Below are 115,343 nucleotides of genomic sequence, written 5' to 3'. Positions count from 1 at the left end.
TGGGCTTTGATGTAGGAACAGTAGGAAACCATGAATTTGATGAAGGTTTAGCCGAATTAAAACGTATGGTTGATGGCGGCGATCATCCGGAAGGACTTGGTACAGAGGGATACGAAGGAATGAACTTTGACGTTCTTTGTGCCAACTGTATTCAGGAAGATACAGGTGAAACCTATTTACCGCCATATGCTATTCAAGAAGTCGATGGTGTAGAGATTGGTTTTATCGGTGTCAACACACAAGAAACAATGAACATGGTTATGCCATCTTCTCTTGAAAATGTGGCATTTACTGATGAAACAGAAGCGGTTAATGATGCTACCGAAGAATTACAGGCGCAAGGTGTTGAAGCAATTATTGTTCTGGCGCATATGCCGGCAACAGAATCTGAATCATCTGCTACAGGAGCGGCAGCAGATATGGCTAATAATGTAGATGATGCGGTAGATATTATTTTTGCAGCACATAACCACCAGGTAGTGGATACGGTGGTGGATAATAAGTTGATTATTCAAGCATCTGAATATGGAAAAGCTTTTGCAGATGTGGATATTCAAATTGACCGTGAGACAAATGATATTATTGATGCAGAATCAGAAGTTGTGTTTGTAAAGCAAGATGATTACGAAGCAGAACCAGCAGTTGAAAGTATTCTTAACAAGTATGAGTCAGAAATCGAATCAATTGTTAATGAAGAGATCGGTTATAATGCACAAGAATTAACAGGCCAATATACCAATGATGGCGATCATGGTTTAGGTAATTTAATTACGGATGGTATGAAGTGGGTCATGGATGCTGATTTTGCGATGCACAATGGTGGTGGTATTCGCGATTCTTTAACCACTGGTCCAATTACATGGGGGGAAATATTTAATATTTTACCTTTTGCTAATAGCGTAATGTCAGTGGAAATCAAAGGGAAAGATTTAATTCCTATTTTAAATGACAATTTATCAGGATACGGTTCAGATTATAGTGTGTCTGGGTTACATTACACCTATAATCACGATTATCAGCATGTAGTAGATATTACTTTACCTGATGGAACTCCGATTGATCCCGAAGAAACGTATGTATTAGCAACGAACAATTATATTGGTACACAGGATGGCCCAATTAGCAATCTTGGTAAGAATCCAGTAATGGGTCCAGTTGATGTCGATGCTGCAGTAGACTACATGAAGTATCTAGATACAACGGAAGATAACCCATTAGAAATTGGACCTGAAGGACGTATCGCACAAACAGATGAAATACCGGACATAGACGATGAAAGTTATATGGTCGGTTATAATGCACAAGATTTAGTAGGAGATTATACAAATGGTATAGATCATGGCTTAGGTAATTTAATTACTGACAGTATGAAATTTGAAATGGACAGTGATTTTGCTGTAACCAATGGTGGCGGAATCGGTTCATCATTGTTAGCAGGAGAGATTACTACATCATCATTAGAGCAGATACTGACCCATGGTAACACTTTGGTGAAGATGGAAGTGACAGGAGCTGAATTAGAAGAGATTTTAAATGCTCAGCTTTCTCAAAACGGCTCAGATTATAGTGTAGCTGGATTCCATTATCGCTATAATAAAGCGGCACAAAAGGTGATATCGATAACACTTCCAAATGGTAAGAAAGTTAAAAAGAAAGATACCTATACGTTAACAACGAATAACTATTTAGCTTCCAGTGGCGTATTTGCATCGATTGATTCTGAGCAAGAAGAAGGACCAGTTGATGTGGAAGCACTTGAGAACTATATTAGTTCATTAGAAACTACAGAAGATAACCCATTGGTATACGGTTCAGAAGGTCGTATCTCTGCTGTACCGAAAGTAACATTACCAGAAGTTGTAGGGAATAAGGCAAAAGTAAAAGATGTCATTTTTGATCAGGCGGCTGCAAACGGTAAGGTTATGATTGACTTTACTAAAGTAGAAAATATTGATGAAAGCCAACCATTAGAAATTTCATTGACCTGTTCACAATTAGCAAAACTGAAGAATAAGAATGCAGCACTATCTGTAAAAAAAAATGATGTTAATCTAGATTTTCCAGCAGCAGTCTTTAACGATGAACAAGATACAACTATCATTATTGAAAAACTTTCAGATGTAGAAGGTGCAAAAAGTGCTGTTTATGATTTCACTATTATGGAAGGTGAAAATGTAGTAAGTGATTTTTCTGAAACAGAGGGTGTACGATTAGCCTTTAACATCCATGATGAAAATATTGAAAATCCTGATCTTCTAAAGGTGTTCTATTTAAATGAAGAAACTGGTAAATGGGAAGAAGTTGGCGGTGAGTATCAAGATGGTATTGTAACGGTAACAACTAATCACTTTTCCACTTTTACGGTATTGGAAGCTGAACCAGCTAATGATGACAGTAACCCTGGAGATGATCCAGGTAGCGATGAAGATTCAGATAATACCGATGGAAACAATGAAGACGGTGAACCAAATAACGATGACGGTAATTCAAAAGAAACTGACACCGACAACAGTGATGGAAACTCTAGTGATGAAGAGGAAAATGCTGATGAAGGCGGAGACGGAACAAACAACAGTGACAAAAACAAAGATGAGGAAGGGCAAGAGAACGGAAAAGGTTCTGAGACATCATCAAACAATGAACTGCCAAATACTGCTACATCCAGCTTTAATTACTTACTGATCGGGTTGGTAGTATTGATAATCGGCTTTGGAATAATGATTCAAAGAAGAAAAATAGTTAAATAAAGTGAGACTTCCATCGGTGGGGTTTTACGGACGATTAGCATCGTGAAAATACACGATCAACAATTAATCAAAATTGGAATATCTTAAGGACTGAAGCCTTTCTTTCATATATATGAAAGAGAGGCTTTTGGTTCACAGAAAACTATAGACTACGACTTAAAATGGTTTTAAGTTATTTCTGTTAATATTTTGTATGCCAAACAAACTAATATATATTTCGCATGTATTCTTGTTATAGCAGGGGGTATAAGGTAAATTTACTACTTAATTTAGGTCTTGAAAAAGAAAGCGGTATCATATATAATAACCTCACATTATAATTTGTTAACCAAACAAACTAACAGCTAGAAAAATTAATCAAAACTTTGAAAAGAGGGGATTTTTGTGAACAAGAAATTATTATCTTTATTTTTAACAATGTTAAGCGTTATCATTTTATTAGCAGCGTGTAGTGATGACTCATCAAACACAAGTACTGACAGTTCAGGTGAGGAAGATCAAGGGACAACGACTTTAAGATTAGCGGAAAATCAACCGGAAGATTATCCAACTACAATAGGTGATAAAGAATTTGCTAGATTAGTAGAAGAAAAGACAGATGGACGTTATAAAATTGATGTTTATGCAGGTGGACAGCTTGGGGATGAAGTTAGTTCAATTGAACAAGTACAATTAGGTTCTATTGATCTTGCGCGTGTAAATGCGACTCCCCTTACGCAATTCAATGATCAAATAGGGGTGCTGTCTATGCCTTATCTATTTAAAAGTGAAGAGGAAAAATGGCAAAAGCTAAATGGGGAAGTTGGCCAAGAACTTTTACAAACATTTGAGGGTACCAGCTTAGTTGGCCTATCTTTTTATGATTCAGGTGAAAGGGCTTTCTATAACTCGGATCATCCTGTGAAAACACCAGAAGACTTAGAAGGTTTAAAAATTCGTGTGCAACAATCTGATGTAGCCATTTCAGTGGTGGAAGCATTAGGCGCATCAGCTAGTCCAATGGCATATGAGGAAGTATACTCTGGATTACAAACAGGGGTTATCGACGGTGCTGAGAATAACTTTCCAAGTTACTATACTACTAATCACTATGAAGTAGCTCCCTATTATACTGTGAATGGTTATTCAGGAACACCAGAAGTACTCATCGCATCTCAACAAGTATGGGATACTTTAAGTGAAGAAGATCAAACTGCATTTAGAGAAGCAGCCTTAGAATCAGTCGAGGTACAACGTGAGGCATGGGCAGAATTAACTGAAGAAGCTAAAGAAGCAGTAATAGAAGGTGGCGCTGAATTAACAGAGGTAGATGATTTGTCAGAATGGCGAGAAGCTGTTCAACCTGTTTATGATGAATATGCTGATCAATATGGTGATTGGATCGATAAGTTATCGGAATAGAGAAGAAATTAGAAGGAGAGGAGTTCTCTCCTTCATTTTCTAGGAGGATCTATTATGAATATTATGAAGAGCATCAAGTCATTGATAGATAGAATTTTCTTGTTTACTGCGCTAACTATGCTTGCAACAATGGTTGTTGTCATTATAGTACAAGTTTTCTCAAGGCAGTTTTTTAGTTATACGCCATCTTGGTCAGAAGAACTTTCAAGGCTCTTACTTGTTTGGATAACATTTCTGGGAATAGCCTATGGTGTAAAAGCAAAACTTCATATCGCTTTAGGATTGTTTGTCAATATGTTCCCAAAGTCAGTTCAACATATCTTTGATTATCTTTCCAAACTATTACTCATTGGATTTGGTGCCATGATGGTATATTATGGATATCATTTCATTGTATTAATGGGTGGCTCAACTATGCCAGGAACAGGATTGAAATCCAGTTACTTATATGCAAGTATTCCGGTTGGTGGACTGTTTATCATTTTTTATGGAGTGGAACTTCTGTTTAAGAAAGGTTTGCATCAGGAATTAAATAACGAGAAAAGTGAGGCTTAAGATTATGGAAGTAGCGATCTTGTTAGGTAGTTTTATCATATTGTTGTTATTTAGAGTACCCATTGCGCTAACATTAATCATTTCCTCTTTAATAACCGGGGTATATATGGGGATAGAACCAGCTGCTATTCTGCAAAGAATGGTAAGTGGCGTGAACTCTTTTTCACTTTTAGCTATTCCATTTTTTATTTTAGCCGGAGAGCTTATGAATGAAGGTGGGATTTCAAAGAGATTAATTAATTTGGCAAACGTAATAATTGGTAAGATTCGCGGCGGACTAGCAATGGTCAACGTACTTACAAGTACCTTTTTTGGTGGCATTTCAGGATCTGCTTTAGCTGATACTTCCTCTTTAGGTTCCGTTTTAATTCCAATGATGAAGAAAAACGGTTATGACTCAGATTATGCAGTTTCTGTTACGATTTCAAGTGCTGCTCAAGGTGTGTTGATACCACCTAGTCATAATATGATTATTTATTCCACAGCTGCAGGTGGTGTATCCGTTGGTGCATTGTTTATGGGAGGATTAGGACCAGGGCTGTTACTCGGTCTTATCTTAATGATCCTGACTTATGTTATAGCAGTAAAAAGAAATTATCCGAAAGGTGAAAAGATTGATCGAAAAGAGATACCAAGAATTTTTTGGGAGGGAATACTTGGGTTATTGACAGTAGTGTTAATTATGGGAGGAATTCTAAGTGGATTCTTTACTGCTACTGAATCTGCAGCAATTGGGGCACTCTATGCATTCATCATCACATTTTTCGTTTATAGAGAGATTCCAATCAGCCGATTTGTTCATATTTTGCATAATACATTTAAAACGTTAGCAATGGTGATGTTCTTAATAGCAACCTCTTCTTCATTTGGATGGTTGTTAGCATTATTAAAAGTGCCAACAATGGTATCAGAAGCTCTGATTAGTATGTCACCTAATAATTATGTAACGATATTTTTTATTGTTGTCATTTTACTTGTATTAGGCACGGTAATGGACATGGCACCATTAATTCTTATTACAACCCCTATATTATTACCTGTGGCAACTACAGTGGGAATGGACCCGGTTCATTTTGGTGTCGTATTAATTTTATGCTTAGCTGTAGGATTAGTTACTCCACCTGTAGGCTCCGTTCTGTTTGTTGGGTCTGCTATAGGGCGAATACCAATAGAAAAAACGTCAAAAGGCATGCTGCCATTCTATAGTGCGATGTTAATCGTATTGATGCTTGTAGCGTATATTCCACAATTCTCGTTATTTTTACCGTCCTTTTTGGAGTGAAATAATTAAATAAAAGACTTCTATTATAATAAACTCAGGATAAAAGTTAATTTTCATAGCTTTTATCCTGAGTATTTTATTATGGTGCTAACCATCCGTGAGGGTCAAAAATCGGATGGTTAGCCTCACTTTATATGTGAAATTTACTCGTTTTAATTTAAAACATCGAAACGAGACGTTTCCTTTGTTTCCTTAGCCCATTCCTTTCTGGCTTTTTTAGCCGCTTCCACCATTTTTTCTAGGGCAGCGATCGTTTCGGCTTCGTTTCTTGTTTTAAGTCCACAGTCAGGGTTGATCCAGAATTGTTCGACATCAATGGTTTCCAGGGCACGTTTGATGTTTGCCTCAAGCTCTTGAAGAGTTGGGACACGTGGACTGTGAATGTCATAGACCCCTAGCCCGATCTCTTTCTTATAGTCATTCTTTTCAAAGGTTTCAACCATTTCTCCATGACTCCGAGAAGTTTCGATGGAAATAACATCAGCGTCTAATCCATCGATAGCTTCATAAATTTCTCCGAATTCAGAGTAGCACATATGAGTATGGATTTGTGTTTCTGGTTTGACTGTTGACGTTGCAAGTTGAAAAGCATTGACAGCTGCATCAAAATACGCAGGCCATTTTAAACGATCCAGTGGTAATCCTTCACGTAATGCAGGCTCATCAACTTGTATAATGTTAATTCCTGCTTCTTCAAGTGCCAATACTTCTTTTTCCAGAGCTAAGGCAATTTGATCTTGAACTGTGAACCGAGGAAAGCCCTCATGAACAAATGACCAGTTTAAGATCGTAACAGCTCCGGTCAGCATTCCTTTGACGGGTTTATCGGTTAAAGACTGCGCATAGGCGATTTCTTTTACGGTGATGGCTTTTTCCCACTCAACATTTCCAACTAATAAAGGTGGTTTAACACAACGTGAACCATAGGATTGAACCCAACCAAATTCGGTTACCGCAAATCCCTTTAATTTTTCTCCAAAATATTCAACCATATCTGTTCGTTCGAATTCTCCGTGAACAAGCACATCTAAATCCAGATCTTCCTGAATGTTGATCCATCTTTTCGTTTCCGTTTCTATAAATTCGTTGTACGCTTGATCAGAAATATCACCTTTACGCCATTTGGTTCTCGTTCGTTTAACTTTCTGTGTTTGTGGCAGGCTTCCGATTGTAGTAGTAGGTAATAATGGCAGTTTTAATGTTGCTTCTTGATGTTTCTTTCTTTCTGCAAAAGGGACCTCGCGTTTCGCATCTTTTCTTGCAATGGCAGGTGCTTGACTGCGGTAATCGGATTGATCTAAATTGGCAATGGCTTGAACGCTGGCTTTAAAGGCATCCTCAGCAGATTGTTTTCCTTCTTGTAAAGCGATTGTTAGACTTTGCAATTCTTCTAATTTTTCATTGGCAAAGCTTAAGCCGTCCTTTACAACAGGATCTAGCTTTTCCTCCAGATGTTTCGTCACAGGTACATGCAATAAGGAACAGGAAGGTTGTACGACCAATGTTTCTGGATTTGCTACTTGCTGGATATTTTGTAAAAGCTGATATCTTTCCTCTAAATCAGCACGCCACACATTGCGTCCGTTGATAATACCAACGCCTAAAACTTTATCAGAAGGAAAGCCAAACTTTTCGATTAATGCCAAATTATCCCCATGCACAAAGTCTAAGCCAATTCCTTTTACCGGTAGAGCTGTAATTCGCTCATAATGTTGAACAGTCTCAAAATAGGTTTGTAAAATGATTTGAATACCTGATACCTTGTTATCGATCGTTTGGTAAACTTGTTCTACAAGTTGTAGTTCCTTTTCGGAAAGGTTGGTGCCTAAAATTGGTTCATCTATCTGCACCCACTTGGCTCCGGCCGCTGCTAATTCGCTAAGGATTTGTTCATACAATGGTAGTAATCGGTTAACCCAGCTCTCCAATTCACTTTCTTGATAGCCTTTAGCAAGTTTCACAAATGTGACGGGTCCGACAATGACAGGCTTTCCATCAATATTTAATTCTTCTTTTGCTTCTTCATAATAGTGTAATGCCCGGTTCTCGATTAATTTTGGTGTAGTTCCTTTTAATTCCGGCACTATATAGTGGTAATTCGTATTGAACCATTTTGTCATTTCAGCTGCTACAGCATTTGTTTCACCACGAGCAATGGCGAAATAGCTAGACAAGTCTTTAGGATTATGATGATTAAATCGTTCCGGTATAATATTGAAAGAAACGGCTGTGTCTAATATATGATCATAAAATGAAAAGTCTCCTACAGGAATAAAATCAATTCCGTGTTCTTTTTGCTTTTTCAAATTGTTTAAGCGTAATTTTTTTGTTTGTTCTTTAAGTGATTTGTCGTCAATATCTCCTTTCCAAAATGCTTCAATTGCTTTTTTCCATTCTCTTTTTTCTCCAATACGTGGGTAACCTAAATTGGCACTAAAAATCGTTGTCATTGTGTGAAAACTCCTTTTAATTTTTTATTTTTGTTACTGACTTAGCTTGCTGATGAACATACTTTGTAAGTTCTACTGTTAATGGATAGCGCATAAACGGAGTAATAATATAAATGCCATTAAAATAGTTCATAGCCGTCTCGATTAATTCCTTGGCGATTTGCAAACCTTCTTGTAAACTATCTTGGCGGTTATCATGACGCTGCATTCTTGAACGAACTTCATCAGACAGTTTCATGCCCGGTACTTCATGATGAAGAAATTCCGCATTTCGATGGGAAGTGAGTGGCATTATTCCAATGAAAATGGGTTTATCAATATGTTTGGTATGTCGATGTAACTCGATAATTTGCTCATGATTGAATATCGGCTGTGTCAAAAAGTAGTCCGCACCATGTTTTATCTTCCGTTCCATTCTTTTCACTGCTTTTTCGAGATTAGCTACATTAGGATTAAATGCAGCAGCTACTTGAAATTGGGTGTTTGTTTTTAAAGAACTACCAGAGAAAGAAAGTCCTTGGTTAGACTGTTTAATAAGCTTGGTTAATTCAGCAGATGTTACATCAAAAACAGATGATGCTCCCGGAAAACCACCTATTCGAGTCGGATCTCCCGTAATGGCTAGAATTTCATGTAAGCCTAATGTATGAAGTCCCATTAAATGGGATTGAAGCCCGATTAAATTTCGGTCACGACATGTCAAATGGATAAGTGGTGTTGTGTGACAACCTGCTTGCTTCATTTTTACGGCCATTGCTAGATTACTAATACGTGGAGTAGCTAAGGAATTATCAGCTAATGTAATGGCATCAACCCCAGCATTCTCCAATGCAAACACACCATCCATGAAGGAGTCTGTGTCCAGATGTTTTGGTGCGTCTAATTCCACAATAACGGTGTGTCGTTTTTGAGCCTTATCTGCAAGTGTTGTTCGTAGTGGTGGTTGCTGGTCATGTGTGTTTTCGGTAAATGTTACTTGCTTAATTTCTTTTTCCTTAATAGGTTCTAGGTCGCTAATACCGTCTTGGAGTGCCCTAATGTGTTCAGGTGTTGTACCACAGCATCCACCTATTAGGCGAACTCCCTGATCACGGAAATCCTTCGCACATCGCTCAAAGTAGTGGCTATGCTGGCTGTAAACCAACTTACCATTTTGATAAGCAGGGAGACTGGCATTTGGATATGCCGCTAAAAAAGCCTTTTCAAGAAGCGGAACAGACTCCAGGGCTTTGATCATATAATGAGGCCCTAAATGGCAATTGACTCCTACAACATCTGCACCGATATCTTCTAGTGTTTGGAGGGCAGTTGCTAGCTGGATCCCATTTTCCATCACACCAGGTTCATGCATCGATACATTTGCAATGATTGGTAGATCTGTTTCTTGTCTAGCAATCTCTAACACTTGCTTGATTTCTTCGAAGTCATAGTAAGTTTCCAGTAATATGCCATCCACACCTTCTAATAATAGTGAGAATAGTTGTTCTTTAAAGCTGCGGAGAATTTCCTTTTTGGAAGTTACTATTTTTTGAACCCCTCTAATTCCACCAATTGTTCCTAAGACAAATGCTCGGTTTTTAGCAGCAGTCTTAGCAAGCTGAACCGCTTTGGTATTCAATTGATGTACTTGATCTTCTAAACCAAAACGAGACAATTTAATATAGTTCGCTCCATATGTGTTGGTTTGAATAATTTCTGCGCCGGCATCAAGATAGGTTTGATGAACATGAAGAATTTCATCGGGATGAGTAGTGTTATAAGATTCAAAACATCGATCCACTCCATGGGAGTAAAGTAAAGTCCCCATTGCTCCATCAGCGACCATTAACCCATTTTGTAAACTAGTGATTAAATTAGACATTAAGTTTCACCTCTTTTCTGTAAAATATAAAAAATCTCCGGCTATAGAAAGACGGAGATTAATTAGAAAAAGACTCTCATCTTCCAAGCACGTTATGCTTGCTGGAATTAGCACCTTGTCAATTACAGACGGTTGCTGAGGTATCGTAAGGCCAGTCCCTCCACCTCTCAGGATAAGAAAAAACTATTCAGTTAGTAACATTTGATAGTATTCTACATCAATAATCAACCAAATTCAAGTGCATTTTGAAAATTATGGTACGAATTATACTGGATAACTTGACACTTCCTATATATATGATATGCTAAATTTTAGTTGAAAATGATTATCAATAACAAGGAGGACATCTCCATGAACCTACAACAGCTAATTAAAGAACGTCGTTCAATAGCTGCCTATCGTGATAAAGAGGTTTCAAAAAGTTTAATAGAAGAATTATTAGAAACAGCTATTTGGGTTCCCAATCATAAAATGACAGAACCATGGCGTTTTGTTTTTATACAAGGAGAAGCACAAAAAAAACTGGCAGATATTAACCGTCAAGTCACAATTTCCAAAACTAATAGTAATTCAGATGAAGAATTAAAAATAGTGAGCGATAATGCCTATCACAAAATTATGAATGTACCATATATCTTTTTTGTCATAAATAAATTAAATCCACAAGAAAAATTAAGAGAAGAGGACTATGCTTCTTCCAGTTGCTTAATTCAGAATTTTAGTTTATTAGCATGGGAAAAAGGAATAAGTACTTTTTGGAAAACAGGAAAATTGGCCTTCTGTGAAGAAACAGCAGAATTGATCGGCTTAAAAGAAGATGAAAGAGTAGTAGGACAAATACAAGTAGGGTACCCGGCAAAAAACCATGCCCCGATTCCAAGAACATCAGCAAACAAAAGAATTACCGTTATAGAGTAAAACGCATCGGAAGTATTAGACTCTGATGCGTTTTTTTGCTGCTAGGCAACATTGCAGAGAAAATAAAAACTGTGAAGTAAACTTGTTGTGAATTTGTTTCCTACCATTCTGAAGTAAGTGAGTGTTATACCTCCGCTGTGGGGTCTTCGGACACGTGATGTTCTGCTTCCTATAGAGTAAAAACCAAGGAATTATATTCTATGGATTTCTTCTCACTTTACCAGAAAACTAATCTAAGCTGCGGAAAAATGCGACACTCCTGTGGGACCAGCGCAAGCTGAAGATCCACTTGGTAAAGTGGTTTTCTTTACCAAGTTAGCTCAAAGCCTGTGCCCACGGAAAGGGAGTGCTTTTCCGCAGCGACGAATTAGCATTCAACTTCAGAAGAATGGAAAAAAGCTATACTAAACAGAATTTTCATTACTTTGCAGTTTTTATCTATTTTGAATTACATGAACAGAAGGGATGTCAGGGTGTTTTATCATTGTGCTAATCGTCCGTAAAACCTGACTGATGGAAGTGTTACTTTATATTAATTTATCTATTAACTACAAAAAGAAAAGCCGATGACATAATCATCGGCCAAAAGAAAAAGGGGCTATCATTTTGTGAGAAAGCAATCTTTGCAGCATTGCTCAATTTGGAACACTTTAACTATATCAAATAAATGAAAATAGGGTGTTAAGTCTCAGTTAAGATAATGTAAAGTTTTTCCTAATTCCAATATCTATCGTTATAATGTTAGATAATAGGTTTAGAGGAGGAGTCAAAATGAAGACAGTTTCAATTTGTGTAACAAGTGATGTACACGGATATATCATGCCCACGAATTATCGCAACAATCAAGAAGAACATATAGGTTTGGCAAAAACAGCTACTATTATAAAAAAGGTAAAGGAGAAAAATGATACGATATTAATCGATAACGGAGACTTTATTCAAGGAAGTCCCTTTACATATTACTTTGCCAAAAAGCAGCCAGATCAACCCAGTCCAATGATTAATGTTGCCAATCAATTAAACTATGATCTAGCGGTAATAGGTAATCATGAATTTAATTATGGATTGCAATATTTACAAGAGGCAGTCGAAGCATCCGATTTTCCTTGGTTATCTGCTAATATAATCGATAATAACACGCACCAGCCATTTCTAGGTAAGCCCTATATGATCAAAGAAATAGCGGGTATCCGATTCGCCATTTTAGGGTTAACGACACATTACATACCCAATTGGGAGGACCCTAATCATATAGAAAATCTTACATTTGAAGATGCCTGTAAGTCAGCAAAGAATTGGGTAACAAAAATTCGTAAAACAGAAGCACCAGATGTAATGGTTGTTAGTTACCACGGTGGATTGGAACGTGATCCTCAAACAGGTGAATTGACTGAAGATTTAACAGGAGAAAATCAAGGTTATCAAATCTGCCAGGAAGTAGAGGGAATAGATATATTAATTACAGGTCACCAGCATCGTTTTTTAACAGAAAAGATTAATGGCGTAACAGTTGTTCAACCAGGGAATAATGGTCAAGCTATAGCAGAAATAACATTAGAAATTGATCAGACGATCCAATCAATTACTTCTACTCTGCACTATGTAGATGAACAGACAATAGTAGATAGCCAAGTGGAAAATAGCATACTAGAGGAAGAAAGAGCTGTCCAAGCCTTTTTAGATCAAACTATAACAACCGTGAAGGGTGATATGGAAATACATGATCCAATGGAAGTACGGTTAGAAGGACATCCTTTTATTAACTATATTAATCAATTGCAGTTGGATATAGCGAAGGCAGATATTTCTTGCACAGCATTATTTCACGACCAGTCACCAGGTTTCCCAGAACAAATAACGATGAGAGATATTGTATCTAATTATATTTATCCCAATACGCTTAAGGTACTGAAAATCACAGGGCATGATATAAAAGATGCTATAGAAAAGTCCGTCAGCTATTTTCAAGTGGAAAATAATGAAATGGTCATTAATCCGACCTTTTTGAAACCCAAACCTCAACCTTATAATTATGATATGTGGCAAGGGATCTACTACGAAGTAAAGGCATCGAATCCAATTGGGGAACGAGTGATTACCTTGGAATATCAAGGGCAGCCACTTGATCTAAATCAAGAATTTCAAGTCGTCATGAACAATTATCGGGCTAGTGGTGGTGGAGACTATCATATGTTTAAAGACAAAGAAGTGGTGAAAGATATTCCGATAGATATGACAGAATTGATTGCTGATGACCTTTTAAAAAGGGACGAACTGGTTCCAAACACAACTAGTTATTTTCGTATCCTTCAATAATGATAGATTGAAAAATTGGTATAAACATAGAAAAATATTACGAATTGATGTATAAAACCCATCATTATTGCCCCATAATGACAAATGTGACAAGCCTTTGTAACATCGTAATTTTTGTTACAGACTCTTAAATTTGCTGTAACCACAACCGTTATTCAGGTATGTTATAGTTGTGCTTGTCAACATTGAAAGGAGGCAACTATGATGCGAAAGTTTTTAGTGTCAATGGGTTTTCTAACATCTAGCTTCTTCTTCGTACTACCGATTTCAGCAGCGGAACACGAAGTAGAAAAAGGAGATAGCTTATGGGAACTTGCACAAGAACATAATACAACAGTTGCAGAAATAAAGGAGACAAACGGGCTAGAGTCAGACTTAATTCTTCCAAAACAAATTTTAGAGATAGATAGAGAAATTGATTACGTGGTAGAGAGAGGAGATTCATTAAGCGAGATCGCTAAGGAATATGATGTAACAGTTAGCGATTTAAAAGAATGGAATAACCTCGAAACAGATTTAATTATTATTGATGAAGAATTAACTATTAAAGAAGTAGACAAAGAAAAGTCTGAAGCAAGTCAAGAAGAAACACAGGAAGCAAACACACAAGTAGAAACAAAAGAAACAAAAGAAACAAACAACACAGAGGAAACGCAAGAAGTAGCCAATACAGAAGAAACACCAGAAGCTTCTGAGCCAAAGGTTGAAAAACAGTCCAATACATCAAGTGAAGAATCTTCTGAGCAAAGCGGTGAAACAATTGAAGTTTCAGCTACTGCATATACTGCAAAATGTGACGGTTGTTCAGGTGTCACTGCAACAGGAATTGATTTATTAGAAAATCCTAACATGAAAGTAATTGCTGTAGACCCTAGCGTTATCCCACTTGGAACTAGAGTACATGTGGAAGGTTATGGAGAAGCAATTGCAGGAGATACTGGTGGAGCGATTAAAGGGAACAAAATCGATGTTCACGTTCCAAACAAAGACGAAGCCTACGATTGGGGCGTCCGCACTGTCGACGTCACTATATTAGACTAGTAAAATAATTAGAAACTCTCTCGTTTTGAAACGAGAGAGTTTTTTTTGTGAAAGAAAGTATAAAATCCTCGGTATAACAGCGTTTTGAAATGTATAGAGTGCTGGGCATAGCTCCGGAAAAATGCTTCGCTTTAAGATAGGCTCTACACCTATGGTGACAGCTAATATTTTAACTTTTTATAGCGATAGAAAATAGGGGTCTACATGATGCAGTAAACGCAAAAATGATTCTATAAAATAAGTTGTAGAACATAACAATAGCGCAGGCCGACCGTTTCGACTCCTGGGGAATTAGCGTGATCTGAAGATCCATTTTGAAAAGCGCTTTCCTTTTCAAAGTTAGCTGAAGAGCATGCCCCCGGAAAGCGAAACGGTCAGCCGAAGCGGTTGCCGTAGCAGATGAAAACATTTCATCATTTCTAACTTGGTTAGAGTACATTATCCTGGTTTATAAACGAAAGGACTGGGTGGGCTTTCCTGGTTTTTCTTAACTATAAGAATGCATAAAGTTATGTTGAAAGAAGAGTAATAGCCAGAAATGGTAGGCTTGGTTCATTTTCATAACTTGCCTTTTCATATTTTTGATTCCATATGCATTATTCTTTCTTAAGACACAAAACAAATAAAACCAAAAACAATTAAAAAAAATCACAGATTAAGAGTTGCTATTTCAGGGTAAATATCTTATAATTTTAACAACGTTGTTATTATGAACTGCAAGCGATTACAAAAAACATTAGGAGTGTTCAAAGTGAAGAAAAAATATGTTTTAGTTGGAACCGGTGGCCGTGCAGAATTTTTTTATGGTGCATTAGTACGTGATTTTCAGGAAACATGTGAACTAGTAGCTTTTTGTGATGCAAATCAAACACGATTAAACTATGCTAACAAACTATTAAAAGACAAATATGAAGTTTCTGAAATCAATACGTATACAGCAGATCGTTTTGATGAAATGGTCGAAACAGAAAAACCAGACATTGTCATTGTCACTTCAATGGACAGAACACATCATCGTTACATTATCCGTGCAATGGAGTTAGGCTGTGATGTTGTTACGGAAAAACCGATGACAGTCGATGCTGAAAAAACACAAGCGATTATAGATACAATAGAACGAACAGGTCAAAATGTTCGCGTAACATTCAATTACCGTTATGCACCACATAATACGAAGATCCGTGAATTAATTCGAGAGGGTGCGATTGGTCAAGTTAATTCTGTTCACTTTGAATGGGCTTTAGATACACAGCATGGAGCGGATTACTTCCGTCGTTGGCACCGTGATAAGCGTAACAGTGGTGGGTTACTCGTTCATAAATCCACACACCATTTTGACTTGGTTAACTTTTGGCTAGACACGGAACCAGATGTTGTTTATGCAACAGGCGGCCTTCGTTTTTACGGGAAGGAAAATGCTGAAGAACGTGGTGTGACGAAATTCTATGAAAGGGCACATGGAAGTGAATATGCAAAAGAAGATCCATTTGCCATTGATTTAGAGTCCAACGAACATTTGAAATCGATGTATTTAGATGCAGAAAAAGAAGACGGATATCACCGTGATCAAAGTGTGTTTGGTGATGGCATCAATATTGAGGATACATTAGGTGTGAATGTCACCTATAAAAATAAAGCAATTTTAACGTATTCCCTAAATGCATATTTACCATGGGAAGGTTATCAAATTGCCTTTAATGGTACAGAAGGTCGTATCGAAGTACGGGTACGTGAGCAATCCTATATCAATTCGGGTGGTAACAAGAGTGATGAAGGGAAACTTAGTGAGAAATCAATACGCGTGTTGCCGATGTTTGGAGAATCGTATGAAGTAGAAGTGGAAGAAAAAAAAGGTGGCCATGGCGGTGGTGACCCCGAGTTATTGAATGACTTATTTGGAGTACCAAAAGAGGATGAATTCAAACGAGCAGCTTCTCATGTTGATGGCGCCATTTCAATTTTAACTGGTATTGCCGGAAATAAATCATTAGCAACAGGGCAAGCGGTAAAAGTGGAAGATCTTGTTGATTTGAAAAGAAAATAATAGACAAAGGCTGTTGATTGATCAACAGCCTTTTAATTTCTTCTATTGATCTTGCTCCATTTCTATTACTTTATCATTTACCGAATGGTTGCTAGTTGAATATCCAATCATACCGAAGCATGTAATTAATAGAAGAAATAATACTACTAATAATTGTCTCATAAGTTACCTCTCCCTATTTGTAAATCCAACATATATTGTATATGATAATCTTTATAATAACTATGTAATTTCTGTGGAAAAACGCATAAAATTATGAATGGGGGCTAAAAAGTGGTAAATAACTTGCAAGAGGCTGAAATTGTCCGCATAGAGAGCATAGGTGAGGGATCACGGGTCTGTTTAGATTTAGTGGACCATCTTTCACCGACAGAGGGAATACTATTGGGAAATACAGGTCATGGGTACTTTCTAGTATTAGCAGAAAATCGCACAACCGATACATATCCTGCCAGACCTTTTCGGATAAATAGTGGGGCGATCCATCACTATGTTGTCAAAGAAGGTGAGAAGACAGCTTATTTAGCAGAACTGAAACCAGGTGATAGCATCACGGTTTACAATGAAACAGGTGGAACGCGAAAACTTGCGATAGGTAGGGTGAAAATAGAAAAGCGTCCTCTTATCCGAGTGGTAGCAACCGTTGGTGATACGGAAATTTCTGCGACGCTTCAAGAAGCAGATAGTGTTCACTTATTAACTCCTGAACATCTGGAAAAACAAGCAATCTCACTGCAAGAAGGTGAACGGATTTTAGTGAAGGTCGATGAACCAGGTCGTCATCTTGGTGAGAAAATCGAGGAAGAAATTATCGAGTTTTAATATTGCGTAAATTTTCCGAAAATTCAAGCGGATGCTATTGACAAAATATCAAGAGCATACTATGATAGTAACAACATTAAAAAACGTGATGGCATTGACGAAGAGAAGTAGCTTATACGCAAGCACAAAAGAGAGCTGATGGCTGGTGCGAATCAGTGTGCAAGGTAAGTGAATGGACTTCCGAGCCCCAAACCGAACGATTATTTAGTAGGCTTTGGCGAGATACCCACTTGTTACAAAAGGGTAGCGTTCATGGATTCAACCATTGACGTGTTAAGTGAGCTGTATGTGCAGCTAACAAAGGTGGTACCACGGGTTTCCTCGTCCTTTTAGGATGTGGAAACCCTTTTTGATTTCCTGAAAAAGCCAAGTGTCAAGAAAAATATTAATCAAATAAATCGATGAGAAGGAAGAGTACAATTTCCCCCTGTATAACAGAGAACCGGAGATGCTGAAAATCCGGTATACATGGAAATTGGAATGGACCTTCGAGAGTGCCTGGAAATGATAGTACAGAGCAACGGCTCATCCCCGTTAACGGATAACGAGCGGAAGGCTATATATTATATAGCCCTTCAACCAAAGGTGGCACCGCGGTAAATCAACCGTCCTTATACATACTAAAAAGTATGTATAAGGACGGTTTTTTATCTTTTACGGAAGAATTAAATATAAATTTTGCGAAAAGGAGTCGAATTAAAATGGTTAACTATAAAAGTACGGAACTAAACGGAGATACTATCACACCAATTTCCGTATTCAACAGAATCAAAGGTAAGAAAAAATTTTTATTGGAAAGCTCCATCAGTCATGGCGAAAAAGGGCGCTTCTCTTTCATTGGACTAAATCCGTACAAAGAAGTTATCGGAACAGCGACTGAAACAAGTGTCATTAACCATACCGACGGAACAAGACAATCCATTCAGCAAAAGCCTTTAGAAGTAGTGAAAGCACATATCCCAAACGAAGAACTGCCATTACCATATGCTTTTTATGGTGGAGCAATCGGCTATATTGGCTATGACGCCATTAGACAATACGAATACATTGGCGAACTTTTAGAAGACGAAATAGACATGCCAGATGTCCACATGATGTTCTATCAGGACGTTATTGTTTTTGACCATGTGAAACAAAAGGTAACGATGATGACGATCAACTTAGATGGCACAAGAAATGATGACCAATTAGCAGCAAACTTAGATCAACTACAGGATCAAATATTGACACCGGAAGCAACAATGCCAGACGAAGAGTTACTCGTCAGCTTCGAACCATCGATTGAAAAGCAAACCTATCTGAACATGGTCGAAACGGCTAAACAACACATTGTTGACGGAAACATTTTCCAGGTGGTCTTATCACAGCGAATGAAAGCAAGCTTTGATGCCGACCCGTTCACTTTTTATCGCAGGTTAAGAGTATCCAATCCATCACCTTATATGTATTTTATCGATTTTGATGATTATATTGTACTCGGGGCATCACCAGAGAGCTTAATTAAAACAACCGGACGAGAGGTTGTGACAAACCCGATTGCTGGTACAAGACCAAGAGGGAAAACAGACACAGAGGATCAGCAATTAGCAACGGAATTATTAGCAGATGATAAGGAATTGGCAGAACACAAAATGTTAGTGGACTTAAGCCGGAATGACCTGGGACGTGTTTGTGAAGTTGGTTCGATAACGATACCTAAATATATGACGATTGAACGTTATCAACATGTTATGCACATTGTTTCAGAAGTACATGGTGAATTAACTCAAAACTACACAGGTTTAGACGCGTTGATATCGACACTGCCAGCAGGTACCGTGTCAGGGGCACCAAAAATCCGGGCCATGCAAATCATTAATGATCTGGAAGACAAAAAGCGTGGTGTATATGCAGGAGCTGTCGGCTACATCAATATGAATGGTGACCTCGATTTAGCGTTAGCGATTCGAACGATGGTAATTAAAGGCCAACATGCCTATGTGCAAGCAGGAGCTGGTGTAGTCTATGACTCTGATCCGCAATCGGAATACCAGGAAACGTTAAATAAAGCAAAATCGCTATTGGAGGTAAGTAAAAAATGATTCTATTAATTGATAATTATGATTCATTTACCTATAACTTGTTTCAATATATGTCAGAACTAGGCAAACAAGTCGAAGTGGTCCGTAACGATAAAATCACTTTAGAGGAAATTAGAGAGCTGGATCCCGAAGCTATTATCCTGTCCCCGGGGCCAGGCATTCCTGAAGAAGCAGGAATTTGTATTGATGTGGTGAAAGCTCTATCGAGTGAGTTTCCGATTTTAGGTATATGTCTTGGTCATCAGGCAATTGGTGCCGCATATGGAGCAACTGTCACACATGCAGGACAGATCAAACATGGGAAAACATCGATGATTCGTCATCAAAACGATGAAATCTTTAATTATTTAGAGCAACCGCTAGAAGTGATGCGTTATCACTCCCTAGTAATTGAAAAAGATACAATTCCTGATCAGTTATTAGTAACCGCAACGGCAATGGATGATAAGGAAATTATGGCAGTCAAACATACGTATTTACCTGTCTACGGACTACAATTTCACCCAGAATCAATCGGAACTGGAAAAGGTAAGCAATTATTAAATAATTTTTTTGAGTCGATTAGAAAGGGGCAAAAAGCATGAAAACATTATTAAAAAAAGTGATGGAAAAAGAAGATTTGACATTGACAGAAATGGAGGAAGCTGCAAGGTTTATTTTTTCAGAAGAAACAAGTGATATTGCCATTGGTGCCTTTTTAGCAGCGCTGAAGACAAAAGGAGAAACAGTGGATGAGATTACAGGGCTAGTAAACGTATTGTTAGAAATTTCTCCACTCGCATTGCCGGATGAACTTGCAGGTGCAATGGATAACTGTGGCACAGGAGGCGATGGTTCACAAAGTTTTAATATTAGTACAACTTCTGCTTTTGTCATTGCAGGTGCAGGTATTACCGTAGCAAAACATGGTAATCGTAGTATTTCGAGTAAAACAGGAAGTGCAGATGTATTAGAGCATCTTGGTGTTCCTTTAGAGTTCACTCGGCCTGAAACATATGCCATTTTAAAACAAAATGGTATTGCCTTCTTATTTGCGCCAAATGTACATCCAGCAATGAAGCGTGCAATGAAAGTGAGAAGAGAATTAGGTGTGCCGACTATCTTTAATGTGATTGGACCATTAACGAATCCTGTGAAACTAACTTCTCAATTGATGGGGACATATCGTCGTGACTCATTAGAAACAATGGCAGGTGTATTGCATAAATTAGGGCGCAAACGATCATTGATTGTGAATGGTGCTGGTTATATGGATGAAGCGTCTTTAGCAGGTGAGAATCATTTGGTATTATTAGATCGAGGTGAAATTATGAAATTCACCCTTAAACCAGAAGAAGTGAACTTGCCAATTGTAGAAAATGATTTAATCAGAGGTGGCGATGCGAAAGAAAATGCAGAGATTTTACGCAGTGTATTAGAAGGAAACAAAGGCCCACATCGTGACACAGTTTTATTAAATGCAGGGTTAGGCATTTTTGCTAATGGCAAAGCAGATACGGTACAAAAAGGGGTAGAATTAGCACGAGAGTCAATTGATTCCGGTGCCGCATTAGCTAAATTAGAGAATCTTATTTCGATAAGCAATAACATGAAACAAGAGGTGTAACATGACCATTTTAGATAAAATTATAGCAGAAAAAGAAAAGGAAGTAGCGGAATTAAAAGACAGCTATCAGCCGGGATCGATACATGGAAGACGTGTCAATATTTCCTTATATGATACCTTTATGAACGCTGAAAAGATGAGCATTATAGCAGAGATGAAACGTGCTTCACCGTCGAAAGGGTTAATTAATGATGGGGTCGAACCTGCTACACAAGGACGCATCTACGAAACATGTGGAGCAGGTGCGATCTCCGTGCTAACCGATACACCTTTTTTCCAAGGAACGATTGAAGATATGCAAGCGGTCAGGGAAGTAGTGGAGATTCCGGTATTGAATAAGGACTTTATTATTGATGAAATTCAAATTGACCGTGCGTATGATGCCGGTGCGAATTTGATTTTATTAATCGCAGCAGCCTTGCCTGAACAAAGACTAGCAGCATTGTATCAATATGCTGATGAAAAAGGCTTAGAAATTTTATTTGAGGTACACAATGACGAGGAGTTAGCGGTTGCTGAACGAATCGGTGCAAAGATTATCGGGGTCAATAACCGTGATCTAAAGACATTTGAAGTAGACCTCGCTACAACCGAGAAACTGGCAGAAAAAATAGACACAACTAAAACACTATTAATCAGTGAAAGTGGCATGAAGGAAAAAGCAGATGTTGAACGTGTGCAGAAGGTTGGTGCCAAAGGAATTTTAGTTGGTGAAACAATGATGCGTTCTGTTGACTTAAAAGAAACATTTGACAGTTTAAGAGTGCCGTTAGGAGAATAAGTATGGTTCAAGTAAAAATTTGTGGATTACAAAATGAAGAGACGATTCAAACTGCAGCAGAAGCAGGTGCAGATTTCATTGGATTTGTGTTTGCCAAAAGTAAACGAAGAGTCACGAAAGACCAGGCAATCAAATTGGCCCGATTTGTCCCATCTCATGTGCAGAAAGTCGGTGTTTTTGTCAATGAAAGCATCGAGGTAATCCAGGAAATAGCTCGTGATGTTGGCTTGGATTATGTACAATTACATGGGGATGAGTCGCCTGCTTTTTGTCAGGAAATTGGCTTGCCCGTAATTAAAGCATTTGAGGTGCGTCAGGCGAGCGATTTGGATGAAATTGAACCCTATGACTGTGCGTACTATTTATTAGACAGCCCGGCCGGTAAATATCGTGGCGGATCAGGCGAAGCGTTCGACTGGTCCATAGTAAAAGAATTTGACTTTTTGAACAAAAAGATTTTGCTTGCAGGTGGTCTGAAAGTCGATAACATCGAAGAGGCGATCGCAGAAGTTGCTCCTGCTGGTGTCGATGTATCCAGTGGTGTCGAAACTGATGGCCAGAAGGATGTAGACAAAATACAAACATTTATAAATGCAGTAAAGAAAGGTGATTAAAATGGTTAAATATCATGTGCCAAATGAAACAGGTCATTACGGGGATTACGGTGGCCGTTTTGTACCGGAAACGTTAATGCCAGCCGTTTTAGAATTGGAAAAGGCATATAAGGAAGCTATTAATGATGAGAAATTTTTAGATGAATTTGATTATTATTTAAAAGAATACGTAGGAAGGGAAACACCGCTTTACTATGCAGAACGTTTTACAAAAAAATTAGGTGGTCCGAAAATTTACTTGAAGCGTGAAGACTTAAATCATACTGGTGCGCACAAAATTAATAATGCATTGGGACAAGCGCTTTTAACCTTAAGAATGGGTAAGAAAAAAGTTGTCGCAGAAACAGGCGCAGGTCAACACGGGGTGGCAACTGCTACGGTTTGCGCCTTGCTTGGCTTAGAGTGTGTGGTTTTCATGGGAAAAGAGGACGTTCGTCGTCAGAAACTTAATGTCTTTCGTATGGAACTACTAGGTGCTCGTGTCGAAAGTGTCGATCAAGGTAGCGGTACATTAAAGGATGCTGTAAACGAAGCATTGCGCTACTGGGTAAGCCATGTTGAGGACACCCATTATATTATTGGTTCTGTTGTCGGACCGCATCCATTCCCGCAAATCGTTCGTGACTTCCAAAGCATGATTGGTTCTGAAACGAAAAAACAAGTGAAAGAAAAAGAAGGTCGCTTACCGGAAGCGGTAGTTGCTTGTATCGGGGGCGGCAGTAACTCAATGGGAATGTTCTATCCGTTTGTTGAGGATGAAGAAGTGAAGCTTTATGGCGTCGAAGCTGGCGGAAAAGGTGTTGATACGGATCAACACGCTGTCACATTGAGTTATGGAAAAAAAGGTATCTTGCACGGTACGATGACCTATTTATTACAAGACGAAAACGGACAGATCCAAGAAGCGCATTCGATTTCTGCAGGTCTTGATTATCCTGGTGTAGGACCTGAACACAGTCACTTACGGGATATTGGTCGTGTCAACTATGTTGATATTACAGACGAAGAAGCGCTAGATGGCTTACAGGAATTATCAAGAACAGAAGGGATTATTCCAGCATTGGAAAGCTCCCATGCGATTGCATATGCGATGAAGTTGGCCAAGGAAATGAAAGAAGAAGAAGTGATGGTTATTTGTTTATCTGGCCGTGGAGATAAAGATGTGGAAACAGTGAGAGATGCATTAGGTGGTGAAGCAAATGGGTAAGGAAAAAATAGATCAGGCATTCAATGTAGTATTAGAACGTGGAGATAAAGCCTTTGTACCATATATCATGGCTGGTGATGGTGGTTTAGACAAATTAGATGAGCAGCTAGCCTTTTTAGAAGAAGCAGGTGCAACTGTCGTAGAGTTAGGGATTGCCTTTTCAGATCCGGTGGCAGATGGTCCGACAATTCAAGAAGCGGGTCTCCGTGCATTGGCAAATGGCGTATCACTTAGTGCGGTTCTAGAAAAATTAAAAGAAAGCAAAGATGACCGGAATATCCCAATTGTGCTGATGACGTATATTAATCCGATTCATACTTATGGCGTAGATAGTTTTGCTAAAACTTGTGAGGAAGCAGGAGTCGATGGATTAATCATTCCTGATTTACCTTTGGAGGAAGAAGGAATCATCGTCCCTGCTTTACAGAAAAACGAAATTGCACTCATTCGTTTAGCAGCATTAACCAGTACGGATGAACGCTTAGCTGAGATCGGAAAGCGTACGGAAGGCTTTCTCTATGCTGTGACCGTCACTGGAACTACAGGGGTTCGTGCTTCTTTTCAAGAAAATCTGGGTGCTCATTTACAAGCACTTCGAGAAAAAAGTAATGTACCAGTACTCGCTGGATTTGGTGTATCCAGTCCTGAACATGTACACTCATTAACAGAACATTGCGATGGAGTGGTAGTTGGAAGTAAAATCGTTGATTCCTTATATAAGGATGACAGGGATGCAATACGCGAATTAATCGCATCCGCACATATTTCAAAACAAAGGTAAGAAAAGTCGCTTGAGGTTAGAACCTCAGGTGACTTTTTTTATGTTAAAGCTTTCCGGTTAAATTATATGTAAATTAACCAAAAATATGTAAGCACCAATTTAGTAAATAACTATCATATAATGCACATTAGAAAATTATGCGAGAAAAAAATAGTCTATATTTACTAAAAAACACTTATCCACACTGTTATCAACATAAAAATAGATGTGGATAAGTGTGGGATCAAGGAAAATCTAAAAAAAGGATATGTTTTCGCAAAAAAGTGAATTCACACAATCTCTTTATGGTGGCATACTGTAAATAAGTTCTATTGCAATAGTTCAAAAACATGTACGAACAAGAAACTAGTTTAACTTATTTATATTTTATCCTCTTTATGTAAGCGGTAACATTATCGGATTTTATTACACGAAGGAGGAGAAATGTCTTGAACTACTTTTTTCTGTTGGCAGGCACGCTTTGATCTAAATAATAAGCGTACCCATATGAGGGAAATCAATTAAGGGGGAATTAGGTATGAAGAAGAAAATAATATTATTTATCACAATTTGTTTGGTGTTCATATTAGCAGCTTGTAGTGATGACGAAACAAGTAGTGAGCCAGAAGAAACCGAAGATGGAAAGGTTGTATTAACAGGCCTTATAACGAAGCACCCGTTGACCAAAGACCTTGAAGACATGGAATGGTTAGCAGAAGTAGAAGAAAGAGCAGGTGTAGAAATAAAATGGGAAGAAGTAACAGCTGACTGGGATCAAAAGAAAGGTGCGATGTTAGCTGGTGGTGATATTCCTGATATAATTGTTGGTCCGAATGCCATCACAGATGCGGATTTTGCACAGTTCCCTGGCTTATTTGAAAACCTTGCCCCATTAATTGAAGAGCAGGGACCAAACATTCAAGCGATGTTTGATAAGCATCCAGAAACGGAATTACTTTCAACGCAAACGGATGGAGAAATCTATGGGTTATCCAAGTATCAAAAGTTCTGGCCGGAAACAGCTACCATGCAATTCATTAATGATCAATGGCTAGAAAATTTAGGGTTGGATGTGCCAACGAATTGGGATGAATTGTTTGATGTATTAATGGCTTTTAAAGAAGAGGATGCCAATGGTAATGGAGACCCAAATGATGAGATTCCAATGGATTTTGCCCCGGTAGCTGAAACAGGATTTGGCTATTTCCACCCAACAGTATTACTAGGTAGTATGGGGATGACGGTAACAGGTGGCGGCGGCCAAGGTTACTTCTTGGAAGATGGCGAAGTGAAGAACTTCTTTGTAGATGAAAGATACAAAACATTTGTATCCTTTTTAAACAAATTATATGAAAACGGTTTAATAAATGATGAAGCATTCACGCAAGATTATTCACAGTATCAGGCTTTAGCACGTGGTGATGGTGATGTAGCCAAAATAGGCTATACATTTGGTTGGGAAAGAACAGACAGATTTGGTTTAGGTGTTTCAGATCAATATGAATCGTTTGATCCGATGAAAGCATCTGCTGATTATGATGGTGAAGTTAGCTGGTCTTATGACTATAATGAATTAAACTTTGGCGTTAATTTTATCCAAATGTCATCAGCGACAAGCAATAAAGAAGCAGCCATGAAGTTTATCAATGAACTTTATGATCCTGAAGTCAGTCTGCAAGTATTATTTGGTTCTTTAGGACCTAATATTGAAAAGACTGGGGATAACTCCTACAAAATCCTTGAACCACAAGATGAAGAAATGGATCCAGGTACATGGAAATGGACTTCTACTTGGGCGGATAACGGACCAATGTTTATTTCGGATGAATTAGATGTTGAGTTACCTGTGGATATGCAAGCAGTAGATGAACAACAAGCGCCATTTAATGCTGCCTTCGAATCACTGGATCGTGAAAATGATGTGTTCCCTGGAATGATGCTGAAATATTCAGAAGAGGATCATAATCAAATGACACTTGTTAATACAGACTTTATGAATATTGCCATTTCCAAGTTTGGTGAATGGATTACCTCAGGTGGTATTGAAGATGAATGGGATAGCTATGTGCAACAAGTAGAACAGATGGGCTTACCATCAAATATTGAGATTATCCAAGGTTACTATGATGATTACAAGGAAAAATCAAACTAGAAAAATAGTAGGAGAGATATTGGCAAACAGCTAATATCTCTCTAAAAAAAGGAGAGTCTTATCATGGCCTTGATCCAAGGAACTAATACAGAAACTTTGCCCAAGGCGAAAAAAGCAACAGTTATTAATACACTAAAAAGAGATTATCAATTGTGGCTTATGATTCTACCTGCGATCATCTGTGTCATCATATTTAACTATATTCCGATGTATGGCATCCAATTAGCATTTCGGGAATATGATTTCACTGCTGGTTTGACGGGTGGAGATTGGGCAGGATTTAAATATTTTGCGCAATTTATCAATAGTCATCTTTTCTGGGATTTGATTCGTAACACGTTACTAATTAGTATCACAACAATTGTTGTTGGTTTTCCGGCACCAATCGCTCTCGCTCTATTAGTCAACCAAATCAGATGGAAAAGAGGAAAACGGATTCTCCAAACGACCGTTTATTTGCCTCACTTTATTTCCATCGTTGTATTAGTTGGTTTATTAAATGTAATGTTATCTCCAAATACCGGTGTTCTCGGTTTACTATTAGCCAAGCTAGGTGTGGAAGGAAATCTATTAGCATCTGTAAATGCATTTGTTCCGATATATGTATTATCGGATGTGTGGCAGCATGTTGGTTGGAACAGTATTATTTATCTGGCAGCATTAGCCGCTGTAGATCCACAACTTTATGATGCAGCAAAAATAGATGGTGCGAATAAATGGCAAATTATTAGGAATGTCGAGATCCCGGCTATTATCCCGACTATCATCATTTTATTAATACTTAATATGGGAACAGTTATCAGCACAGGGTTTGAAAAAATATTCTTAATGCAAAACTCTCTCAATTTACCAATATCAGAAGTGATTGAAACGTATGTGTATAAAACTGGTATTGTATCCAATCAATTTAGCTATGCTGCTGCAATTGGTTTATTCAATACATTCATTAATTTCATGATGCTGGTTATTGTTAACACCATTGCGAAGAAAGTAGCTCGCATCAGCCTTTGGTAAATGTAGTTCCAATCAATTTGAAGGGGGAAAAGGAATGCCTTCTATCACGATGAATAGAATTAGAAATAAAAAGCCAACCGATTTATTATTTGATGTTACAATAGTGGCGATTTGTATATTAATGTTTTTTATTGTAGCTTATCCCTTATATTTCATTGTCATTGCATCGATTAGTGACCCTACTTATGTTTCAACTGGAAAAGTTCTTTTTCTTCCAAAGGGATTTAGTTTATTTGGATATGAACAAATTTTTGGTGATTCAAGAGTTTGGATTGGGTATCGTAATACATTATTCTATGCTCTTTTTGGGACATTGATTAATTTGCTTTTAACGTTACCGGCAGCATATGTGTTGTCTCGTCATGAGTTTAAAGCAAGAAGGTTTTTGATGTTTTTCTTTATCTTCACCATGTTTTTTAATGGTGGGTTAATACCTACCTATATGTTAATGAGGGATTTAAGCTTATTAGATACGCCATGGGTGTTTATATTTAATCCACTCACTGTTAATGTCTTTAATTTAATTATTACGAGAACATTCTTTGAAAACAACATCCCGCATGAAATGTTTGAAGCAGCAACAATGGATGGCTGTTCACACTTTAAATTTTTCTCTACCATTGTTTTACCATTATCCAAGGCTGTTACCGCTGTAATTGGGCTTTATTATCTAGTATGGCATTGGAATGATTTCTTTACAGGGTTAATTTATATCCGTGATTATAACCTGCAGCCCTTACAGATCGTATTGAGAGATATCTTGTTATCCAATCAAGTGTTTGCAGAGGGTGCGGGAAGTGGTGGAACCGGTGGAGGGTACGCACAGCGTTATGCCGATCAGGTTAAATACGGTGTCATTATAGTATCCTCCCTACCTGTATTAGTCCTGTATCCATTTATCCAGAAATACTTTGAAAAAGGTGTGTTAATCGGATCTGTAAAAGGATAAAAGGAAGAACAGAACTGGAATCAAGCAGTTCTGTTCTTTTTAGTATGAAATTCACACAAAATCTGTTGGCGAGATAAAACAGTCTGTTCACGAGATAAACGCGAATATCTCGCCAATGATACGCACAATCTCGCGAACAATTTTTCGATTAATTACCAATTATTGTATGGAATTCATTAAAATAATCGACCAAATAATCTCGAAATGTACAAGCAGCCATGGACAGATAGCGTTCTTCGAGCCATGCGATTTGATAAGTTCGCTGACATAAAGGTTCATCAATATGCACCACGTGGAACGATGCATCTCTTTCTTCGACGAAGGTTTCTGGTAAAAAGGCAACACCGATTCCCGTGCGAATAAAATGACTTATGGCCGATAGTTCATCAACTTCACAAACAATATTCGGAGTAAAACCTGCTTCTTTGCAAAAAGAGTCCGTCATTTCTCGAAAAGGATTCCCTTCTTTTATATTTATAAATGAATCATTGGCCAATTCATTTAGATTGATGCTTTTTCGATTAGCAAATCGATGTTTAGGAGGAACAGCTAATAATATTTTTTCGGTGAGAAAGGAATTTCCCTTTATCCCATCCTCTTTTAACGGTGGAAAAGTAATACAAAAATCGATATCACCATTTCTTAATTGTGTTACCTTTTCTTGAGTTGTAGCTTGGCTGATTTGTAGTTTTATATCAGGATGCATGTCTATGAAAGAGCCAATGAGATCAGAAAAACATTTATGAGTAGTAGTTGATATATTAACACGCCTTTGTTCCATTCCCGCAAGGTCTTCGATTTCTTTTCGACCCTCTTCAAGAATTCCCAAAGCAATTTCAGCTTTCTTCAGAAACACCTTCCCGAAAGCATTCAGTTTTATATTTCTTCCCTTACGCTCAAATAAGGGTACACCCAAATCTTCCTCTAATCTAGCAATGGTTTTACTAAGAGCAGGTTGTGCAATGCGAATCTCTTGAGCCGCTTTTGTCATATGTTCTAATCTGGCAACTGTTCGAAAATAATGCAATTGTAACAATTCCATGCAAATCACCCCATTATTCATATACTTAAATATATATATTAATGAATAAAAATATATTTTAATTTATTTATTTATGATATTAAAATAAATACTGTAAGTTGACAACAGATATACTAGGAAAATGTCAAGTGTTTTATTATCTTAAGAAGGAGTGTAAGCTATGAAGCTAAACCATATTAACCTAACCGTCACTGATGTTGATGTTGCTCGAGCGTTTTTAGAAAAATATTTCTATCTACAAACTAGAAGCACATATAAAGATTCATTCGCTTTATTGGTAGACGATGACGGATTACTGCTTGCTTTAATGAAAGGTTCTAAGGTCAACTATCCCAATTCCTTTCATATAGGCTTTGAGCAAGTAAACGAAGAGCAGGTAAATGAAATCAATCAACGTATGAAAGATGATGGGATCGATGTAAAACCGCCCAAAAGAGCACATCGTTGGACTTTCTATGTTAAAGCCCCGGGTGGGTTTACTATTGAGGTTTTTAGATGAGTACAAAGATGCTCAAGTCTAAATCAATGTTAAAGAAAGGAGAGATGTTATATGAAAGTTGCCGCGTTTTCTAGCTATGGCCCCTCGGAGGTACTACGCATAATGGAATTTGATGAGCCAAAAGCATCAGTCGACCAAGTACGTGTTCGGATCAAATCCGCTGGCATTCAACCGTTTGATTGTGCTGTACGTAGTAGTGGCTGGACACCACCAGATCTAACAGTAAGTTTTCCGCAGATTCTTGGTAATGAGTTTTCTGGAATTATTGATCAAGTAGGGGAAGATGTCACTGGCTTTAAAGTGGGTGATGAGGTTTTAGGTTGGGAGTTAATGGCCTGTTATGCTGAATATGTAGTAGTCAAGGCGGATCAGATCGTAAAAAAACCACAGCAGATGACTTGGGAGGAAGCAGGTGTCATAACAGCCTCAGGTCAAACAGCTCATACCGCGTTACAGGAACTCGGTGTTGGAAAGGGAGACACTGTATTAATTCACGCTGCAGCTGGTGGAGTGGGTACATTCGCAGTGCAATTAGCGCAAGCGTGGGGAGCAACCGTCATTGGCACCGCAAGTGAATCCAACCACGATTACCTGGGATTCCTTGGAGTGATTCCTGTCACTTATGGAGAAGGACTTACTAACAGAGTGCGTTCTCTCTTCCCGGATGGGATAGACGTTGCCTTTGATGCCGCCGGAAGCGATGCTCTGATCGCTTCCATGGATCTTGTGGAAAACAAGGACCGTATTGGTACCATTGTTGCATTCGACCTAGTAGAGGAATTAGGAGTTCTACCTATACGAAGTCAACGTTCAACTGAACGGCTTTCCGAACTTGTTAACCTGTACAATAAAGGAAAATTATATATACACGTTAGAAAATCATTCCCACTTGATGAAGTTGTGGAAGCACATCGAGAGGTCGAAGTAGGACACGGTTACGGGAAAGTTGTTCTTACAATCGACTAACTATGTTACATCTTCAATCATTGTTCGGGTGTTGCAAAGAAAGAAAAAGCCGTACGCATAATAATATATGCTAGCAAACTAACGCCTAAAGCAGGTATAAAACCTGGCACTATATAATAAAGATAACAGGTTGCCGCAATTAAGATAAGCATGGCAATAGTGTGAAGAGGCTTACCAATAACTAAAATAGCAGAATATTTAATATAACCAAGCACAGAAAAATGATAGTGCACGTAGATAGGGAAAATGAAAACAGAAACAAGCGCAATGATGGCTAACAAGATATATGTCATCACCATTAATGTTGAATTTAGTAGTGAGCTGTCTAATCGCCCTAAGACTTGAACGTTGAACAGCAAAACAGCTGTAGCAGCCGTTAGTATGTAACCAAGAATATTAGATTTAATAAACTCCTGTTTGTAATAATGGATGAATTGTTGAAATAGCTTTATATCATCTTCGGTTTTAATGTCTTGTCTTATAGTGGCGAACAAGGCTACAGTAGCTGGGAAAATACCAACTATAAATAAGCCTAAAACAGAAAAGATAAACCAGTACAAGTTTAATAATAGAATTTTAAAAATCCATTCGCCAATCGTTATATAAGTTGAAATACCTTTATTCATATAAGAACCTCCGAAACTCTTTGTCTATTAAGCATACACAAAAATATAGCATAGGTAAATTTAATATAGAAAATATAAAGGAAAAGATAGGAATTCTAAAAATAGTATAAAATATATCATTTTCTAGTGTTGTAATAGTTGCATGAAGAGTACTCAAAGTTACAAAAGTGCTCCATGAAAATGACCTAGCAGGGTTTAGCAATAAACTTTCGTAATAAGAAAAAAACGGTCCTTATTCGCACTAGATGGAAACTGCGAACCAATGAAAATTCTCTATATAGTGAGGCTCCCATCCATTCTTTTGTGAATGAGTGGTAAACCATCGCTGCGGAAAAACGCTCCTTTTCACCGAGGAAGCATACTACGAAGCGTTACTAGAAGACACAGGCCCATCACGGGGTCTTCAAGACTGCACAGGAGTCTCGCATTTTTTCAGAAGCTTAGAGTAGTTCTTTAATGAAGGGAGAAGAAATTCTAAAGATTTATATTCCATGGATTTTATTCTTTCAATCATCAGTGAATCCTTACCAGCGTAGGCAGAATACGCAGACTCCTACGGGAACAGCGCGAGCCGAAGACCCCGCAAGAAAAAGTACTTGGTTTTCTGAGGAGGCTGAGGCCGTGCCCGTGGAAAGCGAAGTATTCTGCCGTAGCGGTGATATAACAGTCTCTACAAGAAAGAATGGTAGGAAGCAAATTCTTTATAAAGTTACTTCGCAGTTTATGTTTAATGTGCGCAATTATATATTTTCTTACCTTGTTAAAAAAAAAAGGCTATCTCTTAAGAAGAGATAGCCTTAAATATTATACGTACATCGCACTGATTTCTTTTTGTAACTTCTGATCTGCTACATATTCATCATAACTGATTTCTTTATCGACAATTCCTTTTGGTGTAATTTCAATAAGGCGACTGGCGATACTATTAATGAATTGATGGTCATGAGATGTAAACAGAAGGGAACCTTTAAACTTTATTAAGCCGTTGTTCAACGCAGTAATTGACTCCAAGTCTAAGTGGTTTGTTGGTTCATCCAATACTAGGACATTGGCATTGCTTAACATCATTTTCGATAACATACAACGGACTTTTTCTCCACCAGATAAAACATTCGCTTTTTTCAAGGCTTCCTCCCCGGAGAATAACATACGGCCAAGGAATCCGCGTAAGAAAGTTTCCGTTTGATCTTCTGGTGAATATTGACGGAGCCACTCCACTAAGGACATGTTATTGCCATCGAAAAATTCTGAGTTATCTTTCGGAAAGTACGATTGTGAAGTAGTGACACCCCAAGTATAGCGTCCTTCGTCAGGTTCCATTTCACCCATTAAGATATCAAACAACACTGTTTTAGCTTGTTCATTCGGCCCGACAAAAGCAGCTTTATCATAAGGTTTTAACGTAAAACTTACGTTATCTAACAGCTTCACACCATCAATTGTTTTCGAAATACCTTCGACACGTAATAAATCATTTCCAATGTCACGGCCGGCCTGGAAGGCTACATACGGATAACGGCGGGAAGATGGTTTAATATCATCTAATGTAATATTATCCAACATTTTTTTACGAGAAGTCGCTTGTTTTGATTTGGATGCATTAGCACTAAAGCGAGCGATAAAGTTTTGTAATTCTTTCATTTTCTCTTCTTTTTTCTTATTTTGGTCTTTAGCCATTTGCATCGCTAATTGACTGGATTCATACCAGAAATCATAGTTTCCGACGTACAATTCAATTTTTCCATAATCGACATCTGCAATATGTGTACATACTTTATTTAAAAAGTGACGATCGTGAGAGACCACAATAACTGTATTGTCAAAATTAATTAAAAATTCTTCTAGCCATTGAATCGCTTGAATATCCAAGTGGTTTGTCGGCTCATCTAATAATAAAATATCTGGATTACCGAATAATGCCTGTGCAAGTAGGACTTTTACCTTTTCAGAACCTGTTAAATCCGCCATTTTTTTTGTATGGAGATTTTCTTCAATCCCAAGGCCTTTTAAAAGAATAGCTGCATCGGATTCGGCTTCCCAACCATCCATCTCAGCAAATTCACCTTCTAATTCGGCAGCACGCATGCCATCTTCTTCAGTGAAGTCCCCTTTAGCATAAATAGCATCTTTCTCCTGCATCACTTCATATAAACGAGTGTGTCCCATGACAACAGTCTTTAACACTTCATATTCTTCAAAGGCGAAGTGATCCTGCTTTAACATAGCGAGACGCTCATCTTTTCCAAGTGCAATTTGACCAGTCTGTGGTTCGAGTTCACCTGACAATATTTTAAGGAAAGTTGATTTACCAGCACCATTGGCACCGATCAAACCATAGCAATTTCCAGCTGTAAACTTAATATTAACGTCTTCAAATAACTTCTGATCACCAAAACGTAAACTTACATTAGTTGCTTGTAGCATACTCCATAATTCCTCCATTATCTCATATCATAAAGCAAGCTTAAGCGATTTGGGTTAGGAAGTCAATCAATGGGCTACCTGGATAATTAAAATAAAAAAACTCCTCTTAATCATGAAACATAAGAGAAGTTAACATCTAGTATTATTCTTTGTCTTTCATTTATAAGATTTGAAAGACCATCAATGAGTAAACAAATAAAAGCGACCCAATGCAATACCGTACCCAAACCTGGAATGATTCCAAGTACATAGCTACGCTACCTACCATACAGTAGCATGATTATTTTTAGCTAAAACTAGTGTTACAATATGATAAACTAACGTTACAAGTAACGGTATCCGAAATAATGAAAGAACAATAGCACCGCCGATTCCAAGTATGCCTAAAATAAATTCTAAAACAGCTCCAATTAATTTAAGTACATCAGCTAGTAACATATGAATTCCTCCTTTCTAATATAGTTCTAAAGAATCAAAATAAGGGTAATTTCACCATAGAGTAGTAAGTTTTCATATAGAAGCATCGACGTTTTATTTATTTTTGTAGAAAGGGAAAGATATTATGACAGATTATTCTAAACATCACTCATACGGTTTTCGTTTAAAAGGGGATTATCAAGAGCGGGTGGCCGGTCTCCATTCCGTTGGGAAGGAATTGCGTACAGAGCATTCTTATATATGGGATGGATTAAAAAGAGGGGAAGAAGGACGTGTTGTTTTTCAATATACATTAGGTGGACAGGGAAAAATTAGAATTGGGGAGAAAATCTATCCCTTAACAAAAGGTGATGCTTTTTTCGTTCAGATCCCTAGTGATCATTGTTATTACTTACCAGAAGATTCGGATCGCTGGGATTTTATGTATATCACTGTTTATGGAAATGAGGCATTACATCATTTTCATCGTATAACAGAAAAATATGGCCATATTCTTCGACTGCCTGACCATGCAAATCCGATTAAACATATATTGCGAATGTTAGAGAAATTAGAAACAACTGGTATTAACCATGCCTATGAGGCTTCTGGTTATGCCTATTCTTTCTTAATGGAATGCTTGCAATATCTCGAATATGAACAACGCCAAGAGTATCATTTACCTGTTTCGATTGCCAAGGCGATTTCTTTTATTGAAAAAAATTATGCAGAAGATATTTCATTAAATGATATGGTCACCGTTTCTGGTTTATCTAAATATCATTTCACTCGACTATTTTCTACCTCTGTAAATCAAACACCGATCCAGTATTTAACGAAAGTACGTATCCAGCATGCATTAGACCTTTTACAATATAATGAAAGGTCAATTGAAGAAATTGCGAATGAAGTTGGCTATACATCAAGTAACTATTTTAGTAAAGTGTTTAAAAAGTTGTTGAATGAGACGCCGAGTAATTACCGTCAAAATAAATCTGTCATGCCGGTTGATCGATTATTCATTGACTAATAACCGCAATATTTTACTCTTATCAGAAATATTTACGATTGTGAACGGTTTTGAATCTCCTTATGATGGTATTAAGCACTAGCAATTTAATACGAATTATGAGGAGGATGAATATGACTAAAATAACGTTTTTAGGTGCGGGGAGTACGGTTTTTGCAAAAAATGTACTAGGAGACTGCATGACTGTCGATGCCTTGCAAGATTTTGAATTTGCCTTGTTCGATATTGATCACGGGCGCTTAACTGATTCAGAAATGATGTTAAATAATTTAAAGAAAAGCTTAAATTCAGACGTGAAAGTGAAGGCTTATCATGACCGTAAGGAAGCATTAAGAGGTGCAAAATATGTGATTAATGCTATTCAAGTTGGAGGGTATGATCCGAGTACGATTACCGATTTTGAAGTACCGAAGAAATACGGATTACGACAGACCATTGCCGATACACTAGGAATAGGTGGGATCTTCCGTGATTTGAGAACTATTCCTGTCATGCAAGAATTTGCACGGGATATGAAAGAAGTTTGCCCTGATGCATGGTTTTTAAATTACACGAATCCGATGGCGGTATTAACCAATGTGATGTTGAAAGAAGGAATTAAAACGGTTGGACTATGTCACAGTGTTCAGGCTTGTGCTAGTCATTTATTAGATTCCCTAGACATGCCAAAGGATCATATTCAATGGAAGATTGCCGGTATCAACCATATGGCATGGCTACTTGACATTACAAGGAATGGGGAAGATCTTTATCCGGAAATCAAAAAACGCGCAAAAGAAAAACAACAGGAAAAGCATGATGATATGGTTCGCTTTGAATTGATGGATAAGTTTGGCTACTATGTCACAGAGTCATCGGAGCATAATGCGGAATACCATCCATACTTTATTAAGAGCAAGTATCCGGAATTAATCGATAAATATAATATTCCATTAGATGAATATCCACGTCGTTGTGTCAACCAGATTGAAGACTGGAAAAAAATGCGTGATGACCTTATCAACGATCAAAACTTACAACATGAACGTACACATGAATATGGATCATACATCATAGAAGCAATGGAAACGAATAAGCCTTTTAAAATAGGTGGTAATGTGCTGAATACAGGAGGGCTTATTAGTAATTTACCGGAAAACGCTGTTGTCGAAGTTCCGTGTCTAGTTGATTCAAGTGGAGTAACTCCCACTTATGTTGGTGATTTGCCAGAACAATTGGCAGCACTGAACAGAACCAACATTAATACACAACTTTTAACAATAGAAGCGGCACTAACAAAGAAGAAAGATAAAATATATCAAGCTGCACTACTTGATCCCCATACTGCAGCAGAATTATCAATAGATGATATTATCGCTTTATGTGACGATTTAATTGAAGAACATGGTAAATGGCTGCCAGAATATCAATAAAAATGAGAACACCTTCTTTTTCTCGAAAAAAGAAGGTGTTTCTTTATCTTTTGAAAAAATTTCAATCCTAATTCTAGTAAATAAATAGAGTTATCACTTAAATAATTTACTAAACAAATAAGGTTATCATTTAAAAATTCACTTAAAAAGTAATTGAAAGCGGTTAATTATTATGGTATCATCATTCTAACGAAGATAAAAATTTACTAAATTATATTTGAATAATGTGATTTATTTACTAAATACAGGGACTGAGGTTATTATGGCGACTATTAAAGAGATTGCAATCAAATCAAAGGTTTCGCCTGCAACAGTGTCGAGAGTATTAAATAATGATGATTCATTGTCTGTTGCAGAAGATACACGTCAACGAATTTTAAAGGTAGCTGAAAGCTTAAACTATAAAACAATGAGAGTAAGAAAAAAACAAACGGAAAGTCAAAAGTCTTCTTACAAATTTGGTATTTTTTTATGTCAATCCTTAACGGAAGAATTAAACGATCCCTATTTCTTATCTATTAGACAAGGGGTAGAAAATCAATGTAGAGACTTAGACATAGAAACAACAGAGATATATCGTATCCAAAGTTTTCAACTTTCGCAAATAAATGAAGAGTTAGATGGATTAATCGTAATTGGAAAAATTGATATAGAAATCATAAATAAACTAAAACAAAAAATTAAACATTTTGTATATGTGGATTGTTCACCAGATGAAGATCAATTTGATTCTGTTGTCATCGATTTTCAAAAATCTACAAATTTAGCATTGGATCATTTAATAAAACTAGGTTATGAAAAAGTAGGGTATATCGGTGGAGTCCAAGAAGAACATAGGCAACAAAAAGAAAAAATAGTATTCGATGATGAACGATATAAAATATTTAATGAAAAAATGAAAAAGTTAGGAAAGTATGCGGAAGGTCACATATTTATTGGTAAATTTACCATGTCAGAAGGTTATCGCCTGATGAAAGAATCGATTGCTAAGGGAAATTTGCCGAATGCATATTTTATGGCTAGTGACCCTATGGCGGTGGGCGCTTTGAGGGCACTTCAAGAAGAAAATATAAAGGTGCCAGAGGACGTTGCAATTGTAAGTTTTGATGATGTGGAAATGGCGAAATTTGCAAGTTGCCCATTATCAACGGTTCATGTTCCAACTGAACTAATGGGTAGAACAAGTGTCAAGCTCTTAGTTGACCGAATACAAGGTCGGTATATTCCTTTGAAAGTAACTGTACCTACTAATTTTGTGGTAAGAGAAAGTTGTGGTGCAGAAAAATAAAACAGATATACTTACTACTTTAAGGAGGTGAGTAAAACGAATTTTGAAAGATATGTAAGGATGTAGCCCTAGAAAGGTTTTTGGCGGAACGATTCTAGGACTACGGGCACTCTTTTTTGGACAAGAGCACTTTCATTATAAATGAAGTTTAGTGCTCCTTACAATGATTACAGTTCTTGAATATTTTAAAAAAGGAGTTTTATAATGAAAACGTTTTTTAAATCATTTTTGTTTATGACCTGTATTTCTTTCCTATTAATCGGTTGTTCTGATGGAGGATCATCAGATAAGGGCGGTAACAATGGAAGTGAGGATGGAATAACACTTTCGTTATACTCAACAGTGACGAATGAAGCAGATCAAACAGCAATGGAATCTGTTATTAAACAATTCGAGGAAGAATATCCAGATATTAATATTGATTATAACTTCCCAGCAGGGGAGTATGAGAGTCAATTACGTGTGAAAATGGCAGCAAATGACATGCCTGACTTATTCGATACACATGGTTGGTCACAAAACCGTTATGGAGAGTACACAATGGATTTAAGTGATATGGACTGGGTAGCGGATTTAGACCCAGCTTTAGAGCAAATTTTTATGGATGAGGAAGGAAAAGTATATGCTTACCCAATAAATCAAGCTAAAGATGGATTAACATATAACAAAAACGTACTTGATGAATTTGGAATCGAGCCACCGAGTACATTTGATGAATTGATGACTGCACTTGAAACGATAAAAGAAGAAAGCAATGGGGAAGTAATACCACTATGGTTTGGTGGTAGTGAAGAAGGTGAATTTGGCCAGTTTTTTGATCAATTTGCTACGCCATTATTAATCACACACCCTGATCATGATTACAGTGAAGCATTATTAGATGGATCGTTCGATTGGAAACCTTATACATTCTTACCTGAAAAGTTATTAGAAATGCAAGAAAAAGAATTAATTAATGTAGATGCATTAACAGCACAAGTACATCAAAAAACACAGTTATTAGCACAAGATAAAATCGCTTTTGTTATGGCAACAACTCCAATTGGTGCTGTTCGTGAATTAAATCCTGATGCAGAATTAGGTGTTATGCCAGTGCCTGCAATTCATGAAGGCGGAGAGCAAAGCTGGATTGGAGGGGAACGTCACACCTATGCTATCTGGAAAGATACAGAGTATCCAGAAGAAGCTAAGACATTTATAGAATTTTTAGCTCAACCAGAAATTGTTCAGGAATTAGCAGAGGGTACATCACTCCCAGCAGGACTTACAAACGCATCTGCAGATATTTATTTCCAACCTTACTATGATGAGTATGCTGATGTAATGGTAGAACCTTATTTCGACAGAGTATACTTGCCGAGTGGTATGTGGGAGCCGATGGGTACTGTAGGACAAGAATTATTATCTGGATCCTTAACACCTGAAGAGGTATCAGAAAAAATGGCTACTGAATATACTCGTCTGTTAGAACAAGAAGGATCAGAATAAAAACACTGTGTATAACGAGTAGGGAATTATCCCCCTGCTCGTTCATAATAGGAGTTGAATAGCGATGAGTTTAAGCACCAGAAAGACTGCAAAAATAGAAAAAAATTCATCACTTTGGTGGATGTATTTACCGGCATTCCTGTTTGTAGCCTTTTTTATTGTGTATCCATTTTTAAACGGGATTCGGATTTCGTTTACAAACTGGAATGGTTTTTCGCAAATGTATGAATTTATAGGTTTGCAACAATATACACGTATGCTTACAGATCCGGATACATGGACGATTGTAAGAAATACACTATTATACGGGATAGGTAGTACAGTGTTTCAAAATGTTTTAGGCTTAGCTTATGCATTGCTTTTAAATCAAAGTATCAAATTTAAAGCCGTAACGCGTACCATTGTTTATTTACCCGTTATTATCAGTCCATTAATAATGGGATATATTTGGTATTTTTTCTTTGCTTACCAAGGTGGTGCATTAAATGATGTCCTTATGGCATTAGGGATGGATCAAATTAATGCATTAGGAAATTCAGACTTAAATATTTGGATTATCGTATTCGTAAATACTTTCCAATTCGTCGGAATAGCAATGATCATATATTTAGCAGGTCTACAAAGCGTTTCAAAGGACTTTTATGAAGCAGCTGATATTGATGGCGCTTCGTCTTTTCAACAGTTTAAAAACATCACATTACCATTATTAATGCCATCTATAACGATTAATATGGTAATTAACATTATCGGTGGTTTAAAATTATTCGATGTTATCATTTCACTGACAGGCGGTGGTCCTGGTAATGCATCTCAGTCGATGTCTACATTTATGTATGACTTGTATTTTTCTAGACAAGATGCAGGGTATGCAGCAACTCAAGGTGTTTTAATGATGGTGATTATTTTAATTTTAAGTTTATCAGCGCTTGTGTACTTCCGACGTAAGGAGGTGGAGGCATAATGAATTATACATCTAAAAGAAAAAAAACAATGTTATCGATGTTAGCCTTTGTTATTACACTTTTACATCTCATACCATTTTATATTCTAATAACAACTGCATTAAAGGCAAAAGGTGACTTCAGCTCTAAATGGTTTTTTCCTACAGAAATAAATTGGGCTAATTTCAGTGAAGCTTGGGAACAGGCAAACCTCGGTAATGCGCTGTTGAATACAATGATTATAACGTTCTTTGCAGCAATACTGTTAATTGTCGTAGGTTCTCTTGCATCCTATCCTTTAGCAAGAAGACAAACGAAATTAAATAAATTTATGTATATGTTTTTCATTGCGATAATGGTGGTGCCGCCATTAGCAGCGTTAGTACCACTGTATCAATTAGTAGTGAGCATTGGGCTAATGAATACACATGAGGTAGCCATTTTTAACAATGTGGCAGCCTATTTACCGTTAACAATATTCTTATATGCCGGTTTTATCCGATCGACAATACCAAAGTCATTAGAAGAAGCAGCTCGAATTGATGGTGCAAGTACAATGAGTATTTTCTTTCGTATTGTGTTTCCGCTATTAAAACCTGTTACAGCTTCCATTTTGATCATTGCATGTGTATTTATTTGGAATGATTATCAGTTTGCGATTTTCTTTTTACAAGATAAATCGGTACAAACGATGACAGTGGCATTATCGGGGTTCTTTGGTGAAAATACAAACAACTTAAATCTCGTAGCATCTGCAGCTATTATAGCAATGCTGCCAATGGTTATTCTGTTTTTATTTTTACAAAAATATTTTATTAAAGGCTTAGCATCAGGATCAGTAAAAGGATAAAGGAGTATTAACATGACAATTAACTATAATGAACAAACAAGAGAATTCCATTTACAAACAAATCAATCTAGCTATATTTTTACGATTTTAGAAAATGAACAACTGGGTCATTTATATTATGGTAAAAAAGTGAAACATAAAGCTTCTTTTCAACATTATCTGGAAACAGGATTTCGTTCCAATATTACCTACTTAAAAGATGGGGATATGACTTTTTCATTAGAACAGACAAAACAGGAATATCCATCTTATGGTACAACCGATTTCCGTGAACCAGCATTCCAAGTGCTGCAAGCGAACGGCAGCAGAATTACGGATTTTCAATATAAAAGTCACAAGGTTTATAAAGGTAAGCCCAAATTGGTTGGCTTACCTGCCACATATGCTGAAAATGGTGATCCAGTAGAGACAGTGGAAATTACTTTGTATGATGACGAAATCGATGCAGAATTGCTGTTACTTTATTCTGTTTTTGAAGAGCAAGATGCGATCGTTCGCAGTGCCAAATTTAAAAATGATGGCAAGCAGAAACTCAATGTAACACGAGCGATGAGTGCAAATATTGATTTCTTCGACTCAGATTATGAAACGGTGCAGTTATCAGGAGCATGGAGCAGAGAACGACATATTAAAACACGGAGATTGGAGGAAGGAATCCAAAATATCTCGAGTACTCGTGGTATTAGCAGCAGCCAGCACAATCCGTTTATTGCACTGAAGCGACCAGACACGAATGAATATCAAGGTGAGGTCTATGGTTTCAGCTTAGTGTATAGTGGCAACTTTCTTGCCCAAGTAGAAGTGGATTATTTAGATGTTGCACGTGTCAGTCTAGGAATAAATCCTTTTGACTTTAATTGGGTGTTGGAAGAAGGCGAAAGCTTCCAAACTCCGGAAGTAGTCATGACATATTCTAATCAAGGCTTGAATGGGATGAGTCAGAATTTCCACCATCTTTATCAAAAACGTTTAGTCAGAGGCAAATGGCGTGATCAAGCACGACCAATTTTAACAAATAACTGGGAAGGAACGTATTTTGATTTTGATGAAGTAAAAATTGTCGAAATGGCGAAACAATCAAAAGACTTAGGTGTCGAACTATTTGTACTGGATGATGGTTGGTTCGGCAAACGTAATGATGATACAACGTCATTAGGCGATTGGTTCGTTGACTATGATAAACTACCAAATGGAATAACTGGCTTAGCTGAGAAGATTACTGATTTAGGAATGGATTTCGGTTTGTGGTTTGAACCTGAAATGGTGTCGAAAGTAAGTAAGTTGTATGAGGAGCATCCTGACTGGATCCTTCATGTACCACATCGTAATCAATCACATGGACGTAATCAGTTTGTGCTAGATTTTTCGCGTGAAGAAGTGGTGGACGCACTTTATCATATGATGGCTGACATCTTACGAGATGCGCCTATTTCCTATGTGAAGTGGGATATGAACCGCTATTTAACGGAGATTGGTTCGGTTACATTACCTGTCGATCGTCAGCGCGAAGTAACACATCGGTATATATTGGGTGTTTATGATTTATATGAACGTTTAACATCCGAATTCCCAGAGATTTTATTTGAATCTTGTGCAAGCGGTGGCTGCCGATTTGACCCTGGTATGTTGTACTATGCACCACAAACATGGACAAGTGACGATACGGATGCAGTAGAACGTTTGAAGATACAATATGGTACGTCATTTGTGTATCCGATAAGTTCGATGGGGGCACACGTATCAGCAGTCCCTAACCACCAGGTGGGTCGTTATACAAGTCTTAAAACAAGAGCAGAAGTAGCGTACTTTGGCGCATTTGGTTACGAATTAGACGTGACAAGGATGCAAGAAGAAGAAAAACAGGAAATGAAAGAGCAAATTGCATTTTTCAAAAAACATCGGGAAGTATTCCAATTCGGTACATTTCATCGTATCCATAGTCCGTTTGAAAAAGACGGTAATCGCACATCATGGATTTCTGTATCAAAAGATAAGTCCAAGGCCGTAGCGGCTGACTATCAAGTGTTATCCCGTCCAAATCCAGGTTTTAAGCGTCTATTACTGAAGGGGTTAGACCCAGAGGGAAGCTATGAAATCGATGGATATCAAGGCGTATATCATGGAGATGAATTAATGGCAATTGGTATACCATTAGATCACGAAAGATTCACTGAACACCATGAACATGAAGTAACCGGTGACTTCCACTCCCGCCTATTGGTACTTCATAAGATATAATCAAAAAGGATCTCTGCTTTTAAGTAGAGATCCTTTTTGATGGTGAGTGCTGGGAAACGCTTCGGCAGAATACTTCGCTTTCACCCAAGGCTCGCGCTATTCCCGTAGGAGTCTGCGTATTCTGTCTACGCTGGTAAGGATTCACTGATGATTGAAAGGATAAAATCCCTGGAATATACATCTTTGGGATTTCTTCTCCCTTCATTAGAAAACCTACTCTAAGCTGCGGAAAAATGCGAGACTCCTGTGGGAAAGGAACAGTCTGAAGACCCCACAGGCAGTGGTTTTCTGCCGAGGAGGCTGAGGCGTTCCCCGACGGCATAGAAAACACTACGAAAGCGATCTTTGCTTGAGTTGATGTTGTACTTGTGCCCTTGGGTGAAAGGGAGTATTTTTCCGCAGCGACGAAATTAGCAGTCCTCTCCAGAAGAATGGAAGAACATCTTACTAAAAATGAATTTTCATTAGTTCACAGTTTGTATCGATTTCGATTCAGAGCTAGGCAGGCTTGTTTTTAATCATTTATGTGCTGCTACAGGTGTAACATTTGGTGCTTTCTCATGTGCCAGCATTGGTTCAGCTACGCGTTTGCGGAAAAATTGAATGAATGGACCGGTGAAAAAGGCGAGTATAATCGTTGCTACTCCAACTATTGCCCCAAATGAAAAACCGATTGCCACACATAGAATATCCGTTGTAATCCTCGCAATGGGGAAAGATATTTTATTTTTGGATATCTTCTCAATTACGAAAGCTAACGCATCATACGGTGAAATTCCTAAGTTCGGCGTAATATATAAAGCAACACCCAAGCTTGCAAAAATAACAGCTATTGCTACTAAAGCAATGCGAATGGCAAGGATAGACATATCATCAAAGAAGATGCCATAACCAAAGACAATAAAATCAGATATAAAGCCAATTCCCACCATATTCACAATAGTCCCGATGCCAATTAAACTTCTATAATAAAGAAATACAACCACAAGTAAAAGGGGGTTAAATATCAACTGATAAACGCCAAATGAGATACTTAAAAATCCGCTTATTCCAAGGTTTAATGTTGAATAAGGATCTGTCCCCAAAGCGCTAATTCTTAACAGTGCGACAGCAATCCCGATAAACAAGTTACCAATAAGCACCATATTAAATCTTCTCCATGTCATCGCTTTCATGTTGTGTCTCCTTTTGTTATCTATATTTAAAAAGATCAAATCTTTCATATTTTAAAATAGTAGTTGTCCAAAACATATTATAGCGGAAATATTTAGATATAGATAGGTCAAAATGTCAGGAAAACTGTTTAATTATCAGGATTTAAAAGTAGTTCAGCAGAGTGTTGACAAAATGTCAACACTCCTTTATCTTTAAATATAGGTTTTAAAAGAGGTGGTCTAAATATGTCAACAAATTATGCGACGTTCATAAAAGAAGCATTAAAAGAAAGCAACAAAAGCATGCGTCAATTGGCAAATGAAACAGGAATTAACGTTTCTACGATCTCTAGAATTATTAATGGAAAGAGAAAAGCCAGATTAGATCATCTAAAAGCAATTTCACGAAGTTTACATATTCCTTTATCAGACTTAGTAAGTTCTGATGAACGTAGCGAGTCAAACCAGCCAGTATCTTTTCAACATGTACGTGCTCTAATCAAGCAAATGAAATTGCCTGTAAAAGATTTTTCAGCTGAAAGGTTGAAGAAAAGTTTACAAGAGTATCAGCGAGAAAGTAGCACAGTAGAAGGTAGAAATTCTATTTTGCACAAATTCAGGTCAAAAATGGATGCATTAGGTGGACAAGGTCCGTATATACAACAGTTAGAGTCTATGTATCAAATATTTAAAGAAAAGAAAGCATCTAAAAACGATCTTTTATTGATAGGAAGCGCATTATTTTACTTTATAGCATCGATGGATATGATTCCGGATTATTTATTTCCTATAGGGTATTTAGATGATGCATTAGCTGTACAGTACGTTATGCAATCTTTATCAATGAAGCAGTAAAAAAGGACGAGACAAATGACAAAGAAACCCACATTCGATTATTTTATATTCTTTATTTTAATCGGCTTATTAGTGATTAGTCTGTTAGCTGTTTACAGTGGTACAGGTCAGTACACAGATGGACAATCATTTCATTTTGCCAGGAGACAGCTTATTTGGTACATCATCAGTATCGCCATCATGATTGCGGTTGCCTACTTTGATTATGACTTGCTTGAAAAGTGGGCGATATATTTATATATGTTGGGGATTTCTTTACTTATTTATGTTCGTTTTTTTGGTGTTGAGCGGAATGGTTCTCAAAGATGGATAGACCTTGGGTTTATGGATCTGCAACCATCCGAATTAATGAAGATTTTTTTAGTTCTTTATCTAGCATCGATTTATAAAAAAGTTGGTAAAGAAAGATTATCCTTTTTCAAAAGTATTCCACTTGTTCTAAAAACCGTTATTGTTTTGGGAATACCGTTTATTTTGATTCTAAGGCAACCAGATTTGGGATCTGCTCTTTTAATTGCAGTGGCAGCTCTAGGTCTATTATTTATGTCGAGTATAGGCAATAAAATGGTTGCTTGTGTTATTTCGGTACTTATTTCGGGCACTGGATTATTAATATATTTATTTACTCAACATGAGGAATGGATAACTACTTTTTTAAAGCCGCATCAATTAGGGCGAATTTACAGCTGGATCAATCCTACCGAATATACAATGGATTATGGCTATCAATTAAAACAAGCTGTGTTAGGGATTGGAGCAGGACGATTCACAGGAGCAGGATTTAACCAAGGTTATCAAGTCCAAAGTGGTCGTGTGCCTGAAGCACATACTGATTTTATTTTTGCTGTAATAGGTGAAGAATTTGGATTTATTGGTGCAAGTATTTTAATCGTCCTATATTTTTTACTCATTTACCGCATCATAACTATTGCGTTAAAAACCGATGATTTATTCGGTGTTTATATTTGTGTTGGGATCACTACACTCATATCATTTCAAGTCTTCCAGAATATCGCGATGACGATTGGCTTAATGCCTGTAACAGGAATTGCACTGCCTTTTATTAGTTATGGTGGAAGTGCGTTAATCACCAATATGCTTGCGTTAGGTTTGGTTCAAAGTATTTATGCGCGGTCTAAGGATTATATGTTTTCGTCAGAGAATGATTTGGCTGCATAAGGGGAGTATACGATGAAACGCATGAGAAATATAGACTTAACATTATTCATTGTCCTTTTGTTATTCGTAATATTTGGTATCGTAATGGTATATAGTGCAAGCTATCCTTATGCATATATCCAGTTTGATAACGCAGAATACTATTTTCACAGACAGTTATTTTGGGCTGTTATCAGCAGTTTGTTTTTAATAGGTGCTATTGTAATTCCTTATCAAGTATATGGGAAATTAAGTCCTTTATTTGTAATGCTTACTTTGGCTACTTTGGTTCTCGTTTTGATACCTGGAGTCGGAGTGGAGCGTAATTTTTCAACAAGATGGATTTCAATCGGTGGTTTTTTATTCCAACCAGTTGAGTTTGCAAAATTAGCAATGCTTATTTATTTCGCCTATTTTTATAGTCGAAAAGAAGCCTATATCGGGCATTTCGGTAAAGGAGTTATCCCGCCAATTATTATCTTGGCAATTATATTTGGTTTGTTATTGAGGCAACCAGATTTAGGTTCTGCAACACTTATACTATTTTCCTGCGTTATGATTTTGTTTTTCACAAGCATTCGATTTCGTCATCTATTTTTACTAGGAAGTTTAGCGGTATCGGTATTTGTTTTCTTTGCAATGATGTCCCCCTATCGGATAGAACGGATTACATCTTTTCTCGATCCTTTTGCTGATGCGCAAGGTACAGGATATCAATTAGTGAATTCTTATATATCGATCCATACAGGCGGAATTACAGGAAACGGATTAGGAGGAAGTGTTCAAAAGCTCGGTTATTTACCAGAAGCACATACAGACTTTATTATGTCAATTATAACGGAAGAGTTAGGCTTGCTAGGTGTTATTGCCGTGTTAAGTTTCTATTTCTTTCTTTTTATGAAAGGGATTCGTATTGCAATAAACACGCGAGATGAATTTGGTAAGCTGTTAGCAATCGGTATTACCTTTCAAATCATTGTACAAGCTATTATCAATTTAGGTGCGATTTTGGGGATGCTACCAATTACCGGTATTACATTACCTTTTATTAGTTATGGTGGTTCATCATTACTGATAACAATGGTATCTGCGGGTATTCTATTGAACATTTCCGCCTCTTCTAATAAAAATGTTGAACAAGAGGGTTGAGACTCTCTTGTTTTTTATACTCTATCATCCTACTGAAGAACGGCATTAAAAAGGAGTCTTATCGTGGAACTGAAAGGCTAAAGAAAAACATATACTTACTAAAATGGAAGCATAAAATATCAGACTATTGTAAACAATAAAACAAACTACTATTTTTTATTTTTCACCATATATAAACTTTTAGTCATGATCGGCGTTTCTTAAGGATATACATATTATCGTAATGGAGGTAGGTCTACGATGAAAAAATGGATCTTTAGTGCCGTTTTACTTGCGATGATAGCTTGGGTCGTTGTCGATGTTCTAACAGATAATAAGGTTACAGAGGCAGATAATATCGGTTTGGAAATAGGAAACATGGCTCCGGATTTTGAATTGGAAACATGGAGTGGTGAAACAGTGAAATTATCGGATTATCGTGGTGAGCCGGTAATGCTTAATTTTTGGGCAACTTGGTGTCCGCCATGCCGGGAAGAAATGCCAGATATGCAAAGGTTTTATCAGGATACTGGGATGAATATTTTAGCGATTAATTTGACGAAAACAGAATCTAATATGGAGGATATTGATCCGTTTGTAGAAGAGTATGATTTAACATTTACAATACCATTGGATAAGAAAAATATCGTAGGGGATCGTTACCAAATCCGCCCTGTTCCTACTACCTATATGATTGACTCTGATGGTATCATTCAGTTTTATGTGTTTGGTCAGCTTAATTATGATCAGATGATGCTGGAATATAATAAATTGAAATAGGCCGAAGCACAAGCTAACTTCGTGGCCTATTTCTTTTTGTTTCCTATTGTTACAAGGTAATAGGAAGTCATCCAAGAAGCAATCGGAATTACGAGGGCAACACCCATTCCAGCCGTGAAGATGGTAATCATTTCGTCACTAAATACCTTGGCATTAATAATTTCACTAAATGAGTAAGACAAATCTTTAAACCATATCAGCAGCCCCATATAACCTCCAAAAAAAGCAAAGAACAGTGTGTTTGTACTTGTGCCTAATATATCTCTGCCGATCCTTATCCCTGCCAGAAATAAATCTTTTCTGGTGATCATCGGGTTATGGTGATGAATTTCCCGCATTGGTGAGGTAATTGAAATAGCTGTATCAACAATCGCTCCGATCGTACTCATTATAATCACGGACGCAGCTACTTTTATAAAATCAATTCCGATAAATAAGGAGAAGGTCATCAGTTCTTCCGATTCTTCTGCGCCAAATCCTTGAATCATCGACTTTTCAGTGATGATAATGATGAAAAAGAATAGAATCAGAAGCGTAATAATGGTAGAAAAGAAGGCCATTGTCGTTTTACTGTTAACATCATTGATATAAAAAAGACTGATTGCACTAATGAAAGCACATGCCACTAGTGTTAACCAAATTGGATTGGCGTTGGGATCGTTCATCACTAAAATCGTAATAATAAGCACGCCAAAATTTAAAAATAAGGCAATAAACGATTTCACCCCTTTTTTTCCACCGACAATAGCCATCAACACAAATAATATGATCGATAAAACTACTAATACATTCATGTTCTCGCCCTCTTTCTCTGAATAAAGAAAATCGACGTATAGATAGCAATAGGAATCGTCAGTACAATACCAATGCCACCTGCTAAAGCACGTGCTAATTCAATAGAAAGATTCATCGATAATGTGAATCCGAGTGGTGATGCGTTCTTGAAGTATAAAAGTAGCATCGGAATCGAACCACTTACATAGGCAAAAAATAATATATTGGTCATCGTCCCCATAATATCTTTTCCGATATCTATGCCAGAAGCTTTGAGCGTCTTCAAATTTATCTGGTTATTTTTTTCATAGAGTTCAAAAATAGAAGATGACATCGTGATGGCGACATCCATCACAGCCCCTAATGATCCGATCAACAGACCTGCCATAAAAACAGTTTGCGGATTTCGACTGAGAAATGACATTTCTTCATAGCGTAATCCCTGTTCACCTGTCACAAATAAAGCTAGATAGGCAATCAACAAGGAACTTAATGTACCTAGTAAGGTCGCGATAATCGCTGTGTATGTCTTTTCATTCATGCCATTAACCATCAGTAACGATATCACGGTAAAAAGCACGATGCTAATGCCACAAATGATCAGTAGACTGATATCGGAGTTTTGTAGATATATATCCAGTGCGAATGACAAAATCACTGCATTCACAGCTAAACTGATAACCGATAAAAGGCCTTGTTTTTTACCAACTGCCAGCAAAACAATGATGAAAAGCCATGCCACTAAGATGAGATACTTATCACGTTTTACATTTTCAATGGTTCCAGTAAATGTGGAATCATCAATTGTTACAAATACTTCATCACCAGGCTGAAAGGCATGGTCATAGGCATGTGAGCCCGAATATTCGTTGGTAATGTCGATAGTTTCCCCTTTGTATGAACCGTTTTTTACTGTCGCTGTTATTTGCTGAGTAACAGTAATATCTTGATTTTGATGTTGATCAACTGTTTCTGTTCTGTCCGTTTCGGTAGCTCCTGTCACTTTGGCAATCGGCTGGTCGTAGAATGCATGATTATAATTGACAAAAATAATCGATCCGATAAAGCTTGCCACTATCAAAAAGTATATAAAAAGCTGCTTTTTCGTTTGTTTTTGTATCCATGTTTTCAAGTTATATCACTCCAACAAATGATAAGTATACGATTCTATTATGATAACACGATTTAATAAAAAGATAATCCTAGAAGGAAGATGATTTTCGAGAGGGGGAGCTATAACAGTTCTGTCTTGTGTCATTCAAAACCAATCTCCGATAGCTGATCTTCATTCTTGTCTTACTCCATCGTCTATTCTACATTTATCTATTAACAGGGTCAGAAGAGAAGGCAAGTGTCGATTTTGAATTATTATGTTAAAGTAGAAGGAGTGAAGCATTAGGAAGGGTTGGAATCAATGAGCAAAACAGTAGTAATAGCAGAAAAGCCATCTGTTGGCCGTGACATAGCACGAGTATTGAAATGTAACAAAAAAGGAAACGGTTATTTTGAAGGAACAAAATATATTGTAACTTGGGCACTTGGTCATTTAGTAACATTAGCTGATCCAGAAGCCTATGATAATAAATATAAAACATGGAAGCTAGACGAATTGCCAATGTTGCCAGATCAACTGAATTTAGTCGTGATCAAAAAAACAGGCAAACAATTCCAAGCAGTTAAAAGCCAAGTGATACGTAAAGACGTTAGCGAGATAGTGATCGCAACAGATGCAGGAAGAGAAGGTGAACTAGTAGCTCGCTGGATTTTGGCAAAAATACGAGCGAACAAGCCTGTCAAAAGATTGTGGATATCTTCCGTAACAGATCAAGCCATTAAACAAGGCTTTCAAAACTTAAAGCCAGGAAAGCAATATGAAAATTTATACCAAGCAGCAGTCGCACGTTCAGAAGCGGACTGGTATGTTGGCTTAAACGCGACAAGAGCATTAACAACCAAATTTAATGCACAGTTATCAAGTGGTCGTGTTCAGACACCGACATTGGCGATGATCGCCTCAAGGGAAAAAGAAATTAAGCAATTTAACCCGAAAAAATATTATCAAATCAAAGCACGTACAAAAGACGGAATCACCTTAACATGGCGAAATGCCAAGGGAGAAACGCGCTCTTTTGATCAATCAAAGGCAAAAGAGCTCCAAACTCGGTTGCAAAACAAACCATTAACTGTCACTAATATCGACAAAAAAAACAAAAAGAGCTATGCACCAACATTATACGATTTAACCGATTTACAGCGGGATGCGAACCGGATATTTAGTTTTTCGGGGAAACAAACATTATCGATTATGCAGAAGCTTTATGAACAGCATAAAGTATTGACCTATCCACGTACTGATTCTAAATATATTTCCACAGATATTGTACCAACATTAAAGGAAAGAGTTGCAAGCTGTGGAGTAGGTCCTTACGCAACGGCAGCAAACAAAATTAAAAAACAACCGATTAAAGCACACAAATCATTTGTCGACAATACCAAAGTTTCTGATCACCATGCTATTATCCCGACTGAGGAGCCGGTTTATTTATCGAAGCTATCAGATCAGGAACAAAAAATATATGATCTGGTTATTAAACGTTTCTTAGCAGTGTTGCTACCGCCTTTTCAATTTGAGCACATACAGTTAACTGCAGAGATAGCAGGAGAAACATTTACAGCTACTGGAAAAAATGTAATCGATCAAGGCTTTAAAGCAGTTTATAACACTGATGAAAATGATGACGACGAACAAAAAATCAATAATATTAAAGAAAAACATGTCTGGGATAAACCTGTCTTATCAATGATCGAAGGTGAAACAAAACCACCAGAACGTTTAACGGAAGGTACATTATTGCAAGCAATGGAAAACCCGGCGAAGTTTTTGGAGCAAAATGAAAAACACGCAACAAAAACTTTACAAGCAACTGGCGGATTAGGAACTGTTGCTACAAGAGCGGATATTATCGAGAAGTTATTTAACACCTTTTACATCGAGAAAAAAGGTAAGTATTTATATCTGACGTCCAAAGGTAAACAGTTACTGGACCTCGTACCAGCTGATTTGCGTTCACCAATGTTAACGGCTGAGTGGGAGAAAAAACTGAACCAGATCGCTAACGGTCAATTGAAGAAAGCAGCTTTTATCAATGAAATTAAAGACTATACAAAAGAAGTCGTACACCAAGTGAAATCAAGCGATGTGAAGTATAAACACGATAATATGACGGGCACGAAATGTCCAACGTGCGGCAAGCTTATGTTAGAAGTCAACGGCAAGAAAGGCCGTATGCTTGTCTGCCAGGATCGTGAGTGTGGAGAGCGTAAACCGATTGCCAAGAAGACAAATGCCCGCTGTCCAAAATGCCATAAACGAATGGAATTACGTGGACAGGGAGAAGGACAAGCCTTTTCCTGTGTTTGTGGATATCGCGAAAAACTATCCTCATTCCAAAAACGAAAAGATAAACAAGGGAAAAATAAAGCAACCAAACGAGATGTGAATAAATACATGAACAAACAGGACGAAGACTTTACCAACACTGCATTAGCAGACGCACTTGCAAAATTGAAGAAAAAATAAAGTAAAGTGGCGGAAACTAACCGCCACTTTTTGCATAGGTTTTATAATAATTGATCTGTATGTTAACGTAGATGGTAACTAATTTAAATTAGTAAATACAGGATATTTCATACAATTATATCCAGATAGGGACTTTGGTCGCTTCAGTAGCAGTTGTTGTACTACTCAGATCAAATAACACTGGGAGTGAATGGGGTGCACATATTCATGAGGGTGTATAACAAATGAGACAGAAGAAATTCCCGGAAGTTGTCATAGTAGGCTTAGTTGCTGGGTTAATCGCAGTCATACTTTCTTATTTAGTAGAGAATCGCTTCTTATTTGCTGTACTAATTTTTTTTGAAATATTATTACTACCAAAACTTTTCACATTCTTTTTTCGTAAATATAATATGTGAAAAAAGGTTTTATTTTGAACAACATGGGTCACTACAGGTGTTCCTTGCTGTTTTTTAAGAAATTAATAATCATTCTTAAGGAATGTTTGTTAAGTATGGAGAAAAGCCTATACACTTTCTAGGCAAGTCCCACTTGCACATTGGTAAAAAGTATAATATAGTAAAAATACATTTATATTGTATTTTTTTCCACCTAAGAAAATCAAAGTAAATAAATGTTTCAAAATTGAAAAATACGCCTCAAGTCTTACTTCAAAATATATCCACAGCCCATTATCCAAACCGATAAGACAAACTATCATAAAGAGATGGAAGGAGGGGGTGAAGTTGAAAAAAGTTTATCTTCTTTTTACAGATACGGGAACGTTTTTATCACAAATGATTAATCTGTGTACAAAGTCAACATTAAATCATGCCTCGATTGCTTTTGATTCATCTTTAACAGAAGTGTACAGCTTTGGGAGAAAGAATCCATATAACCCTTGGATTGGCGGATTTGTAAGAGAAAATTTACGCACTCCTTTTTTCAGCCATGCCAAATGCGCGATCTATCAATTAACGATACCTGATGATACATATTATGTATTAAAACAGAGGATCGAAAAGATGGAAGCTGAAACAGATCAATATCACTATAATTTGTTAGGATTATTCGGTGTCCTCTTTAATTTGGAATGGCAAAGGGAACACGCTTATTTCTGTTCGGAGTTTGTCGTTACTATCTTAAAAGAGGTAGGGCTTTATATCGACGAGAAACCGGCATGTCTGGTAAAACCACAAGATTTAAAAGAATGGAAAGCGTTAGAGTTAATTTATCACGGTGATTTGCCTGCCTACCTACTGCAACACGGTGGTTTTGAAGTGAAAGCACCTATATGGGATAAAATTTATAGTTAATAGCAATTATTATTTTACTATTTTTGTAAGAGCCTTAATTAAGGCTCTTTTTTTTCGGCTAAAAACTCTCCATTAGATATTTTTATTATCCCTATTCCAATTGTTACAACATTTGCCTATCTTTTCATAGAATATCTTGAGTAAACGTTTAGGAGGAAAAGAAGATGTATCCATATTATCATTACGGTTATCCGTATTATCAAATGTATGCAGATGATATCCGTCAAAACTTGATCAATGGGCAGGCGACTTGGACAGAAGGCGGAAATGTAATGCAATGTAATATACCGTGGTCTCATAATCAATACATGACAGTGGCTGTTAGCACTAATTCTCGATATCAGTGTGGGCAAACCATTAAAGTAAGAAATCCGCAAAATGCTAGAGAAGTTATTGTTACGGTTGTTGATACAGTGCCTAATGCACCAGCGACAAGATTAAATTTACATCGCAGGGCATTTGAGGCATTAGGTGCAAACCCTTCTGTAGGTGTACTTTCTATTCAATTTCAACCATCTCCGGAATTGGAGCAAGTCAAATGGGGGAAATATTTATTAGGGGTAATACAGACTGCTTACCCAAATTATAATGTGAGAGATTATAATTTTGTGGAAAAAACTCAACCAGCACAAAATCAAGTAAGAGAAGTCTATGATTATTCCTTACAAAACTCCCAGGAAAGGATAACAGTAAGAGGAACTGTATTATACAACCCGACAACAGAACGCGTTATTTCCTTTGATATAAAAGAACGATAACCCTACATCAGCACCTTTCTTTTTGAATGTATATAATCTTTTGACAAATAATTTGATGTCATTTCTCCCATTTTGTTGGAGATGATTGTTAGTCCAACGCTGCGGAAAAACACTCCCTTTTACCCAATGGCACAAGTGCAACATCTACTCAAGCAAAGATCCGCTTTCGTAGTGTTTTCTATGTTTCAGCCAGGGGACTACTTGAATGGGCTTCTTGGATCCCTTGCTTGCGCCGAGGAAGGACACTACGAAGCGTTACTAGAAGACACAGGCGCATCACGGGGGTTTTCAGATTGTTCCTTTCCCACAGGAGTGTCGTATTTTTCCGCAGCTTCATATGGTTTTATAATTAAGTGAGAAGAAATCCATGAGATGCATATTCATGGATTTTATCCTTTCATCATCTCATCATCAGAAAATCATTATCAGCGGAGGCAGAATACGCAGACTCCTGGGGGAATAGCGCGAGCTGAAGATCCCACAGGCAGAGGGTTTCTGCCGAGGAAGCTGAAGCCGTGCCCCCGGAAAGCGAAGTATTCTGCCGAAGCGGTGACATACCACATGGAAGAAAGTCACTCTATAGAAATTTTCATTGGTTCGCAGTTTTTATCTAGTGAGAACACCGAAGGGGCGCGTGTAATGCCCGGTTTTCTTTAGAATTGTTATATATAATTCCAACCTAGTCTTACACAAAATACGCCTCCGGTCTTAGTCTAAAATATATCTGCAGCCCATTACCCAAAACGGTGAGACAAGCTATTATTAAGACATGGAAGGAGGGAACGCAATTGAAAACATTTCTACTTATCAGTTTAGCTGTGATCGCCTCAATCATCTTACTAGCAAACCTAGGCCCGATGATTATGCTTGTAATTAGTGTGGTGCTTGCTTATTACGGTGTGAAGCAATTTATCTTAGCGAATACCACCGGAAAAAAAGTCGGTTGGGGAATTGTGATTTTAATCGGTGTTTCAATGTCATTGTCTAACATACCAGCACTAATCGGTGTGGTTGCTTTGGTTGTACTATATTACAGCTATAAAAAATATCAGGAAGAAAAAGAACATCAGGATTACTTAGATTGGGACAAGCTTTAAATAAAAACGAGGAGGAATTTAACATGTCAAACCTATTTACACGTATTAAAGATTCGGTGAAGGCAGATTTACATGAGGCAATGGATCGAAAAGAGGAGAAAAATCCGATCGCACACGTTAACCAGTACATCCGAGAGTGTGAGGTAGAAGTAAAGAAAATCAAGCGATTGGTTGAGAAACAATATGAAATAAAACAGGATATTGCAAAAGAATTAAACCACGCAAATATGATGGTCGAAAAACGTAAACGTCAAGTCCAATTAGCAGAAGAAATGGAAGAAACAGAATTGTTGGAAGAGGCAAAAACAGATTTAGAGCAATTCGAGGCACGTGTTTCCCACTTAAATGAAATGTCCGATAAGTCAGTCAAAGATCTAGAAATGCTGGAGACAAAATACGTCCAAATGAAACAGAAATTAAAAGATCTTTATGTAAAGCGACTGGAATTACGAAGCAGAGAAAACATTGCTCGTACAAAACAAGGGATGAACAAAGTGCTGGAAACGGAACTAGTATCTAAAAGCGCCTCAAAATTTGCGGAGCTTGAAAGCTACATTGAACGCATTGAACAACGTGTCCAAACAGATTCTCGCTTGCATACTTTAGATGCACGCTTTCAAGAATTAGAAAAAAAGGCTACAACAACTAACTAAAAACATGCTATCCTATAAAGGTGCAGAAAATCCTGCACCTTTTATTACATGTTAGGAAAGTGTAAAATTTAAGCATAGATGACTAATTGAAATGACGAAAAAAAGTTTTCGTTAACGATAAAAAATTCACAAAAGGGGGCCTGCTCATATGTCAAAAAAACCAAATAATGATCTATTAAAGATTCTATTAACAATCGGTTGTGTGTTTTTGCTTGTAGAATTTATTTTTATGGATGCTGGCCTCCTTTTTCTTATTGCATTAGGGGCAGTAGGAATGTATTTCGGAAGACGTTCTTTTCAAAGCACCACTGGTAAAACGCTTTTCTGGGGTGGTGCATTCATTGTTTTTGTTGCTGTTATCAATACGTTTGTGATTCGATTCTTTATTTTTGCTATTATTATTTATTTGATCTGGCATTGGTACCAACAGAAGCAAAAGGAGCAACAACCGCTACCTAACTATATTGATATGACAGAAGAAACACTGTACGAGGACCGTGTCATTCAAAATAAATGGTTTGGTAAATACCATACAACTCAAAACGGCTTCTCCTGGCAGGACCTGAATATTCAATCAGCATTCGGTGATGTGGCAGTCGATTTAAATGATACGATGCTGCCGAAAGAAGAATCAATTATGGTCATACGTCACCTTGCTGGAAAAATTGTCATTATTGTTCCATATGATGTAGAAGTTACGATTGATCACTCTGTCGTATTTGGTGATATCGAAGCATTTGATCATGAGGAGAAAAATGCTTTTAATCGTCACGTTCAACTACAGACCAAAGACTATCATAGCTCACCTCAAAGGGTAAAAATCTTTACCCAAATGATTGCTGGAAAGCTTGAGGTGAGAAGAGGATGAAATTATATACTAGAATGATCGCAACTGGGTCTATGTTTGCATTGTTCCTGCTCATCATTTTGAGTGTATTTTATTATCTGGCATTTCCAATCGAAAATTGGCAATTACTATGGACGACAAAAGTCTTAGAGATTCCATTTGTCGTTATGCTGCCGACTGTCACGATTCTTTTTGGTACGATTATCGGTATTATCATTGCTGCTATCTGGCAACGACGTATTCAGTTTTTAGAAAACAGTTTAACCGGATTGCTTAAAAATCAATCTTTTTCAGATCCTGTATCCTATGAAGAAATGAATCATGTGCTCAGTCGGTTAAAAGAAGTACAGCAATACATTCAAGATCAGACAAAACGGACCCAGAAATTAATCGATGAAAGAGCAAGTGCACAGGAAGAGACGATTAATCGGGTTATTTCCGAAGAGCGAAACCGTTTAGCAAGAGAGTTACATGACTCTGTCAGTCAGGAGCTTTTTGCTGCTTCTATGCTTGTTTCTGCTGTGATTGCATCTAATAAAGAGCAAAAAGAAACAACAACTAAGCAACTACATCAAATCGAAGCAATGATTCAACAGGCACAATTAGAAATGCGTGCTTTGCTATTGCATTTGCGTCCGGTCTTATTAAATGATAAATCATTAAATGAAGGAATGGAGCAACTACTGGAGGAGCTCCACGCCAAAGTACCAATGGATATATCCTGGCGTTTGGAAGAAATTAAAGTGAACAAGGGAATTGAAGATCAGCTCTTCCGAATTTTACAAGAAGCTATCTCCAATGCATTAAGACATGCTAAAGCTTCTGCAATCGATATCTTATTAATTGAACGGGATGATTTTTTAATTCTGAGAATTGTCGACGATGGTATCGGATTTAATGTAGAGGAGAAAAAAGAAAGTTCTTATGGGCTCACTAATATATATGAGCGAGCGGCAGAAGTTGGTGCTCGTCTCAACATGGTAAGTCTAACAAATGAAGGTACAAAAATAGAAGTACGTGTTCCATTAATCAGTGAAGAAGGTGAGAAATAATGATACGAGTATTATTTGTTGATGATCATGAAATGGTGCGAATCGGTGTGAGTGCTTATTTGACAACACAGGGTGATATCGATGTTATTGCGGAGGCGGATAATGGTCAAAAAGCAGTGGAATTAGCTCTGGAACATAGACCGGATGTGATTTTAATGGACTTAGTTATGGATGGGATGGATGGTATCGAAGCAACACGCCTGATCATTGATAAATGGCCGGAAGCGAAGATTTTAATTGTTACTAGTTTTATTGACGATGATAAAGTCTATCCTGCATTAGAAGCTGGTGCGACAAGCTATCTATTAAAAACTTCGAAAGCAGATGTGATCGCCAAAGCCATTCGCGATACCTATGCAGGCGAATCTGTTCTTGAAAAAGAAGTGACAGCTAAAGTGATGGCAAAATTCAGTAGTCGAAGTTCTCAAGCATTACATGAAAGTTTAACAAAACGGGAGATGGAAATCCTTTTATTAGTTGCCCAAGGAAAGACCAATCAGGAAATTGCTGACGAACTGTTTATTGCGCTAAAAACTACGAAAGTCCACGTCAGCAATATTTTAAGTAAGCTGGAAGTGCAAGATCGTACACAGGCGGCTGTTTATGCCTATCAAAACGGATTAATTGAAAATGGTAGCTAGGTCCAAATAGTGAACAAAAAAAGCAAGGATTGTCTACCTCGCCTAATTATAATCCTAAAGTATTATTCGGCACCTTAATACGGAAAGAAATATTATCCTTTACTAGATCAATTTGCTGTGCTCTTATATGGAAATTACTTCTTAATTCCATTTGTGTTATAGCGATATAAATTTGTTCTTCTTTTGGATTGATCGTAATCCATTCAGGTGTTTCTACACGACTGCTAACATATTGCAAAATACGGTCCTGTGGTAAGCGTAATAATCCTAGGGACATCCCGGTAGACTGGAGGATGATGTCACCATTTTCCTGTACGATCGGTTCAAACGAAATGTTTACTGGCACTTCTGTTGAGAAAGCTTCAACAGTCCCCATCATATGGACTTCTTCATCTAGCCGGAGTGAATATTGTATGTTTGCTGGCTTCGGTAATTTCTCAATATAAGCATTAACTAACTCATTTAGGTTATCTTTACTTGAGCGGATCGTAAATTCCGCCCCTGATTCCTCTTCAAGAAATACTTTCTCTGGTGGTTCCGCACCGGGTACCGGCCAGAAAATGAAAAGTACAATCCCGACAATCAGGAGAATGTTAATGGAACCTAAGGTAACAAATAGCTTTTTCCAATTGGTTATTTTTTTCTCTTCCATTATTGTCATCCTTTAATTTTGAACTTCTTGTAGATCATTCTCTAAATAAGTTATGACACGTTCCGCCATTAATTTGTATCCTTTGTGATTCGGGTGAAAATGATCATCTGAAAAGACATTCTCTGTTTCATATTGATAGATGTCTTGCATCGGAATATAATCAACCTGCTCATATTGATTAGTAACTTGTAAGCTTTCATTATTCCAACGTGTCAAAATCTGATTTAATGCTTCAATATCACCAAAATACTTCTCAAAAGGGTTGAAAAAGCCTAGCAGATATATCTTTGCTTCCGGCTGAACAGAAATAATATGATCCATTATTTGTGATAATCGTTCACCATAAGGCCCTCGTTCGGCCATGAAAGGTTCCTCTGTCAGGTCCATAAAATTATCCTTCATAATTTGCATAACATCATTTGCGCCAATGGTAATGAGTACCATATCTGCTTTTTCTAAGGATTCATTAATCTCAGGTTTCTCTTGTAATCTTTTTAACAAATGATCTGTACGATTCCCTCGTTTGCCAAAGTTATCAAAGGTCACGTCGATATCTTGTTCGTCCAATCGTTCATCTAAAACCCCTATATAACCGCCATTACCTGCCTCATCACCAATGCCTTGGGTTAAGGAGTCGCCAATTGCGGTAATATGTGTATCTTTTTGGAAGAAGTTAAGTGCCTCCCTCACTGCATTGCGTACATTTTCGGTAATGGAACCTTTTTGCTCTTCGGTTGTTTCTGCTTCTGTGGTTGTCTCTTCTGATGGTTCCTCGTTAGGTTGAGAAATAGAATCCGTCGTTTCCTTAGTATCTGTTTGGGAAAGCAATAGAAAGATAGCCGTTCCAGCAGCGAGGATAAATATAATAAAAATGAACACCTTTTTGCTCATCATAAACACCTACATTAAAAAGTCTCTTACTTGATTATACCCGTCTTTTATAATTGTTAAAAGAAAACAAGCAAAACATAAAAGCCATAACCTGCGCATTGCACTTGTCGTTACATTCTTGTGGTAAGATACTTTGTGTTAAAGGTTATGCAATTCAATGGATTAAAATGCTTGTTTTGTATAATGATATGTATTGTATCACAACAAAGAATTTAAGGTAAATAGGAAAATATGCTGTAAACACAACAATAAAACCGCAAACCATTAAAAAGGTCTGCGGTCTTATGTATATATATTTATCTTGGGGAGATAAATAACGAAATTCAGGGAGAAAGATTATTCTCCACGGCGTAAGCGATCTGCTTCTTGGAACGGACATTTATTTTCAACAACAATTTGACCGTTTGCTTCCGCCTTATCTTTAGTTGTAGTATCTGTTTGCTCTTTGGCAAACCAGACAATTTTTGCTTTATCAGTATAGGCTTTTGCTGCTTCCTTACTGTCGGTGATGAATAAAATATCAATATCACCTTCTGCAGCATTTGCCGGAGTTATTTGATAACCTAATTTATTCAACTTACTTAGTGCTTCTGAACCTTCAATGTCACCTGCTACTGCAATGGTTTTCGGACGGATTTCTCCATCTTCACGAGCTAAAGGAGAAGAAAGTGCCCATGCAATTGCTTTATTGGTATCTGGTGTGATGGTTGGTTCACTGTTTGTTGCTTTTGCAATAGACTGATCAAGGTCTGCAATAATATCATCCGCTGTTTCAATTCCGACAGATAAACGAATTAATTCTTCTTTAACACCGGAAGCTTTTAATTCTTCTTCATCTAATTGCTGGTGTGTAGTAGATGCAGGGTGAATGATTAATGATTTTGCATCTCCAACATTGGCTACATGAGACCATAAATGAACATTATCTATCACCTGACGACCTATTTCTTTTCCACCCTTTATACCAAAGACGATGATAGAACCAAAATGGTTACACAAATATTTTTTTGCTATTTGGTGTGAAGGGTGGTGTTCAAGTCCAGGATAAGAAACCCATTCTACTTGCGGATGGTTTTCCAAGTAATTAGCGACAGCTTTTGTGTTTTCGCTATGACGCTCAATACGTAAATGTAACGTCTCCAATCCTTGTAAGAAATAAAACGCATTTTGTGGGCTTAATGATGGACCAATATCTCGTAATAATTGCACCCGTAATTTAATCGCAAATGCAGGTGGTCCAATATCAATCCCAAAACGGATTCCATTGTAACTCTCATCAGGTTCGGTAAATCCAGGGAATCGTTCGCTATTCCAGTTAAAACGACCACTATCTACTACGACTCCACCGATCGATGTACCATGACCACCAATCCATTTCGTTGCGGAGTGTACAACGATATCTGCACCCCAACTAATTGGTTTACATACATATGGTGTTGCGAAGGTATTATCAATCACTAGTGGAACGCCTTGTTCGTGTGCGATATCAGCGACTGCTTCAATATCAAACACATTCAGACTTGGATTGGTGATCACTTCACCAAAAACTGCTTTTGTTTTTGACGTAATCGCAGCACGGAAATTTTTCGGATCTGTTCCATCCACAAATTTTACGTCAATACCGTATTTGGGCAATGTTTTATTAAATAAATTATAAGTACCACCGTATAAATTACTATCGGCAATAATTTCATCCCCGGCATTGGCGAGGTTTAAAATGGCTAATGTGATAGCAGACGCACCAGAAGCTGTACCGACAGCTGCTACGCCATCTTCTAACAGGGCAATGCGTTGTTCGAATGCATCAACCGTAGGATTCATAATACGAGAATAAATATTACCCATTTCTGCTAAAGCAAATAAATTTTGTGCGTGGTCCGTATCATTAAATACATAAGAAGTTGTTTGATAGATCGGAACGGCACGAGCATTTGTTGCAGGGTCGACTTGTTGTCCACCATGTAATAGATTTGTTTCACTACCTGGAAACTGGAACGAATTTGTCATTATGTACCCTCCTCATTAAAATAAAAAACCCCTTCTTAACGAAAGTAAGAAGAGGTTGAAAATATTAGTTGTCCTCCTCTTATCTCTCAGGTAAAACCTGTAGGATTTAGCACCATTCCAATTTGATGTTCAAATTGACGGTTGCCGGGCTTCACTGGGCCTATTCCCTCTGCCACTCAAAATAAGAGTTACTGCTATGCAATTGAATTGTTCTTATTATAAGTTATATATTGGTAATCGTCAATAAAAAATCAGAATATTAATAAAATTTAACAGGAGGATCATTTCTTGCCCATATGCATAAAATAAAGTGGAGAATTTTATACGATGAACGAACGTCCGTAAGTAATGGAGGCTAGCATGCTAATACATTTCGTTAGCCATAAAAAATTCCACTGCTGATTTCAATGAAAAGGAGTGACCCAAATGTCACAAAAAGGCGGAATGCCGGAATGGGGAGAAGATTTAATCAAAAAGTTAGATGCCTTTCTCTACGAAAAACCAACTCGAAACGTCATGGAAACGATTGATAGTTTTTTTGAACAAGCAAAAGTACCGAAACAAATTCCTGTTGATGTTGCAGAAACCGAACAAGAATGGATTGTCCGCGTCGATTTACCCGGTCTTAAAAAAGATCAAATACAACTGCGTATAGTTGGTAATCAAATTACGATTATGGTGGATCATCTTGAGGAAACCGAACAGCATGAAGACTCGTATCATTATTACCATAAAGAGAGAAGGCAGCATCGTAACCAGCGCACCGTTACATTGCCATATGCAGTTGATAAGAAAACGGCCAAAGCAAGCTTTCAAAATGGGGTATTAGAAATTAGAGGTCCTAAAACTGAAAAAGATAATGGTTCGATTATGATCGACTAAGCTGATAGCGATTGCTATTAGCTTGATCATAATTATGCTATATTAATAGTGTGTGTAACATGTCAGAAGATGGGAGGACTTCGTGTGGAGATTACACAACTGATCATAACTTTTATCTTAGTTTTTAATATTCTTTTATCTTTAACCATTATCTTTTTAGAGCGCAAGAATCCAACTGCTACCTGGGCATGGATTATGGTACTGACATTCATCCCGATTTTCGGCTTTATTTTATATCTTATTTTTGGACGAAAGTTAAGTAATAAAACGATTTTTACTTGGGATACCAAAAGTAAATTAGGTGTCAAAACTGCAGTACAGCATCAATTGCGTGATATTGAAAATGGTGACTTCTTTGTCAATGATCCAAGAATGTATCAATATAAGGATCTCTTCTATCTGCACTTACGAAATAATGATGCCATCTATTCACAGGATAATGACGTCAACATATTTACAGATGGACATCGTAAATTCGATTCTTTATTGGAAGATATCGAAAATGCAACGGATCATATTCATTTATTGTATTACATAGTAAGGTCTGATCATCTTGGATCACGCTTAGCAGATGCTTTGATAAAAAAAGCGAAAGAAGGGGTTGAAGTTCGTTTTTTATATGACGATTTAGGCTCCCGGACGTTAAGTAGGAAGATGATCAGAAAAATGCGTCATGCTGGGGCAGATGTCCAAGGATTCTTCCCACCATTGATTCCGAAAGTGAATTTTAAGATTAACCATCGTAATCACCGCAAACTGGTTATTATTGATGGAAAAACAGGATATATCGGTGGTTTTAATATTGGTGATGAGTATTTGGGGCAAAACAAGCGATTTGGTTATTGGCGCGATACTCATTTGCGTATCAAAGGTAGTGCTGTGAAGCATTTGCAAACTCGTTTTATCTTGGATTGGAATCAGGCATCCCGTCATGATATTGACTATGATGAGCGTTATTATACACCTGTACCAGCTGGTAATATCGGCATGCAAATTGTTTCAAGTGGCCCGGATTCTGAGTGGGAACAGATAAAAAATGGTTATATTAAGATGATTATGTCAGCAAAAGAGTATATCTTTATTCAAACACCATATTTTATCCCGGATGAAAGTTTGCTGAATGCATTGAAAATTGCTTGCCTCTCAGGTGTAGACGTTCGGATTATGATCCCGAATAAACCAGATCATCCCTTTGTCTATTGGGCAACGTATTCATATATCGGTGATTTGTTAAAAGCCGGAGCAACCGTTTATATTTATCAAAAAGGTTTCCTGCATGCTAAAATGATAGTAGTCGATAGTAAGATAGCCTCGATAGGAACGGCAAATATTGATGTTCGCAGTTTTCGTCTGAACTTCGAAATAAATGCCTTTTTATATAATGAAACATTGGCAGAAATGCTGGTTGATGAATTCGAAAAAGATATGGAGCATGTAACCATCCTTACGTATCCCTTATACCAGCAACGTTCAGTATGGATTCGCTTCAAAGAGTCTATTTCAAGGTTGATTTCACCAATTTTATAAGATAGCAGTGAAATAAAGAGATTGTTTTATAAGGTATAAGCCCGTATAGATGATACGGGTTAATACCTTTTATTTAGTTCAAATAATGCGAGACCCTCGTGAATAAGGAATATTCCTGTTTTCACACTAGAAAGGATAGATACAATGCGCATGATAAAAGTAGAGGATCTAGTCAAAACATATGGTGAAAAAGTTTTGTTTGACGAGATTTCATTTTCGATTACAGAAACCGATCGTATTGGTTTGATCGGAGTCAACGGAACGGGAAAATCTACCCTATTAAAAGTCTTAGCAGGAATCGATCAGGCAGAAGCCGGCACAATGGATCATCCGAATGATTACCGGATAGAATACTTAGATCAAGACCCACAGCTAACAGATGGGGATACGGTGTTGAACCAGATATATTATGGTGATTCTAAGGTGATGGTCACCTTACGGCAATACGAATCAGCCATGTTAGCGTTAGAAAAAGATCCAGAGAATGCAACGATGCAAAATCAATTATTAAAAATGCAGGAAAGAATGGATCAGCTAGAAGCATGGGACGCTATGACCATTGCCAAAACAATCTTAACGAAATTAGGTATCCCGGCATTTGACCGAAAAACGGAAAATCTTTCTGGTGGGCAGCGCAAACGTGTAGCAATTGCCAAAGCTTTGATCCAACCGGCAGATTTACTCATACTAGATGAGCCTACCAATCATCTCGACAACGATACAATCGAATGGCTAGAAGAATACTTGCCAACCTATCAAGGTGCAATTTTACTTGTTACGCACGATCGTTATTTTCTCAATCGCATTACTAACCGTATTTTTGAGTTGGATAAGGGTAACTTATATACGTATGATGGCAATTATCAAACCTTTTTAGAACAAAAAGCATTAAGGGAAGAACAAGAAATACAAGAAGAGCAAAAGCATAAAAATATTCTAAAAAAAGAAGTCGCTTGGCTTAAAGCAGGTGTGAAGGCAAGAACTACAAAACAAAAAGCACGTATTGATCGTGTTGAGCAAATGAAGGAAAAAACATTTGATACCAAAAAACAAGATCTCAGCTTTCAAGTAGGTTCCACCCGCCTTGGTAAAAAAGTTATGGAATTAGAAGGATTAGCTAAAGCATATGATGGTAAAACAATCTTTAAGGATTTTGATTTTCTAATCAACCCAGGTGACAGACTCGGTATTGTAGGCGCTAATGGTACTGGAAAAACGACTTTATTAAATATTTTAGCTGGTCGTGTCGAACAGGATGCGGGTACTATTGACGTTGGTGAAACCGTAAAAATTGGATATTACACGCAAAATCATCCACCACTAGATGATGCTGTCAAAGTGATTGACCTTGTCCGTGATGTAGCAGAGGTTGTTCACACAATGGATGGAAGTGTGATCACAGCAGAACAAATGCTAGAACGGTTTTTATTCCCCAGACCACAACAGTGGACATATGTCAGAATGTTATCAGGTGGCGAACGCAGAAGACTGTATTTATTAACCGTGCTAATGCGAGAGCCAAATGTATTATTTCTGGATGAGCCAACTAATGATCTTGATACGGAAACACTCGCGGTGCTTGAAGATTATTTAGAGCAATTTCCTGGAGTGGTGATCACAGTATCCCACGACCGGTACTTTCTGGACAAAACCGTCGAAAAGATTATTGCTTTTACCGGAAGTGAAACATTAACTGTTTTTCATGGCAATTATTCTGAATTTCGTGAACAGCAACAAGAATCAGAGGATAAATACAACAAGACTAAACCGAAGCAAAAAACGAAACGCAAAAAGAAAAAGCTATCTTATCATGAACAAAAAGAATGGGATACGATTGAAGATGAAATAACAGAGCTGGAAACAGAGTTAGAGCAAATAGCAACAGAGATTGCGGAAGCAGGCAGTGATATTGGTAAAATTCAACCCCTATATAATAAGCAAAGTGAAGTCGAACAACAGTTGGAAGAAAAAATGGAAAGATGGGAAGAACTATCCCTTTTAATAGAAGAACTGAAGGAGGAGTCATAATGGCAAACAAACAACTACAGGAAAAATATGCAGAACTCGCATTAAAGACAGGTGTCAACTTACAAGAAGGACAAGCATTAGTGATTAATTCTTCCATAGAGGGAGCAGATTTCACAAAAATTGTTGCTCGTAAAGCGTATGAAATAGGAGCCAAAAATGTCCATATTAATTGGACAGATGATGAGCTGACCTATTTAAAATTCAACTATGCATCAGAAGAAGTGCTGACAGATATCCCTGAATGGCAAGTAGCAAAGCATTTAGATTTTGCTGAGGATGGTGCGGCGCTATTATCGATTCGCTCCACTAATCCGGATTTACTGAAAGATATTGATCCTGCTAAAGTCGCAAAGGCTAGTAAAGCAAGTGGGGAAGCAATGAAAGAATTCCGACAGTACACAATGAATGACCGGATACCATGGTCGATTATTTCGATTCCAACAGGTGACTGGGCCCAAAAAATCTTCCGGGATAAACCAAAAGAAGATGCAATCGAGAGTTTATGGGGAGAAATATTCAAAATAGTCCGAGTCGATCAAGAGAATCCTGTTGCTGCATGGGAAGAGCATAACCATAATTTAAAACAAGCACGTGATTACTTAAATAAAAAATCCTATAAAGCCTTAATTTTCAAATCAGAAGGAACGGATATCCGCTTCGAATTACCAGAAGGACATGTTTGGAAAGGCGGTGCAACGAAAACACCAAATGGTAACGACTTTAATCCGAATATGCCAACAGAAGAAGTATTTACTTTACCTCATAAATACAAAGTTGATGGTAAAGTAACAGCGACAAAGCCACTTGTATATGGTGGTAATTTGATTGATGGCTTCAGTGTAACGTTTAAAGATGGGAAAGTAGTCGATTTTGAAGCAGAAAAAGGCTATGACACATTTAAACATTTACTTGATACAGATGAAGGGGCAACAAGACTGGGAGAGTTGGCATTAGTACCACATGCATCCCCGATTTCACAATCAGGCTTAATTTTCTATAACACCTTATTTGATGAAAATGCTTCGTGCCATATCGCATTAGGAAAAGCCTATCCAACCAATCTTGAAGGCGGATCCGACATGAGTGAAGAAGAGTTGGACAAGCATGGTGTCAATGATAGCCTGACACATGTGGACTTCATGATCGGTTCAGCAGACTTAGACATCGACGGAGAAACTGTAGATGGCGAAAAAGAACCCGTATTTCGTCAAGGAGCATGGGCAATCAACTTTGAATAATGAAAATAAAGAACTCCCGTTATGTTGTAACGGGAGTTCTTTTGATTAAAGTGGCCAGCAAACGTCTGAAAGTGGCCAGGAAAATTGGAAAAGTGGCCATCAAATTGAAAAAAGTGGCCAGCAAAGCATAAAAAGTGGCCAGCAAAGTTTATGCTTTTTCCACAAAGCATTCCAAAAACACATCGCCATATTGTTCGAACTTGCGCTCACCAACTCCATGAATCTGCAACATCTCATATTTAGATGTAGGCTTGTCAACAGACATCTCCCGCAAGCTTTTATCAGAAAAAATGACATAAGGCGGAACCCCTTGCTGATCTGCTAAGGATTTGCGCAATTTTCGTAGTTGTTCAAATATCTCCACATCGTATTCAACAACTTCTTTTGTCTCAACTTTGGCTGCTTGTACATAGACTTTTTCTTCTTCTGTTAAAACAGATACTGCTCGTTTGCTCAGGCGTAGGACAGGGAAACGTCCGCCTTCAGATAACAAAAAGTCTTCCGCTACTAAAAATTGAATAAAGGAAACGAGCTCTTTCTCTGTCATATCTTTCATTAGTCCGTATGTAGATAACCGGTCAAAGCGAAATTGTTTTACTTTTTTGTCATTCGATCCCTTTAAGACTTTTGCAACTAAACTGGCACCGAATCGCTCATCCATCCGCTTGACACAGGAGAGTACCTTTTGAGCTTCCTTGGTGCGGTCGACTTTTTCTAATTCACTGTCACAATTAGAGCAATTTCCACATGCTTCAGTCGAAGAAATCTTATCATTAAAATAACGCAGGATATATTGCTGTAGACATTGGTCGGTATGGCAATAATTGATCATTGCCTGTAATTTACCATATTCGCCTTTCTTTTTCTCCTCATCCATCATTTCTGACTGATCAATTAAGTATTTTTGCAAGGTAATATCCTGTCCGGAAAAAAGAATCACACATTGACTTGGTTCACCATCACGTCCGGCACGACCAGCCTCTTGATAATAACTTTCTAGATTTTTCGGCAAGGCATAGTGGAGAACGTAGCGGACATTGGACTTATCAATCCCCATTCCGAATGCATTGGTAGCTACCATCACTTGCGCATTGTCGTAAATAAAATCATTTTGTGCTTCTTTTCTAGCTTCTTCTGACATCCCTGCGTGATATTTCCTTACAGAGAAGCCTTTTCCTTGTAATAAAAAATATAATTGGTCAACTTGTTTTCTTGTAATAGCATAAATAATACCAGTGTCATCAGGGTGTGCTCGTAAATAATCTGTTACATAATTTTGACGATCATGTCCTTTTACAACTTGGAAGGTAAGATTGTCACGAGCAAAGCCAGTATTGACAACAGCCTCGTCCTTCACATCGAGCAACTGTTGTAAATCACGAATCACCTCAGCCGTGGCTGTTGCTGTTAATCCAACGAGAACAGGACGCTTTCGTAACTGATTGACAGCTTGTACAACGGTACGATAACTGGGCCGGAAGTCGTGTCCCCATTGTGAAATACAGTGGGCTTCATCAAAAGCAATCAAAGAAACATCTAGTGAATTAAGCGCATTAAAAAAAGCTTTGGAATCAAAACGTTCCGGTGCAACATAGACAAATCTATATTTTCCGTTACGAATCTCAGCTAATCTGTTGAATTGCTCTTCTGTAGTCAAGGAGCTGTTTATGTATGTAGCAGCAACACCTAATGATTGAAGGGCGTCCACTTGATCTTTCATTAAGGAAATAAGCGGAGAGATTACTATGGTAATCCCATCTTGTGCTAAACCGGGAATTTGATAACAAATCGATTTGCCTCCGCCAGTCGGCATGATTGCTAATGTGTTTTTCTGATGGAGAACTTGGTCTACAATTTTTTCTTGCCCAGGGCGGAAATCATCGTAACCAAAATATTTTTTTAATAAATGTAATGTACTCATAAATGATCATCCTTTAAATAAACTCATTGTTAGCATAACATTTTTTAACCATGATACATATAAGCAATACTTGGCTTATCGCTGTACCTTTTAATGAAAGTCATCATTTTACTTATACTATAATCATAGGGGATGAAAGAGGTTTATCGTGTGAAGAAAAAAGTTTGGAATAAAAATATTTACATCCCATCTATTAACCATTAAAATAATGCTAGCTTCTGATGAAATTAATGAATGCAAAATAGATAAAAGTTAGAACGTAAAGGGGGATAATGATGGACTCATTATTATTAATACTCATGCTTATTGCAGTGCTTGGTGTTGGATCGCAATGGATAGCCTGGAAATTTCGATTGCCGGCGATCGTGGTTATGTCGATAGCAGGTTTACTCGCTGGTCCAATATTTGGACTGATGAACCCAGAAGAAGCTTTTGGTGATTTGTATCGTCCTTTAATTTCGATAGCTGTGGCGATCATTCTTTTTGAAGGAAGCTTAAATCTGAATTTTAAAGAGGTAAAAGGATTAGGGAAACCAGTCTTTCGGATTGTAACTTGGGGTGCTTTTCTTGCATGGATTTTCGGTTCTCTAACCGCACATTATGTTGCAGGATTATCCTGGGCGATTGCATTTGTTGTTGGTGGTATTTTTATTGTAACAGGTCCAACAGTTATTTTACCATTATTAAGGCAATCCAAATTAAAGCCAACACCTGCTAAGATCTTGAAATGGGAAGGGGTTATTGTCGACCCGTTTGGTGCTTTATTAGCTGTCTTTGCGTTCGAATTCCTTTTATTTCTATTAGCAGATGGAAGAGATGCAACAGCTTTATTGTTTTTCTTATTAGCATCATTATTTGCCGTAGTGCTTGGCGTTGTATTTGGGAAAGTGACCGGTTGGATGTTCGAGACCGGTCATATGCCAGAGTTTTTAAAATCTCCTGCCGTTTTTGCAGCGGTTACTGCCTGCTTTATTATAGCGGATGAAGTGAAACATGAAACAGGTTTATTAGCAGTAACAGCAATGGGGATGACATTGGCAAACCTGGGTATTTCATCAATCAAGGATATGCGTCACTTTAAAGAAAATATCTCGATTCTTTTAATTTCAACCGTGTTTATCCTATTAACTGCCTCACTTACAATGGATACATTAATGGATGTCTTCCAACCAAAAATTATTGGCTATGTATTATTAATGTTATTTGTTGTTCGGCCACTGTCGATTTTCTTATCGACGATTAATTCGGGGTTATCACTGCAGGAGAAAACATTGGTTGGCTGGATCGCACCAAGAGGTATTGTTGCCTTAACGGTAGCAAGCTATTTTGCGACAATCCTGGCAGATGAAGGTTTTGAAGGAGCCTCGCTTGTTACACCTTTAACTTTTGCTTTAGTATTTTCAACAGTTGTTGTCCATGGCTTTTCGATTGGTTGGTTAGCCAAAAAATTAAACCTTTCTGCAGAAGGAAAGCCTGGTGTCCTGATTGTCGGTTCCAACAGTTTCACTAATTCTCTGGCAAAAGTTATGAAAGAATTAGATATCCCCACAGTTGTCGTTGATTCATCATGGGATCAATTATACAGTGCTAGAAAAGCAGGGGTACAGCATAAACATTGCGAAATTTTATCGGAACAGACGGAATATAAGACAGATTTTACACCATATGATTATTTGTTAACGGCGACTGAATATGATTCCTATAATGCGTTAGTATGTTCTACTTTCCTGCCTGAGTTTGGTCGTAAGAATGTGTTCCGTTTACCCAACCAAAGTCATAGTGGAGACCATTTAGTTAACATTGATCACACGATTGGCGGAAGAGAAGTGTTTACACCTTCCATGGGTGTCGAAGAACTGAAATACAAATTAAACAGTGGGTATGTTTTACGAAAAACGTCGTTAACAGAGCGCTATTCGTATGAAAATTATATGAAAGACCGTGATAAGGAAACAGTACTGTTATTCGTGTTAAAGCAATCCAAACAAATTGAATTCTTTACAGAAGAATTAGAAAGCACAGCAATTGCAGGCGATACGATTGTCAGTTTAACACCGCCAAGCAAGGAGTTTCATAAAATCCGGGAAAAATTAGAGGTGAAACGGAATGAAAAAGGCTAGCAACACTTTAGTTGCTAGCTTTTTGCTGTTTACGTAAGGAGGCTATTTTTTCTGCTAAGCGTTCTAATTCTCTTTCATTGTGCTCGGTTCTGCCATCAACATAGTTTAGTTTCTCTAAGTCAGCGGACAGTCGTGTGTAATCAGCTTTCAAATCTTCTATTTCTGTTTCAATTTCTTGTCTGTTCATATTTATCACTCCAATAATGATATATTACTTTTTCTAAGCGTAATTCAGTTTTTGAGAATTAGCAAGCAACTAGAAAAACTACAATTTGAAGGAAAATCGCTGCGTTTTTTGAGGAATATAGATCATTTATGAGTATTTGATATCATATATCCATGAAATGGGAACATTTTTTTGATTTACGAAAATTTGTGGTTTTATTGTTCTGAATAAGGGTATAGTAAATTTGTGAATTCTGTACCAATTTTGTACCATTAATATTAGTATAAATGTAGTATAAATTCATTGCCTTTATACAGAGGAGGAAGAAAAACGTTGAAAGTATTTCAATGGATAGACAAAATTATGATGAAGTTGGAGGAATTTATCCTTAGCTTTGCCATTATACTAATTTCCATCATGATAGTTGGAAATGTTATAGCGCGCGAAGTGTTTAACTCAGGGGCATTCTACTTTGCATATGAAGTTAGTAAATTTGCGATAGTCATTGCTACATTCATGGGTATAGCTTACGCAGCAAGAAAAGGGCGACACATCAGTATGTCTGCTTTTTACGACTTTGCACCTTTCAAAGTGCGAAAAGTAATGATGATACTTATTAACTTTATTACAGCAATTGTAATGTTTTTAATGGCGTATTACTCCTACAATTTCGTAATGTTTGAATACAATACAGGAGCGATTACAACCTCACTAGAAGTTCCTAGATATCTAATGGCCGTATTTATTCCAATCGGTTTCTTAACAGCAGGAATCCAATTCTTACGTAATACATACGTTAATTTTACAGCTAAAGCAAAAGATAAAGTTTATTTAGGTATTGATGCAGTAGATTACAATGATCAAGAGCAAAAAGATGTAAAGTTGGAAGATTTATCTGTATAAACGATAAAAAAGTAGAGAGGAAAAACTTATGCTAACGACATTATTATCGGTAATGATTATATTACTGCTGTTAAATTTTCCAATGATGATACCGTTGATTTTAGCACCAGTTGTTATTATGTTGTTTTTTAATCCAAACTTAAGTATGGATTTGTTAATGAAGCAGCTTTTGACAGGTATTGAATCACCGGTGTTATTATGTGTTCCGTTATTTATATTTGCAGCAGATATTATGACATCCGGAAAAACGTCAGAACGACTGTTGGACTTTATTGGAGCCTTTGTTGGCCATATTCGTGGTGGATATGCTGTTACAACAGCAGCAGCATGCACGATGTTCGGGGCAATTTCTGGCTCAACACAGGCGACGGTTGTTGCAATCGGTCGTCCTATGCGAGAAAGATTATTGAAAATTGGATATAAAGATTCCAGTGCAATGGCATTAATTATCAACTCTAGTGATGTTGCATTACTTGTGCCTCCAAGTATCGGTATGATTATCTATGCGCTAGCAGCAGGATCCGGGGTGTCTGTCGGGGATCTGTTTATTGCTGGTGTTATTCCAGGGGTAATAGTATTTTTATCGTTTGCTACTTATAGTGTCATCTATGCAAAGATTAAAAATATTCCATTAGCAGATAGAGTAACATGGCCAGAAAAATTAAAATTCTTTAGAAAAGCTTTATTACCATTAGGCTTCCCTATTATTATTATCGGTGGTATTTATTTAGGTTACTTTACACCGGTAGAAGCGTCTGGTATTTCGGTATTATATGCCATTATTTTAGAAGTGTTAATCTTTAAAACTATTCCATGGAAAAAGCTACCTAGTATCGCTCGGTCGACTGGTTTAGTTACATCGGCTGTATTTATATTAGTAGCTGGTGGACAGTTATTTACATGGGTACTTGGTTATGCTCAAATTCCGCAACAAATTACCGAATCGGTATTGGGAACTGACCCAAGTAAAATATATGTATTAGCTATTGTCAGTATATTTTTCTTTGTAGGATGTATGTTCGTAGACCCTATTGTAGTTATATTAATTTTGACACCGATCTTTGCTCCGGCAGCAGAAGCAGCAGGTGTAGATTTAATACATCTTGGAATTATTATTACGTTCCAAGCAGCATTAGGTTCAGCAACACCGCCATTTGGCGTTGATATTTTTACCGCCAGTGCAGTGTTTAAGAAGCCATATCTAGAAGTAATAAAGAGTACACCACCGTATATTATTATGTTACTGATTATAGGGGTTTTATTGATTGTGTTCCCACAATTATCATTAATTTTAATCTAAGTTATTAAAGTGTGCTAAAATATTTAGCCGCTTAAAATAAAATATTAAAAAATTACTAGGGGGTAATGGTCATTTTAAACAAAAAGTATCTTATTATGCTACTCTCCATTTTAACACTTAGCTTTTTGCTAGTTGCATGTGGTGGAGACAGTGAAGAAGGAACAGATGAAGGCAACACAGAAGAAGATACAGGTGAAGAAACGGATACAGGTTCTGAAGGTGAAGGAAGCGAAGAAGCAGCAGGAGAATTTGAAGAAGATGAATGGCAATTCGTAACAGAAGAAACTCAAGGTGAGGTTCAATATGAATATGCAGCAGAGTTTGCTAACCGTATTAGTGAAAAAACAGGTGGAGCTATCACAGTAGATGCATTAGAATATGGTTCACTAGGTAGTAGTGTTGACCAAGCGCAACTATTACAACAAGGTGGAGTTCAACTGGCAGTTATGTCACCAGGTTTTACGGGTGGTCAAGTATCAGATGGTCAAATTTTCTCCCTTCACTATTTCTTCCCATCTGATCAAGAACAAGTTCAGGAAGTATTAACTAATAGTGAAGCATTGAATCAGGATTTAAGAGCAAAATATGAAGAGCATAGCATTTCACCACTTTCATACTGGACAGAAGGTGCAATGGCATGGACTAGTAATGTTGGTATCGAGTCACCTTCTGATTGGGAAGGACTCAATATGCGTGTGCAAGAATCACCACTAATGCGTGAATCATATGATGCCTATGGTGCAACTGTTCAAGCATTGGATTGGGGTGAACTGTACACAGCATTAGACCGTGAAACGGTTGACGCTCAGGAAAACCCGATTTTCTTTATCGAGTCAGCAAGTTTCCATGAAGTACAAGATACTGTAACGATTTCTAACCATAATAACTATGTAGCAATGACTACAGCTAATACAGAGTGGTATAACGGTCTTGATGAAAATGTGAAAGCCGTAGTAGATGAAACAGTAACAGAAATGCAAGATTGGGTATTTGACGAGCAAAAATCTCAAAATCAAGCAGGTTTAGAAGCAATTGAAGCTGATACAGAAAACGAAACCGAAATTATCGAACTAAATGAAGATCAAATTGCTGAGTTTAGAGAGGCTGCAGAACCAGTACATCAATACTATCGTGATGAAGTAGAAGGTATCGATCCGGAAATCTTCGATAAACTTCAAGAAGAAATTGCAGAAGTAATGGGTGAATAATTTCATCCCAAATAAGTCTTAGCGAAATGCTAAGGCTTTTTTTATGAATTTTTTTAGTGCATTTTATCATTAAAAACTGATAAGAGATAAAATAACTAAAAAATGTTAAAATCTGAATTCGCTTTCATTGACTGAATAAGAATTACCCAATATACTTGAATTACCTGCCATTAAATTTTGCCCAATAAGCAAAGTTTAATTTAAAAAAACTGTAAGGGAGAGGATTTAGTGCAAACAAGTATTAGAAAATGTACACTGGAAGACTTAGAGTTGCTACAGGACCTTGGTACAGAAACGTATAATGAAACATACAGTCATTTAAACACACCCGAAAATATTAATGAATATTTAGAACAAGCCTTCAATTCAGAACAACTAACGAAAGAACTAAGCAATCCATCCTCGACATTTTTATTCCAATACGTAGACAACATGCTAACAGGTTATTTAAAAGTAAATGAAGGAGACGCCCAAACATACCAAATAGGTGATAACGCCCTGGAAATCGAACGTATTTACGTGAAGAATACTTTTCATGAGAAAGGATTAGGAAAATTACTACTGCAAACAGGGATTGATATTGCAAGAGAGAGGGAAAAAAGCGACATCTGGTTAGGAATATGGCGCAAAAATAAAAATGCAATTGATTTTCATCAAAAAATGGGATTTGAAAAGAGAGGGTCTTACTCTATCTTTATAGGAGATGAAGAACATAACAATTATATTATGGTCAAGCATTTAGAATAATGGTAAAAGCATCACATCTTCAAGTGAAATTGTCTTATGTGCTTTTTTAATAAGGTAACTAAGGCTTTCGCCAGCATAAGTGGCGAAAAGCCATGGTATCTTATATCATCGTCTATTCTTCTCTTCTATAACAAATCCGGATCCTCTTCTGGTTGTTTTTGTTTCCACTCACGATAGAAATGTGCAATGATCGTTTTAACAACCGCATACGCAGGAATGATGAACAATAATCCTAAAAATCCTGCAATTCCTCCTGCAGCTAAAATCAGAGTAATAACGGTTAATGGGTGAATAGCCAATGCCCTTCCCATCACATTTGGAGAGATGAGATTACTTTCAATTTGTTGCGCTACCACCATTACGATAGTGGCCCATAGTGCCATGATTGGCTCTTGAAAGAAGCCAACGATAATGGCGGGAATTGCTGATAAAAATGGACCTAGAAATGGAATGAAATTCATTATTAATCCGAACAATGCCAAGGACAAGGAGTACTCCAGTCTGATGATCAAATAGCCAATATAAAGCATCACCCCAACACAAACACTCACGATAAATTGACCTTGGATAAACGAAGCCAGCGTATGATTAATGTTTGCTGTTAATGTTTTAAAGCTTCTTTCTTTGCTAGCACTTAGGAATTTTGATACAAAGGGCGCAAATTTGTAACCGTCTTTTAACATAAAGAAAAGGAAGAACGGTATTAAGAAAAAAGCAAAAACAAAACTGAAAATTTGACCGATTACTCCGATAATACTAGATGTGATTCTTTCAGCATATTGATTGAAGTTATCCGTTACGTTTTGAATTGTATTTTCAAACTGTGGTGGTATAATATTTTGATTCTCCTGCCACATTTCGAACAGATTCTCAGCATTGTTTACCATTTTCGGGATACTATCAACAAAGTTTGAAAATTGTTTTTGGACAACAGGAGCAACGAAGTTAATTATTATGGTAACCAAGAACAGAATCAAGAGGAACACGATAAACGTACCTGCAATTCGTGGTAATTTCTTTTTTTCTAACCAGTTAACAATCGGATTGGTAATATAAAATATAATCCCAGCTCCAATGATAGGAACCGAAATGGCGGTTAGATAAGCACCAACAGGTTCAAATATAAACTTTGTTAAAGAGATGAGATAGATTAATGTAAAAATCAGTATACATGTAAAGAGAATACGTATGCCTTTTTTTTCAAACAAAAACGCCACAACCTTTTCTATCATATTCGTCCATTCTATTCTATCATATAAAATGGAAAAAATGGTATTTGAGCTAGGCTAAAAATGATTCGATTCCATAGTCAGTCGGATTTTTAACCTTCGATGATGGTTAGTGAAACTTATCAGGTTTTATGGACGATGAGCACCGTGATAAATTCTGACGTGAAATCTCGTTATTTTAGAATTTATTTCCTGCCAAGTGCTTTACAAACGCTGCGGGGATCACAAAGTTCGTTGCTTAGTACTCCACGTAAAGTGACGTGAGGTAACATTAGAAACGATAGAAAGACTATGCTAGTATAAGAATATATAATGTTAGACTAAGGGGGAAATCGCATGACATGGCAAGATACATTAAAAAAATGGACATCGTTTACAGCGCTTGATGAAGATTTAGAAAAACAATTAGATGAACTATCCAAAAGTGAGAATGAGTTAGAAGATTCCTTCTATACCAATTTAACCTTTGGTACAGGTGGTATGCGTGGAATGCTAGGACCTGGAACCAATCGAATGAACATCTATACTGTTCGTAAAGCAGTGGAAGGATTGGCTAATTACATAACACAACATATAGATCATGCACATAACAAAGGGGTTGTGATAGCATATGACTCTCGCTATATGTCACAGGAATTTGCTGTAGAAACGGCAAGGGTTTTAGGAGCACACAATATAAAGGCATATGTATTTGAATCATTACGCCCAACACCATTACTTTCATTTGCGGTTAGGTATTTAAACACGGCCTCCGGTATCATGATTACAGCCAGTCACAACCCTCCAGAATATAATGGTTTTAAAGTATATAACGAGGACGGTGGACAAGTACCATTAAAAGAAGCTGCATCCATTATTGAAGAAGTAAATAAAGTAGAAGATGAATTGAATGTTAGCGTAAAAAGTAAGGAAGAAATTGAAAGTGCAGGACTCTTGGAATGGGTTGGGGAAACAGTAGATAAAGCTTACCTCCAAGAGCTGAAAACCATTCAAAAGCAAGCAGAAGAAAATACAGTCAATATTGTTTTTACACCATTGCATGGAACGGCACACGACCTAGTGTTAAAAGGATTAGCTCAAATTGGCTATGATCATGTACATGTGGTGAAAGAACAAGCAAAACCGGATCCAGAATTCTCGACAGTGCAATCGCCAAATCCTGAAGAGCATCAAGCATTTGAGATGGCAATTGAACAAGGAAAAAAAGTCGATGCAGATATTTTAATTGGTACAGATCCAGATGCAGATCGTTTGGGTGTTGCTGTTAAAGATGGCGATGGTTCTTATCAAGTATTAACAGGTAATCAGTTGGGATCTTTGTTATTAGATTACACGTTATCACATTCAAATGATAAGGAACTCAAAAATGGACAATTCATTAAAACAATTGTAACAACGGAATTGGGACGAGCGATCGCTTCTCATTATGGTGTCGATACGATTAACACGTTAACGGGGTTTAAATTTATCGGAGAAAAAATAAAACAATTTGAATCGGATGAAAGACAATTCCTTTTCGGTTATGAAGAAAGCTATGGCTACCTAATTGGAGATTTCGTCCGTGATAAAGATGCGGTACAAGCAGCAGTAGCAGCATGTGAAATGGCGAATTACTGGAAGACGAAAGGGAAGACATTATTAGAGGCATTAGATACATTATATGAACAACACGGTTATTACTTAGAAGGTTTGAAATCATTAACACTGAAAGGTAAAGACGGTGCAGAACAAATTGCAGCAATTATGGAAGATATTCGTAAAAATCCATTTACGCAATTAGGTGGATTACAAGTAACGGCTATCGAAGATTATCAAAGCAGTAAGCGTCAATTACCAATCGATGCGACGGAAGAGGACATTACTTTACCAAAAGAAAACGTCATGAAATTTTTATTAGAAAATGATGCTTGGGTATGTTTCCGTCCTTCTGGTACGGAACCTAAAATTAAAAGTTATTTCGGTGTTAAAACAGATGATGCCAATCAAAGTAAAGCCCTTTTACAAAATATTCAAACAGAAGTAGAGGAAAGAATAAATAAGATTATTCATGCATAATGAAGAAGAAAAAGAAGAACCTAATGCTATCACTTGGATGGTATTGGGTCTTTTTGATAAGTACAGATTGACATGAAGTAAAAAAAGACTTATAGTTATAACATACATAAAGGGGAGTAGCTGTTACAGTAAATGCCGTCATTTCGAGAGTAATCTCCGGCATTATTGGCAACTCGACGTTGTTAGCGAGACCTTTACCATCAGTGGTAAAGGTCTCGTTTTTTTTATGGCCTTTATTAGCTGGTGGAGATCATATTTATGTACTAAAGGAGATGGAGTAGTTTGGAATTACTTTTAGAGTACGGATGGGTGTTATTAGTTTTAATTGGTCTTGAAGGGATTTTAGCAGCGGATAATGCGCTTGTTCTAGCCATAATGGTAAAACATTTACCGGATGACCAACGTAAAAAAGCACTCTTTTATGGGTTAGCAGGTGCTTTTGTTTTAAGGTTTGCTTCATTATTTATTATTTCGTTCCTTGTTGATGTATGGCAAGTACAGGCAATTGGAGCAGCTTATTTATTATTTATCTCGATTAAGCACTTATATGACACATTTCGTAAGAAGAATAAGGGAGAAACGGAAGAACTTGAAGAAGAGGCCGAGAAAAAAGGCGGAACCGGTTTCTGGATGACCGTCTTAAAAGTCGAATTTGCCGACTTAGCATTCGCGGTAGATTCTATTTTAGCTGCCGTAGCATTAGCTGTAGCTTTACCTGAAACAGGTCTTGGTACAATCGGGAGTCTTGATACAGGACAATTCCTTGTAGTATTAGCTGGTGGGATGATCGGGTTAATCATTATGCGTTTTGCAGCAAATGTATTTGTTAGATTATTGAAAGAACGTCCTGGATTAGAAGTTGCAGCATTTATTATTGTTGGATGGGTTGGTATTAAATTGGTAATAAGTGTATTAGCTCATGAAGATGTCCACTTATTGCCGCATGATTTCGCACACTCGTTAGCATGGAAGTTAACGTTCTATCTTGTGCTTGTTGCTATTGCAGTAGCTGGCTGGTTCCTTTCTAGTAAAAAAGGTGAAGCAGAAGCGTAAACAGATCATTTTTATCATCTGAAGCATCATGTCTATACTAGGGGAAGGAAAGGATGAATAAAAATGGCATTACATCAATTTACGTTAAATGCCACGTGGCCTGGTGGCAGAAATGAAGTAGGACATATTCAGGCAGGCAATCTTAACACTCAAATTTCTATCCCTCCAGAAATGGATGGTCCGGGTATTGGTACAAATCCAGACGAGATGTTACTAGGTGCTGCAGCTACCTGTTATTTAATAACACTGGCGGCAATGATCGAACGAGCACATTTACCTCTGGAGCACATAGAATTAAGTTCTCTGGGAGACGTGGATGTATCCAATGGAGTATTTACCTATAAACGAATTACTCATCGTCCAGTCGTGGTATTAAACAAAGAAGCAACCGCAGATCATTTGCAGCGACTAAAAAATATCGTCAAACAAGCAGAGTCATCCTGTATGATCTCCCGCGCAATTCAAGGGAACGTTGAACTTGTATTAGAAGAAGATTTATCGATTGCAAGCTAACTTGTACTCCTAGTGAGTGCAAGTTTTTTTATAATTAAAGAAAATATATAATCCGTGGTATAACAGCGTTTTGTCTTATAGCAGCGACATAAATAAAGAGTGTTTTGAAAGGTATAGAGTGTTAGGCAATCGCTACGGCTGGTCACTTCCCTTTCCGTGGGGTTTTCCTCTCAGCTAACTTTTCCGAGCAAAAACCGCTTGGAAAAGTGGATCTTCGAGTAAAACAGTTCCCACTGGAGTGGAAGCGTCCGGCCTTCGCTAGATAGTGATGCTACAATGTTATGTACACGGAACATGTCGAGTTTTCTTAAAACATAGAATGGCAGTCGTCATCAATACTTACACGCATTGTCGAGCATTATTTAGCGTAGGCGGCCATTTCGACTCCTGGGTGATCAGCGTGATCGGAAGATCCACTTTGCAAAGGGCTTTTCTTTGCAAAGTTAGCTGACGAGCATGCCACCCGGAAAGCGAAATGGACAAGCCGAAGCGGGTGTTATCTATACTATTCATTTCAACCGTATGTGAGCAAAGTAAACGATAAGATATCCACCCTTTTTGCATGTTCACGATTCTTATTTTTGTCTGTTATAAGGACCGGGTGGGCTTTCCCGTTTTTTCTTATGATGGTGTTTGATGAACAAAATGAGATGAACGACAAACACTCTAGAAGTAACCAAAGATATATTGATAAAATAATAAATACTTGGAAATATTTTATTGCACAAATCATAAGTTTTGACATATGAAATAATAAAATGTAACATAATCCAAGTATTTATATCGGTTTAATAAAAAGGAGGAGAAAAGATGAATACATTTTTAATAATTATCAATATTGCGATCATGCTATTATTTATCGGTATTTTAATTGGTATGCAGAGAAAATATGTATCGTTCAGTAAACGAGTTTTCGCAGGTTTAGGCTTGGGTATTCTATTAGGTGCCTTTTTACAAATTGTCTATTCAGTAGATTCAGAAGTTGTAAGTGCGACAACAGATTGGTATAACATTGTTGGGAGAGGATATGTCCGTCTATTAATGATGATTGTTATTCCATTAGTAATGGTTTCTATTATTCAATCAATCATTAATTTAGAGAAATCATCCGAACTAGGAAAAATGTCAGCATGGATTATTGGTATCCTTGTCTCTACCGCTATGATAGCTGCAGTAGTTGGGGTAACAAGTTCCACTATTTTCGACTTAAATGCTGATCAAATTGAAATGGGGCAAGAAGAAGAAGAGCGTGGTTTAGCGCTTGAAGAGAGATTAGGTTCCTTAGATGGCATGTCAACCCCGCAAAAAATATTAGAATTTATTCCGTCTAATATTTTCTTAGATATGACAGGAGGACGTGCAACATCTGTTATTGCTGTTGTTATTTTCTCTATTTTAGTCGGAATTGCTGTGTTGGGTGTAAGGAGAAAGCAACCGGAACAAGCGGAAAAATTTGTAGATATAGTAAACACGTTTTATACAGTGATCATGCGTATTGTAACCATCATTTTACGCTTAGCACCATTTGGTATCTTAGGATTAATGGCAAATACAGTAGCACAGACAAATATAGCAGGTATTATTGAACTGGGTAAATTTGTTGGTGCATCATATGTCGCATTGATTGCCATGTTTATTATTCACATGATTATTCTAGCTGTATTTGGCTTGAATCCATTAACTTATATACGTAAAGTAGTACCAGTACTGGGCTTTGCGTTTACATCAAGATCAAGCGCAGGTACTATTCCGTTAACGATTCAGGTGCAAAAAGAGAGTCTCGGTGTGCATAGTGGTACAGCTAATATGGCAGCATCATTTGGTGCTACTATTGGTCAAAATGGTTGTGCTGGTATCTATCCAGCGATGCTAGCAGTAATGATCGCTCCTACACAAGGAATCGATCCGTTATCGCCAGGTTTCTTATTGCCATTGATTTTAATCATTGGTATTAGTTCATTCGGTGTTGCTGGTGTTGGTGGTGGTGCAACATTCGCTGCATTAATCGTGCTATCATCTATGAATCTGCCAGTAGCATTAGCAGGTTTACTTATTACTGTAGAACCACTAATCGATATGGGACGTACAGCATTAAATGTAAATGACTCCATCTTATCTGGAACATTAACATCTAAAATAATGAAAAAACTAAACATTAAAAAATACGACGATAAAGAAGCAGTCAACAAAGACATCGCATTATAATACATTAAAACTCCTCTTGTTATGATTACAAGAGGAGTTTTAATGTTTGAATCCTAAAAAATGAAGTATGTTGATGTAGTGGTGAATAATATGTGATGTATTATTTTTTGATCCTTATTCGTTCCATCGTTATATAAAAGGCTGGGAGTAATAATAATGTCAATACTGTCGAGAAAATAATCCCAGACACAATCGATACTGCTAATGGTTTAAACAATACGTCACCCATAAACATGATCGGTGTTAACGCTGCGATGGATGTCAATGTTGTTAAAATGATTGGTCGTAATCTTGCACGGCCTGCTGCAAGTATGGCATCAACAGTATTACCGTCATAGCGTCCTTTATTCTGTTCGATAAATTCAATAATTAATATCGAATTTCGAACGACGATACCAGATAAGGAAACAATACCGAGTACTGCTAGAAAGCTAAGTGGCTGACCACTGACAAATAAGCCAACAACTGCACCTGTCAAGGCTAAAAATACAGTGTTTGTAATTAAAACTGGCGTCAATAACGAATTAAACTGAACCGCAAGTGTTATATAGATAAGAAATAACACAATTACAAATAATTTAGCAATTTCAACAAAGAATTCTGTCTCAGCACTTACTTCTCCATCCTCATTCAAAACGTAATTGCCCCCTAATCCGGCAAGTTCTGTACGCATTGCTTCGATCACTTCTGAAGTTTCGGCAGCAAAATCACCTTGACCAGAATCATACGCAGCAATCGTAATGGTTCTCTCACCGTTTTCATGGGTGATCGCAGCCATTTGTTCTTTTGTGTGAGTAGAAATAAATTCTTCATAGGAATAAATTTCCAGTACTCCTTCTTCTGTAGGGACGACAGCATTCAAGGCGCTTAGGTCTATCGAATTTTCTGCTCCTTCATCCAACACTAAATTCATGTTTAATCTGTTATCTTCCACGTTAATTTTGGTCAGTGGTATACCAGTATTTGCAGATTGAAGTGTATTTTTTACTTGATTAATCGGAATCCTATGTTCCTCCAAAAAATCACGGTCAATCTTATATGTCTTTACTGATTGGCTCGTTCCTGCATTCACTGTTGCAATTTCAACAGATTCGAGAGCATTTAACTTATCTTTTAACTCAGTTGATTTTTCTAGTAATACATCTAAATCTGTCCCTTGTATTTTCAACTGAATTGTTGGAGATGGTGGTGGCCCCGATACAATTGTTTCTAAGAAAATCTCGCCATCAGGAAACTGCTCTCGTAATTCTTCTTGATAATTTTTAATAAAATCACTAGCAGATGTTTGGTCACGATCAACACGAACTACGATTTGACCGGTATTTTCACCAGATCTAGTCAAACTAGAATTGAAGATATTAGGTAAACCATCTCCAGTGTAGCGAACCGTTTCCGTTATATGTTCGGCATTGCCATGTATATAGTTTTCTATCTCTGCCAATGTTTGATCTGTTTTTTCTAGAGGTGTACCTTCCTCTAGTGTTAAAGAAAGCGTTACTTCTTGACGGTCTGCAGCAGGGAAGAATTCAAACGGTACTTTTATAACCAATAATAGTAATAAAATACAAATGATCATCCCACTGATAACGGTAATCCATGGTTTTTTAATTGTTGTTGGTAAAACATTTTCTGTATATTGATCTTCTAACCAACGGAAAAAGTTCGTTAATATTCCAATATGACGTTTTTTGGTACGGTATACCTTTAATTGTCTGGTATATTGAATGGTTGGAATAAATGCCAAGGCTATTAATGTAGACGCAATAATAGTCCCCATTAAGGCGATCGGTAAAGCTTTGATAAATTCTCCATTACTACCGGATAAAAAGGTCAGAGGGAAGAAGCTGAATACGATTAATAACGTAGATGTCACAATCGATACACCGACTTCTTTTACTCCTTTTTTTGCTCCTTCCAGCGGTGGGTCACCTAATTGATAACGCCGCATAATATTATCATTCACAACGATCGCATCATCGACTAATATGCCTATCGCGACTATAATACCGATGATCGAAATTTGGTTTAGGTCTACTCCTGTATATGGTAAAGGAATGAAGCCGATAATAATCGAGATCGGAATAGCAAGTGCTACTAAAAAAGCCGAAGACAATGGTAGCCCGAGAATCATAATGACAATGACAGCAAGCAAGGATATCGCAAATGAGATTAATAAACTTGAATACACCTCATCAATGACAGTGCTCTGTGAGTAAAACCGTTCTACGGAAACATCAGTAGGTAAATCTTCTTTTAGATTTGCTATTTTCTTATCAATTTGTGCTTGGAGGTTTGTAATATTAACAGCACTTTCTGCAAAAATCGTTAACGATAATGCGGCTTGTTCATGATGTGTAATCAAATCATCTACTACTTCGTTTTCTACCGAAATAGTAGCGAGATCAGTTAAATGCGTATCTTCTGTTATATAAATGTTCTCTAATTGTGATATGTCATCAATAGTGTCTATATTTAATAAGATATTCTGCCCTTCATTTTGTTCAGTTCCTAATGCACTTGGGCTTAATTCACTTTGAATGGCGTCAATCACTTGATTAGGTTGAATCCCATTCTCCGATAATAATGATTGATCCAATGAAATAACAACTTTCTGATCTGGTAATCCTTTAACGGAAACAGAAGCAACTCCCCTTATTTCGCTTAAGGTAGATTTCCAGGTCTCCATTTGTTGACGAGTAGAAAACAGATGTTCACGATCTTCACTCAGTAAATGATAGGTAGCCACACTTGAGGTGGCAAGGTCTGTTGTAACATCCGGTGACATGGCCGCATCTGGAAAGTTTTTTTGAGCATCCTGTACGGCCTGTCGTATCGTAGAATAGACGGAATCAATATGTGCACTATCTTCTATTGTAACCGTTAAGGTAGAAAATCCATTAGTAGAAGCAGATGTCACTTGATCGATACCATCTATGTCAAGTAGTTCCTCCTCAATAGGATTTGTAATAACCTGTTCGACTATTTCCGGGTTTGCGCCAGGGTAAACAGTTGAAATGGAGGCAATATTTTGTTCGATTTCTGGTATGTCGCGCTTAGGTGTTTGTAAATATGTAAAAACGCCTGTGATAATAAATAATAAAACGAAAATCCAAACTATTTTTCGGTATTTTATTAATGTTTCCAATAGCAACACCTCCCATTATATTTATTATTGTATACAATTAGCTAAATGAAAACAATAAAGGTTTGTATTTGCATTTTTAAATCGTTGAGGTAGCATTATTGTAGGACTATTTTTAAGGAGGATGAAACATGCAGGAATTACTAAGAAAATATGCAAAACTATCATTACATACAGGTGTGAATTTACAAGAAGGTCAAGGATTATTAGTTCAGGCCCCAATTGAAGCGGTTGAATTTGTGCGAATAGTTGTGAAGCAAGCATACGAGATAGGAGCAAAAAATGTTCACGTCGAATGGAAAGATGATGAGTTAACTTATTTAAAAATGAAGCATGCCCCAATGGAGGTACTGGAAACATTCCCGGAATGGCGTAAGGATGCCATGGTTAGCATGGTGAAAGATGGCTATGCTGTATTAAATATTTATGGCGAGAACCCTGATCTCTTACAAGGTATCGATGGTAAACGGATGGCTGCAGCTACGAAAGCAAGTTCTACTGCCTTAAGAGAATATCGCGATTATATGATGAATGATCGAGCGCGTTGGTCAATTGTTGGCTATCCAACGACAGAATGGGCTCACAAAATATACCCAGGCCTAGATGCCGAAGAGGCGAAAGGGAAACTATGGGAGGAAATTTTCCGTATTGCACGTGTTGACCAAGATGATCCAATCGCAGCGTGGAATAAACATAATCAATTATTACGAGATGCTCGTGAGTACTTAAATGAAAAGAACTATGCAAAACTCCATTTTCAAGCAGCAGGAACTGACTTAACTATTGAACTACCAGAAGGTCATATTTGGCATGGAGGAGCGGCAAAGGCGACAGATGGAATAGCGTTTAACCCAAATATGCCGACAGAAGAAGTATTCTCAATGCCTCATAAATACGGAGTCAATGGGCATGTTGCAAGTACAAAACCACTAAGCTTTCAAGGTCAGATAATAGAGAATTTCACGTTGACGTTTAAAGACGGTAAGGTAGTTGATTACACATGTGAGAAGGGGAAAGAAGCGCTCAAACAGTTGTTAGAAGCAGATGGTGATGGAGCATCACGTTTAGGTGAAGTTGCCTTAGTACCACATGAATCGCCAGTTTCTCAAGCGGGAATTATTTTCTTTAATACACTGTTTGATGAAAATGCATCTTGCCACATTGCATTAGGAAAAGCATACCCAACTAATATAGAAGGTGGATCTGATATGAAGGAGAAAGAAATGGATCAACATGGTGTCAATGATAGCATTGTTCATGAAGACTTTATGATCGGCTCTGCAGATATGGATATTGATGGCATAACGAAAGACGGAGAAACAGAAGCGATTTTCCATAATGGCACATGGGCTATTTCGTTTTAAAATTTCAAAAACATAACACAGTATTTACAAATTGTTAACAATAAACGGAAACACTTTTTGTTCTCCCTTATAGAGGGTAAGATAGAATTAAAGCATAAAAAGGGAGAATAAAAGTATGCGCCGAGAAGCTTATTTTGACAATGCCAAACTTCTGTTTATATTTTTAGTTGTGTTTGGTCACTTAATTCAGCCTTTAAAGCAAAATATTGAAATAGTCGATGTAATTTATCAATGGATGTATATTTTTCACATGCCTGTCTTTATTTTAGTGAGTGGTTTTTTTGCTAAAGGGGCAAGTGACAAAGGGTACTTATTGAAATTAGCCAAACGAATTATACTCCCGTACTTCTTATTCCAACTCTTTTATTCTATCTATTTTTTAGGGATTGGTAAAGATAGTTGGGATTCAACGTTATATGACCCACTTTGGGGATTATGGTTCTTATTAAGCTTATTTAGCTGGCATATATTACTGATTGGATTTAAAAAACTGAAACCTGTTTACGGCATACCATTAGCTTTTGTAATTGGTATTTTGATTGGTTACTTACCATTTATCGGACCATCATTCAGTTTATCAAGAACACTTGTCTTTTTTCCGTTTTTCTTAATCGGTTATTGGCTGTCTAAGGAGCAATTATTTAAATGGAAGACAGTTAATAAAAAGGCAGTAGCAATAGGTGTTTTAATTGCGGTGTTTGTCGTGAGTTATGTGACACCAACGATTCCGGCTGAATGGTTATTTGGTTCTCATTCTTATCAGGTGATGGATGCAGCAGTTAGCGGTGGTTTTATCCGTACTATGTTGTATATGGTAGCCATGTTAATGGTCTTTGCGGTGTTACTTTTAGTTCCAAATAAACACTATTCCTTTACACCACTAGGTCAAAATACGATGTATGTCTATTTATTGCATGGCGTTATTATTCAATACGGGCGACAAGCAAACTTGCTAGCCGTAGATCAAAACCTTGATACGTTAGGTCTTGCCGTCATCGCAGCTGCAATCGTATGGTTCTTAGCATCCAAATGGGTCGTAACCTTTACCCAACCAATAGTCGAAGTAAAAACAGACATTATTCACCAATGGTGGAAAGAGCGAAAAACGAAGGAAAAACCAACAGAACAAGTATATCAATACCAAGAAAAGTCATCATAAGATGGCTTTTCTTTCGTGTTGCACTTGTGTCCTTGGGTGAAAGCTATATCAAGACAAATTTTCATTACTTCGCAGCATCTTTCACGATTCAAGTGTGCGGATGTTTTTTTAATAATAATGTGCCAGGATCCGGTCTACACTTCCGCCATATCCCTCTCCAAACAAATTCAAATGAACCATCAAATAAAACAGTTGATATATGGGCTTTACATCCTCATAATATGCTTCGATCGGGAACGCTATTTGGTAACTCTGATAAAAATCAGCCGGAAAGCCACCGAATAGCTCCGTAAACGCAAGCTCAAATAAATGATCCCCATAAACAATAGAAGGATCAATCAAATAAGGTTCCCCATCTTTGCCAACTAGCCAGTTTCCACCCCATAAATCACCATGTAATAATGATACTCTAGGGGTTTTCGGTATGTATTGATCGAGATTGGCTAATAAAGATTCCATACGTTCGCGCCTTTTGCCATTCATTCTCCCTTTTTCAATGGCAAGCTCCATTTGTGGACGAAGGCGCTTCTCCCGATAATAATCCACCCAATTGTCATACCATACATTGTCCTGCGTCAACTCTCCAACAAATGTGGTCTGATCTAACCCAAAGGATGAGCCTGCTTCCGCTAAATGTAAAGCAGCTACATTCTCCCCTAACACACGAGCAGTAGTGGCATTTTTGTTTCCTTCTACCCATTCCATGATCAAGACAATTTCTTCATCACCGTTAGCGATGTCATAATGATATACTTCCGGTACAGCAATGGTATTAGTAGCACGAATTTGTTCCAATCCATCTGCTTCTATTTTAAAGAAATCTGCCGGTACGCGTTGATTGGTTTTGATAAAATAATGTTTTTCCGCTGTTTGGACATAATAAGCCTGATTAATATCACCACCAGCTACCGGTTGGACGAGTTGAACGGGGGAATAATCTCCCATTAATTGTAACTTCTTGTACATAAACGATTCCTCCTTGTAACACTAGTATAGCATCAAAAAATCAAGGTAGAAAAGCGAGGTTCTATCATGTACAATAGGAAAGAATTTATTTATTTGTAGTTAGAGGTGAAAATAAATGCAACGAGAAAATTGGGCATCAAGACTTGGATTTATGTTAGCTGCAATGGGTTCTGCTGTTGGATTAGGTAATATTTGGCGGTTCTCTTATGTAGCTGGTGAAAATGGTGGAGGCGCATTTTTAATTTTATATATTTTGAGTGTGTTAGTTATAGGTATTCCATTATTATTAGTAGAAGTAAGTATTGGACGGAAGGCACAAAGAGATATTGTCGGATCATATAAGAAGCTAGCACCAAAACAACCATGGTTTATGGTCGGATATGTAGGAGTTGCGAGTGCCTTTCTGATCCTAAGCTTTTACAGTGTCGTCGCTGGATGGGCATTGTATTACTGGTGGGGATATGTAACAGGTGTAATGACAGTGATGCCAGAGAATGGGTTTGGCGGATCCTTTGATGCATTTATTTCACAGGATTATGCACCATTATTCTGGCATGCTCTTTTCATGGGGATTACCATGTTAATTGTATTAGTAGGTGTTAAAAAGGGAATAGAGCTTGCCAATAAAATATTAATGCCGATTTTAGCATTAATGATGGTTGCATTGGCGATTTATAGTATAACGTTGCCAGGCGCTGCTGATGGACTTGCTTTCCTCTTTAAGCCAGATTGGTCGGTATTAGATGATCCTTCTGTGTATATTGCGGCATTAGGACAAGCTTTCTTCTCACTTAGCTTAGGTGTTGGTACGATGATGACGTACGGAAGTTATTTAACAAAACAGCACCAGTTGCCGGGCGCAACAGTGGGAATTGGTGTGATGGATACCTTATTTGCGATTATTTCTGGTATTGTGATATTCCCGGCTGTGTTTGCCTTTGACATTGATCCTAGTTCTGGACCACCGCTTGTTTTCATCACATTACCGGAAATCTTTTATCAAATGAACTTCGGTGACATCGTTGGTTTGGTATTCTTTACAGCCTTAAGCTTAGCTGCGATTTCTTCTTCGATTTCCTTGCTGGAAGTACCAGTTGCCTATCTGATGCGTGCAGCAAAGATGTCGAGAAAATTAGCATCACTTATCGTCGGCATCGTCATATTTGCATCTGGTGTTACGGTTTCCTTGGGAATGGGAAAATGGAGTGATTTAACCTTAATTGGTGATCGAAATATTTTAGATTCGATGGATTTTCTTTCGTCTAATATTTTCTTACCAATCGGCGGACTAACGATGGCAGTTTTTGTCGGGTGGTATTTTACCAAACAAGAAGCTTTAGAAGCATCGGATTTAACCAATAATCAGATTAGTCAGATTTGGTATGTACTAGTGAAATTTATCGCACCGATTTTAATCATTATCATTTTCTTAAATTCGCTTGGAATTGTATAATAGCGTGAGAGGGGATGTGCAATTATGGCAATTACCAATCAGCAAATTTTGCAGAAAATTATAGCGGAATGTGAACAAGCGCTGCAAAATGATAGCAAAGTAAGAGAACATGCCAAAGCAGTGCAATCTTTAACAGATTTATTATTAGATCAGGATAGCAGTAAGCCGGAAGCGGCATCATCCACGAATTCGATCGATCAATTAGAGTGGCAGCAAATGGTTGGACAACCTGCACCAAAACCACCTACAAAGCAAGAGAAAAAAGTGGAAGATGACGGTTCTAATGGGGATTCACTACTTGACTTTTAAATAGGGAGTGGAGAAACAGATGAAAATCTTATTATTATTAGGTATTCTTAATGGTTTTCTTGCCGTTGCACTAGGTGCTTTCGGTGCACATGGTTTAGAAGGGAAATTATCAGAAAAGATGCTTGCTACATGGGAGAAGGCGGTACAATATCAAATGTTCCATACCGTCGCCTTACTTGCAACAGGTTTATTAATGCCGAAAATTACGGCTGGCAGTATGATGTCAGCAGGTTGGTTTTTCTTTGCGGGCATTATTTTATTCTCCGGCAGTCTCTACATCTATTCGACAACGCAGATCAAAACGTTTGCGATGATTACACCAATTGGCGGACTAGCATTTTTAGTCGGCTGGGTGTTGCTAGGCTATGCAGTAATCAAGTATATATAATTCTTCAGGGTCCTTTGATGAAAATCAAAGGACCCTTGTTTTATGCAATTAATGGGGGAGGAGTGATTGAGTTGGAGGAACCACAACGAGTTATGGTGGAACAACAGGAAGGAAACGGACTGGCAGTCGCGGGGTTAGTGTTAGGAATTATTGGTGTTGTCTTAAATATTATTCCTTTTATACCGTATATTCTAGGCGTTCTCGCTGTTATCTTTGGTATTGTTGGTTTAAATAAGCAAGTTAAAAGAGGGATGGCTAATTTTAGGCATCATAATGATAGCATTAAAATTTCTCTTTTGGATCGGCGTAATTTTTTTAGGTATGGCAGGAAATGTGTAGAAGTGGGGGATACCACACTTTTTTTAGATATAGAGAATTGCAAACGCCATAATGACGATAATACCAATACCTCGTAATACAAATTGTGAAAAGAAAACAGCATGTCTCTTTTGCCACTCTTTCCAAGCTTCAATAAATAGGTTGATACTTAAACAGCCTAATGCAATCATTCCTAAAAAAACCGACCCATTTTGCCATGCCAGCACCATGAATACTAATGTTATGCTAAAGCAAGCAACCGTTATTTCATCGACTGTAGCTTTTCTCATCATTTGATATACCTCCATAAGAAAAGCGCAAAGCGCCCGTTTAGAAACGTAGTGACTGGAGCGAATCAACTGAGATAAAGGAATCACGGTGAGTTTACGAACCGATGATGACTTATCGTAGGGTGATTCGTGAAGTCGCCTAGTTTTTGGCGCTTGGAGCTAGACATCTCCGTTTATACTTTCTTATCTTGTAAAAAAAGACACAAGCATATACTTGTGTCTAAGTTGCTCTTATCATGGTGAACATTGATCTAAGAAGTCCCACTTTACCTTGGTGAATAGGAAGTCATGCCTGGACTTTGATTATATGGATAGTCATAATTAATTTCTTCATCAAACGTAATATAATCTAAGTATACCATTAATAAAACATAACGTTTTCCAGTTTCTGTATCACTTAAAATAATGTGATCACGACCTGCAGCTTCGATAGTCCCTTTAAATACTTTTGCGTTCCAACGGTCATTGTTTTCAAAAGTCATGTAAACAGTAGCTTTTTTTCCTTTGTTTAATCGTAATATATTTTCAATATAAGATTCTTCTGCCGGAAGCATCCCAGGTACATCAGAAACGGGTGGTTGTTGCTGTTGTTGCGGTCCATTTTGTGCCATCTGCATTTGTCCCAGTTGATCCATTCGAGGCATTTGTCCATACGGATATTGATATGCTCCATAGCCACTTTGCATACCATAATAGCCTTGTGGAGTATATGGTTGCATATTCACAGGCTGTTGTTGGCTCTGGTTCTGGTTTTGACTCATCAATAAGACTCCTTTCTGTAATCGGAAATTTGCTCGTGCTTGTTTCCGCATTCCTACTAGCCATTTATATGCATTTTGTTCAATAAACATGCATAAAAAAACACACGGGATAATCCGTGTGTTTTAGACAGCTAAATAAGATGGAATCTCATCTGTTTGTAAAATGTTGCCTACATAGAATGGTCCGAACTCTCCATATCTAGCAGTTACAACGTCAAAGCGCATTTCATAGACGATCTTTTTAATTTGTAGTACGTCATTTGCGAATAAGGTAACACTCCATTCCCAATCATCAAAGCCCATGGAGCCGGTAATAATTTGCTTGATCTCACCAGCATATTTTCTTCCGGTCAAACTATGCTCATACATTAATTGACGACGTTCATCCATCGGTAGCATATACCAGTTATCATTACCATTACGACGCTTGTCCATCGGGTAAAAGCAAATATGGTCCCATTGTGGTAGCTTTGGCTTCAAGCGCGCACGAACTCCAGGATTTTCTTCTGGATTGTCCCCTGCTTTCGACATATATTTGGATAACTCTACAACTGAGACATAGGAATAGCTTGGAGTGGTGAACTCGGCGAATTTTGATTTATTGAAACGTAATTCGATGTCTTCTAATTCTTTTATTGTCGGACGGAGAATCATTAAAATAATATCTGCCTTTTGTCCGATTAACGAGTAAAAAGCATGACTGCCATCACGTGCTTCTGAGACAGCTTCCCATTCGCGAATCATCGACTGTAATTCATCAATCGCTTGTTTGCGTTCTTCTTCTGATGCCTTTTTCCACTTTGTCCAATCTATTTTGCGTAAATCATGTAAACAATACCAACCATCCATTGTTTCTACTGCTTCGGGCATCTGATTCACTCCTTCTGAAATGATTCTTTCGTTTTAATATAACATATTTGGGGAAAAATAATGATTGAAACGCTATGTAAAAAGACTAATATTTTACAAAAAAATGAACAATTTTAAAATTTTTTAGAATGAAACGCATTCATATAGGTTCATCCTTTCATTATGACACAAAAAAGCGTATCATATAATACAGATAATAAGTTGGAGGGTAAAAAAATGACTGATTTATTTACGGATATTAAAAGTAGATTAAAAGGAAATACTAGAAAAATTGTGTTTCCTGAAGGATTGGACGAACGGATTTTAACAGCTGCTAGCCAATTAAAAGAAGACGGATTAGTAGAACCTGTATTAGTCGGATTGCAAGAAAAAATAGAACAGAAGGCGAAAGAATTAAGTGTAGATATTAAAGGAGTGGAAATCTTAGATCCAAGCACTTACCCGGCTTTTGAAGAGATGGTTACGTCTTTTGTCGAACGTCGTAAAGGCAAAGCAACAGAAGAAGATGCGCGCAACATGTTATTGGATGAAAATTATTTTGGTACGATGCTTGTTTATATGGGGAAAGCAGACGGTTTAGTAAGTGGTGCTGCTCATTCCACAGCAGACACAGTACGCCCGGCATTACAAATTATTAAAACAAAAGAAGGTATCAAGAAAACCTCTGGCGTTTTTATTATGGTGCGCGATGAAGAGAAATATGTATTTGCAGACTGTGCAATCAACATCGCTCCAGACAGTCAGGATTTAGCGGAAATCGCAGTTGGTAGTGCCGAAACCGCAAAACTTTTTAATATTGACCCTCGAGTTGCCATGCTTAGCTTCTCAACAAAAGGCTCAGCAAAGTCAGAAGAGACAGAGAAAGTTGCCGATGCAGTAAACATCGCCAGAGAAAAGGCACCAGACCTGACATTGGACGGCGAATTTCAATTTGATGCTGCCTTTGTTCCATCAGTAGCAGAGAAAAAAGCACCTGGTGCTGTTTTGAAAGGGGACGCCAACGTATTTATATTCCCTGGTCTTGAAGCAGGTAACATCGGTTATAAAATCGCCCAACGTTTAGGTGGTTTCGATGCAGTAGGTCCCATTCTTCAAGGACTCAACCAACCGGTAAACGACCTATCACGTGGTTGCAGCAGTGAAGAAGCCTATAAATTAGCATTAATCACCGCAGCACAAGCATTAGATGCACAGTAGATTTCTACTGTGCATTTTTGCTATGATATAGGGGTAGGAAAGGAGAGGGAAAAATTGATACCCGAAACCCCAATTATTTGGCAGCAATATCATGCACTCCTAGAACACCTCCCAGAAATGCACACCCAATACCCAATCATTAATGGACATTTCCGCCGCCTTGACTCCGGAATCGCAGGAGAAGACAACCTCGAATATCACCTTCATCAAGCATATATCCCAAGCTTCCAATTGATCAAAAGACTGCGTTTAGAACACCATTCATCCTTTCAACTGGATTGGATCATTCTCACACCTGGCTTTCGCGTCATTCTTGAAGTGAAAAATTACACCGGTATCATTTATTTTGACCCGAAATCTAACCAATTGATTCGTGAAAAAGACGGCATCACCAGAACCTTTGATGATCCCCTTTTACAAGTGGACAGGCAATATGCCAACTTACGAACTTATTTATCTGATCATGAAATCCAACAACTGCCGGTATACAGAGCAGCGGTCTTTGTTAATCATCATGCCATCTTGCAACTTCATGATTACCCCGAACATCACCGCATCCTCACTAGTCAAGCAGTTCCCGCATTTTTAGAAAAACTTTCCGCCAAACATTCACCCGCTATAACAGAACAACAAAATAGAGCATTAGTTGAATTTTTGCAAGAAAACCATCAAGAACGCTCGATCTCGATACTAGAAAAACATCACATTTTGTGGGAAGATTTAATCAAAGGAGTACCCTGCCCCCATTGTCAAAGACGTGGAATGTTACGTGAGCGTATGCGCTGGCAATGTTCGTATTGTGGCACACGCAGTAACGATGCACACTTGTCGATGCTCTATCACTTAGCATTGTTGACGGGGAATAGATTGACGAAGAAATTAGTGCAGGAATTTTTGATGCTTGACTCACCGGAAGCAACTAGAAAATTAATATTACGAGCAGGATATATAAAATTCGGAGAGAGCAAACAAGTTTATTATTCACATCCGTATTTAGTACAATTTTTTAAAAGTGGCCAGCAAATGAGGAAAAGTGGCCAGCAAATACAAAAAAGTGGCCAGTAAAGTAAATAAAGTGGCCAGCAAACGAAGAAAAGTGGCCAGCAATCACCAAAAAGTGGCCAGCAAAAAAAGGAGCCACCAATATGCTAGCATTCGAAAAATTAATCATGCATCGTTTTAAGATGCCGCTCAAATTTCCTTTTTCAAATAGCACCACTACCATTAAGAAAAAGGACGTCATTATTACCGAACTTCATGACAAGGATGGATTCATAGGTTATGGCGAGTCGGTGGCATTTGATACGCCTTGGTACACAGAGGAAACAACAGCAACTGTGCAATATATGATCGAACACCATCTATGGCCATTGATCAAAGTACAACAGATCAATCATCCGAGCGAACTCGCACTAAACACTATCCGTAGAAATCATATGGCGAAAACAGCTGTCGAAGGTGCAGTGTGGGATCTCTATGCGAAGCGAAATAAACTGCCGCTCTACCAAGCCATTGGAGGCACAAATAACCATATTCCAGTAGGTGCCGCAATCGGACTGCAATCCAGTGACGATCAACTTATCGAAAAAATTACACAAGCACTTGACCAAGGTTATAAACGCATCAAATTAAAAATAAAGCCGAAAAACGACCTGCACATTTTAGAAAAGGTACGCGAACATTTTCCCATAACGCCATTGATGGTCGATGCCAATTCTGCTTATACGCTCCAAGACATCGCACATCTTAAAAAAATGGATCAATACCATTTAATGATGCTCGAACAACCACTGGCACCAGATGATTTAACAGAGCATGCCAAGCTCCAGCAACAGATAGAAACACCTATCTGCCTTGATGAAAGTATCCATACTTTAGCAGATGTCAAAACGGCGATCGCACTACAAAGCTGTAAGATCATCAGTATTAAATTAGCAAAAGTCGGCGGATTTACCAATGCAATTCAAATACATAACTATTGCCACAAACATAACATTCCCGTCTGGTGTGGTGGAATGCTGGAAGCAGGAGTAGGACGTGCACAATCTTTAGCATTAGCAACACTACCCAATTTCACGCTACCTGCCGATCCAGGTGCATCGAGCCGCTATTGGCATCAAGATATTATCACCCCGGAAGTAGAGGTCAACAATGGTTATGTCACACTACCAAAAAAGCCCGGCATCGGCTACGACCTAAACCTCCAATCAGCGGATCAAAAAGTACTCACTTGAGTGTTTTTTGATTCCGCTCAATCATTTGTGTCATCCTCTTTTCAAAAACTGCTAACTCATCACCTGCTAAGTCCACATATTCCACATCACCTAACAGGCGTAACACACGATGAATACTATCCTCCACCGTCAACTCCACGCCAACCAATTCAGACAGCGAACGCATCGTATCAGGCTCAACCGCCGGATAATCAAATCGCTCATCATCAATCGAACGCCCCACACGATAAAAATCACGAACTAACTCAGCACGAGCCGACCCACTCTCTCGCACACAAATATAAATCTGCACCGCAATTCCTTTTTTTACTCGGCGCTGCGAAATACCCGCAAACTTCTTGCCACCAATACTCAAATCATACTCACCAGGACAATACGAACCAACCACCTCAAACGCCTCAATCCCATCAGTGAGATCCGCATACATATCCTTTACAAACGCCGTCATCAACTCATAACCAGAATGAATCCCCATCTCCGGCAAATCCGGCACCACAAAAGAAAAATTCAGCACATCACGATCCAGCACCACCGCCAGACCACCAGAATTCCGAACGACAACATCAAACCCTTTTTCCTGTAAAAACATGACAGCATCGTCCACAGCTGGTAAGCGACTATCGATAATGCCAAGAACAACCGTGTTGTCATGGACCCAGAACCTGCACGCGACTTGATCACTGCTTCGCCCTACCGATTCACACAGCGTATCATCGACCGCAAAAGATGCTATAGCTGTCCCGAGAGTCTCCGGATCGCTATGGTCAATCACTCTAATTTTTTTGTCACTAAAAAATTGCTTCCAATCTTTCATTATTATCCTCCAAACCTTTTCGTTCACCTGAAACTATATTATACTAATAGTAAGAAAAAAGAGGAAGGTATTTGCCATGGCTTATAGAGATGATCAGTTACATGAGGAAAAAGTATTTAAAGATCCAGTCCATCGTTACGTACATGTAAGGGATCGAGTGATCTGGGATTTGATTGGTACCAAAGAATTCCAGCGCCTGAGAAGAATCAAGCAATTAGGCACATCTTTTTTAACATTTCACGGAGCAGAACACAGTCGTCTTAACCATTCACTGGGAGTTTATGAAATCGTCCGCCGGATTCTTATCAACTTTGAGGACAGGCCGAACTGGAATCGTGAAGAACGATTGTTATGTTTATGTGCTGCATTACTTCATGATTTAGGGCATGGACCATTTTCACATTCATTTGAAAAAGTGTTTAAATTAGACCACGAAGATTTCACCCGATCGATTATTTTAGGGGACACTGAAGTCAATCAAGTGTTAACAAAAGTTGGAAACGAATTCCCACAAAAAGTTGCCGATGTTATTAATAAGACCTATCATGACAAATTAGTAGTGAGCCTGATTTCCAGTCAGATTGACGCTGATCGGATGGATTACTTACAGCGTGATGCTTATTTTACTGGTGTAAGCTATGGTCACTTTGACATGGAGCGGATTTTACGTGTGATGCGTCCGGTAGAGGATCAAGTTGTCATTAAGGAATCAGGCATGCATGCAGTAGAAGATTATATAATGAGCCGTTACCAGATGTATTGGCAAGTCTATTTCCACCCGGTTACTCGTAGTGCCGAGGTGATTTTGACGAAAATTCTTCACCGTGTCAAAGAATTATATGACAATGGCTATATGTTTAAGGTAGAACCGATACCTTTTGTTTCGTTCTTTGAGGGACAAGTGTCGCTTGCTGATTACATTAGACTGGATGAAGCAGTAGTCTTGTATTATTTCCAAATGTGGGCGGAAGAAGATGACACGATTTTAAGTGATTTGGCGTATCGCTTTATGAATCGCCGTTTGTTTAAATATATTGAATTTAATCCGAATTTGCAAATGAACGAATGGATGGAGCTCTATCAATTGTTTCGTGATGTCGATCTTGATCCGGATTATTATTTAGTTGTTGATTCCTCATCAGATTTGCCGTATGATTTTTATCGGCCAGGAGAGGAAGAAGAAAGGCTACCAATTCATTTGTTAATGCCGAACAAGGAATTACGGGAATTATCCCGTCAATCCGATATTGTAGAGGCGATTTCAGGTAAGAAACGGACCGATCATAAACTATATTATCCCAAAGATTTAATAGAAAAGTTGCCAGAGGACAGACCGGAAAAAGAAAAAATAAAGAAAATATTAAACAAACAAGAAAGTTAAAGAAACTGGGGTGTTTTCATTGCTAGATAATCATGCAAAGCTTGTTAAAGTAATCGCAGCATCGGAAGGAATTGTCGGGCGTAAAAAGTTACAAAAAATCATCTACATCATGAAAAAATTCGGCTTGCCTTTTGAAGAAAAGTATACCTTTTACTTTTACGGGCCTTATTCAGAAGAGTTAAGTTTACGAATCGAGGAAATCACCAACCTCGGTTTTGTCTCAGAAGTTAAAGAAAATAAGAGCAATTATTATCAATATCGTTATCAGGTGACAGAGCAGGGAGAAGATTTTCTCAAACATTCCCATACAGAACTGCCGTTGATGGAGTCAATTGTGCATGAAATGAAAGAACAGAGTTCACGTTTTTTGGAGCTCGTTGCGACCATGCTTTATTTCGATCACCTGCCGAAACATGAGATGGAACAAAAGGTGCAAGAAGTAAAGAAAAAATCGAACTATACACCAGAAGACATACAGGAAGCATGGGCATTTATTGATAGACTACAAAAATAACCCATTTATGATGATGGGTTATTTTTTTCCGCTAAAAGTCTATCCAGTTTTTCCTCGATCCGCTCTAGTTGTTTTCTTTTTTTGATAGGTCGGAAAATAAGTGAGAATATTAGTGTGTTAATGGTGAAAAAGAAGATAAGCGAAATAAGCGAAAATATGATGCCGCTAACGTTAAATCCGCTTATACTTGCATAAATCAAACAAAACACATCCTTTCATATGGGTAGTATATCAATGAAAGGTAGGGAGTGAAGGAAATCACTAAAAAGTGTCCTTCATCCCATTTACCAACTATATAGATTAGTCAATTAAACGCTTGCCGCCTACACCATAATTACGCTTGTCAATATCTTCGACAAATACGACAACCTTTTCGCGAGATGCGCCAGTTGTCTCGACAACTGCATCTGTTACTTTGTCAATCAAAGCTTTACGTTGCTCGTCTGTTCTGCCTTCTAGCATTTGAACTGTTACGTATGGCATATGTATTCACTCCTCATTAAAATACGAGTGTCCAATACGGATATCGGGCACTTTACAATATCATTGTATCGTAAAAGCAAGAAGAGGGGAAACAAAGAAGATGAAAACTCACTTTTAAACATGCTACAATAATTAGTAAAAGAAGTAGGAGGATTGTCATGAGTGAAGAAAAGAAAAAGAAATCCAATGCATTTACGATCATGAAGGACGATTCCACGGATGGTCATGGAGGATATGGTGTTGGATCCGTCAGTTTAGAAAACATCTCCCCTGTAATTGTTGATCCGAATGAAGATCGCACATTTGTTGATATGGGAGCCATGCATGCGAGAAGTGAAGTGGAACGTCGTGTGAAATTTCTCCCGAATAAAGAAGATGTTCCAAACGGTAAACTATACTGGATTGTCTGGGTAACGGTAGAACGTGGAGATATCGGTTCATACTATCATGGTGTAACCGGATGTGAAGTCCGTGTCGACCGTTCTATTAAACGCGCTTACAAATCAATGCCAGAACATGTGAACCATATGGATAAATCGATGAAAGGGCATGTGATTGTCGATCATATGGATGAAAAATCGCAAAAGTTACTCGCTGATTTCTTACGTGAATTTGATTCGCAGATGTGGAAAAATTCATCCGACGAATTAAAACAAGCGTTACCAGAATAATGAACATTTTGTGAACATTAACTAAAAATGAACAAATATACTTGTCCTAAGCTAACATTTTTTTATAAAATATATACACATGGTAACTCTTAGTTACTAGGACCGGAAAAGGCTGGGCATTTGCCCAGCCTTTTTCCGTTCTATCTACCATCTTCTCCTGTCCACATCCATTCCCACCAGTTTTCGAGTAGTCGGTCTTCCGGAATCATCTCATCCAATTCTTCCGGATGCTCATGTTCATATTCTTCTAAATGGATGGTACAATGTTTTGTCGGCTCTGTTCCTCGCACAAATAACATCGTGTGTGTCTGACCACATGCATCTGTTGCTAGGTAACCCGTATTTAAATCAATCGACGCTTCTACCACGTTTTCAGGTTTTGTAATATGTTCTTCAGGTAGATCTTTATGGGCCGTCTCCATAAAACTTGCCCATACTTCCTTCGCATATTGTTTATCTCGGGTTTTTACAATGTCGCGATTATCGTCATAACCAACCCAAACACCAGTAGTAAGAGCGGGTGTGAAGCCAATCATCCAGTTATCTCCATTAGTTGTTCCTGATTTTCCGGCATATTCATGTGTCAATTGGTCATTTATAGAAGCACCAGTCACACTCATATACCCGTTTAATTCTTCTTGGAACATCCCTTTCATCATATCAGACAGGATATAAGCATACTCTTTTGTCAACACTTGTTCATCTTCTTGTTTGGAAAAAGGGTTCCATCCTTTATCCTCTGTTTGTTCTTCCTCTCGATCATATAGCACTTCACCGTACGGATCTGTCACTTTTGTGATGGTATGGCCATCCACTTCAAGACCACCATTGGCGATGATACTGTACCCTGTCACCATCTCCTGCATTGTCACCACCTCTGTTCCTAATGCTAGGGATGGAACTGGCTCCAACTCACTTTTAAATTGAAATTTATCTTTGGCAACTTGGGCAAATCGCTCGGGTGTCACATACATATTTGTTTTGACAGCGAAAATATTGTCGGAAAGTGCCAACGCTTGCGCCATTGTGATCGGTTGATTGGCATAATAATCATTATAGTTACTAGGCTGATAGCTTTTACCATCAGCTAACTCAAAGGTGGTCGGTTTACTCATTAGGGTCGTGGCTGCCGTCATCCCATTTTCTAAAGCGGTATAATACAGAAAAGGTTTAAAAGCAGATCCTGGCATTCTCTTTGCTTGTGTTACCCGGTTAAATGAAGAATCTTGGTAATTTCGGCCACCAATCAATGCGCTGACACTCCCCGAATCAGGATTCATCGCCACAGCACCCATTTGAATGTCGGAATTGGCATCGATGGTATCAGAAGCTTGTTTCATTGCTTGCTGCTGGTTCAGGTCTAATGTGGTATAGACTTTGTAGCCTCCTGAACGAATATCTTCGATGTCCACATCCAGTAATTCTTTTAATTCATTGACCACAACATCCTGGAAGTAAGGTGCGACACTTTTGGTAGTAATATCACGCTTATCAGAAAAAGATAATTCTTCATTTAAAGCTGTTTCATATGTGACATCATCGATCACGTTTTTCTCATAAAGATTGGTTAAGATAAATTCTTGCCTGTTTTTAGCATTATCTAAGTTATGAAAAGGCGAGTAGTTTGACGGCCCCTTCGGTATTCCTGCCAGCATGGATGCTTCTGCCCAACTGAGATCAGATGCAGATTTATCAAAAAAGTACTTACTAGCAGCTTCAATACCGTACGCACCATGCCCGAAATATATCGTATTTAAATATCCTTCTAATAGCTCATCTTTATCATAAAACATTTCTAATCGAATCGTATAAAAAGCTTCATATAATTTCCGTTGCCATGTTTTATCATGTGTAAGAAAAAGATTACGAGCGTACTGCTGTGTAATTGTGCTTGCCCCTTCTTTTAGCGACATGGTGCGAATGTCTTTCAAGATTGCTCCGGCTAACCGTTTAAAGTCAAACCCGAAGTGATCATAGAAGTGTTGATCCTCTGTCCATACGGTTGCTTGTTCCAAACGGTCGTCTATTTCATCGAGTGATACCCAGTATCTTTTTTCTGAACCGAATTCTTCCCCAATTACTTCTTCATTGTCACTATAATAGATGGTATTTTGTGGCCGTTCTAAAGAAGGTGGGCCAAGTAAAAAGCTCGCAATCAACAGAACTGCAACACAAGCCCCCATCATTAATACCAGGAAAAAACCAATCTTCAACAACCGTCTCTTTTTCCTTCTACGTCTATACCTACGCCTCACCAGACCACACCTCCATTTCACCATGTAACAGAAATTTTAAAATATACACAAAATCCATCAACTGCTAAGTAACTTTCTCATCCATTTTCTTTCTTCTATAGGGAGTACTGGAATAACACTCCGGCAGAATACTTCGCTTGCACCAGAGGGCACAAGTGGCCACAGGCTCCTCGCTCGTACCTCGCTATGAGTTCCGCGGATATGTGCTGTTCCTGTAGTAGACTGGTATTCTGCCTCCGCTGGTAAGGATTCACTGATGATTGAAAGGATAAAATCGATGGATACTGATTTTATAGGTTTCTTCTATCGAAAATAAGAACATCATAACTAGCGTAGACAAGATACGAAGACTCCTGCGGGAAGCGCTAGCTGAAGATCCCGCAGAAAAGCGAAGTATCTTGGCGGAGCGAATCTATGCATCAATCAAACTTCAGGATGGTACAAAGTCACGGAAATGAGAATTTTCACTACGTTAGCCCGATTGCCTGAATCCTGTTCAGTTTTTGCCATTATTAGCATTATGGATAAATCACACCGGGGATAAACATAAAAGATAAAAGAATTACTTGATTTTTTACGGAAAAACTCTAGAATAGTATTGTTTACTTCTAAAATAATCATTTGTACTATAAAAATTTAATGTGGATAATATAAGAAAAATCAAGTCTTCCGCCAGTGCTGGGCGACAAACCAATTTTTTCTTTAACATAGATGAGGGAGCGATCCAGATGGGATTATGGTTTACCGAAAAACAAACCGAAAACTTTGGGATTACCGCAAAAATCAAGCAAACATACCATACTGAACAAACCGATTATCAAAAATTGGACATGGTCGAAACTGCAGAATGGGGCAACATGCTGCTGCTAGACGACATGGTCATGACGACTGAGAAAGACGAGTTTGTTTATCATGAAATGGTCGCACACGTTCCATTGTTTACGCACCCCAATCCAAAAGAAGTACTAGTCGTAGGTGGTGGTGACGGAGGGGTTATACGAGAAATCTTAAAACACCCTTCTGTTACGAAAGCAGTTCTGGTTGATATCGACGGAAAAGTTATTGAATACGCTAAAAAATATTTACCTTCGATAGCAGGGAAATTAGATGATCCACTTGTTGAAGTGCGTGTAGCAGATGGATTTATGCATATCGCAGAAAGTGAAAAGGCGTACGATGTTATCCTGGTCGATTCCACGGAACCAGTCGGGCCAGCTGTTAACCTTTTTACTAAAGGCTTTTATGCAGGAATCGCCAGTGCATTAAAAGATGACGGTATCTTTGTAGCACAAACGGATAATCCTTGGTTTAAAGCAGATTTAATTCGCCAAGTATATGCTGATGTCAAAGAAATATTTCCTGTTACACGCTTGTATACGGCAAATATTCCAACTTATCCAAGTGGGTTGTGGACATTTACGATCGGAAGCAAGATTCATGATCCATTAAAGGTAAAAGAGGATCGCTTTTTTGAGATAGAGACGAAGTATTATACAAAACAGCTGCATCATGCTTGCTTTGTACTACCGAAATTTGTAGAGGATTTAACTGTTTAAAGGGGGGAGTAGGGAAATGCGATTTGATGAAGCTTACTCAGGAAAAGTATTTATTATGTCACGACCAGACTTTGAAGATGCAGATGTGATAATTTATGGGATGCCAATGGATTGGACAGTTAGTTTTCGTCCAGGATCACGTTTCGGACCGAATCGGATTCGTGAGGCATCGATTGGTCTGGAGGAATATAGTCCTTATTTAGACCGTCATTTAGAAGAAGTGACCTATTTTGATGCAGGCGATATCCCGCTCCCTTTTGGTAATCCAAAAAGAAGTCTGGAGATGATTCGTGATTATATCAATCAAATTTTGGAAAAAGGGAAATTCCCATTAGGTTTAGGAGGTGAACATCTCGTTAGTTGGCCGATTATCGAAGCAATGTATGAAAAGTATCCAGATCTTGCGGTGATTCATATTGATGCTCATGCAGATTTGCGCGAGGAGTATGAGGGAGAGCCATTATCCCATTCAACACCGATCCGGAAAGTCTGTGAAAAAATTGGTCCTGAAAATGTTTTTTCTTTTGGAATTCGTTCCGGTGATCGTGAGGAGTTTCAATATGCTAAAGAAAGCGGAATGTACATGGCGAAATTTGATGTGGCAGAGCCATTAGAGGAAATGTTACCGAAAATAGCGGGACGTCCCGTTTATGTTACGATAGATATCGATGTATTAGATCCCGCATTTGCACCGGGTACAGGAACCGCGGAAGCAGGAGGAATTTCGTCTAAAGAATTATTGGCAGCTATTCATTTGATAGCACGTTCGGGTGTGACCGTAGTTGGAGCAGATCTTGTCGAAGTAGCACCTAACTACGATCCAACTGAACAGACTTCAATTGCTGCGAGTAAGTTTATCCGGGAAATGTTGTTAGGTTGGGTGTAATAAGTCACAAGCTATGTAAACTATGACGTAAATATGATAAAATATGTTACAGTTTATTAAGGATTTATTTAGGATTAGGAGATATTAGATGAAAAGGAATCAAATCGTGAGAGATTTTTTGTCGAATGAGAAAGAAATGCCGTTACATGTTGTTTATCAGCAGTTGAAAGGTCAACCCAATGAATTCAAAGATATGAGTGACATTTGTTTAGCAAGTAAAAATGAAGCAAATCAATGTACGTCGATGGAATATTTGTATGCCAATGGTTTATTTCATGAGTTAAAGCTATTAATGGAAAAGACAAAATATGCAACGAACAAGGTGGTCCGTAAAACATCACGAATTTATCAAGTTATGTATGAGCGCAAAACATTGAGCGCCAAACAATTAAAGCCGGATTCTCCTGCAAAATATATACAATCAGTAAATCGTTTGAAGATAAATGATAATGAGTATTCATTGAAAATTCTTCGTGATCTTGTTCACATATATTGTTATTTTGATTTACATCAGTATGGCAGGATTGGTACTTTCAATCAGTCCATTAAACAAAATCTCCTGTATGTAAAAGATCCATTACTATATGATTTATTTGAATCGAGATTGAATGAAGCACTGTTTAATTATCATTGGAAACGAAACGAACTTATTTTGTCACGAAAGTATGGTTATCAATTATTAACGAAAACAAATAATCAACGAAAACAAATGGATATCCATAATGTTTTGGCGCAAGGTTACTTGTTCGAAAGCTATGAACAAGCGATGAATCATGTCTCTATCGCAATGGAAATGGCAAAACAAATGCAAAATGAGCGAGCGGTGTATGGCTTAAAAAACTTTACTCTTCCTTTTATCGCATCATATTATCAGCGAACGGAAGGTATTACAAGTGAAGATAAGGCAGAGCAGGCCCACATTGCATTGGCAGAGAATGACCTGGACAAGTGTATTCATATATTAGAAGGCTTCGATGAACTTACCCCTTTTCAACAATATTATTTAGGACGAGCTAAGCAAGATAAACATTTATTACGGACGTCCTATCAACGTTTTATTGAAGAACGTGATGATTATTTTTATGCGAAATTACCACTTGAGGCGTTAAACGCCCTTGATCAGTAGAAGGATGAATGATAACGTGAATAAATCTCCCGTATCGATTAAAATGACAATGGAAATTAACGACCTAGGAAACAAAGACGTTACGGTTGTCGAAGAAGAAGGTCAGTTATTGGAAAAAGATGAGACAACTGTTTTGAAATTTAGTGAAACAAACGAAAATAATGAACAAACGGATTCCCTGATTACGATTCACCCCGATAAGGTTAGTGTCAAAAGGTCCGGAGCAGTATCGATGCTACAGAAGTTTCGTAGTAAGCAAACAACGGAAAATGTGTATCGTCATCAATTTGGCACCATGCATATGGAAACTCAAACAGATCAAATTTTATATCAGCCACCTGTTGCAAATAAAAATGGTAAATTATTTATTAGTTACCAAACAAGTTTGAACGGAGAAACACCAAGACATCAACGCTTAACGATTAGGCTAAAAAAAGAAAACTAATGGAGGTTATTGTATGAACGTGATGCAAAAGATGCAGGAAAATTTAAAAGCGGAAATTAAGCAGGCCGTACTAGCAGCAGAGTTGGCATCTGAAGCAGAAATTCCAATGGTTATACTTGAACAACCAAAAGAAAAAGCACACGGTGATTATGCAACAAATATCGCTATGCAATTGGCCAAAGTCGCCAAAAAAGCACCGCGTCAAATTGCTGAAGATATAGTTGCGCAATTGGATAAATCGAAAGCTTCGATTAAAAGTGTTGATATCGCAGGCCCGGGTTTTATCAACTTTTTTATGGACAATCAATACTTATCGAATTTAATTCCAACTATTTTAGAACAAGATGAAGCGTACGGAGCTTCAAACACTGGTAAGGCTGAAAAAGTTCAAGTCGAGTTCGTTTCAGCTAACCCAACAGGGGACCTGCACTTAGGTCATGCTCGTGGTGCTTCAGTCGGTGATGCCTTATGTAACATTTTAGATAAAGCGGGTTATGAAGTGCAACGTGAATATTACATTAATGACGCCGGTAATCAAATTAACAACCTTGCTTTATCTGTACAAGCACGTTATATGCAAGCACTTGGGAAAGACTTTCCAATGCCGGAAGACGGTTATCATGGCGCCGATATTATTGGCATCGGTGAAACGTTGGTAAAGGAACATGGGGAAGCATTGCTGGAGAAAACAGAAGAAGAGCAGCAATCCTTTTTCCGTGAATATGGGTTAAAAATCGAATTAGATAAACTCGCAAAAGATTTAGCGCAATTCCGTGTAACGTTCGATAATTGGTTCTCGGAAACGTCATTATATGAAGAGCACAAAATTGTTCCGGCCATTGAATTACTAAAAGAAAAAGGTTATATCTATGAACAAGATGGAGCAACATGGTTCCGCACGACGGACTTCGGAGATGATAAAGATCGTGTGCTAATCAAACAAGACGGTTCTTATACCTATTTATCACCAGATATTGCTTATCATAAAAATAAACTTGATCGCGGTTTTGATAAATTAATAAATATTTGGGGTGCAGATCACCACGGCTATATTCCAAGAATGCATGCGGCTATCCAGGCTTTAGGTTATGATGCCGATACGCTAGGAGTCGAAATTATTCAAATGGTCAACCTTTTCGAAAATGGTGAAAGGGTGAAGATGAGCAAGCGTACCGGTAAAGCAGTAACCTTACGTGAACTAATGGAGGAAGTCGGTATTGATGCCATGCGTTATTTCTTCGTCATGCGTTCAGCAGACTCTCATTTAGACTTTGATATGGACTTAGCGAAATCCCAGTCGAATGACAATCCGGTTTACTATGTACAGTATGCGCACGCACGTATTTGTACGATGTTGAAGCAAGCAGATGAAAAAGGAATCGATTATACAGATTATAATGCAAGCATCTTACAATCAGAGAAAGCAGAAGACTTATTGAAAAAGCTAGGCGAGTTTACCCAAGTGGTTGCTGATGCAGCGGAAAACCGCACACCACATCGCATTACACAATACATTTTTGACCTAGCAGCAAACTTACACAGCTTCTACAATGCTGAAAAAGTAATTAACGAAGACGACCTCGATGCAACAAAGGCAAGACTAGCGTTAATGCAAGCAGTTCGCATTACTCTAGCCAACGGAATGAAACTAATCGGTGTCCAGGCACCAACAAGTATGTAAAAAAGGGCTGTCCCATAAGTTCTAGCAAATAACTTATGGTAGCCCTTTTTTTATATCCCAATTTTAATGACAAATTTCGGCTCACTGAAGGAAGATTTGTAAGTTATCTTGATATAACAGACAAATCTCGGCACACTGAAGGGAGATTTGTAAGTTATCTTGATATAACAGACAAATCTCGGCACACTGAAGGGAGATTTGTAAGTTATCTTGATATAACAGACAAATCTAAGCACATTGAAGGAAGATTTGTAAGTTATATGGATATATCTGACAATTATCAACTTACTCAAGGAAGATTTGTTAATTATTTTAAATTCAAAGACAAATCATAAGTCACGCACTGCGGATAGAAAAACATTGCGAAGGCTTTTTCCGCAAAGCTGGATTGCCGCAGATGGAATCTCTCAATCCTCAACCCCATCATAAAAAGATGCGGAAGGGGATGCTGATCCATGAAAGTATTCTAATGTATAGTGGTTGGTGATTGAGCCAGGTGTCTGTCATTTTTTTGCATGTGCTAATGTCGGTATCAAAGGTTTTGCGTGTTTTCTTGTAGATAGGGTGTTCATGACCGACGAACAGGTTTAATTCCTGATTTAGTTGAAGGCTTCTGCGATCGAAATTGGCTGTGCCTGTATCACAGATTTTTCGATCAAAAAATAAAACTTTAGCATGAAAAAAACCATCCACATACAGATAAATAGTTGCTCCATGTTCCTTCAATTTCCTCAAATAAGGGAGAGCTGCAGCTTTAGCTACAACATGATCGGATTTATCCGGAATCATAATCGTCACGTCGACATCTTTTGCCAGTGCATCCAAAAGAGCCTGTGCAAGTTTCTGGGTTGGTATAAAATAAGGGGAGCCGATTTCAATCGATTCTTTTGCTTTCTTGATATAATCTAGCATCTCTTTTTCCAATACATCCCCTTCTGTCGCTAATACCCTTATATCTCCAATTTGAGGAATGGGTCTATTATTCGCTATTCCCCAATCATTAGTAAAGCTTTCCTGCATCACTTCTCCAATTTTTCCAACCATTCGATAATGATAATCACGCCATCTTCCCAACTTAACATCCTTGCCAACATATTCATTACCTAAATTAAAGCCACCAAAATAACTAATCTTCTGATCAATCACAAGTACTTTACGATGACTGCGTTGTTGGAAATGGTAGAAAAAAGGGAAACGTGGTGGATTCATTTTGTCCATAAAAAATTTTTGATTAAGCCATTTTTTGCGAAATTTAAAACTACCGACCCAATCGGCTAATAACCTAACTTGTACACCTTCTGCATGCTTTCGGGCGAGCAGGGTATAAAACTGATTACTAATGCGATCATTACGAATAATAAAAAATTGGATATCGATCGATTCTTTTGCTTTCTCAATATCGGAAAGCATTGCTTCAAACAAGGGATTGCCGTCAGCAAACATCTCCACTTCTTCGGTAGTTGTCCGCCAACTTTGACTTTTGTTACGCTTTGAAACAAGAAAACGGCCAAGTTGAAAATCAATAATCAATAATAGAATAAACAAGATGATGATCCATAGCATGTGTTTTTCCCTCATTTCTCTCTTGTTACTATACCCAAAAAAGGGTAGAATCATAAGCAACATAATGGATGCGTTATTGTTAATAATAAGTTAATATATAAAAAGAACAGATAAATAAAAGAGGTGTAAATCGTGCAAAAATTAGTGTTTTTTGTAGGTGTGGCAGGAACAGGTAAAACAACTGTAGCGGAGAAAATTTCAGAACATATACCGTGTGCCTTTCTTGATCGTGATACAGTTGGCGGACGTTTCGTGGAACGTTTTCTTGAAATGAAAGATCTAGATCCAAAAGATCGTGATTCCCAATTTTATAAAGAAAATCTTCGTGACTTAGAATACGATACTACGAAAGATATATGTATTGAAAACTTACGGGTTGGACAAAATGTTTTTATGATTTCACCATTTACAACAGAATTAAAAAATAAAGATTGGATCGAAAAAGTGATCGCAGACAGTGGTAAAACGAAAGAAGAAGTAGATGTAAAAGTAGTAGTCGTTACACTTGAGGATATCGAGCAACAACGAAAACGAATTGCAGATCGTGGTACAGAACGGGATACATGGAAGCTGGAGAATTGGGATTCATATGAAACAAGAGTGGATTTCGTTCCAACCGTCAACTGGGATATCCCGAAGGAAAATATCGACATTTTTGATAATTCTGGAGATCTAACAGAAGAAAAAGTTGAAAAACTGGTAACTTTTATTTTAAAATAGCTTACTTAAAGATTGTTGCAATTCAATTAACAAAGCCATATAATATGATGGTAGAACTTAACTAGTCAGTGAATTTGCTTACATATAGATTAGAAGAAAAAAAGGAGTGCTAGACCGTGAGTTTAAAGAACCTAACAAAAGATAGTATAGATGAAATGGCAATGATTGATATCGCGACGTTAATTTTAGACGAAGAAAACAAAGCAAAGGATTTCCGTGATATCTTTGAACGTGTCGCTAAATTAAAAGGTTTATCTGAAGCGGAAAAAGATGCAGGGATCTCGCAATTTTATACTGATTTAAATATTGATGGACGTTTCATGACAAAAGGTTCTAATATGTGGGGATTAAAAAGATGGTATCCGGTGGAAGAGATTGAGGAAGATGTCACCCCTGTACCGAAAAAGAAGAAAAAGAAAAAAGCTAAAGCTAAAGCTAAACCTAAAAAGAAAAAAGCTCCCGTAGAATCAGTGGATGAAACGGAAGATCTTGATGAAACAATTGTTGGTACTGGATTCGATGATGAGGAATCAGCTGATATCGTCGATGATGACTTTGACTTTGATGATGATGACCTCGAAGAAGAAGAAGTAGATGAGGATTTCAAAACAAAAGAGGATAAGTAATTTACTTATCCACTGCATTTTAATACTAGGACAATGTATTATAGAAATGCAGGAATGTTTTTTTCAGTGTAGTCTTTTTCAAGACTAAATCGTTTGGAAGTCCTAAGGTTAGGTGAATCATAGGAGCTTGTGTTTGAAAATAATTTTAATTCCCTTGGATTCCAAGGGAATTAAAATTATCAACAATGGGATAATGTTAATTCCTCAATTACCATTTTAGGTACTTCACTTATCGATAATCTTCTGCATTGGCAGATTTACCATCCTCTTGAACTTCAACTAAATATCTCCAACAATCTGACTGAAATCCATCGACATCAAAGAAGTTATACATTTTTGCTAATTTATACTTGATAGTGAATATCCATTCAAACGATTTTTTATTAAGGTCTTTTGCTACTGAAGTAACTGCTCGGTAAAGCGTGGTGTTTCAGAAATAACGAAATGGGGTTCTAACTTTGTTGCATCCATCCAGTTTTCTGCGGTAACTCCAAATTCTTCAAGCATTATTTCCGAGCGCATTCAGTCTGGTGTAACTGAAATAGCAGTACATTCATAAGGTGAAGCTAGTTATTGTTATTATATTCTTCTGTACCGTCTGTCATTTCGACAACTAATCCTCCCTTATTTTTTATCAATAGAGGAAGTGCATAATGACTTGTTATGATATGGGTATCAATAGCCGAATGTAACATTCTTAAGCCTTTTTCTAAAGAATGCTGCCAAACTGGTGTATCCCATTTCATCAAATATTCACTTCCCCAAATATCATTTACCAGTATATCTAATCTTCCATGTTCTTTCTCAATTCTTTCAATTAACGACTGCACTTGTTTATGTACCAGATGATCAACTTGAACAGCAATTCCGATTCCACCTAAATCATTTACTAATTCTGCTGTTTCCTCAATAGTTTCAGGGCGCCCGTTTCATTTCGCGTAGTGCGACCAGTGATATAGACAGTAGCTCCTGCTAGCCCCTAATTCCATAGCAATACCACGTCCTGCTCCACCAGCTACCAAAGCTATTTGTCTCCTTAAAGATTTCATTTACATCTGCCTCCCATTTTTTAGTATCTCTAGTGTAACCCTTAATGTTGACACTTTATGTCATATTAAATAGATTTTGTTAGGTGGTTATTGATACAAACGGACAGACTTATTGCCATAATATTATTGACTCTTGTATGAGGTAATCGCTTTTATTAAATGGACCAGTAACAGAAAAAGATAAAACGATTTGTTCTTTCCTTCTAATAACCTGAATATAAAATAGACTTTCGAGTTCCTCTAACAAATTACTTCACTTTCTTTACAAATATTAATTAATATGATTATAATAGCAACATAAATAATGAAAATCAACAATAAACAAAAATATACACCAAAAATAATTAATAGATATTAGTTTATGCAAAAAGGAGTGAAAAAATGTTAGCACCTAGTCGAAGAAAAAAAATTATACAAATATTAAACGAAAGGAAACAATTATTAGTTAAAGATACATCAATGGAGTTAGGTGTATCAGAAGGAACATTACGAAATGATTTAAAAATATTAGAAGAGGAAGGTTTTTTAGTAAAAACGCATGGTGGAGCAATGTTGCCTGAACAATACGACCCAAATTTAGCATTTAGTTCCAGAGTAGAGCAAAATCAATCAGAGAAAAAACTGCTTAGTAACAAAGCGATGGAACTTATGGAGGGGAAGTATTGCATAACCATTGATGCAAGCTCTACTTGTTTAGAATTAGCAAAGCAATTAGCTGTATATAAAAAGAATATAACTGTTATTACAAACGGTCTTGTCACTGCCCAAATTCTAGCTGAAAATACTAGCTTGAATGTCATTATGATTGGAGGGTTAGTAAGGCCTGGAAGTACAGAAATTGAAGGTTCCCTAGGAAAAACAATTTTATCAGAAATTAATTCTG

At 37.6% G+C, this 115,343-nt stretch carries 98 protein-coding genes, 1 pseudogene, 2 riboswitches and 2 other annotated features (2 of these 103 cut by a window edge); of the genes and pseudogenes, 74 read left to right on the top strand and 25 right to left on the bottom strand.

Going from position 1 to position 115,343, the window contains the following annotated elements:
• From BM121_RS16145 to BM121_RS16130, 4 genes are all read left to right on the top strand, one after another.
• On the top strand, positions 1 to 2,747 hold the 3' portion of the coding sequence (locus BM121_RS16145; protein WP_091484687.1) for a 5'-nucleotidase C-terminal domain-containing protein. The gene continues 1,933 nt to the left of window position 1, outside the view; 2,747 of the gene's 4,680 nt are visible here — the last part of the coding sequence; the start codon falls outside the window, past its left edge; the stop codon is at positions 2,745 to 2,747.
• Positions 2,748 to 3,131: 384 nt separating this feature from the next.
• On the top strand, positions 3,132 to 4,148 hold the full coding sequence (locus tag BM121_RS16140; protein ID WP_245780829.1) for a TRAP transporter substrate-binding protein: 1,017 nt from the start codon (positions 3,132 to 3,134) through the stop codon (positions 4,146 to 4,148).
• Positions 4,149 to 4,202: 54 nt separating this feature from the next.
• The gene (locus tag BM121_RS16135) at positions 4,203 to 4,703 is read left to right on the top strand and encodes a TRAP transporter small permease (RefSeq protein WP_091484686.1); all 501 of its coding nucleotides are present in this window, start codon (positions 4,203 to 4,205) and stop codon (positions 4,701 to 4,703) included.
• 4 nt (positions 4,704 to 4,707) lie between these two features.
• Positions 4,708 to 5,985 (top strand): TRAP transporter large permease, encoded by a 1,278-nt coding sequence (locus BM121_RS16130; RefSeq protein ID WP_091484685.1) that lies wholly within the window; start codon positions 4,708 to 4,710, stop codon positions 5,983 to 5,985.
• Between the two features lie 152 nt (positions 5,986 to 6,137).
• Here the strand turns inward: BM121_RS16130 and metE are convergent, their stop codons facing one another.
• Both metE and BM121_RS16120 read right to left on the bottom strand, forming a co-directional pair.
• Positions 6,138 to 8,435: a 5-methyltetrahydropteroyltriglutamate--homocysteine S-methyltransferase gene (metE, locus tag BM121_RS16125; RefSeq protein WP_091484684.1), complete on the bottom strand. Its 2,298-nt coding sequence runs from the start codon at positions 8,433 to 8,435 to the stop codon at positions 6,138 to 6,140.
• A 16-nt stretch (positions 8,436 to 8,451) separates the two neighbouring features.
• Complete coding sequence (locus BM121_RS16120) at positions 8,452 to 10,296, bottom strand: bifunctional homocysteine S-methyltransferase/methylenetetrahydrofolate reductase (RefSeq protein ID WP_091484683.1); 1,845 nt, start codon at positions 10,294 to 10,296, stop codon at positions 8,452 to 8,454.
• Between the two features lie 73 nt (positions 10,297 to 10,369).
• A riboswitch (SAM riboswitch) is annotated at positions 10,370 to 10,475 on the bottom strand.
• A 172-nt stretch (positions 10,476 to 10,647) separates the two neighbouring features.
• Between BM121_RS16120 and BM121_RS16115 the strand changes: the two genes are divergently transcribed.
• The 15 genes from BM121_RS16115 to BM121_RS16045 all read left to right on the top strand — a co-directional run bounded on the left by BM121_RS16115 (position 10,648) and on the right by BM121_RS16045 (position 28,601).
• Positions 10,648 to 11,214, top strand: coding sequence for a nitroreductase family protein (locus tag BM121_RS16115; protein WP_175495465.1), 567 nt, complete (start codon positions 10,648 to 10,650; stop codon positions 11,212 to 11,214).
• 771 nt (positions 11,215 to 11,985) lie between these two features.
• The gene (locus tag BM121_RS16110; protein WP_091484681.1) at positions 11,986 to 13,530 is read left to right on the top strand and encodes a bifunctional metallophosphatase/5'-nucleotidase; all 1,545 of its coding nucleotides are present in this window, start codon (positions 11,986 to 11,988) and stop codon (positions 13,528 to 13,530) included.
• Between the two features lie 204 nt (positions 13,531 to 13,734).
• Positions 13,735 to 14,571 (top strand): LysM peptidoglycan-binding and 3D domain-containing protein, encoded by an 837-nt coding sequence (locus tag BM121_RS16105; protein ID WP_091484680.1) that lies wholly within the window; start codon positions 13,735 to 13,737, stop codon positions 14,569 to 14,571.
• A gap of 751 nt (positions 14,572 to 15,322) precedes the next feature.
• Positions 15,323 to 16,615 carry a Gfo/Idh/MocA family oxidoreductase gene (locus BM121_RS16100; RefSeq protein ID WP_091484679.1) on the top strand — a complete coding sequence of 431 codons (1,293 nt, stop codon included), beginning with the start codon at positions 15,323 to 15,325 and terminating at the stop codon, positions 16,613 to 16,615.
• 273 nt (positions 16,616 to 16,888) lie between these two features.
• Complete coding sequence (locus tag BM121_RS16095; protein ID WP_091484678.1) at positions 16,889 to 17,437, top strand: 3-dehydroquinate synthase II domain-containing protein; 549 nt, start codon at positions 16,889 to 16,891, stop codon at positions 17,435 to 17,437.
• Positions 17,438 to 17,522: 85 nt separating this feature from the next.
• Positions 17,523 to 17,769: a binding site (T-box leader), on the top strand.
• A 60-nt stretch (positions 17,770 to 17,829) separates the two neighbouring features.
• Positions 17,830 to 18,053 (top strand) — a binding site (T-box leader).
• An 85-nt stretch (positions 18,054 to 18,138) separates the two neighbouring features.
• The gene (gene trpE, locus BM121_RS16090; RefSeq protein ID WP_091484677.1) at positions 18,139 to 19,518 is read left to right on the top strand and encodes an anthranilate synthase component I; all 1,380 of its coding nucleotides are present in this window, start codon (positions 18,139 to 18,141) and stop codon (positions 19,516 to 19,518) included.
• Positions 19,515 to 20,102 (top strand): anthranilate synthase component II, encoded by a 588-nt coding sequence (locus BM121_RS16085; protein WP_091484676.1) that lies wholly within the window; start codon positions 19,515 to 19,517, stop codon positions 20,100 to 20,102. Before trpE ends, BM121_RS16085 begins: the two co-directional genes overlap by 4 nt.
• Positions 20,099 to 21,124, top strand: a complete 1,026-nt coding sequence (gene trpD, locus BM121_RS16080) for an anthranilate phosphoribosyltransferase (RefSeq protein ID WP_091484675.1) — start codon at positions 20,099 to 20,101, stop codon at positions 21,122 to 21,124. The genes BM121_RS16085 and trpD overlap by 4 nt, the downstream gene beginning before the upstream one ends.
• A 1-nt stretch (position 21,125) precedes the next feature.
• On the top strand, positions 21,126 to 21,905 hold the full coding sequence (gene trpC, locus BM121_RS16075; RefSeq protein ID WP_091484674.1) for an indole-3-glycerol phosphate synthase TrpC: 780 nt from the start codon (positions 21,126 to 21,128) through the stop codon (positions 21,903 to 21,905).
• Positions 21,906 to 21,907: 2 nt separating this feature from the next.
• A complete protein-coding gene (locus BM121_RS16070) occupies positions 21,908 to 22,519 on the top strand; it encodes a phosphoribosylanthranilate isomerase (protein ID WP_091484673.1) in 612 nt (203 codons plus the stop codon).
• Between the two features lies 1 nt (position 22,520).
• Complete coding sequence (trpB, locus tag BM121_RS16065; RefSeq protein WP_091484672.1) at positions 22,521 to 23,726, top strand: tryptophan synthase subunit beta; 1,206 nt, start codon at positions 22,521 to 22,523, stop codon at positions 23,724 to 23,726.
• A complete protein-coding gene (gene trpA / locus BM121_RS16060) occupies positions 23,719 to 24,507 on the top strand; it encodes a tryptophan synthase subunit alpha (protein WP_091484671.1) in 789 nt (262 codons plus the stop codon). Before trpB ends, trpA begins: the two co-directional genes overlap by 8 nt.
• 517 nt (positions 24,508 to 25,024) lie before the next feature.
• Positions 25,025 to 26,638, top strand: coding sequence for an extracellular solute-binding protein (locus BM121_RS16055; protein WP_091484670.1), 1,614 nt, complete (start codon positions 25,025 to 25,027; stop codon positions 26,636 to 26,638).
• 63 nt (positions 26,639 to 26,701) lie between these two features.
• Positions 26,702 to 27,652, top strand: coding sequence for an ABC transporter permease (locus tag BM121_RS16050; protein WP_091484669.1), 951 nt, complete (start codon positions 26,702 to 26,704; stop codon positions 27,650 to 27,652).
• Positions 27,653 to 27,686: 34 nt separating this feature from the next.
• On the top strand, positions 27,687 to 28,601 hold the full coding sequence (locus BM121_RS16045) for a carbohydrate ABC transporter permease (RefSeq protein ID WP_091484668.1): 915 nt from the start codon (positions 27,687 to 27,689) through the stop codon (positions 28,599 to 28,601).
• Between the two features lie 148 nt (positions 28,602 to 28,749).
• On the opposite strand, the gene BM121_RS16040 is transcribed toward BM121_RS16045, so the two are convergent.
• Positions 28,750 to 29,643: a LysR family transcriptional regulator gene (locus BM121_RS16040; protein ID WP_091484667.1), complete on the bottom strand. Its 894-nt coding sequence runs from the start codon at positions 29,641 to 29,643 to the stop codon at positions 28,750 to 28,752.
• A gap of 160 nt (positions 29,644 to 29,803) precedes the next feature.
• Here BM121_RS16040 and BM121_RS16035 point away from each other — a divergent pair, with 160 nt between their 5' ends.
• Entirely contained in the window at positions 29,804 to 30,142 is a 339-nt protein-coding gene (locus BM121_RS16035; protein WP_091484666.1) for a VOC family protein, read from the top strand.
• Between the two features lie 51 nt (positions 30,143 to 30,193).
• Positions 30,194 to 31,108, top strand: a complete 915-nt coding sequence (locus tag BM121_RS16030; RefSeq protein ID WP_091484665.1) for an NADP-dependent oxidoreductase — start codon at positions 30,194 to 30,196, stop codon at positions 31,106 to 31,108.
• A 17-nt stretch (positions 31,109 to 31,125) separates the two neighbouring features.
• Here BM121_RS16030 and BM121_RS16025 read toward each other — a convergent pair whose 3' ends face one another.
• The 3 genes from BM121_RS16025 to BM121_RS22490 form a co-directional block, all read right to left on the bottom strand.
• The gene (locus BM121_RS16025) at positions 31,126 to 31,734 is read right to left on the bottom strand and encodes a YesL family protein (RefSeq protein ID WP_091484664.1); all 609 of its coding nucleotides are present in this window, start codon (positions 31,732 to 31,734) and stop codon (positions 31,126 to 31,128) included.
• Positions 31,735 to 32,538: 804 nt separating this feature from the next.
• Positions 32,539 to 34,158: an ABC-F family ATP-binding cassette domain-containing protein gene (locus BM121_RS16015; protein ID WP_091484662.1), complete on the bottom strand. Its 1,620-nt coding sequence runs from the start codon at positions 34,156 to 34,158 to the stop codon at positions 32,539 to 32,541.
• 261 nt (positions 34,159 to 34,419) lie between these two features.
• On the bottom strand, positions 34,420 to 34,596 hold the full coding sequence (locus BM121_RS22490; protein ID WP_245780828.1) for a hypothetical protein: 177 nt from the start codon (positions 34,594 to 34,596) through the stop codon (positions 34,420 to 34,422).
• A 124-nt stretch (positions 34,597 to 34,720) separates the two neighbouring features.
• Between BM121_RS22490 and BM121_RS16005 the strand changes: the two genes are divergently transcribed.
• The 7 genes from BM121_RS16005 (at position 34,721) to BM121_RS15975 (ending at position 43,822) form a co-directional block, all read left to right on the top strand.
• On the top strand, positions 34,721 to 35,605 hold the full coding sequence (locus BM121_RS16005; RefSeq protein WP_091484661.1) for an AraC family transcriptional regulator: 885 nt from the start codon (positions 34,721 to 34,723) through the stop codon (positions 35,603 to 35,605).
• A 113-nt stretch (positions 35,606 to 35,718) separates the two neighbouring features.
• Entirely contained in the window at positions 35,719 to 37,017 is a 1,299-nt protein-coding gene (gene melA, locus BM121_RS16000; RefSeq protein WP_091484660.1) for an alpha-glucosidase/alpha-galactosidase, read from the top strand.
• A 262-nt stretch (positions 37,018 to 37,279) separates the two neighbouring features.
• A complete protein-coding gene (locus BM121_RS15995; protein WP_091484659.1) occupies positions 37,280 to 38,305 on the top strand; it encodes a LacI family DNA-binding transcriptional regulator in 1,026 nt (341 codons plus the stop codon).
• Between the two features lie 204 nt (positions 38,306 to 38,509).
• The gene (locus tag BM121_RS15990; RefSeq protein WP_091484658.1) at positions 38,510 to 39,793 is read left to right on the top strand and encodes an ABC transporter substrate-binding protein; all 1,284 of its coding nucleotides are present in this window, start codon (positions 38,510 to 38,512) and stop codon (positions 39,791 to 39,793) included.
• 64 nt (positions 39,794 to 39,857) lie between these two features.
• On the top strand, positions 39,858 to 40,754 hold the full coding sequence (locus tag BM121_RS15985) for a carbohydrate ABC transporter permease (protein ID WP_091484657.1): 897 nt from the start codon (positions 39,858 to 39,860) through the stop codon (positions 40,752 to 40,754).
• On the top strand, positions 40,754 to 41,584 hold the full coding sequence (locus tag BM121_RS15980; protein ID WP_091484656.1) for a carbohydrate ABC transporter permease: 831 nt from the start codon (positions 40,754 to 40,756) through the stop codon (positions 41,582 to 41,584). The genes BM121_RS15985 and BM121_RS15980 overlap by 1 nt, the downstream gene beginning before the upstream one ends.
• Positions 41,585 to 41,596: 12 nt before the next feature.
• Positions 41,597 to 43,822: an alpha-galactosidase gene (locus tag BM121_RS15975; RefSeq protein ID WP_091484655.1), complete on the top strand. Its 2,226-nt coding sequence runs from the start codon at positions 41,597 to 41,599 to the stop codon at positions 43,820 to 43,822.
• 518 nt (positions 43,823 to 44,340) lie between these two features.
• Here BM121_RS15975 and BM121_RS15970 read toward each other — a convergent pair.
• On the bottom strand, positions 44,341 to 44,997 hold the full coding sequence (locus BM121_RS15970; protein ID WP_091484654.1) for a YczE/YyaS/YitT family protein: 657 nt from the start codon (positions 44,995 to 44,997) through the stop codon (positions 44,341 to 44,343).
• Between the two features lie 225 nt (positions 44,998 to 45,222).
• Here BM121_RS15970 and BM121_RS15965 point away from each other — a divergent pair, with 225 nt between their 5' ends.
• From BM121_RS15965 to BM121_RS15950, 4 genes are all read left to right on the top strand, one after another.
• On the top strand, positions 45,223 to 45,831 hold the full coding sequence (locus BM121_RS15965; RefSeq protein ID WP_091484653.1) for a helix-turn-helix domain-containing protein: 609 nt from the start codon (positions 45,223 to 45,225) through the stop codon (positions 45,829 to 45,831).
• Positions 45,832 to 45,846: 15 nt separating this feature from the next.
• Positions 45,847 to 47,010, top strand: coding sequence for a rod shape-determining protein RodA (gene rodA, locus BM121_RS15960; RefSeq protein WP_091484652.1), 1,164 nt, complete (start codon positions 45,847 to 45,849; stop codon positions 47,008 to 47,010).
• A 12-nt stretch (positions 47,011 to 47,022) separates the two neighbouring features.
• On the top strand, positions 47,023 to 48,138 hold the full coding sequence (gene ftsW, locus BM121_RS15955) for a putative lipid II flippase FtsW (RefSeq protein ID WP_091484651.1): 1,116 nt from the start codon (positions 47,023 to 47,025) through the stop codon (positions 48,136 to 48,138).
• A 240-nt stretch (positions 48,139 to 48,378) separates the two neighbouring features.
• Positions 48,379 to 48,897, top strand: coding sequence for a redoxin domain-containing protein (locus BM121_RS15950; RefSeq protein WP_091484650.1), 519 nt, complete (start codon positions 48,379 to 48,381; stop codon positions 48,895 to 48,897).
• Between the two features lie 26 nt (positions 48,898 to 48,923).
• Here BM121_RS15950 and BM121_RS15945 read toward each other — a convergent pair whose 3' ends face one another.
• Both BM121_RS15945 and BM121_RS15940 read right to left on the bottom strand, forming a co-directional pair.
• Positions 48,924 to 49,691 (bottom strand): YibE/F family protein, encoded by a 768-nt coding sequence (locus tag BM121_RS15945; protein ID WP_091484649.1) that lies wholly within the window; start codon positions 49,689 to 49,691, stop codon positions 48,924 to 48,926.
• Positions 49,688 to 50,803, bottom strand: coding sequence for a YibE/F family protein (locus BM121_RS15940; RefSeq protein ID WP_091484648.1), 1,116 nt, complete (start codon positions 50,801 to 50,803; stop codon positions 49,688 to 49,690). The genes BM121_RS15945 and BM121_RS15940 overlap by 4 nt, the downstream gene beginning before the upstream one ends.
• Before the next feature lie 282 nt (positions 50,804 to 51,085).
• Between BM121_RS15940 and BM121_RS15935 the strand changes: the two genes are divergently transcribed.
• The 9 genes from BM121_RS15935 to BM121_RS15895 all read left to right on the top strand — a co-directional run bounded on the left by BM121_RS15935 (position 51,086) and on the right by BM121_RS15895 (position 59,594).
• Complete coding sequence (locus BM121_RS15935) at positions 51,086 to 53,251, top strand: DNA topoisomerase III (RefSeq protein ID WP_091484647.1); 2,166 nt, start codon at positions 51,086 to 51,088, stop codon at positions 53,249 to 53,251.
• 224 nt (positions 53,252 to 53,475) lie between these two features.
• Entirely contained in the window at positions 53,476 to 53,649 is a 174-nt protein-coding gene (locus BM121_RS22160) for a hypothetical protein (RefSeq protein WP_175495463.1), read from the top strand.
• Positions 53,650 to 53,976: 327 nt separating this feature from the next.
• A complete protein-coding gene (locus BM121_RS15930; protein WP_091484646.1) occupies positions 53,977 to 54,546 on the top strand; it encodes a hypothetical protein in 570 nt (189 codons plus the stop codon).
• A 164-nt stretch (positions 54,547 to 54,710) separates the two neighbouring features.
• Positions 54,711 to 55,304 (top strand): DUF3889 domain-containing protein, encoded by a 594-nt coding sequence (locus BM121_RS15925; protein WP_091484645.1) that lies wholly within the window; start codon positions 54,711 to 54,713, stop codon positions 55,302 to 55,304.
• A 788-nt stretch (positions 55,305 to 56,092) separates the two neighbouring features.
• Complete coding sequence (locus tag BM121_RS15915) at positions 56,093 to 56,401, top strand: lmo0954 family membrane protein (RefSeq protein ID WP_091484643.1); 309 nt, start codon at positions 56,093 to 56,095, stop codon at positions 56,399 to 56,401.
• A gap of 23 nt (positions 56,402 to 56,424) precedes the next feature.
• On the top strand, positions 56,425 to 57,054 hold the full coding sequence (locus BM121_RS15910) for a PspA/IM30 family protein (RefSeq protein WP_091484642.1): 630 nt from the start codon (positions 56,425 to 56,427) through the stop codon (positions 57,052 to 57,054).
• Positions 57,055 to 57,202: 148 nt separating this feature from the next.
• Entirely contained in the window at positions 57,203 to 57,922 is a 720-nt protein-coding gene (gene liaF / locus BM121_RS15905) for a cell wall-active antibiotics response protein LiaF (RefSeq protein ID WP_091484641.1), read from the top strand.
• The gene (locus BM121_RS15900; RefSeq protein WP_091484640.1) at positions 57,919 to 58,953 is read left to right on the top strand and encodes a sensor histidine kinase; all 1,035 of its coding nucleotides are present in this window, start codon (positions 57,919 to 57,921) and stop codon (positions 58,951 to 58,953) included. Before liaF ends, BM121_RS15900 begins: the two co-directional genes overlap by 4 nt.
• Entirely contained in the window at positions 58,953 to 59,594 is a 642-nt protein-coding gene (locus BM121_RS15895) for a response regulator (RefSeq protein ID WP_091484639.1), read from the top strand. Before BM121_RS15900 ends, BM121_RS15895 begins: the two co-directional genes overlap by 1 nt.
• A 46-nt stretch (positions 59,595 to 59,640) precedes the next feature.
• Here the strand turns inward: BM121_RS15895 and BM121_RS15890 are convergent, their stop codons facing one another.
• From BM121_RS15890 to BM121_RS15880, 3 genes are all read right to left on the bottom strand, one after another.
• Entirely contained in the window at positions 59,641 to 60,246 is a 606-nt protein-coding gene (locus BM121_RS15890) for a YpmS family protein (protein ID WP_091484638.1), read from the bottom strand.
• A 12-nt stretch (positions 60,247 to 60,258) separates the two neighbouring features.
• Positions 60,259 to 61,137, bottom strand: coding sequence for a GDSL-type esterase/lipase family protein (locus BM121_RS15885; RefSeq protein ID WP_091484637.1), 879 nt, complete (start codon positions 61,135 to 61,137; stop codon positions 60,259 to 60,261).
• A gap of 336 nt (positions 61,138 to 61,473) precedes the next feature.
• Complete coding sequence (locus BM121_RS15880; protein ID WP_091484636.1) at positions 61,474 to 63,144, bottom strand: PLP-dependent aspartate aminotransferase family protein; 1,671 nt, start codon at positions 63,142 to 63,144, stop codon at positions 61,474 to 61,476.
• Positions 63,145 to 63,220: 76 nt separating this feature from the next.
• Positions 63,221 to 63,332: riboswitch (SAM riboswitch) on the bottom strand.
• Positions 63,333 to 63,570: 238 nt separating this feature from the next.
• Here BM121_RS15880 and BM121_RS15875 point away from each other — a divergent pair.
• The 4 genes from BM121_RS15875 (at position 63,571) to BM121_RS15860 (ending at position 68,819) form a co-directional block, all read left to right on the top strand.
• On the top strand, positions 63,571 to 64,026 hold the full coding sequence (locus tag BM121_RS15875; RefSeq protein ID WP_091484635.1) for an Hsp20/alpha crystallin family protein: 456 nt from the start codon (positions 63,571 to 63,573) through the stop codon (positions 64,024 to 64,026).
• A gap of 84 nt (positions 64,027 to 64,110) precedes the next feature.
• Complete coding sequence (gene cls, locus BM121_RS15870; RefSeq protein ID WP_091484634.1) at positions 64,111 to 65,553, top strand: cardiolipin synthase; 1,443 nt, start codon at positions 64,111 to 64,113, stop codon at positions 65,551 to 65,553.
• Between the two features lie 144 nt (positions 65,554 to 65,697).
• Positions 65,698 to 67,581: an ABC-F family ATP-binding cassette domain-containing protein gene (locus BM121_RS15865; protein ID WP_091484633.1), complete on the top strand. Its 1,884-nt coding sequence runs from the start codon at positions 65,698 to 65,700 to the stop codon at positions 67,579 to 67,581.
• A complete protein-coding gene (locus BM121_RS15860) occupies positions 67,581 to 68,819 on the top strand; it encodes an aminopeptidase (protein ID WP_091484632.1) in 1,239 nt (412 codons plus the stop codon). The genes BM121_RS15865 and BM121_RS15860 overlap by 1 nt, the downstream gene beginning before the upstream one ends.
• A gap of 148 nt (positions 68,820 to 68,967) precedes the next feature.
• On the opposite strand, the gene recQ is transcribed toward BM121_RS15860, so the two are convergent.
• Complete coding sequence (gene recQ / locus BM121_RS15855; RefSeq protein ID WP_091484631.1) at positions 68,968 to 70,740, bottom strand: DNA helicase RecQ; 1,773 nt, start codon at positions 70,738 to 70,740, stop codon at positions 68,968 to 68,970.
• Positions 70,741 to 71,012: 272 nt separating this feature from the next.
• On the opposite strand from recQ, the gene BM121_RS15850 reads away from it, so the two are divergent.
• Entirely contained in the window at positions 71,013 to 72,860 is a 1,848-nt protein-coding gene (locus BM121_RS15850; RefSeq protein WP_091484630.1) for a cation:proton antiporter, read from the top strand.
• 7 nt (positions 72,861 to 72,867) lie between these two features.
• Here BM121_RS15850 and BM121_RS15845 read toward each other — a convergent pair whose 3' ends face one another.
• Positions 72,868 to 73,047 (bottom strand): SE1832 family protein, encoded by a 180-nt coding sequence (locus BM121_RS15845; protein ID WP_091484629.1) that lies wholly within the window; start codon positions 73,045 to 73,047, stop codon positions 72,868 to 72,870.
• 312 nt (positions 73,048 to 73,359) lie between these two features.
• Between BM121_RS15845 and BM121_RS15840 the strand changes: the two genes are divergently transcribed.
• The 4 genes from BM121_RS15840 to BM121_RS15825 all read left to right on the top strand — a co-directional run bounded on the left by BM121_RS15840 (position 73,360) and on the right by BM121_RS15825 (position 77,184).
• Positions 73,360 to 73,929 carry a TRAP transporter small permease gene (locus BM121_RS15840; protein ID WP_091484628.1) on the top strand — a complete coding sequence of 190 codons (570 nt, stop codon included), beginning with the start codon at positions 73,360 to 73,362 and terminating at the stop codon, positions 73,927 to 73,929.
• Between the two features lie 28 nt (positions 73,930 to 73,957).
• A complete protein-coding gene (locus tag BM121_RS15835) occupies positions 73,958 to 75,229 on the top strand; it encodes a TRAP transporter large permease (RefSeq protein ID WP_091484627.1) in 1,272 nt (423 codons plus the stop codon).
• Positions 75,230 to 75,294: 65 nt separating this feature from the next.
• Positions 75,295 to 76,437 carry a TRAP transporter substrate-binding protein DctP gene (gene dctP / locus BM121_RS15830; RefSeq protein ID WP_091484626.1) on the top strand — a complete coding sequence of 381 codons (1,143 nt, stop codon included), beginning with the start codon at positions 75,295 to 75,297 and terminating at the stop codon, positions 76,435 to 76,437.
• Between the two features lie 228 nt (positions 76,438 to 76,665).
• A complete protein-coding gene (locus BM121_RS15825; protein ID WP_091484625.1) occupies positions 76,666 to 77,184 on the top strand; it encodes a GNAT family N-acetyltransferase in 519 nt (172 codons plus the stop codon).
• Between the two features lie 125 nt (positions 77,185 to 77,309).
• On the opposite strand, the gene BM121_RS15820 is transcribed toward BM121_RS15825, so the two are convergent.
• The gene (locus tag BM121_RS15820; protein WP_245780826.1) at positions 77,310 to 78,392 is read right to left on the bottom strand and encodes an AI-2E family transporter; all 1,083 of its coding nucleotides are present in this window, start codon (positions 78,390 to 78,392) and stop codon (positions 77,310 to 77,312) included.
• A 357-nt stretch (positions 78,393 to 78,749) separates the two neighbouring features.
• Here BM121_RS15820 and BM121_RS15815 point away from each other — a divergent pair, with 357 nt between their 5' ends.
• From BM121_RS15815 to BM121_RS15800, 4 genes are all read left to right on the top strand, one after another.
• Complete coding sequence (locus tag BM121_RS15815; protein ID WP_091484623.1) at positions 78,750 to 80,468, top strand: phospho-sugar mutase; 1,719 nt, start codon at positions 78,750 to 78,752, stop codon at positions 80,466 to 80,468.
• A 282-nt stretch (positions 80,469 to 80,750) separates the two neighbouring features.
• Positions 80,751 to 81,521 (top strand): TerC family protein, encoded by a 771-nt coding sequence (locus tag BM121_RS15810; RefSeq protein ID WP_091484622.1) that lies wholly within the window; start codon positions 80,751 to 80,753, stop codon positions 81,519 to 81,521.
• Between the two features lie 63 nt (positions 81,522 to 81,584).
• Positions 81,585 to 82,034: an OsmC family protein gene (locus BM121_RS15805; RefSeq protein ID WP_091484621.1), complete on the top strand. Its 450-nt coding sequence runs from the start codon at positions 81,585 to 81,587 to the stop codon at positions 82,032 to 82,034.
• A gap of 810 nt (positions 82,035 to 82,844) precedes the next feature.
• Positions 82,845 to 84,239, top strand: a complete 1,395-nt coding sequence (locus tag BM121_RS15800) for an L-cystine transporter (RefSeq protein ID WP_091484620.1) — start codon at positions 82,845 to 82,847, stop codon at positions 84,237 to 84,239.
• 100 nt (positions 84,240 to 84,339) lie between these two features.
• On the opposite strand, the gene BM121_RS15795 is transcribed toward BM121_RS15800, so the two are convergent.
• On the bottom strand, positions 84,340 to 87,393 hold the full coding sequence (locus BM121_RS15795) for an efflux RND transporter permease subunit (protein ID WP_245780825.1): 3,054 nt from the start codon (positions 87,391 to 87,393) through the stop codon (positions 84,340 to 84,342).
• Between the two features lie 119 nt (positions 87,394 to 87,512).
• On the opposite strand from BM121_RS15795, the gene BM121_RS15790 reads away from it, so the two are divergent.
• Both BM121_RS15790 and BM121_RS15785 read left to right on the top strand, forming a co-directional pair.
• The gene (locus tag BM121_RS15790; protein ID WP_091484618.1) at positions 87,513 to 88,745 is read left to right on the top strand and encodes an aminopeptidase; all 1,233 of its coding nucleotides are present in this window, start codon (positions 87,513 to 87,515) and stop codon (positions 88,743 to 88,745) included.
• Between the two features lie 115 nt (positions 88,746 to 88,860).
• Complete coding sequence (locus BM121_RS15785; protein WP_091484617.1) at positions 88,861 to 89,904, top strand: acyltransferase family protein; 1,044 nt, start codon at positions 88,861 to 88,863, stop codon at positions 89,902 to 89,904.
• 108 nt (positions 89,905 to 90,012) lie between these two features.
• On the opposite strand, the gene BM121_RS15780 is transcribed toward BM121_RS15785, so the two are convergent.
• Complete coding sequence (locus tag BM121_RS15780; protein ID WP_091484616.1) at positions 90,013 to 90,870, bottom strand: fructosamine kinase family protein; 858 nt, start codon at positions 90,868 to 90,870, stop codon at positions 90,013 to 90,015.
• 115 nt (positions 90,871 to 90,985) lie between these two features.
• Here BM121_RS15780 and BM121_RS15775 point away from each other — a divergent pair, with 115 nt between their 5' ends.
• Genes BM121_RS15775 through BM121_RS22485 form a run of 4 tightly spaced genes read left to right on the top strand, consistent with a single transcriptional unit; the run spans position 90,986 to position 93,436 of the window.
• Positions 90,986 to 92,323, top strand: a complete 1,338-nt coding sequence (locus tag BM121_RS15775; protein WP_091484615.1) for a sodium-dependent transporter — start codon at positions 90,986 to 90,988, stop codon at positions 92,321 to 92,323.
• Positions 92,324 to 92,347: 24 nt separating this feature from the next.
• Positions 92,348 to 92,632 carry a YwdI family protein gene (locus BM121_RS15770; protein ID WP_091484614.1) on the top strand — a complete coding sequence of 95 codons (285 nt, stop codon included), beginning with the start codon at positions 92,348 to 92,350 and terminating at the stop codon, positions 92,630 to 92,632.
• Between the two features lie 19 nt (positions 92,633 to 92,651).
• The gene (locus tag BM121_RS15765) at positions 92,652 to 93,020 is read left to right on the top strand and encodes a DUF423 domain-containing protein (RefSeq protein WP_091484613.1); all 369 of its coding nucleotides are present in this window, start codon (positions 92,652 to 92,654) and stop codon (positions 93,018 to 93,020) included.
• A gap of 17 nt (positions 93,021 to 93,037) precedes the next feature.
• Positions 93,038 to 93,436 (top strand): DUF4190 domain-containing protein, encoded by a 399-nt coding sequence (locus BM121_RS22485; protein ID WP_245780824.1) that lies wholly within the window; start codon positions 93,038 to 93,040, stop codon positions 93,434 to 93,436.
• Here BM121_RS22485 and BM121_RS15755 read toward each other — a convergent pair.
• From BM121_RS15755 to hemQ, 3 genes are all read right to left on the bottom strand, one after another.
• The gene (locus BM121_RS15755; RefSeq protein WP_091484612.1) at positions 93,383 to 93,631 is read right to left on the bottom strand and encodes a hypothetical protein; all 249 of its coding nucleotides are present in this window, start codon (positions 93,629 to 93,631) and stop codon (positions 93,383 to 93,385) included. The two genes, BM121_RS22485 and BM121_RS15755, sit on opposite strands and share 54 nt — an antisense overlap.
• A gap of 263 nt (positions 93,632 to 93,894) precedes the next feature.
• Positions 93,895 to 94,389 carry a spore coat protein GerQ gene (gene gerQ / locus BM121_RS15750; protein WP_091484611.1) on the bottom strand — a complete coding sequence of 165 codons (495 nt, stop codon included), beginning with the start codon at positions 94,387 to 94,389 and terminating at the stop codon, positions 93,895 to 93,897.
• 123 nt (positions 94,390 to 94,512) lie between these two features.
• The gene (gene hemQ, locus BM121_RS15745) at positions 94,513 to 95,259 is read right to left on the bottom strand and encodes a hydrogen peroxide-dependent heme synthase (protein ID WP_091484610.1); all 747 of its coding nucleotides are present in this window, start codon (positions 95,257 to 95,259) and stop codon (positions 94,513 to 94,515) included.
• Between the two features lie 216 nt (positions 95,260 to 95,475).
• On the opposite strand from hemQ, the gene pta reads away from it, so the two are divergent.
• The 3 genes from pta (at position 95,476) to menC (ending at position 98,690) form a co-directional block, all read left to right on the top strand.
• Positions 95,476 to 96,456 carry a phosphate acetyltransferase gene (gene pta, locus BM121_RS15740; protein ID WP_091484609.1) on the top strand — a complete coding sequence of 327 codons (981 nt, stop codon included), beginning with the start codon at positions 95,476 to 95,478 and terminating at the stop codon, positions 96,454 to 96,456.
• 54 nt (positions 96,457 to 96,510) lie between these two features.
• Positions 96,511 to 97,521 (top strand): nuclease-related domain-containing protein, encoded by a 1,011-nt coding sequence (locus tag BM121_RS15735; RefSeq protein ID WP_091484608.1) that lies wholly within the window; start codon positions 96,511 to 96,513, stop codon positions 97,519 to 97,521.
• An 80-nt stretch (positions 97,522 to 97,601) separates the two neighbouring features.
• Positions 97,602 to 98,690 carry an o-succinylbenzoate synthase gene (menC, locus tag BM121_RS15730; protein WP_091484607.1) on the top strand — a complete coding sequence of 363 codons (1,089 nt, stop codon included), beginning with the start codon at positions 97,602 to 97,604 and terminating at the stop codon, positions 98,688 to 98,690.
• Here menC and BM121_RS15725 read toward each other — a convergent pair.
• The gene (locus BM121_RS15725; RefSeq protein WP_091484606.1) at positions 98,683 to 99,504 is read right to left on the bottom strand and encodes a lipoate--protein ligase family protein; all 822 of its coding nucleotides are present in this window, start codon (positions 99,502 to 99,504) and stop codon (positions 98,683 to 98,685) included. The two genes, menC and BM121_RS15725, sit on opposite strands and share 8 nt — an antisense overlap.
• Positions 99,505 to 99,580: 76 nt before the next feature.
• On the opposite strand from BM121_RS15725, the gene BM121_RS15720 reads away from it, so the two are divergent.
• Entirely contained in the window at positions 99,581 to 100,885 is a 1,305-nt protein-coding gene (locus tag BM121_RS15720; protein ID WP_091484605.1) for an HD domain-containing protein, read from the top strand.
• 19 nt (positions 100,886 to 100,904) lie between these two features.
• Positions 100,905 to 101,399 carry a YwgA family protein gene (locus BM121_RS15715; RefSeq protein ID WP_091484604.1) on the top strand — a complete coding sequence of 165 codons (495 nt, stop codon included), beginning with the start codon at positions 100,905 to 100,907 and terminating at the stop codon, positions 101,397 to 101,399.
• A 300-nt stretch (positions 101,400 to 101,699) separates the two neighbouring features.
• Here the strand turns inward: BM121_RS15715 and BM121_RS15710 are convergent, their stop codons facing one another.
• Positions 101,700 to 101,882, bottom strand: coding sequence for a 2-hydroxymuconate tautomerase (locus BM121_RS15710; protein ID WP_091484603.1), 183 nt, complete (start codon positions 101,880 to 101,882; stop codon positions 101,700 to 101,702).
• Between the two features lie 158 nt (positions 101,883 to 102,040).
• Between BM121_RS15710 and BM121_RS15705 the strand changes: the two genes are divergently transcribed.
• Complete coding sequence (locus tag BM121_RS15705) at positions 102,041 to 102,553, top strand: YwhD family protein (protein WP_091484602.1); 513 nt, start codon at positions 102,041 to 102,043, stop codon at positions 102,551 to 102,553.
• Between the two features lie 140 nt (positions 102,554 to 102,693).
• Here BM121_RS15705 and BM121_RS15700 read toward each other — a convergent pair whose 3' ends face one another.
• Positions 102,694 to 104,808 carry a transglycosylase domain-containing protein gene (locus BM121_RS15700; protein ID WP_245780823.1) on the bottom strand — a complete coding sequence of 705 codons (2,115 nt, stop codon included), beginning with the start codon at positions 104,806 to 104,808 and terminating at the stop codon, positions 102,694 to 102,696.
• 728 nt (positions 104,809 to 105,536) lie between these two features.
• Between BM121_RS15700 and speE the strand changes: the two genes are divergently transcribed.
• From speE to argS, 5 genes are all read left to right on the top strand, one after another.
• Complete coding sequence (gene speE / locus BM121_RS15695) at positions 105,537 to 106,364, top strand: polyamine aminopropyltransferase (RefSeq protein ID WP_091484601.1); 828 nt, start codon at positions 105,537 to 105,539, stop codon at positions 106,362 to 106,364.
• A 16-nt stretch (positions 106,365 to 106,380) separates the two neighbouring features.
• Positions 106,381 to 107,250: an agmatinase gene (speB, locus tag BM121_RS15690; RefSeq protein ID WP_091484600.1), complete on the top strand. Its 870-nt coding sequence runs from the start codon at positions 106,381 to 106,383 to the stop codon at positions 107,248 to 107,250.
• A gap of 88 nt (positions 107,251 to 107,338) precedes the next feature.
• A complete protein-coding gene (locus BM121_RS15685; RefSeq protein WP_091484599.1) occupies positions 107,339 to 108,376 on the top strand; it encodes an AimR family lysis-lysogeny pheromone receptor in 1,038 nt (345 codons plus the stop codon).
• Between the two features lie 16 nt (positions 108,377 to 108,392).
• On the top strand, positions 108,393 to 108,821 hold the full coding sequence (locus tag BM121_RS15680) for a YwiB family protein (protein ID WP_091484598.1): 429 nt from the start codon (positions 108,393 to 108,395) through the stop codon (positions 108,819 to 108,821).
• A 13-nt stretch (positions 108,822 to 108,834) separates the two neighbouring features.
• Positions 108,835 to 110,502, top strand: coding sequence for an arginine--tRNA ligase (argS, locus tag BM121_RS15675; RefSeq protein WP_091484597.1), 1,668 nt, complete (start codon positions 108,835 to 108,837; stop codon positions 110,500 to 110,502).
• 423 nt (positions 110,503 to 110,925) lie between these two features.
• Here argS and BM121_RS15665 read toward each other — a convergent pair whose 3' ends face one another.
• Positions 110,926 to 112,065, bottom strand: a complete 1,140-nt coding sequence (locus BM121_RS15665; protein WP_175495461.1) for a phospholipase D-like domain-containing protein — start codon at positions 112,063 to 112,065, stop codon at positions 110,926 to 110,928.
• Between the two features lie 132 nt (positions 112,066 to 112,197).
• Here BM121_RS15665 and BM121_RS15660 point away from each other — a divergent pair, with 132 nt between their 5' ends.
• Together BM121_RS15660 and rpoE are read left to right on the top strand one after the other, a co-directional pair.
• Positions 112,198 to 112,785, top strand: coding sequence for a P-loop nucleotide/nucleoside kinase family protein (locus BM121_RS15660; protein WP_091484594.1), 588 nt, complete (start codon positions 112,198 to 112,200; stop codon positions 112,783 to 112,785).
• Positions 112,786 to 112,901: 116 nt separating this feature from the next.
• The gene (rpoE, locus tag BM121_RS15655; RefSeq protein WP_091484593.1) at positions 112,902 to 113,411 is read left to right on the top strand and encodes a DNA-directed RNA polymerase subunit delta; all 510 of its coding nucleotides are present in this window, start codon (positions 112,902 to 112,904) and stop codon (positions 113,409 to 113,411) included.
• Positions 113,412 to 113,640: 229 nt separating this feature from the next.
• On the opposite strand, the pseudogene BM121_RS22710 reads toward rpoE, so the two are convergent.
• A pseudogene (locus BM121_RS22710) lies at positions 113,641 to 114,460 on the bottom strand (SDR family NAD(P)-dependent oxidoreductase).
• Between the two features lie 381 nt (positions 114,461 to 114,841).
• Here BM121_RS22710 and BM121_RS15645 point away from each other — a divergent pair.
• Positions 114,842 to 115,343 carry the 5' portion of a DeoR/GlpR family DNA-binding transcription regulator gene (locus BM121_RS15645; protein WP_091484592.1) on the top strand. Its footprint extends 284 nt past the window's final position, so 502 of the gene's 786 nt are visible here — the first part of the coding sequence; it begins with the start codon at positions 114,842 to 114,844; its stop codon lies beyond the right edge, outside the window.

This window comes from Gracilibacillus orientalis (assembly GCF_900114645.1).
In the GTDB taxonomy this organism is placed as follows: Bacteria; Bacillota; Bacilli; order Bacillales; family Amphibacillaceae; genus Gracilibacillus; species Gracilibacillus orientalis.
The sequence above is the reverse complement of the archived record's forward strand: the minus strand, read 5'-3'. Positions and strand labels throughout refer to the sequence as shown.

Bases quoted from the DNA above. Each gene is read 5' to 3' on its own strand.
- BM121_RS16135 (WP_091484686.1), top strand. From the start codon at position 4,203: ATGAATATTATGAAGAGCATCAAGTCATTGATAGATAGAATTTTCTTG.
- BM121_RS16130 (WP_091484685.1), top strand. From the start codon at position 4,708: ATGGAAGTAGCGATCTTGTTAGGTAGTTTTATCATATTGTTGTTATTT.
- metE (WP_091484684.1), bottom strand. From the start codon at position 8,435: ATGACAACGATTTTTAGTGCCAATTTAGGTTACCCACGTATTGGAGAA.
- BM121_RS16120 (WP_091484683.1), bottom strand. From the start codon at position 10,296: ATGTCTAATTTAATCACTAGTTTACAAAATGGGTTAATGGTCGCTGAT.
- BM121_RS16115 (WP_175495465.1), top strand. From the start codon at position 10,648: ATGAACCTACAACAGCTAATTAAAGAACGTCGTTCAATAGCTGCCTAT.
- BM121_RS16110 (WP_091484681.1), top strand. From the start codon at position 11,986: ATGAAGACAGTTTCAATTTGTGTAACAAGTGATGTACACGGATATATC.
- BM121_RS16105 (WP_091484680.1), top strand. From the start codon at position 13,735: ATGCGAAAGTTTTTAGTGTCAATGGGTTTTCTAACATCTAGCTTCTTC.
- trpE (WP_091484677.1), top strand. From the start codon at position 18,139: ATGGTTAACTATAAAAGTACGGAACTAAACGGAGATACTATCACACCA.
- BM121_RS16085 (WP_091484676.1), top strand. From the start codon at position 19,515: ATGATTCTATTAATTGATAATTATGATTCATTTACCTATAACTTGTTT.
- trpD (WP_091484675.1), top strand. From the start codon at position 20,099: ATGAAAACATTATTAAAAAAAGTGATGGAAAAAGAAGATTTGACATTG.
- trpC (WP_091484674.1), top strand. From the start codon at position 21,126: ATGACCATTTTAGATAAAATTATAGCAGAAAAAGAAAAGGAAGTAGCG.
- BM121_RS16070 (WP_091484673.1), top strand. From the start codon at position 21,908: ATGGTTCAAGTAAAAATTTGTGGATTACAAAATGAAGAGACGATTCAA.
- trpB (WP_091484672.1), top strand. From the start codon at position 22,521: ATGGTTAAATATCATGTGCCAAATGAAACAGGTCATTACGGGGATTAC.
- trpA (WP_091484671.1), top strand. From the start codon at position 23,719: ATGGGTAAGGAAAAAATAGATCAGGCATTCAATGTAGTATTAGAACGT.
- BM121_RS16055 (WP_091484670.1), top strand. From the start codon at position 25,025: ATGAAGAAGAAAATAATATTATTTATCACAATTTGTTTGGTGTTCATA.
- BM121_RS16050 (WP_091484669.1), top strand. From the start codon at position 26,702: ATGGCCTTGATCCAAGGAACTAATACAGAAACTTTGCCCAAGGCGAAA.
- BM121_RS16045 (WP_091484668.1), top strand. From the start codon at position 27,687: ATGCCTTCTATCACGATGAATAGAATTAGAAATAAAAAGCCAACCGAT.
- BM121_RS16040 (WP_091484667.1), bottom strand. From the start codon at position 29,643: ATGGAATTGTTACAATTGCATTATTTTCGAACAGTTGCCAGATTAGAA.
- BM121_RS16035 (WP_091484666.1), top strand. From the start codon at position 29,804: ATGAAGCTAAACCATATTAACCTAACCGTCACTGATGTTGATGTTGCT.
- BM121_RS16030 (WP_091484665.1), top strand. From the start codon at position 30,194: ATGAAAGTTGCCGCGTTTTCTAGCTATGGCCCCTCGGAGGTACTACGC.
- BM121_RS16025 (WP_091484664.1), bottom strand. From the start codon at position 31,734: ATGAATAAAGGTATTTCAACTTATATAACGATTGGCGAATGGATTTTT.
- BM121_RS16015 (WP_091484662.1), bottom strand. From the start codon at position 34,158: ATGCTACAAGCAACTAATGTAAGTTTACGTTTTGGTGATCAGAAGTTA.
- BM121_RS22490 (WP_245780828.1), bottom strand. From the start codon at position 34,596: ATGTTACTAGCTGATGTACTTAAATTAATTGGAGCTGTTTTAGAATTT.
- BM121_RS16005 (WP_091484661.1), top strand. From the start codon at position 34,721: ATGACAGATTATTCTAAACATCACTCATACGGTTTTCGTTTAAAAGGG.
- melA (WP_091484660.1), top strand. From the start codon at position 35,719: ATGACTAAAATAACGTTTTTAGGTGCGGGGAGTACGGTTTTTGCAAAA.
- BM121_RS15995 (WP_091484659.1), top strand. From the start codon at position 37,280: ATGGCGACTATTAAAGAGATTGCAATCAAATCAAAGGTTTCGCCTGCA.
- BM121_RS15990 (WP_091484658.1), top strand. From the start codon at position 38,510: ATGAAAACGTTTTTTAAATCATTTTTGTTTATGACCTGTATTTCTTTC.
- BM121_RS15985 (WP_091484657.1), top strand. From the start codon at position 39,858: ATGAGTTTAAGCACCAGAAAGACTGCAAAAATAGAAAAAAATTCATCA.
- BM121_RS15980 (WP_091484656.1), top strand. From the start codon at position 40,754: ATGAATTATACATCTAAAAGAAAAAAAACAATGTTATCGATGTTAGCC.
- BM121_RS15975 (WP_091484655.1), top strand. From the start codon at position 41,597: ATGACAATTAACTATAATGAACAAACAAGAGAATTCCATTTACAAACA.
- BM121_RS15970 (WP_091484654.1), bottom strand. From the start codon at position 44,997: ATGAAAGCGATGACATGGAGAAGATTTAATATGGTGCTTATTGGTAAC.
- BM121_RS15965 (WP_091484653.1), top strand. From the start codon at position 45,223: ATGTCAACAAATTATGCGACGTTCATAAAAGAAGCATTAAAAGAAAGC.
- rodA (WP_091484652.1), top strand. From the start codon at position 45,847: ATGACAAAGAAACCCACATTCGATTATTTTATATTCTTTATTTTAATC.
- ftsW (WP_091484651.1), top strand. From the start codon at position 47,023: ATGAAACGCATGAGAAATATAGACTTAACATTATTCATTGTCCTTTTG.
- BM121_RS15950 (WP_091484650.1), top strand. From the start codon at position 48,379: ATGAAAAAATGGATCTTTAGTGCCGTTTTACTTGCGATGATAGCTTGG.
- BM121_RS15945 (WP_091484649.1), bottom strand. From the start codon at position 49,691: ATGAATGTATTAGTAGTTTTATCGATCATATTATTTGTGTTGATGGCT.
- BM121_RS15935 (WP_091484647.1), top strand. From the start codon at position 51,086: ATGAGCAAAACAGTAGTAATAGCAGAAAAGCCATCTGTTGGCCGTGAC.
- BM121_RS22160 (WP_175495463.1), top strand. From the start codon at position 53,476: ATGAGACAGAAGAAATTCCCGGAAGTTGTCATAGTAGGCTTAGTTGCT.
- BM121_RS15925 (WP_091484645.1), top strand. From the start codon at position 54,711: ATGTATCCATATTATCATTACGGTTATCCGTATTATCAAATGTATGCA.
- BM121_RS15910 (WP_091484642.1), top strand. From the start codon at position 56,425: ATGTCAAACCTATTTACACGTATTAAAGATTCGGTGAAGGCAGATTTA.
- liaF (WP_091484641.1), top strand. From the start codon at position 57,203: ATGTCAAAAAAACCAAATAATGATCTATTAAAGATTCTATTAACAATC.
- BM121_RS15900 (WP_091484640.1), top strand. From the start codon at position 57,919: ATGAAATTATATACTAGAATGATCGCAACTGGGTCTATGTTTGCATTG.
- BM121_RS15895 (WP_091484639.1), top strand. From the start codon at position 58,953: ATGATACGAGTATTATTTGTTGATGATCATGAAATGGTGCGAATCGGT.
- BM121_RS15890 (WP_091484638.1), bottom strand. From the start codon at position 60,246: ATGGAAGAGAAAAAAATAACCAATTGGAAAAAGCTATTTGTTACCTTA.
- BM121_RS15885 (WP_091484637.1), bottom strand. From the start codon at position 61,137: ATGAGCAAAAAGGTGTTCATTTTTATTATATTTATCCTCGCTGCTGGA.
- BM121_RS15880 (WP_091484636.1), bottom strand. From the start codon at position 63,144: ATGACAAATTCGTTCCAGTTTCCAGGTAGTGAAACAAATCTATTACAT.
- BM121_RS15875 (WP_091484635.1), top strand. From the start codon at position 63,571: ATGTCACAAAAAGGCGGAATGCCGGAATGGGGAGAAGATTTAATCAAA.
- BM121_RS15865 (WP_091484633.1), top strand. From the start codon at position 65,698: ATGCGCATGATAAAAGTAGAGGATCTAGTCAAAACATATGGTGAAAAA.
- BM121_RS15860 (WP_091484632.1), top strand. From the start codon at position 67,581: ATGGCAAACAAACAACTACAGGAAAAATATGCAGAACTCGCATTAAAG.
- recQ (WP_091484631.1), bottom strand. From the start codon at position 70,740: ATGAGTACATTACATTTATTAAAAAAATATTTTGGTTACGATGATTTC.
- BM121_RS15850 (WP_091484630.1), top strand. From the start codon at position 71,013: ATGATGGACTCATTATTATTAATACTCATGCTTATTGCAGTGCTTGGT.
- BM121_RS15845 (WP_091484629.1), bottom strand. From the start codon at position 73,047: ATGAACAGACAAGAAATTGAAACAGAAATAGAAGATTTGAAAGCTGAT.
- BM121_RS15835 (WP_091484627.1), top strand. From the start codon at position 73,958: ATGCTAACGACATTATTATCGGTAATGATTATATTACTGCTGTTAAAT.
- dctP (WP_091484626.1), top strand. From the start codon at position 75,295: ATGGTCATTTTAAACAAAAAGTATCTTATTATGCTACTCTCCATTTTA.
- BM121_RS15815 (WP_091484623.1), top strand. From the start codon at position 78,750: ATGACATGGCAAGATACATTAAAAAAATGGACATCGTTTACAGCGCTT.
- BM121_RS15805 (WP_091484621.1), top strand. From the start codon at position 81,585: ATGGCATTACATCAATTTACGTTAAATGCCACGTGGCCTGGTGGCAGA.
- BM121_RS15800 (WP_091484620.1), top strand. From the start codon at position 82,845: ATGAATACATTTTTAATAATTATCAATATTGCGATCATGCTATTATTT.
- BM121_RS15790 (WP_091484618.1), top strand. From the start codon at position 87,513: ATGCAGGAATTACTAAGAAAATATGCAAAACTATCATTACATACAGGT.
- BM121_RS15785 (WP_091484617.1), top strand. From the start codon at position 88,861: ATGCGCCGAGAAGCTTATTTTGACAATGCCAAACTTCTGTTTATATTT.
- BM121_RS15780 (WP_091484616.1), bottom strand. From the start codon at position 90,870: ATGTACAAGAAGTTACAATTAATGGGAGATTATTCCCCCGTTCAACTC.
- BM121_RS15775 (WP_091484615.1), top strand. From the start codon at position 90,986: ATGCAACGAGAAAATTGGGCATCAAGACTTGGATTTATGTTAGCTGCA.
- BM121_RS15770 (WP_091484614.1), top strand. From the start codon at position 92,348: ATGGCAATTACCAATCAGCAAATTTTGCAGAAAATTATAGCGGAATGT.
- BM121_RS15765 (WP_091484613.1), top strand. From the start codon at position 92,652: ATGAAAATCTTATTATTATTAGGTATTCTTAATGGTTTTCTTGCCGTT.
- BM121_RS22485 (WP_245780824.1), top strand. From the start codon at position 93,038: ATGAAAATCAAAGGACCCTTGTTTTATGCAATTAATGGGGGAGGAGTG.
- BM121_RS15755 (WP_091484612.1), bottom strand. From the start codon at position 93,631: ATGATGAGAAAAGCTACAGTCGATGAAATAACGGTTGCTTGCTTTAGC.
- gerQ (WP_091484611.1), bottom strand. From the start codon at position 94,389: ATGAGTCAAAACCAGAACCAGAGCCAACAACAGCCTGTGAATATGCAA.
- hemQ (WP_091484610.1), bottom strand. From the start codon at position 95,259: ATGCCCGAAGCAGTAGAAACAATGGATGGTTGGTATTGTTTACATGAT.
- pta (WP_091484609.1), top strand. From the start codon at position 95,476: ATGACTGATTTATTTACGGATATTAAAAGTAGATTAAAAGGAAATACT.
- menC (WP_091484607.1), top strand. From the start codon at position 97,602: ATGCTAGCATTCGAAAAATTAATCATGCATCGTTTTAAGATGCCGCTC.
- BM121_RS15725 (WP_091484606.1), bottom strand. From the start codon at position 99,504: ATGAAAGATTGGAAGCAATTTTTTAGTGACAAAAAAATTAGAGTGATT.
- BM121_RS15720 (WP_091484605.1), top strand. From the start codon at position 99,581: ATGGCTTATAGAGATGATCAGTTACATGAGGAAAAAGTATTTAAAGAT.
- BM121_RS15710 (WP_091484603.1), bottom strand. From the start codon at position 101,882: ATGCCATACGTAACAGTTCAAATGCTAGAAGGCAGAACAGACGAGCAA.
- BM121_RS15705 (WP_091484602.1), top strand. From the start codon at position 102,041: ATGAGTGAAGAAAAGAAAAAGAAATCCAATGCATTTACGATCATGAAG.
- speE (WP_091484601.1), top strand. From the start codon at position 105,537: ATGGGATTATGGTTTACCGAAAAACAAACCGAAAACTTTGGGATTACC.
- speB (WP_091484600.1), top strand. From the start codon at position 106,381: ATGCGATTTGATGAAGCTTACTCAGGAAAAGTATTTATTATGTCACGA.
- BM121_RS15685 (WP_091484599.1), top strand. From the start codon at position 107,339: ATGAAAAGGAATCAAATCGTGAGAGATTTTTTGTCGAATGAGAAAGAA.
- argS (WP_091484597.1), top strand. From the start codon at position 108,835: ATGAACGTGATGCAAAAGATGCAGGAAAATTTAAAAGCGGAAATTAAG.
- BM121_RS15665 (WP_175495461.1), bottom strand. From the start codon at position 112,065: ATGCTATGGATCATCATCTTGTTTATTCTATTATTGATTATTGATTTT.